The sequence below is a fragment of the Streptomyces sp. GL_148 genome (genome assembly GCF_057834205.1).
The window spans coordinates 6,584,414-6,699,756 of record NZ_CM174396.1 but is presented as its reverse complement, the minus strand read 5'-3'; the positions used below and the strand labels follow the sequence as shown (position 1 = coordinate 6,699,756).

The 115,343-nt window shown below is 71.5% G+C and carries 80 protein-coding genes (2 of these 80 running past the window's edge); 29 read left to right on the top strand and 51 right to left on the bottom strand.

Annotated features, from left to right (window positions below):
- The 4 genes from AC3IYI_RS30455 to AC3IYI_RS30440 all read right to left on the bottom strand — a co-directional run.
- Nucleotides 1–105: the 5' end (the start) of a DUF6099 family protein gene (locus AC3IYI_RS30455; RefSeq protein WP_489406683.1), read on the bottom strand. 381 nt of this gene lie to the left of the window's left edge; the window shows 105 of its 486 coding nt (coding positions 1–105); its start codon is at nt 103–105; the stop codon falls past the left edge of the window.
- Nucleotides 106–229: 124 nt separating this feature from the next.
- Entirely contained in the window at nt 230–622 is a 393-nt protein-coding gene (locus AC3IYI_RS30450) for a nucleotide pyrophosphohydrolase (protein ID WP_489406682.1), read from the bottom strand.
- A complete protein-coding gene (locus AC3IYI_RS30445; protein ID WP_489411736.1) occupies nt 619–1,737 on the bottom strand; it encodes an AAA family ATPase in 1,119 nt (372 codons plus the stop codon). Before AC3IYI_RS30445 ends, AC3IYI_RS30450 begins: the two co-directional genes overlap by 4 nt.
- Before the next feature lie 832 nt (nt 1,738–2,569).
- Nucleotides 2,570–2,965, bottom strand: coding sequence for a cell division protein SepF (locus tag AC3IYI_RS30440; RefSeq protein WP_250742110.1), 396 nt, complete (start codon nt 2,963–2,965; stop codon nt 2,570–2,572).
- A 203-nt stretch (nt 2,966–3,168) separates the two neighbouring features.
- Here AC3IYI_RS30440 and AC3IYI_RS30435 point away from each other — a divergent pair, with 203 nt between their 5' ends.
- Both AC3IYI_RS30435 and AC3IYI_RS30430 read left to right on the top strand, forming a co-directional pair.
- Nucleotides 3,169–3,888: a DUF2470 domain-containing protein gene (locus tag AC3IYI_RS30435; protein ID WP_489406681.1), complete on the top strand. Its 720-nt coding sequence runs from the start codon at nt 3,169–3,171 to the stop codon at nt 3,886–3,888.
- An 85-nt stretch (nt 3,889–3,973) separates the two neighbouring features.
- Nucleotides 3,974–4,900, top strand: a complete 927-nt coding sequence (locus tag AC3IYI_RS30430; protein ID WP_489406680.1) for an NADP-dependent oxidoreductase — start codon at nt 3,974–3,976, stop codon at nt 4,898–4,900.
- A gap of 80 nt (nt 4,901–4,980) precedes the next feature.
- On the opposite strand, the gene AC3IYI_RS30425 is transcribed toward AC3IYI_RS30430, so the two are convergent.
- The 8 genes from AC3IYI_RS30425 to AC3IYI_RS30390 all read right to left on the bottom strand — a co-directional run bounded on the left by AC3IYI_RS30425 (nt 4,981) and on the right by AC3IYI_RS30390 (nt 12,960).
- Entirely contained in the window at nt 4,981–5,349 is a 369-nt protein-coding gene (locus AC3IYI_RS30425; protein ID WP_489406679.1) for a 4Fe-4S binding protein, read from the bottom strand.
- The gene (locus tag AC3IYI_RS30420; protein WP_489406678.1) at nt 5,346–6,929 is read right to left on the bottom strand and encodes an FAD-binding protein; all 1,584 of its coding nucleotides are present in this window, start codon (nt 6,927–6,929) and stop codon (nt 5,346–5,348) included. The genes AC3IYI_RS30425 and AC3IYI_RS30420 overlap by 4 nt, the downstream gene beginning before the upstream one ends.
- Nucleotides 6,926–8,278 carry an LLM class flavin-dependent oxidoreductase gene (locus AC3IYI_RS30415; protein WP_489406677.1) on the bottom strand — a complete coding sequence of 451 codons (1,353 nt, stop codon included), beginning with the start codon at nt 8,276–8,278 and terminating at the stop codon, nt 6,926–6,928. The genes AC3IYI_RS30420 and AC3IYI_RS30415 overlap by 4 nt, the downstream gene beginning before the upstream one ends.
- A gap of 161 nt (nt 8,279–8,439) precedes the next feature.
- Entirely contained in the window at nt 8,440–9,366 is a 927-nt protein-coding gene (locus tag AC3IYI_RS30410) for an ABC transporter permease (protein ID WP_489406676.1), read from the bottom strand.
- Nucleotides 9,363–10,193 carry an ABC transporter ATP-binding protein gene (locus AC3IYI_RS30405; protein WP_489406675.1) on the bottom strand — a complete coding sequence of 277 codons (831 nt, stop codon included), beginning with the start codon at nt 10,191–10,193 and terminating at the stop codon, nt 9,363–9,365. Before AC3IYI_RS30405 ends, AC3IYI_RS30410 begins: the two co-directional genes overlap by 4 nt.
- Nucleotides 10,194–10,202: 9 nt before the next feature.
- Nucleotides 10,203–11,237 carry an ABC transporter substrate-binding protein gene (locus AC3IYI_RS30400; protein WP_489406674.1) on the bottom strand — a complete coding sequence of 345 codons (1,035 nt, stop codon included), beginning with the start codon at nt 11,235–11,237 and terminating at the stop codon, nt 10,203–10,205.
- Between the two features lie 106 nt (nt 11,238–11,343).
- A complete protein-coding gene (gene ssuE, locus AC3IYI_RS30395; protein WP_489406673.1) occupies nt 11,344–11,901 on the bottom strand; it encodes an NADPH-dependent FMN reductase in 558 nt (185 codons plus the stop codon).
- An 84-nt stretch (nt 11,902–11,985) separates the two neighbouring features.
- Nucleotides 11,986–12,960, bottom strand: a complete 975-nt coding sequence (locus AC3IYI_RS30390; protein WP_489406672.1) for a TauD/TfdA dioxygenase family protein — start codon at nt 12,958–12,960, stop codon at nt 11,986–11,988.
- A 1,463-nt stretch (nt 12,961–14,423) separates the two neighbouring features.
- Between AC3IYI_RS30390 and AC3IYI_RS30385 the strand changes: the two genes are divergently transcribed.
- The 4 genes from AC3IYI_RS30385 to meaB all read left to right on the top strand — a co-directional run bounded on the left by AC3IYI_RS30385 (nt 14,424) and on the right by meaB (nt 20,789).
- Nucleotides 14,424–15,674 (top strand): ROK family transcriptional regulator, encoded by a 1,251-nt coding sequence (locus AC3IYI_RS30385; protein ID WP_489406671.1) that lies wholly within the window; start codon nt 14,424–14,426, stop codon nt 15,672–15,674.
- A 62-nt stretch (nt 15,675–15,736) separates the two neighbouring features.
- On the top strand, nt 15,737–17,593 hold the full coding sequence (locus AC3IYI_RS30380) for a methylmalonyl-CoA mutase family protein (protein WP_489406670.1): 1,857 nt from the start codon (nt 15,737–15,739) through the stop codon (nt 17,591–17,593).
- A 20-nt stretch (nt 17,594–17,613) separates the two neighbouring features.
- Nucleotides 17,614–19,794 carry a methylmalonyl-CoA mutase gene (gene scpA / locus AC3IYI_RS30375; protein WP_489411735.1) on the top strand — a complete coding sequence of 727 codons (2,181 nt, stop codon included), beginning with the start codon at nt 17,614–17,616 and terminating at the stop codon, nt 19,792–19,794.
- A gap of 8 nt (nt 19,795–19,802) precedes the next feature.
- Nucleotides 19,803–20,789: a methylmalonyl Co-A mutase-associated GTPase MeaB gene (gene meaB, locus AC3IYI_RS30370; protein WP_489406669.1), complete on the top strand. Its 987-nt coding sequence runs from the start codon at nt 19,803–19,805 to the stop codon at nt 20,787–20,789.
- A 187-nt stretch (nt 20,790–20,976) separates the two neighbouring features.
- On the opposite strand, the gene AC3IYI_RS30365 is transcribed toward meaB, so the two are convergent.
- Nucleotides 20,977–21,987 carry an asparaginase gene (locus AC3IYI_RS30365; protein ID WP_489406668.1) on the bottom strand — a complete coding sequence of 337 codons (1,011 nt, stop codon included), beginning with the start codon at nt 21,985–21,987 and terminating at the stop codon, nt 20,977–20,979.
- 126 nt (nt 21,988–22,113) lie between these two features.
- Between AC3IYI_RS30365 and AC3IYI_RS30360 the strand changes: the two genes are divergently transcribed.
- The 3 genes from AC3IYI_RS30360 to AC3IYI_RS30350 all read left to right on the top strand — a co-directional run bounded on the left by AC3IYI_RS30360 (nt 22,114) and on the right by AC3IYI_RS30350 (nt 23,882).
- Nucleotides 22,114–22,563, top strand: a complete 450-nt coding sequence (locus AC3IYI_RS30360; protein ID WP_254384480.1) for an Lrp/AsnC family transcriptional regulator — start codon at nt 22,114–22,116, stop codon at nt 22,561–22,563.
- A 120-nt stretch (nt 22,564–22,683) separates the two neighbouring features.
- A complete protein-coding gene (locus AC3IYI_RS30355) occupies nt 22,684–23,097 on the top strand; it encodes a DUF6153 family protein (RefSeq protein WP_489406667.1) in 414 nt (137 codons plus the stop codon).
- Nucleotides 23,098–23,246: 149 nt separating this feature from the next.
- Complete coding sequence (locus AC3IYI_RS30350) at nt 23,247–23,882, top strand: DUF305 domain-containing protein (RefSeq protein WP_489406666.1); 636 nt, start codon at nt 23,247–23,249, stop codon at nt 23,880–23,882.
- Nucleotides 23,883–23,956: 74 nt separating this feature from the next.
- On the opposite strand, the gene AC3IYI_RS30345 is transcribed toward AC3IYI_RS30350, so the two are convergent.
- From AC3IYI_RS30345 to AC3IYI_RS30330, 4 genes are read right to left on the bottom strand one after another with little or no spacing between them, the layout of a single operon-like run.
- On the bottom strand, nt 23,957–25,222 hold the full coding sequence (locus AC3IYI_RS30345) for a TIGR02679 family protein (protein ID WP_489406665.1): 1,266 nt from the start codon (nt 25,220–25,222) through the stop codon (nt 23,957–23,959).
- Nucleotides 25,213–29,340 carry a TIGR02680 family protein gene (locus AC3IYI_RS30340; protein ID WP_489406664.1) on the bottom strand — a complete coding sequence of 1,376 codons (4,128 nt, stop codon included), beginning with the start codon at nt 29,338–29,340 and terminating at the stop codon, nt 25,213–25,215. The genes AC3IYI_RS30345 and AC3IYI_RS30340 overlap by 10 nt, the downstream gene beginning before the upstream one ends.
- A complete protein-coding gene (locus tag AC3IYI_RS30335; protein WP_489406663.1) occupies nt 29,337–30,575 on the bottom strand; it encodes a TIGR02678 family protein in 1,239 nt (412 codons plus the stop codon). Before AC3IYI_RS30335 ends, AC3IYI_RS30340 begins: the two co-directional genes overlap by 4 nt.
- Nucleotides 30,572–32,134 carry a TIGR02677 family protein gene (locus tag AC3IYI_RS30330; protein WP_489411734.1) on the bottom strand — a complete coding sequence of 521 codons (1,563 nt, stop codon included), beginning with the start codon at nt 32,132–32,134 and terminating at the stop codon, nt 30,572–30,574. Before AC3IYI_RS30330 ends, AC3IYI_RS30335 begins: the two co-directional genes overlap by 4 nt.
- Before the next feature lie 345 nt (nt 32,135–32,479).
- On the opposite strand from AC3IYI_RS30330, the gene AC3IYI_RS30325 reads away from it, so the two are divergent.
- From AC3IYI_RS30325 to AC3IYI_RS30315, 3 genes are all read left to right on the top strand, one after another.
- On the top strand, nt 32,480–33,691 hold the full coding sequence (locus AC3IYI_RS30325) for a serine/threonine-protein kinase (RefSeq protein WP_489406662.1): 1,212 nt from the start codon (nt 32,480–32,482) through the stop codon (nt 33,689–33,691).
- 116 nt (nt 33,692–33,807) lie between these two features.
- Nucleotides 33,808–36,699, top strand: a complete 2,892-nt coding sequence (locus tag AC3IYI_RS30320) for a DEAD/DEAH box helicase (protein ID WP_489406661.1) — start codon at nt 33,808–33,810, stop codon at nt 36,697–36,699.
- A 10-nt stretch (nt 36,700–36,709) separates the two neighbouring features.
- Nucleotides 36,710–41,767: a class I SAM-dependent DNA methyltransferase gene (locus tag AC3IYI_RS30315; protein ID WP_489406660.1), complete on the top strand. Its 5,058-nt coding sequence runs from the start codon at nt 36,710–36,712 to the stop codon at nt 41,765–41,767.
- 55 nt (nt 41,768–41,822) lie between these two features.
- Here the strand turns inward: AC3IYI_RS30315 and AC3IYI_RS30310 are convergent, their stop codons facing one another.
- Both AC3IYI_RS30310 and AC3IYI_RS30305 read right to left on the bottom strand, forming a co-directional pair.
- On the bottom strand, nt 41,823–42,026 hold the full coding sequence (locus tag AC3IYI_RS30310) for a DUF397 domain-containing protein (RefSeq protein ID WP_489406659.1): 204 nt from the start codon (nt 42,024–42,026) through the stop codon (nt 41,823–41,825).
- Nucleotides 42,023–42,859: a helix-turn-helix domain-containing protein gene (locus AC3IYI_RS30305; RefSeq protein ID WP_489406658.1), complete on the bottom strand. Its 837-nt coding sequence runs from the start codon at nt 42,857–42,859 to the stop codon at nt 42,023–42,025. The genes AC3IYI_RS30310 and AC3IYI_RS30305 overlap by 4 nt, the downstream gene beginning before the upstream one ends.
- Nucleotides 42,860–43,072: 213 nt before the next feature.
- Here AC3IYI_RS30305 and AC3IYI_RS30300 point away from each other — a divergent pair, with 213 nt between their 5' ends.
- Nucleotides 43,073–43,471: an ATP-binding protein gene (locus AC3IYI_RS30300; RefSeq protein WP_489406657.1), complete on the top strand. Its 399-nt coding sequence runs from the start codon at nt 43,073–43,075 to the stop codon at nt 43,469–43,471.
- Nucleotides 43,472–43,488: 17 nt separating this feature from the next.
- Nucleotides 43,489–44,967, top strand: a complete 1,479-nt coding sequence (locus tag AC3IYI_RS30295; protein ID WP_489406656.1) for a hypothetical protein — start codon at nt 43,489–43,491, stop codon at nt 44,965–44,967.
- 6 nt (nt 44,968–44,973) lie between these two features.
- Here the strand turns inward: AC3IYI_RS30295 and AC3IYI_RS30290 are convergent, their stop codons facing one another.
- Together AC3IYI_RS30290 and AC3IYI_RS30285 are read right to left on the bottom strand one after the other, a co-directional pair.
- Nucleotides 44,974–46,569, bottom strand: coding sequence for an NnrS multi-domain protein (locus tag AC3IYI_RS30290; RefSeq protein WP_489406655.1), 1,596 nt, complete (start codon nt 46,567–46,569; stop codon nt 44,974–44,976).
- A gap of 36 nt (nt 46,570–46,605) precedes the next feature.
- Nucleotides 46,606–49,902, bottom strand: a complete 3,297-nt coding sequence (locus tag AC3IYI_RS30285; protein WP_489406654.1) for an AAA domain-containing protein — start codon at nt 49,900–49,902, stop codon at nt 46,606–46,608.
- Nucleotides 49,903–50,129: 227 nt separating this feature from the next.
- Here AC3IYI_RS30285 and AC3IYI_RS30280 point away from each other — a divergent pair, with 227 nt between their 5' ends.
- From AC3IYI_RS30280 to AC3IYI_RS30260, 5 genes are all read left to right on the top strand, one after another.
- Nucleotides 50,130–56,957 carry a DEAD/DEAH box helicase gene (locus AC3IYI_RS30280; protein ID WP_489406653.1) on the top strand — a complete coding sequence of 2,276 codons (6,828 nt, stop codon included), beginning with the start codon at nt 50,130–50,132 and terminating at the stop codon, nt 56,955–56,957.
- On the top strand, nt 56,954–59,221 hold the full coding sequence (locus tag AC3IYI_RS30275; protein ID WP_489406652.1) for a UvrD-helicase domain-containing protein: 2,268 nt from the start codon (nt 56,954–56,956) through the stop codon (nt 59,219–59,221). The genes AC3IYI_RS30280 and AC3IYI_RS30275 overlap by 4 nt, the downstream gene beginning before the upstream one ends.
- 110 nt (nt 59,222–59,331) lie before the next feature.
- Entirely contained in the window at nt 59,332–60,945 is a 1,614-nt protein-coding gene (locus tag AC3IYI_RS30270; RefSeq protein ID WP_489406651.1) for an amidohydrolase, read from the top strand.
- A complete protein-coding gene (locus AC3IYI_RS30265; RefSeq protein ID WP_489406650.1) occupies nt 60,942–61,172 on the top strand; it encodes a hypothetical protein in 231 nt (76 codons plus the stop codon). The genes AC3IYI_RS30270 and AC3IYI_RS30265 overlap by 4 nt, the downstream gene beginning before the upstream one ends.
- Entirely contained in the window at nt 61,169–61,894 is a 726-nt protein-coding gene (locus AC3IYI_RS30260; RefSeq protein ID WP_489406649.1) for a 4'-phosphopantetheinyl transferase family protein, read from the top strand. The genes AC3IYI_RS30265 and AC3IYI_RS30260 overlap by 4 nt, the downstream gene beginning before the upstream one ends.
- A 103-nt stretch (nt 61,895–61,997) precedes the next feature.
- Here the strand turns inward: AC3IYI_RS30260 and AC3IYI_RS30255 are convergent, their stop codons facing one another.
- Nucleotides 61,998–63,224 carry an IS110 family RNA-guided transposase gene (locus AC3IYI_RS30255; protein WP_489406648.1) on the bottom strand — a complete coding sequence of 409 codons (1,227 nt, stop codon included), beginning with the start codon at nt 63,222–63,224 and terminating at the stop codon, nt 61,998–62,000.
- Nucleotides 63,225–63,703: 479 nt separating this feature from the next.
- Between AC3IYI_RS30255 and AC3IYI_RS30250 the strand changes: the two genes are divergently transcribed.
- The gene (locus AC3IYI_RS30250) at nt 63,704–64,237 is read left to right on the top strand and encodes a GNAT family N-acetyltransferase (RefSeq protein ID WP_489406647.1); all 534 of its coding nucleotides are present in this window, start codon (nt 63,704–63,706) and stop codon (nt 64,235–64,237) included.
- Between the two features lie 109 nt (nt 64,238–64,346).
- Here the strand turns inward: AC3IYI_RS30250 and AC3IYI_RS30245 are convergent, their stop codons facing one another.
- From AC3IYI_RS30245 to AC3IYI_RS30225, 5 genes are all read right to left on the bottom strand, one after another.
- Nucleotides 64,347–65,480: an acetylornithine transaminase gene (locus tag AC3IYI_RS30245; protein ID WP_489411733.1), complete on the bottom strand. Its 1,134-nt coding sequence runs from the start codon at nt 65,478–65,480 to the stop codon at nt 64,347–64,349.
- Nucleotides 65,481–65,533: 53 nt separating this feature from the next.
- On the bottom strand, nt 65,534–66,454 hold the full coding sequence (gene argB / locus AC3IYI_RS30240) for an acetylglutamate kinase (RefSeq protein WP_489406646.1): 921 nt from the start codon (nt 66,452–66,454) through the stop codon (nt 65,534–65,536).
- 11 nt (nt 66,455–66,465) lie between these two features.
- Nucleotides 66,466–67,617 carry a bifunctional glutamate N-acetyltransferase/amino-acid acetyltransferase ArgJ gene (argJ, locus tag AC3IYI_RS30235; protein WP_489406645.1) on the bottom strand — a complete coding sequence of 384 codons (1,152 nt, stop codon included), beginning with the start codon at nt 67,615–67,617 and terminating at the stop codon, nt 66,466–66,468.
- Nucleotides 67,614–68,663, bottom strand: a complete 1,050-nt coding sequence (argC, locus tag AC3IYI_RS30230; protein ID WP_489406644.1) for an N-acetyl-gamma-glutamyl-phosphate reductase — start codon at nt 68,661–68,663, stop codon at nt 67,614–67,616. The genes argJ and argC overlap by 4 nt, the downstream gene beginning before the upstream one ends.
- A 566-nt stretch (nt 68,664–69,229) precedes the next feature.
- Entirely contained in the window at nt 69,230–69,442 is a 213-nt protein-coding gene (locus AC3IYI_RS30225) for an MbtH family protein (RefSeq protein ID WP_489406643.1), read from the bottom strand.
- A gap of 193 nt (nt 69,443–69,635) precedes the next feature.
- Between AC3IYI_RS30225 and AC3IYI_RS30220 the strand changes: the two genes are divergently transcribed.
- Complete coding sequence (locus tag AC3IYI_RS30220) at nt 69,636–70,751, top strand: alpha/beta hydrolase-fold protein (protein WP_489406642.1); 1,116 nt, start codon at nt 69,636–69,638, stop codon at nt 70,749–70,751.
- A gap of 115 nt (nt 70,752–70,866) precedes the next feature.
- Here the strand turns inward: AC3IYI_RS30220 and AC3IYI_RS30215 are convergent, their stop codons facing one another.
- The 8 genes from AC3IYI_RS30215 to AC3IYI_RS30180 form a co-directional block, all read right to left on the bottom strand.
- Nucleotides 70,867–72,570: an ABC transporter ATP-binding protein gene (locus AC3IYI_RS30215; RefSeq protein ID WP_489406641.1), complete on the bottom strand. Its 1,704-nt coding sequence runs from the start codon at nt 72,568–72,570 to the stop codon at nt 70,867–70,869.
- A complete protein-coding gene (locus tag AC3IYI_RS30210) occupies nt 72,557–83,506 on the bottom strand; it encodes a non-ribosomal peptide synthetase (protein WP_489406640.1) in 10,950 nt (3,649 codons plus the stop codon). The genes AC3IYI_RS30215 and AC3IYI_RS30210 overlap by 14 nt, the downstream gene beginning before the upstream one ends.
- 58 nt (nt 83,507–83,564) lie before the next feature.
- Entirely contained in the window at nt 83,565–85,352 is a 1,788-nt protein-coding gene (locus AC3IYI_RS30205) for an ABC transporter ATP-binding protein (protein WP_489406639.1), read from the bottom strand.
- A 2-nt stretch (nt 85,353–85,354) separates the two neighbouring features.
- Nucleotides 85,355–86,416, bottom strand: coding sequence for an iron-siderophore ABC transporter substrate-binding protein (locus AC3IYI_RS30200; protein ID WP_489406638.1), 1,062 nt, complete (start codon nt 86,414–86,416; stop codon nt 85,355–85,357).
- Between the two features lie 101 nt (nt 86,417–86,517).
- Entirely contained in the window at nt 86,518–87,378 is an 861-nt protein-coding gene (locus AC3IYI_RS30195; RefSeq protein ID WP_489406637.1) for an ABC transporter ATP-binding protein, read from the bottom strand.
- Nucleotides 87,379–87,418: 40 nt separating this feature from the next.
- On the bottom strand, nt 87,419–88,480 hold the full coding sequence (locus AC3IYI_RS30190; RefSeq protein ID WP_489406636.1) for a FecCD family ABC transporter permease: 1,062 nt from the start codon (nt 88,478–88,480) through the stop codon (nt 87,419–87,421).
- The gene (locus AC3IYI_RS30185; protein WP_489406635.1) at nt 88,477–89,565 is read right to left on the bottom strand and encodes a FecCD family ABC transporter permease; all 1,089 of its coding nucleotides are present in this window, start codon (nt 89,563–89,565) and stop codon (nt 88,477–88,479) included. Before AC3IYI_RS30185 ends, AC3IYI_RS30190 begins: the two co-directional genes overlap by 4 nt.
- 114 nt (nt 89,566–89,679) lie before the next feature.
- A complete protein-coding gene (locus AC3IYI_RS30180; protein WP_489406634.1) occupies nt 89,680–91,047 on the bottom strand; it encodes a lysine N(6)-hydroxylase/L-ornithine N(5)-oxygenase family protein in 1,368 nt (455 codons plus the stop codon).
- A gap of 263 nt (nt 91,048–91,310) precedes the next feature.
- Between AC3IYI_RS30180 and AC3IYI_RS30175 the strand changes: the two genes are divergently transcribed.
- Nucleotides 91,311–92,258 (top strand): methionyl-tRNA formyltransferase, encoded by a 948-nt coding sequence (locus tag AC3IYI_RS30175; RefSeq protein ID WP_489406633.1) that lies wholly within the window; start codon nt 91,311–91,313, stop codon nt 92,256–92,258.
- A 138-nt stretch (nt 92,259–92,396) separates the two neighbouring features.
- Here AC3IYI_RS30175 and AC3IYI_RS30170 read toward each other — a convergent pair whose 3' ends face one another.
- Both AC3IYI_RS30170 and AC3IYI_RS30165 read right to left on the bottom strand, forming a co-directional pair.
- Nucleotides 92,397–93,731: a class I SAM-dependent RNA methyltransferase gene (locus AC3IYI_RS30170; protein WP_243331604.1), complete on the bottom strand. Its 1,335-nt coding sequence runs from the start codon at nt 93,729–93,731 to the stop codon at nt 92,397–92,399.
- A gap of 128 nt (nt 93,732–93,859) precedes the next feature.
- Entirely contained in the window at nt 93,860–95,914 is a 2,055-nt protein-coding gene (locus AC3IYI_RS30165) for an APC family permease (protein ID WP_489406632.1), read from the bottom strand.
- A 219-nt stretch (nt 95,915–96,133) separates the two neighbouring features.
- Here AC3IYI_RS30165 and AC3IYI_RS30160 point away from each other — a divergent pair, with 219 nt between their 5' ends.
- Entirely contained in the window at nt 96,134–96,802 is a 669-nt protein-coding gene (locus AC3IYI_RS30160; protein ID WP_489406631.1) for a potassium channel family protein, read from the top strand.
- Complete coding sequence (locus AC3IYI_RS30155; RefSeq protein WP_214953432.1) at nt 96,799–97,461, top strand: potassium channel family protein; 663 nt, start codon at nt 96,799–96,801, stop codon at nt 97,459–97,461. The genes AC3IYI_RS30160 and AC3IYI_RS30155 overlap by 4 nt, the downstream gene beginning before the upstream one ends.
- A 189-nt stretch (nt 97,462–97,650) precedes the next feature.
- On the opposite strand, the gene AC3IYI_RS30150 is transcribed toward AC3IYI_RS30155, so the two are convergent.
- The 7 genes from AC3IYI_RS30150 to AC3IYI_RS30120 all read right to left on the bottom strand — a co-directional run bounded on the left by AC3IYI_RS30150 (nt 97,651) and on the right by AC3IYI_RS30120 (nt 104,347).
- Nucleotides 97,651–98,415: a DUF3159 domain-containing protein gene (locus AC3IYI_RS30150; RefSeq protein ID WP_489406630.1), complete on the bottom strand. Its 765-nt coding sequence runs from the start codon at nt 98,413–98,415 to the stop codon at nt 97,651–97,653.
- Between the two features lie 2 nt (nt 98,416–98,417).
- The gene (locus AC3IYI_RS30145; RefSeq protein WP_489406629.1) at nt 98,418–98,846 is read right to left on the bottom strand and encodes an OB-fold nucleic acid binding domain-containing protein; all 429 of its coding nucleotides are present in this window, start codon (nt 98,844–98,846) and stop codon (nt 98,418–98,420) included.
- A gap of 24 nt (nt 98,847–98,870) precedes the next feature.
- Nucleotides 98,871–99,557, bottom strand: a complete 687-nt coding sequence (locus AC3IYI_RS30140) for a response regulator (RefSeq protein ID WP_489406628.1) — start codon at nt 99,555–99,557, stop codon at nt 98,871–98,873.
- Nucleotides 99,554–102,214 (bottom strand): DUF4118 domain-containing protein, encoded by a 2,661-nt coding sequence (locus AC3IYI_RS30135; protein WP_489406627.1) that lies wholly within the window; start codon nt 102,212–102,214, stop codon nt 99,554–99,556. The genes AC3IYI_RS30140 and AC3IYI_RS30135 overlap by 4 nt, the downstream gene beginning before the upstream one ends.
- 222 nt (nt 102,215–102,436) lie before the next feature.
- Complete coding sequence (locus AC3IYI_RS30130) at nt 102,437–103,228, bottom strand: DUF3710 domain-containing protein (RefSeq protein ID WP_489406626.1); 792 nt, start codon at nt 103,226–103,228, stop codon at nt 102,437–102,439.
- Nucleotide 103,229: 1 nt separating this feature from the next.
- Entirely contained in the window at nt 103,230–103,763 is a 534-nt protein-coding gene (gene dut, locus AC3IYI_RS30125; protein ID WP_243331620.1) for a dUTP diphosphatase, read from the bottom strand.
- Nucleotides 103,763–104,347, bottom strand: coding sequence for a PaaI family thioesterase (locus AC3IYI_RS30120; RefSeq protein WP_489406625.1), 585 nt, complete (start codon nt 104,345–104,347; stop codon nt 103,763–103,765). Before AC3IYI_RS30120 ends, dut begins: the two co-directional genes overlap by 1 nt.
- A 58-nt stretch (nt 104,348–104,405) precedes the next feature.
- Between AC3IYI_RS30120 and AC3IYI_RS30115 the strand changes: the two genes are divergently transcribed.
- Nucleotides 104,406–104,867: a DUF3093 domain-containing protein gene (locus AC3IYI_RS30115; protein ID WP_489406624.1), complete on the top strand. Its 462-nt coding sequence runs from the start codon at nt 104,406–104,408 to the stop codon at nt 104,865–104,867.
- A gap of 15 nt (nt 104,868–104,882) precedes the next feature.
- Here the strand turns inward: AC3IYI_RS30115 and AC3IYI_RS30110 are convergent, their stop codons facing one another.
- From AC3IYI_RS30110 to AC3IYI_RS30095, 4 genes are all read right to left on the bottom strand, one after another.
- A complete protein-coding gene (locus AC3IYI_RS30110) occupies nt 104,883–105,815 on the bottom strand; it encodes a hypothetical protein (RefSeq protein ID WP_489406623.1) in 933 nt (310 codons plus the stop codon).
- A 12-nt stretch (nt 105,816–105,827) separates the two neighbouring features.
- Nucleotides 105,828–106,124: a DUF4193 domain-containing protein gene (locus AC3IYI_RS30105; RefSeq protein ID WP_112451146.1), complete on the bottom strand. Its 297-nt coding sequence runs from the start codon at nt 106,122–106,124 to the stop codon at nt 105,828–105,830.
- A gap of 394 nt (nt 106,125–106,518) precedes the next feature.
- Nucleotides 106,519–107,763: a sensor histidine kinase gene (locus AC3IYI_RS30100; protein ID WP_389690232.1), complete on the bottom strand. Its 1,245-nt coding sequence runs from the start codon at nt 107,761–107,763 to the stop codon at nt 106,519–106,521.
- Between the two features lie 5 nt (nt 107,764–107,768).
- Nucleotides 107,769–108,422, bottom strand: coding sequence for a response regulator transcription factor (locus tag AC3IYI_RS30095; RefSeq protein ID WP_112451148.1), 654 nt, complete (start codon nt 108,420–108,422; stop codon nt 107,769–107,771).
- Nucleotides 108,423–108,680: 258 nt separating this feature from the next.
- Between AC3IYI_RS30095 and AC3IYI_RS30090 the strand changes: the two genes are divergently transcribed.
- Nucleotides 108,681–108,854, top strand: coding sequence for a hypothetical protein (locus AC3IYI_RS30090; protein WP_204357838.1), 174 nt, complete (start codon nt 108,681–108,683; stop codon nt 108,852–108,854).
- A 74-nt stretch (nt 108,855–108,928) separates the two neighbouring features.
- Here the strand turns inward: AC3IYI_RS30090 and AC3IYI_RS30085 are convergent, their stop codons facing one another.
- Both AC3IYI_RS30085 and AC3IYI_RS30080 read right to left on the bottom strand, forming a co-directional pair.
- Nucleotides 108,929–109,744: an inositol monophosphatase family protein gene (locus AC3IYI_RS30085; protein WP_489411732.1), complete on the bottom strand. Its 816-nt coding sequence runs from the start codon at nt 109,742–109,744 to the stop codon at nt 108,929–108,931.
- Nucleotides 109,745–109,826: 82 nt separating this feature from the next.
- Nucleotides 109,827–111,002 (bottom strand): ferrochelatase, encoded by a 1,176-nt coding sequence (locus tag AC3IYI_RS30080; RefSeq protein WP_489406622.1) that lies wholly within the window; start codon nt 111,000–111,002, stop codon nt 109,827–109,829.
- 170 nt (nt 111,003–111,172) lie between these two features.
- On the opposite strand from AC3IYI_RS30080, the gene AC3IYI_RS30075 reads away from it, so the two are divergent.
- Nucleotides 111,173–112,435 (top strand): MFS transporter, encoded by a 1,263-nt coding sequence (locus AC3IYI_RS30075; RefSeq protein WP_489406621.1) that lies wholly within the window; start codon nt 111,173–111,175, stop codon nt 112,433–112,435.
- Nucleotides 112,380–113,720 (top strand): D-arabinono-1,4-lactone oxidase, encoded by a 1,341-nt coding sequence (locus tag AC3IYI_RS30070; protein ID WP_489406620.1) that lies wholly within the window; start codon nt 112,380–112,382, stop codon nt 113,718–113,720. The genes AC3IYI_RS30075 and AC3IYI_RS30070 overlap by 56 nt, the downstream gene beginning before the upstream one ends.
- Before the next feature lie 44 nt (nt 113,721–113,764).
- On the opposite strand, the gene AC3IYI_RS30065 is transcribed toward AC3IYI_RS30070, so the two are convergent.
- The gene (locus tag AC3IYI_RS30065; RefSeq protein ID WP_489406619.1) at nt 113,765–114,610 is read right to left on the bottom strand and encodes a hypothetical protein; all 846 of its coding nucleotides are present in this window, start codon (nt 114,608–114,610) and stop codon (nt 113,765–113,767) included.
- A 538-nt stretch (nt 114,611–115,148) separates the two neighbouring features.
- Here AC3IYI_RS30065 and sepH point away from each other — a divergent pair.
- Nucleotides 115,149–115,343: the 5' end (the start) of a septation protein SepH gene (gene sepH / locus AC3IYI_RS30060; RefSeq protein ID WP_489406618.1), read on the top strand. It continues 822 nt past the right edge of the window; the window shows 195 of its 1,017 coding nt (coding positions 1–195); the start codon lies at nt 115,149–115,151; its stop codon lies off the right edge, out of view.

The window sequence follows — 115,343 nt, the reverse complement described above, 5'->3', positions numbered from 1 at the left end:
CTGCGCGAGGGCCTGTGCCTGCCAGGCCTCGCCCACGATGTCCCATGCAGCCCCGCTCTGCGCCAGCGCGTGCCGGCCGGCTGCGATGAGCCGTACCGCGTCCATATGCCGCCCCCCGTCCGCACGACATCTTGCCGTTCTCTCCACTACCCAGAGTGAGGGCAACGGGCCGGTAAAGCCAGGGGTATTCGGAAATTGTGGACACCGAAGATGGTTGTGGATATGACCATCACTCCGAAGAGTGACGGTCTGCCCCCGGAGCACCCGGGACGGGGAACCGCAGCTCGTTCCGCTCGATCTTCGCGGCGAGCGCATCCAGCACATCGACCCCGAGAACCTCACAGAACTGCAGCAGGTAGGCGAGTACGTCGGCCACCTCATCGGCCACCCTGTGTGCGGTGTCGGGCTTCTCCATGACCTTGGCGGACTGTTCCGGCGTCAGCCACTGGAAGATCTCCACCAGTTCGGCCGCCTCGACGCTCAGCGCCACCGCCAAGTTCTTGGGCGTGTGGAAGGGCTCCCACCCGCGCGCCGCCGCGAACTCGGCGAGCCGCCGCTGGAGCCGGTCGATCCGCTCGCCGGCCCCCTTCTCATCCTCGGTCACTCCACGCTCTTCGCTCATGCACCCAGGTCTACCACCGAGACTCCCGCGACCCCCCGGGCGGCCGTCGCGCAGGCCTCGCCCGCCGAGGCCGCCAGCCTGACCTGCCCTCGCCCGCACGCCAGTACGGCCAGCCGCAGCAGTTCGGCGGTCTGCCGGCCGTCCAGGTCCCGGTCGAAGCCGTCCGCGAGCACCGTCAGCGCCTGCCGCGCGGAGGGCAGTTCGGCCGCCGGATCCACGTCCAGGACTCCTGGCCCGGTCAGCAGCACGAGGGCGAGGGCGAGGAAGCGCAGCTCACCCGCGCCCAGCCGGGCCAGCTCGGTGGCTGGCCTGCCCGGGCCGCGGTCCAGCAGGCCGGTGACCGGGCCGCCCTCGGGAGCCCGTACGTCCAGCCCGGCCACCCACCCCGCGCAGCCGGTACGGGCGGCCCCGGTCAGCAGCCCGTACCGGGTGCCGCACTCCAGGCGGGTCCGGCGCAGCACGTCGGCCAGGTTGGCGCAGTCGCCCAGCAGCCGCCCCTCCCCCGGTCGGGCCGGCTCCCGCATCCGCTCCGGGCGGGGGTCGCAGGGGAACACCGAGCGCAGGGCGACCACCACTTGCTCGGCGGCGGCCAGCACCTGCCGCTGCCCCTCGGTGGCCCCGGCCACGCGCAGCGGGAGCAGCGCGGTCCCGAGCCGGTCGTCGGGCAGCGGGGCCCGGGTGACCCCGGTGGCTCCGCCGGTCAGCCAGGCCGCCTGGACGGACCGTCGCCCGGGGTCGCGCAGTGCGGTGGCGAGGAGGACCTGTTCGCCCACCGAGAGCCGTTCCCCGACGATCCGCAGCGCGGGCTCCGCCTGGACGGCGAGGTCGAGCCGGACCGGCCCGGCGGGGCCGTCGACCGTACAGCCGATCCGGAACCCCCGGCGCCGCTCGGCGTCGGGCACCGCCCGGTCGGGGATCCGGGCCCGCGGGTCGGGGAACACCTCGTCCAGGGTGGCCCCGGAGCCCAGGGCGGCCAGCGCTCCGTAGGCCTCCAGCGCCTGGGACTTGCCGCTGCCGCTCGGCCCGGCGAAGAGGGTGACGGGGCCGAGGACGAACCGTGCCCCGCGGTGCGCCCCGTAGGCGGAGAGCCGCAACTCGGTGACGGCCGGCCGCAGATGCGTGGCGCCTGCGGCGGGCGAAGCCTGGGCCGAAGCCTGGGCCGGAACCTGAGCCGAGGCAGAGGCCGAGGCCGGAACCGGAACCGGGGCCTGAGCCGAGGCCGAGGCCGGAACCGAGGCAAGGGCCGGGGCCTGGGCCTGGGCCTGGGCCGGAACCTGAGCCGAAACCGAGGCCAGGGCCGAGGCCGGGGCCGAAGCCTGGACCGGAACCTGAGCCGGAACCGAGGCCGAGGCCGGAACTTGGGCCGGCGCAGGCGCCGGAGCCGGCGCCGCGGCAGGAGCCGGGACCCGCCCCGCGACTAACCCTGGACCCGCGAACACGGCGGAAGCCGCAGGGGCGGCGGGCACAGCGGAAGCCACGGAGGCGGCGGGCACGGCGGCCGGCTCGACGGAAGCCGCGGAGGCGGCGGGCACGGTCAGCACGGCGGCCGGCTCGACGGAAGCCGCGGAGGCGGCGGGCACGGTCAGCACGGCGGCGGGCACGGCGGAAGCCGCGGAGGCGGCGGGCACGGTCAGCACGGCGGCGGGCACGGCGGAAGCCGCGGAGGCGGCGGGCACGGTCAGCACGGCGGCGGGCACGGCGGAAGCCGCGGAGGCGGCGGGCACGGTCAGCACGGCGGCGGGCACGGCGGAAGCCGCGGAGGCGGCGGGCACGGTCAGCACGGCGGCGGGCACGGCGGAAGCCGCGGAGGCGGCGGGCACGACGGAAGCCGCTGAGGCAGCCGCAGAGGCAGCCGCCGGAGCGGCGAGGCGCGAGGTCATGCGCGGGACGGTACGGCCCGCCGGACCACCCGTGGGTCCGGCGAACCGTTCCGCCCGCGGGACCTTCCTACGATCGGGGGACGGCCGCGGCCGCGATCCCCTCCACCTCGGTCCCGACGGGCGCCAGCAGGAAGACGTTCCGGTCGACCCGGTGCATCCCGCTGCCCAGCCCGAAGACCACGCCACTGCTGAAGTCCAGGATCCGCTTGGCCACTTCACCGTCCGCGCCCGTGAGGTCCAGCAGCACCGGGATCTGCGCGATCAGGTACTCCGCCACCTCCCGCGCGTCCGCGAAGACCTGGACCCGGATCACCACGAAGCGCCGCTGCTCCGCCGCGGACGCCCCCGGAACCGTGGGGATCGTGCGGTGATCCACCCGGGAGGGCCACTCGTTGCGGCTCCGCAGGGGGACCACCTGCGCGAGCCCCTCCCACTGTTCGTCGGTGACGTCGTACCTGCTCACCAGGCCGCCTCGGCCTTGCGCTTCATGTGCATCCCCCCATCCTCTCGCGTTTCACCCGTTCAGCCCAACACCGACACGAGACAGCTGAGACGCCCCGCCGACCCACCCCCGCCTACCCCTCACGCATCGAGTAGGTTAGGTTGGGTTAGGTTAGGCATACCTAAGTACGCGCCATCTCGCCACTCGGGACGACGGAGATCCACATGCACCTGCCCCTGCTGCTGCCCACCGACGCCGAGCGGGTCCGGTCCGTCCTGGCCGCCGCCCACTCCATGACCGTCGTCACCGACGGGCAGCGCACGGAGATCCGCCACCTCGACGGCACCGATCCCCTCGGCCGGCTGCACCTGCACCCCGCCGAGCCGGGCGGCCGCGCCGAGCACCGCCCCGCGATCCGGCTGGAGTTCACGGACATCGCGCCCACTCCCGTACGGGACCGCGTGCGCGCCCGGGTCACCCTCGTCGGGCGCCTGCTCACCCCCTACGCCGACGGGGGCGCCGAGGGGTCCGACTCCACCTGCATGGAGTTCGGCCGGGCCGTCCTGGAAACCGCCGACGGCGCCCGCTCGTACGTCGGTCTCGACGAGCTGGACGCGGCCCGCCCCGACCCGCTCGCCCCTTACGAGGCCGGGATGCTCACCCACCTTCTCGACGACCACGCCGAACTCGTCACCCTCCTCCTGCGCCTGGTCCGGCCGCAGCCGTCGGCGGACCCGGGCGCCGGGTCCGCCGTCCTGCGCGCGCTGCCCCTCGCCCTGGACCGGTACGGGATCACCCTGCGCCTGGAGGAACGCCGCGGCCACCGCGACGTACGGATCCCCTTCCCCTCCCCGCTCGACGACGTGGAGCAGTCCGGGGCGCAGATCCAGGCCCTGTTCAGCGCGGCCCGGCGCAGCTCGCACCGCAATACGCTGCCCGCCTGAACGACCCTCCACGGAACGGGTGATTCCGGAAAAATGGTCCCTCGGCCTTGGAATACGGGCGTCGGGCCCCCCGTTGGGGACGATCATGAAGGCAATCACATACACCGCATACGGAACGCCGGACATCCTCACCCTCACCGAGGTTCCGGAGCCCAAGGTCGGTCCGGGCGAGGTCCTCGTCCGCGTCAAGGCCGCCGGCGTGAACCCGGTGGACTGGAAGCTCGCCTCCGGGTACCTCGACTCGATCCTCGAAGTCCGCTACCCGGTCATACCCGGCTGGGACGTCGCCGGCGTGGTCGAGGCGGTCGGCGAGGACACCTTCGACTACGCCGTCGGCGACGAGGTCTACGGCTACGTCCGCAAGGAGTGGGTGGAGCTGGGCACTTACGCCGAGCTGGTCTCCGCCCCCGTCCGCACCCTCGCCCGCAAGCCGCGCGAGCTGACCTTCGAGCAGGCCGCCGGCATCCCGCTGGCCGGGCTCACCGCCCTTCAGTCGCTCACCCGCGTGGACCTGAAGGCGGGCGAGACCGTACTCATCCACTCCGCCGCCGGCGGCACCGGCTCCTTCGGCGTGCAGATCGCCGTCGCGCTCGGCCTGCGCGTCATCGGCACGGCCGGCGCGCACAACCACGACTACCTGCGCTCGCTCGGTGCCGAGCCGGTCCTGTACGGCGAGGGCTTCGCCGACCGGGTCCGCGAGCTGGCGCCCGAAGGGGTGGACGCCGCCCTGGACTTCTTCGGCGACGACGTGATCCCGGCACTCCGGTCCCTGGTCAAGCCGGGTCAGGGCCACCGGTTGGTGTCCATCGCCGACTACACCGCGGCCGCCCAGGGCGCCCACCAGCTGTGGGTCCGCCCGGACACCGCCGGCCTGACCTTCCTGGCCGAGCTCGCGGACGCGGGCAAGCTCACGGTCAACGTGGAGCACGCGCTGCCGCTCGCCGACGCGGCGAAGGCCTGGGAGCTGAACGCCACGGGCCGCACCCGCGGCAAGATCGTCCTGACGGTCTGACGGTCTGACGGTCTGACGCGGGCGGCGGCGGGTCGGCGGCCGTCGGCGGCGTTCGCCGGCCGTCGACCCCTCGCTCAGGCTCAGGAGGTGATCGGCGGCGCCGTCCCGCCGCCGCCCGCCGGGCCGAGCGAGGGGCCGACCGCCCGCAGGGCGCCCGGTGTGCGCCCCTCGCCCCAGCCGATCTCCCGCCGGTAGCTGCCGAGCAGGCCGCGGCCGGCGAGAGCGGCCTCGTCCCGTACGGCCGGGTCCTCGGGGACCGGACGGGTCAGCGGGGACACGAACAGCGCGTCCACCGGGCAGTTGGCCTCGCACAGGAAGCAGGTCTGGCAGTCCTCCTGCCGGGCGAGCAGCGGAATCCCCTCCGGTCCCCGCTCGAAGACGTCGGTCGGGCACACCTCCACGCACTTGTCGCAGGCGATGCACCGCTCGGCCGAAACCAGTTCGATCATGCGACCAGCTCCGCCGGCCGCGTCCACACCCGGTCGAGCCCGCCGGTCACGATCCGGTGGTGCTGCGCCGGGTCCTGCCCCGGGTGGTCGAGCCGGCGGGCCATCCCGCGGCTCTCCGTGCGGGCCAGCGCGGACGCGTACATCCAGCGGGCGTGCGCCGCCATGGCCGCCGCCTGCCGGACCTTGACGAGCCCGGCACCCTCCCCGCGCACGGAGCCGCGCAGCTGCGCCCAGACCTCGTCGAGGGCTCCGAGCGAGCCGGTGAGGACGGAGCCGTGCCGCAGGTAGTTCTTGTCGTACGGCAGCACGTGCTCCTGGACGAGGCGTACGAGTTCCCGTGCCTCCCCGGGCCCGGCCGCGGACCCGGCGCCCCCGGTCGGCCGCAGGCCCGCCCCGCCGGCCCCGGTGACCGGCCGGTAGGCGGCCCGGCCCGAGCCGAGGGAGCGGGCGTACCGGGCCGCGCCGGCCCCCGCCCAGCTGCCCGAGGACATCGCCCAGGCGGCGTTGTGGCTGCCGCCCCCGGTGAAGCCCCCGCAGATCTCCTCACGGGTGGCCGCGTCCCCGGCGGCGTGCAGCCCGGGGACGGCGGTCGCGCAGTCGTCCCCGGTGATCCGGATGCCGCCGGTGCCGCGGACGGTGCCCTCGGCCAGCAGCGTGACGGAGAACCGGTCGGCGAAGGGGTCGATGCCGAGCCGGTCGAAGGTGAGGAAGAAGTTCGGCTGCGCGAGCCGCATCGCCGTCTGCGCGGCGGCGTCGGCCCGGTCGAGGCGGGCGTACACCTTGCCGCCGTCGAGGAGCGTGCGGGCGATGACGGAGCGGCCGCCTTGGCTGGCGGCGCCCTCCAGGACCTCGCCGTCCTCCCGGTAGAAGGTGGCGAAGGCGTAGAAGGCGGTCTTGGTGACGGAGGTGCCCTCGGGGGCGATCCCGTAGGAGTTGGAGAACTCCATGCCGGACAGCTCGGCCCCGGCCTCGGCGGCCAACAGCGCGCCGTCCCCGGTGTTGGTGTTGGTGCCGAGCGCGCCGCTGAGGAAGGCGCAGCCGCCGGTGGCCAGGACGACGGCCCCGGCCCGGACCCGGTAGGGCTCGCCCGCCTGGCGGCGGTAGCCGGCTGCGCCCGCGACGGCGCCGTCCGCGTCGGTCAGCAGCTCGGTGACCGGGCTGTGGTCGAGGATCCGGACCCCGGCGCGGCGGATCCGGATGCGCATCCGCCGCATGTACTCCGGCCCCTGGAGGCCGTTGCGCAGCGGCCGGCCGTCCGGGCCGGCCGGGAAGGGATAACGTCCCTCGTCCGCCAGCTCGTTCATCCGGTCGTACGTCTCGTCGAGGACCCGGGACATCCACCGCCGGTCGGCGAGGTACCCGCCGAGCCCCTCGCGGCTCGCCATCGCGGCTTCGCGGGCCGCCGGCTCCGGCGGGACGTACCAGACGCCGGTGCCGCCGGCGGCCGTCGCCCCGCTGGTGCCGCAGTAGCCCTTGTCGGCGAGGACCACGGAGGCCCCGGCCCCGGCCGCCTTGAGGGCAGCCCAGGTGGCGGCGGGGCCCCCACCGACGACGAGGACGGCGGCGACGTGCTCGCTCACGCGAGGGTCCCCGGAGCGGCTGCGGCCGCCGCGTAGCGGTTGGCGGGGCGCGCCAGCCCGTAGTTCTCGCGCAGGGTCCGGCCGGTGTACTCGGTGCGGAAGAGGCCGCGGCGCTGGAGGATCGGCACGACCTGGTCGACGAAGTCGCTCAGCCCGGTGGGGAGTACGGGAGCCATGATGTTGAAGCCGTCGGCGGCCCCCTGGGTGAACCACTCCTCCAGTTGGTCGGCGATCTGCTCGGGCGTCCCCGCGAAGACGCGGTGCCCGCGGCCCGCGCCCAGGCGGGCGATCAGCTCGCGCAGGGTGAGGCCCTCGCGGTGGGCCAGCTCGGCGACGAGCGTGAAGCGGCTCTTGTTGCCGTTGATGTCCCGCTCCTCGGGCAGCTCGGGCAGCCCGCCGTCGAGCGGCAGCCCGCTGAGGTCCACGCCCAGCATGTTGGAGAGCTGCGCGAGGCCGTACTCGGGGATCTGGAGCTCGGTGAGCTCCTGCTCCAGGGCCCTGGCCTCGGCCTCGGTGGAACCGATGACGGGGGCGATGCCGGGCAGGACGAGCAGCTCGTCCTCGGAGCGGCCGTACTTGGCGAGGCGGGACTTGAGGTCCTTGTAGAAGGTCTGCCCGTCGGCGAGGGTCTGCTGGGCGGTGAAGACGGCCTCGGCGTACTGGGCGGCGAACTCCTTGCCGTCCTCGGAGGACCCGGCCTGCACGAGCAGCGGGTGGCCCTGCGGGGAGCGGGGCACGTTCAGCGGTCCGGCGACCCCGAAGTACTCGCCGCGGTGCGCGGCGGGGTGGAGCTTGTCGGTGTCGGCGTAGATGCCGCGCTCCTTGTCGAGGACGATCGCGTCGTCCTCCCAGCTGTCCCAGAGCTTGGTGGCCACGTCGAGGAACTCCCGGGCCCGGTCGTAGCGGAGGTTGTGCTCCAGGTGCTCGTCGCGGTTGAAGTTGCGGGCCTCGTCGACACTGCCGGAGGTGACGATGTTCCAGCCGGCGCGGCCGCCGCTGATGTGGTCGAGGGAGGCGAACTTCCTCGCGGTGTTGAAGGGTTCGTTGAAGGTGGTGGAGACGGTGGCGATGAGCCCGATGTGCTCGGTGACGGCGGCGATCGCGGAGAGCAGGGTGAGCGGCTCGAAGCCGCCGACGGCGTTGTAGCGGGCCTTGCCCCAGAGGGCGACCCCGTCGGCGAAGAAGATCGAGTCGAGCCGTCCGCGCTCGGCGGTGCGGGCCAGTTCCTGGAAGTAGCGCAGGTCGGTGATCCGCTCGGGGCTGCTGGCGGGGTGGCGCCAGGCGGCGTCGTGGTGCCCGGCGTTCATGAGGAAGGCGTTGAGGTGGAGGGTCCGGGGTGTGGTGGTCATGTCGTGTCCTCGGTGGGATGCGGGGGCCTCGGGGGCCGGAGGTCAGGAGCCCTGGGGCCTGGCCAGGGTTAGGCCCGGGGTCGGAACCCGGGTCGGGGACCCGGGTCGGGAACCCGGTAGGAGGCGGGGTCGGGAACCCGGTAGGAGGCGGGGTCAAGGCCTCAGGACGGGACCCGCCACGTGCTCAGACGGCGTTCGATCGCGACGAGGACCTGGTTGAAGGCGAGGCCGATCGCGGAGATCGTGACGATGCCCGCGTACATCTGCGGGATCGCGAAGTTGAACTGCGAGGCGTTGATCAGGTAGCCGAGACCCGCCTTCGCGCCGATCATCTCGGCCGCGACCAGGACCAGGATGGAGACGGCCCCCGCCAGCCGGATGCCCGTGAAGATGACCGGCACCGAGGCCGGAAGGATCACCTTCTGGAACAGCTTCGGCGTGGACAAGTCCATCGAGCGGGCCAGTTTCACCAGCGTCGGATCCGCATGGCCCACGGCGCTGATGGTGTTCAGCAGGATCGGCCAGACGCAGGCGTACACGACGATCGAGACCTTCGAGGTCTCCCCGATGCCCAGCAGCAGGACGAACACCGGCAGCAGCGCGAGCGCCGCCGTGTTGCGGAACACCTCCAGCAGCGGCCCGAGCAGCGCCGCCACCGGCCGGTACCAGCCGATCAGCAGTCCGAGCGGGACCGCGACGGCCACCGCGATGCCGAATCCGCCGAAGGAGCGGGCCAGGCTGGCCTTGCTGTGCTCGGCGAGCTGCCCGTTGCCCAGCAGCTCCCACCAGGCCTTGGCCACCTCGCTCACCGGCGGCAGGAACGTCGCGTCGACCAGCCCCAGTCGCGGCGCCGCCTCCCACAGGGCCAGCAGCGCGAGGATCGCCGCCGAGCGCAGCGCCACCGCCTGGAACCCCCGCAGGACGCGCAGCGCCAGGGTCGTGGCCTTGGCCGGTGGCCGTATTGGGGTCCGCGCGGGGGGCCGTACTTCCGGGGGCGGCGCGGGATTCCGTACGGCTGTCGCCGCCACGTCGGCCCTCGCCCCCGCCTCCACGTCCACGTCCACCGCCGATTCCACCGTGGTGCTCATACGGCGACCTCCTCCTTCTCCAGTTGCTGGGCGCGGGCCACCTCGTCGTGGAGCAGGGTCCAGATCTCGTGGCGATAGCGGGCGAACTCCGGGCTGGAGCGCAGGTCTTCACCGGTGGACCCAGTGGCCCGGTCGCCGAACGACACCGGGACGACCTGCTTGACCCGGCCGGGGCGGGAGGTGATGACGGCCACCCGCTGCCCGAGGTACACGGCCTCCTCGATGCCGTGCGTGATGAAGACGATCGTCTTGCCCGTGCTCTGCCAGATCCGCCGCAGTTCGTCCTGGAGGGACTCGCGGGTCTGCGCGTCGAGCGCGGCGAACGGCTCGTCCATCAGCAGCACGTCCGGGTCGTACGCCAGCGAGCGCGCGATGGCGACCCGCTGGCGCATGCCGCCGGACAGTTCGTGCGGGTGCCGGTCCTCGAACCCGGTGAGACCGACGAGGTCCAGGAACTCGCGGGCTCTCGCCGTGCGTTGGCGGCGCGGGACGCCGGTGGCCTCCAGGCCGAATTCGATGTTGCCCAGCGCGGTGCGCCACGGCAGCAGTGCGTACTGCTGGAAGACGATGCCCCGGTCGAGCCCCGGCCCGGTGACCGGCTTGCCGTCGAGCAGGATCCGGCCGGAGGTGGGCGGGGTCAGGCCGCCGAGCAGGTCCAGGAGGGTGGACTTGCCGCAGCCGCTGGGGCCCACGACGACCACGAACTCCCCCGACCCGATCTCCAGGTCGATCCCGTCGAGGGCGGTGAACTCCTCCTTGCTCCTCCTGTTCTTCTTGTCCTTCGTCGGGAAGGTCTTCGTCACGGAGTCGAACACGATCTTCGCCATGGCAGCCGGTCAGCCCTTCCCGTGTCCGTTGAACTCGTTGGTGTAGAGGTCGGCCGCCTTGAGCTGGCCCTTCTTGATCTCGCCCCGGTCGCCGAGCCAGTCGAGCCAGAGCTGGAACGACTTGTCCTCGATCCGGCCGCCCGTCTCGGCGACTCCGTAGGAGCGCCAGAACTGCAGGGTCGCCGTGTCCTCGTTGCGGCCGCGCTTCTTGACGATCTCCGTCATCCGCGCGACGACCTGCTCGCGCGGGGTGGTGCGGGACCACTCGATGGCCTTGGCCACCCCGGTCACGAACGTCCGTACCGTGTCGGGGTTCTGCTTGATGAAGCGCTCGGTCATGATGTAAGTCCCGGCGCTGAACGGGCCGAGCAGTTCCACGTCCGTGAACAGCGGGCGGATGCCGCCGGCCGCGAGGGCCTTGTCGCGCAGGACTCCGGTGAGGACTCCGACCTCGATCTGCTTCTGCCGCAGCGCCTGTTCGGTGTTGACGGGCGGAACCACGAGGGGCTCGACCTTGGCCGCGTCCTCCTTGGAGAGGCCGCCCCGGCTCAGGTAGATGTCGAGCAGGGCCTGGTAGTGGGCGCCCAGGGTGTTCATGCCGACCTTCTTGCCGATCAGGTCGCGGGCGGAGCGGATCGGGCTGTCCTCCAGTACGAAGTAGCCGCCGTAGGAGTACTGGTCGGAGCCGTAGGAGGAGACGACGGCCTTGATCGGGGCCTTGGTGGAGGCGAGCTTGATGACCGCGCCGTTGAAGGCGCTGCCGAAGTGGGTCTGGCCGGTGGCGGCGGACTGGATGTCCTGCGGGCCGCTGATGGTGTTGCCGACCCAGTCCAGGGTCACGTCGCCGAGGTAGCCGAGGTCGGCGGCGAGCTCGGGGAGGCTGACCGCACCGACCGACCCCTGGTACTTCAGGGAGGTGATCTGCTCGCCGCCGGAACCGCCGCTGGCGGTCGCCGTCCCGCAGCTCACCGCGGCCGCCGAGATGCCGAGCAGGGTGAGGAACTGGCGTCGGGAGGTACGGGTGGTGGTGAAAGCTGCGGACATGGCGATTCCTTGTCGATCCGGGTCGGGCGAGTAGGACGGATGGGACGGTGAGGCGGGTGGGACGGGCGGGGCGGGTAGGGCGGGTGGGGCGGTTTTCGTACGGAGATCAGTGCGCGGTGGCGAGCGCGGCGGCCTGAGCTGCGCGCAGGGCTTCGGCGAACTCGTCGACGGCCTGGTACAGGTCCAGCTCCGCCTCCGGGCGCAGCCGGTCCGGGCCGGCCCCGCGCTCGACGGAGGAGTCCAGGACGAAGCGGCCGGCCGTGACGTGCCGGGCGCCGAGCGCGGCGAGGACCGGACGCAGGGCGTAGTCGATGGTCAGGACGTGGGCGAGGCTGCCTCCGGTGGCCAGCGGGAAGACCGTCTTCCCGGCCAGCCCGTCCTGCGGGAGCAGATCGAGGAAGGCCTTGAGCAGCCCGGTGTACGAGGCCTTGTAGACGGGAGTCGCGATGACGATCCCGTCCGCTTCGGCGACGGCTTCGAGGGCCCGGCGGATCTCCGGCTCGCCGCGGCGTGCGGCGAGCAGATCGGCGGCGGGGAGCTCCCGGACGGCGAGCTGCGCGGTCTCGAACCCGGCGTGGTTCAGGCGGCGCAGCACGTGATCGGCGACCACGTCGGTACGGGAGTGGACGGACGGACTGCCGGTGAGGGCGAGCAGCTTGGGCACGAGCGCTCCTTACGGGGGCGGGACGGGGTGGGGCCGGGCGGGATGGTCGGGGCCGGCCGGGGCGGCCGGTCTTCGTCTGTCGGGTCAGGCCTCGGACGCCTCGGAGGCCTCGGAGGCTGACAGGGCGGAAGAGGCGGAGGCTCCGGAGGCGATGCCGAAGGCCGGGTCCGGCACGGCCTCCGGGCTGATCAGCCGGGACGGGACCCCGTCGGGCCCGACGGGGACGTCGCCGTCGACCGTCACGCGGCGCAGGGTGCGCTCGTGGTCGTCGGAGTCGTCGACGCCGTAGTGCTGGGTGGCGCGGTTGTCCCAGATCGCGACGTCACCTGCCTGCCACTGCCAGCGGACGGTGTTCTCGGGGAGCTCGATGTGGGCCTGGAAGAGGTCCTGGAGGAGGCGCGAGTCGCGGCCGGTGAGCCCGTTGATCCGCTGGACGAAGTTGCCGAGCAGCAGGGTGCGTTCGCCGGTCTCGGGGTGGACCCGGACCACCGGGTGCTCGGTGAGGAACTTGGTCGAGGTGAACACCTCGCGGTACTGGGCGAGCGCCTCGGGAAGGGCTTCGGGCTTCAGGGCCGCGTAGTCGTACTCGTTGGAGTGCACGGCGCGCAGGCTGTCGGCGAGGACGCGCAGCGGCTCGGGCAGGCCGGCGTAGGCGGTGGCCGTGTTGGCCCACAGGGTGTTGCCCCCGTACGGCGGGATGGTCACGGCGCGCAGGATGGAGAAGGCGGGGTAGGCGGGGACGAAGGTGACGTCCGTGTGCCACTGGTTGGCGCGGGCTCCGTGGTGGGAGTCGATGCCGAGCGCGTAACGCCCGTCGGCGGAGGGCACGGTGGGGTGGGCGACGGGCGCGCCGAGCAGTTCGGCGAAGGCCTCGTGCCCGTCCTCGTCGAGGTGGTCCTGACCGCGGAAGAAGACGACCTTGTGAGCGAGCAGCGCGGCCCGGATCCCGGCGACGGCCTCGCCTTCGAGCTCGCCGCCGAGCCGGACCCCGCCGATCTCGGCGCCTATGCGGCCGCCGATCTTGGTGACGGTGAGGTCGGTGCGGGTGGCAGTGGACATGAGGGGCTCCTTGTTTATTTCCGCAGGGGAAGAAATGAGGGAAAGCGAGGACGACGGGGGCGGGTGGGTGGACGGGAGCGGGTACCGGCGGGCGGCCGGAGTCGGCGCACTGCGCCGTCCGGCGGACGGGCAGACGGGGCGGTCCCCGACGTCCGGCGGGTGGGCAACGGTCCGGCGGGTGGGCGACGGGGTTCGACGGGGTTCGACGGGGTTCGACGGGGTTCGACGGGCAGAGGTAGCCACGCGGCGAGGTTCGACGGGCGGAAACCGACGGGCGACGAGGTTCGACGAGTGGGAGCCGTCAGGCGACGGGGTTCGACGGGTGGAGACCGGCGGGCGGCGAGGTTCAGCAGGCGGGAGCCTGCGGGCGGCGAGGTTCGACGGGCAGCCGCCGGCTGGCGACGGGGTGAGCGGGCGGCGCTCGGAGGCGATCGGCCTGAACCGCGGAGCCCGCCACCATCCACCGGGGTGAGTCGGCGCGAGCCCTACGCGCACCCCGGACGACGGGGCACGAACGCCCAGCCACTCGGGACCCGGAGGCTCGACGACTCAAGGCTCAGGAGCTTCAAGGCTCAGGGCTTCGAGGCTCAGGAACTTCGAGGCTTAGGGCTTCGAGGCTCAGGAGCTTCGAAGCTCAGGGCCTCAAGGGACTCAGAGGCTTCGAAGCCTCGAGGCTCAGGGGCTGGGAGGCTCAGGGGCGCAGACGCTCAGGAACAGCGCGGGGCCGTACAGCGACGGCCCTGACACTCGCCCGGCGCGGTACAGAGGCCGGGGGTGCGGAGCCGCGGGGCGAGGAACTCGGTCGCGGACATGTCCAGGAGACTGCCAGCGCCCCCACACCCGGTCAACCCCGACGAGCACCCTCCACCCTCACCCCGAACCCTCGGCCAACACCCCACGCGACCTGCCCTTTCACCGTTTTCCGCCACTCCCGGAACGGCCGAAACCCATGGCCTGATTTCACGCCCCCGCAACGCACCCGCCACGCAGCCCCGCCAGCCACCAGCCCCACCGGGGCTTGAGCCCCAGCGCCCGGGCCACAGCCCCCGGCAACAGCGCCACACCACCCGTAGCCAAAGATCAGCCCCGCCGGGGCCCGGAGCCGGGGCCCGGGGCCGGAGCCCGGAGCCGGGGCCGGGGCCGGGGCCGGCAACGGCGCCACACCACACGCCCCCACCCCCACTCAGCCCCGCCGGCGTTTGAGACGCAGCGCCCGGCGCAGGACCCCCGCCAACGGCGCCGCACGACACCACACCACCCGTAGCCAAAAATCAGCCCCGCCGGCGTTTGAGGCGCGGGGCCCGGGGCGGAGCCCCGGCAACGGCGCCGCACCACACGCCCCCACCCCCACTCAGCCCCGCCGGCGTTTGAGGCGCAGGGGCTCCGGGCCGGCGGCCCCCGAGGAGCGAGCCCCGCCACACGGCGCGACCCCACCCCGCCCCCGCCGAGCGCAGCGGCACGGCATGATCGGGACCACACCCCACCCCCCGAGGAGCCCGCCCGTGCCCCCCACCCCCGGTGACGGCCGGGCCGCCGCCAACGCCGCCGCCGTGCTCCGCACCGTCCTGACCCACGGCCCCCTCGCGCGGAGCGACATCCCGAAGCTCTGCGGTCTCAGCCCGGCCGCCGTGTCCCGGCAGACCACGGCCCTCCTCCGTGCCGGCCTGCTGCGCGAGCACCCCGAGCCGGAACAGCCGCCCGCGGCAAGCGGCCCCGGTCACGACCCCGGACCCGGACCCGGCCGCCCCCGCATCCCCCTCGACCTGAACACCGGCCCGCTCGGCGGCCCCCTCGCCGCCGGCCTGCACATCGGCGTGCCCGCCTCCACCTTCAGCCTCGTGGACCTCCGCGGCCGCGTCCTGGCCCGCCGAGCCTTCCCGCACGCGGGCGCGGGCCGCTCCCCCGGCCGCCTCCCCGCCGCCATCGCCGCCGGACTCGGCCGGTTCCTCCGGGACTCCAACCCCACCGGCCGCCCCCTGCTCGGCCTCGGCGCGGCCCTCGGCGGCTGGGTCCGGCCCGCCGACGGCACCGTCGTGCGCCACGACGCCCTCGGCTGGCGCGAGCTCCCCCTCGCCGCCGAGCTCTCCGACCGCCTCGGTCTGCCCGTCTCCGTGGACAACCACGCCCGCGCCATCGCCCACGCCGAGATCCTCTTCGGCCGCCCGGAGGCCCGCTCCAGCCTCCTCCACCTCTTCATCGGCAACGTCGTCGACGCCGCCTTCGGCATCGAGGGCACCGTGCACCAGGGCCCGGGAGCCGCCGCCGGGGACGTCGCGCACCTCCCGGTGCCCGGTTCGCGGACCCCCTGCGCGTGCGGCCGTACGGGTTGCCTCCAGGCGAGCGCCTCCGACGCGGTCCTCGGCGCCGAGGCCGTGCGCCGGGGCATCGTCCCGGAGCCCTCCGTGAACCTCCTCGTCGACGCCGCCGCCACCGGCGACCCCCGCGCCGACCGGCTGCTGCGCGAACGCGCCCGTATCGTCGGCCGGGCCGCGGCCCTGCTCCTCGACGTGTTCAATCCGGCCGTCATGGTGATCTCCGAGCTGGCCGGCGTCCTCGACGACGGCTACCTCGACGAGATCCGCGACGCGGCCGGCGACCGGGACCGCTACGGGCGGCGGATCGTCGCCCCGCACGCGGGTCCGGCCGTACTCCCGGTCGCCTCCGCGACCGTCCTGCTCGCCCCGCTCTTTCGTGACCCCTCCCGACTCACATGAGAGGGGGAGATCACATCCGGTGGTTATAGGTCGTTCACAGGTACCCCCCTAACATTCGAGCCATGACGGTCCTGCCTGATGACGGGCTCTCCTTGGCCGCCGAATTCCCTGACGCGACGCATGAGCAGTGGCAGCGCCTGGTAGAGGGCGTGCTGCGCAAGTCGGGCAAGGAAGTTTCCGGCGAGGCAGCGGAAGACGCGTTGTCCACGAAGCTTGAAGACGGGCTCACCACCCGCCCGCTGTACACCGCGCCCGAAACCGCGCCGGACACCGGTTTCCCCGGGTTCGCGCCGTTCGTACGGGGCGGCCGCGCCGAGGGCAGCGCTGCCTCGGGCTGGGACGTGCGCCAGCGGATCGCGGGCACCGACCCCGTACGGGTGAACGACGCGGCCCTGGCCGACCTGGAGAACGGCACCACCTCGCTGTGGCTGGCCGTCGGCGACGCCGGCCTCCCCGCCGAGGGGCTCGCCCGCGCGCTGGAGGGGGTCTACCTCGACCTCGCGCCCGTCTCCCTCGACCCCGGAGCCCAGTTCGCCGAGGCCGCCCGGGCCCTGCTCGCGCTGTACGCCGAGCGCGGGGTGGCCCCCGAGGCCGCGCACGCCTCGCTCGGCGCCGACCCGCTGGGCCACGAGGCCCGGACGGGCGAGGGCCTGGACCTGACGGAGGCCGCCGCGCTCTCCGCGGACACGGCCGCCTGGCCCCACGTACGCGCCCTGACCGTCGACGCCCTGCCCTACCACGAGGCGGGCGGCAGCGCCGCCGAGGAGCTGGGGCTGTCCCTGGCCACCGGGGTCGCGTACCTGCGCGCCCTCACCGAAGCGGGTCTGAGCACCGAGGCGGCCTTCGGCGAGCTGGAGTTCCGCTACGCCGCCACCGCCGACCAGTTCCTCACCATCGCCAAGCTGCGCGCCGCCCGGCGCCTGTGGGCGCGGATCGCCGAGGCCTGCGGGGCCCCGGCGGCCGGCGCCCAGCGCCAGCACGCCGTCACCTCGCCGGTGATGATGACCCGCCGCGACCCGTGGGTGAACATGCTGCGCACCACCATCGCCTGCATGGCGGCGGGCGTGGGCGGCGCCGACGCCGTGACCGTACTCCCGTTCGACCAGGAGCTCGGCCTGCCCGACGCCTTCGCGCGCCGCATCTCCCGCAACACCTCCACGATCCTGCTGGAGGAGTCCCACCTGGCCCGGGTGATCGACCCGGCGGGCGGCTCGTACTACGTCGAGCAGCTCACCGACGAACTCGCCCACGCCGCCTGGGAGTTCTTCCAAACCGTCGAGAAGGCGGGCGGCCAGGCCGCCGCGCTGCGCTCCGGCCTGGTCGCCGAACGCCTCGCCGCGACCTGGGCCGCGCGCTCGAAGAAGCTGGCCACCCGCCGCGAACCGGTCACCGGAGTCAGCGAGTTCCCGCATCTCTCCGAGAAGCCGGTCGTACGGGAACCCGCGCCGGCCCCGCTCACCGGCGGACTGCCGCGCGTGCGGCGCGATGAGGCGTACGAGGCCCTGCGCGCCCGCAGCGACGTACACCTGGCGGCGACGGGCGCCCGGCCCACCGTGTTCCTGGCGGCCCTGGGCCCGGCGGCCGCGCACACCGCCCGCGCCACCTTCGCCTCCAACCTGTTCCAGGCGGGCGGCATCACCCCGGTCCACGACCCGGTGTCGGTGACCCCGGAGACGGCCGCGGCGGCCTACGCGGCCAGCGGGGCCGACGGCATGGCCGTGCTGTGCTCCAGTGACGCGCTGTACGAGGAGCAGGCCGAGGCGGTGGCCGCGGCCCTGCGCTCGGCGGGCGCGACGACCGTGTTCCTCGCGGGCAGGCCCGGCACCGCCGCGGCGGCCGTGGACGAGTACGTCTTCGCCGGCTGCGACGCGATCGCCGTGCTGTCCTCCGTACTCGACCGGATGGGAGTCGCGTCTTGAGCACCGACCGCACCCCCCGCATCCCCGATTTCTCCGAACTCCCGCTGGACGGGGCCGCCCCGGCCGCCGGGTCCGAGGACCAGTGGCGCACCGCGCTGAAGGAGTCCACCGGCTCGGGAGCCGCCGAGCTGCTGTGGGAGACCCCCGAGGGCATCGGCGTACAGCCCCTGTACACGGGCCGCGACCTGGAGGGCCTGGACTTCCTCCAGACCTACCCGGGTGTGGCCCCGTACCTGCGCGGCCCGTACCCGACGATGTACGTCAACCAGCCCTGGACGATCCGGCAGTACGCGGGCTTCTCCACGGCCGAGGAGTCCAACGCCTTCTACCGGCGCAACCTCGCGTCCGGCCAGAAGGGCCTGTCGATCGCCTTCGACCTGCCCACGCACCGCGGCTACGACAGCGACCACCCGCGGGTGACGGGTGACGTCGGCATGGCGGGCGTGGCGATCGACTCGATCTACGACATGCGCCAGCTCTTCGACGGCATCCCGCTGGACAAGATGACGGTGTCGATGACGATGAACGGCGCGGTGCTGCCGGTCCTCGCCCTCTACATCGTGGCGGCGGAGGAGCAGGGCGTCTCGCCCGACAAGCTCGCCGGGACCATCCAGAACGACATCCTCAAAGAGTTCATGGTCCGCAACACCTACATCTATCCGCCGAAGCCCTCGATGCGGATCATCTCCGACATCTTCGCCTTCACCTCGCAGAAGATGCCCCGCTACAACTCCATCTCGATCTCCGGCTACCACATCCAGGAAGCCGGAGCCACGGCCGACCTGGAGCTGGCCTACACCCTCGCGGACGGCGTGGAGTACCTGCGCGCGGGCCAGGCGGTCGGCCTGGACGTGGACGCCTTCGCGCCGCGCCTGTCCTTCTTCTGGGCGATCGGCATGAACTTCTTCATGGAGGTCGCGAAGTTGCGTGCGGCGCGCCTCCTCTGGGCCCGCCTGGTCAAGCAGTTCGACCCCAAGAACGCCAAGTCCCTCTCTCTGCGCACCCATTCGCAGACCTCGGGCTGGTCCCTCACCGCGCAGGACGTCTTCAACAACGTCACCCGCACCTGCATCGAGGCGATGGCGGCGACCCAGGGCCACACCCAGTCGCTGCACACCAACGCGCTGGACGAGGCCCTCGCCCTCCCCACCGACTTCTCCGCGCGCATCGCCCGCAACACCCAGCTCCTCCTCCAGCAGGAGTCGGGCACCTGCCGCTCCATCGACCCCTGGGGCGGCAGCGCGTACGTCGAGAAGCTGACGTACGACCTGGCGCGCCGGGCCTGGCAGCACATCCAGGAGGTCGAGGCGGCCGGCGGCATGGCGCAGGCCATCGACGCGGGCATCCCCAAGCTCCGCGTCGAGGAGGCGGCGGCCCGCACGCAGGCCCGTATCGACTCGGGCCGTCAGCCGGTGATCGGCGTCAACAAGTACCGGGTGGCGACGGACGAGCAGATCGACGTCCTCAAGGTCGACAACTCCTCCGTCCGCGCCCAGCAGATCGCCAAGCTCCGGCGGCTGCGCGAGGAGCGCGACGAGGCGGTCACCCAGGACACCCTGCGGGCGCTGACGAACGCGGCGGAGCGCGGGGACGGCAACCTCCTCGCCCTGGCGGTCGACGCGGCGCGCGCGAAGGCCACGGTGGGCGAGATCTCGGACGCCCTCGAAAAGGTCTACGGGCGGCACGCGAGCCAGATCCGTACGATCTCGGGTGTGTACCGAACCGAAGCAGGCGATTCCCCGTCCCTGGAGCGCACCCGTGCGCTCGTCGACCGGTTCGAGGAGGCGGAGGGCCGCCGTCCGCGCATCCTGGTCTGCAAGATGGGCCAGGACGGACACGACCGCGGCCAGAAGGTGATCGCCACCGCCTTCGCCGACCTCGGCTTCGACGTGGACGTCGGCCCGCTGTTCCAGACCCCGGAGGAAGTGGCCCGCCAGGCCGTCGAAGCCGACGTGCACGTCGTCGGCGTCTCCTCGCTGGCCGCGGGTCACCTGACCCTCGTACCGGCACTGCGCGAGGCCCTCGCCTCGGAGGGCCGCGAGGACATCATGATCGTGGTCGGTGGGGTCATCCCGCCGGCGGACGTCCCCACGCTCCTCGAGATGGGGGCGACGGCGGTGTTCCCGCCCGGCACGGTCATCCCGGACGCGGCGCACGACCTGGTGACGCGGCTCGCCGCGGACCTGGGCCACGAGCTGTAGGCGCCGCCGTGCCGCCCCGGATCGACATCACCGCCTACACGAAGGGCGTACTCGACGGGAAGCGCGCGTTCATCGCGCGCGCGATCACCCTCGTCGAGTCCACCCTGCCCGCGCACCGGGTGCTGGCGCAGAGCCTGTTGACGGAACTCCTCCCCCACTCGGGGCGGGCGCGCCGGATCGGCATCAGCGGCGTACCGGGCGTCGGCAAATCGACCTTCATCGACGCCTTCGGCACGATGCTGACGGGCCTGGGTCACCGGGTGGCGGTCCTGGCCGTCGACCCGTCCTCCACCCGTACGGGCGGCTCCATCCTGGGCGACAAGACCCGCATGGAACGCCTCGCCGTGGACCCCGCGGCCTTCGTCCGCCCGTCCCCCTCGGCGGGGACGCTGGGCGGGGTGGCGAAGGCCACGCGCGAGTCGATCATCGTGATGGAGGCGGCGGGCTACGACGTGGTCCTGGTCGAAACGGTCGGCGTGGGCCAATCCGAAACGACAGTCGCCGGAATGGTCGACTCCTTCCTCCTCCTCTCCCTCGCCCGCACGGGCGACGGCCTCCAGGGCATCAAGAAGGGCGTCCTGGAACTGGCCGACGTCCTCGCCGTCAACAAGGCGGACGGCCCGCACGAGCGCGACGCGAAGGCGGCGGCACGCGAACTGTCCAGCGCGCTGCGCCTGATGCACCCGGCCGACGCCGCGTGGACCCCGCCGGTCCTGACGTGCAGCGCCCGGGAATCCACGGGCCTGGCGGAGGTCTGGAACCGCCTGGAGCAACACCGCGTGCTCCTGGAAGCGGGCGGCCGCCTGGCGTCGAAGCGCGCGGCCCAGCAGGTGGAGTGGACCTGGTCGATGGTCCGAGACGAACTCCTGGAACGCCTCCGCTCGAACCCGGCGGTACGAGACCTGGCCCCCACCCTGGAATCAGCAGTCCGGGCGGGCACCCTGACCCCCACCCTGGCGGCAGACCACCTCTTGTCGGCCTTCACCGACTCCTGACGGGTCGAAGCCACGGGGTCCGGGCGTCCATACCCAGGCCCGCGGGCGTTTGAGGCGCGGGCCAAATCCAGCCCCGCCGGCGTTTGAGGCGCGGGGTCGGAGAAAGGGCGGGGCGGGGAGCAAGCCCCGCGCAGCGGCACCCCGGCCCCGCCCCGGAATCACACACCAGAAGCCCGACCCGCCAGGGTCAGGCGGCAACCAGCACGGGCCCACCAGTGGCCAGCACCCGCCTCAACACCGAGACCCGCTCTCCCGCATCCCCCTCGGAGAGCAACGCCGCGAGCACCGCGACCCGCGCCTGCGGCGCCCGCAACGTCCCCGTGGGCACGGCCCCGGCCGCAACCAGATCCACCGCACCCCCATGGGTGTAGATCTCCGTCACCGGCCCGGCCGCAACCCGCGTGGTCAACGCCACCAGCACGCCGCCCGCAACAGCCGCCTTCACCGCGTCGACGACCTCCGGCGTCGCGTTGCCCGCGCCCGTCCCGACCAGCACGATCCCCCGCGCCCCCGCCGCCACCGCGGCGTTCAGCAGCACCGCGTCACCGCTCACGTGGTGCATCACGACATCCACCCGCGGCGGCCCTTCCGGCGCCTCGGGCATCGCAGGCAACGCCAGCGGCTCCGGCCGCACCGGCGTCCGCAGCACGGTGACCTTCCCGAAGCCGACCTTCCCCAACAGCTCCTTCGACGGGTCGGCAAACGCATCGAGCGCCACCGCCTGCGCCTTCACCGTCCCGCGCGCCGCGTGCACCCGCCCCGCGAACGCGATCAGGACGCCGAGCCCGCGCGTGGTCGCCGCGGTCAGCAGGGCATCGTAGAGATTGGCGGGCCCGTCCCCGTCCGCCGCCCCCATGGGCCGCTGCGAGCCGGTGAAAACAACAGACCGCTCATCGTGATGATGCAGGTCAACCAGGAACGCCGACTCCTCCAGCGTGTCCGTACCGTGCGTGACGACGACCCCGTGCACCCCCGGATCGGCAAGCACCTCGTGCACGGTCCGCAGCAAGGTCAACTGGTGCGCTGTGGTCAGCCGAGGGCTGTTGACGCTGAACAAATCAACAACCTCGACGCTCACACCCTCCGGCAGCGGCGCGGTCGCCATGACCTCGGCCCCGTCGGCATCGGCCGCGAAACCGGAACCCTGCCAGCGGCTGGCTATCGTCCCGCCCGTACTGATCACGACGATGCGTCGCATGACCACGACCTTTCCCTCACACAGCCCGCACAGATTTTCTACAAACGGCAATGGTAGGCCGATCTACGCGCAATGCGATTGCATTCTCGCTCCACTCCGCCACAAAACATGCGCGATAATTGCGCCATGGACGCGATCGACAAAGAAATCTTGCGCGAGCTCCAGGCCGACGGCCGGCTCAGCAACCAGGAGCTGGCCCAGCGCGTGGGCCTCACCCCCTCCCCCTGCATGCGCCGGGTCCGCCAGCTGGAAGAGGAAGGGATCATCCAGGGCTACCGCGCGGTGATCTCCCCCGAAGCGGTGGGCCGCGGCTTCGAGGTCCTGGTCTCGGTAGAGGTCCGCCGCGACCGCGAGGCGGTCGAGGCCTTCGAAGCCGCCCTCCAGGACATCCCCGACGTCATCGAGGCCTACCGCCTCTTCGGCAGCCCCGGCTGCCTCCTGCGCATCGCGGTAGCGGACCTCCGCGCGTACGAACGCCTCTGGATCGAAAAGCTCACAGCCCTCTCGGGCGTCACGGAGGTCAACTCCCAGATCATCATGAAACGCATCAAGGAACCAACGGGCCTGCCTGTATAGACGCCGCACAAGGCCCCCGTCAGGGAGGGGTGGGCGGCACGGCGGCGCCCGAAGGTGAAGGGTTACTCCGAGGGGTGGACACATCGGGCCGCCCGCGGAGCTGGATCGTACGATGAGCCCGTGATCTCCGCCGAGCGTCCGACGAGCCACCGCCCTGCCGGGCCCGGCTTCGTCGTGCTGGTGCTCGCCGTGCTGGCCGGCGTACTGGCGATGCACGGCCTCGGCCCGCGGCCGACGCCCGCGGCGGCGCCCCACCCGGCCCAGGCACGGCACGCGGCGGCGGCCCACGAGGAGGCGGCCGTGCATCAGGCCGCCGGGGACTGCTCCCACTCGGCCGGCGGATCGGACCACCTCGACCACGCGGACGCGAACTGCGCGGCGGCCGGTGTCGGCTCGGCGTACGCGCCGCCCCCGCTGATCGCCGCCACTGGCACGCCCCTCGCCACCACGGCACTGCCCGCCGTGGCGCCGGCCTCCGCTCGCAGCGGCCGGTCCCCGCCCGACCTGTCCGAACTGCAGCTCCTGCGGATATAGGACGTCCGCGCACGGCACCCCCTCGCCCGGTTCGACCAGGTGGCGGGTGTCGTGCTCCGGCACACCCCTCGTCCTCGTCCTCATTCCGCATCCCGCATGCAGACGCGCACCCGTCCCGGCGTGGTCGCGCGTGAAGGAGTTGCATCACCATGACCGCGAATCGTTCCCTCGTCCGCCGTACCGCCGCCGCGTTCACCGCGGTCGCCGCCGCGCTCGTCCTGGCCGCCTGCGGCTCCGGCGACAACAGCTCCGCCGGGCACAACGGGCACGCTCCCGCTTCCCCGTCCGCCGCCACCGCGTCGGCTCCGGCGTCCCCGGGGCAGCACAACGCCGCCGACGTCGCCTTCGCCAAAGGCATGATCCCCCACCACCGCCAAGCCATCGAGATGGCCGTCCTCGCGTCCGGCCGGGCCGAGTCGGCGGAGGTGAAGACGCTCGCCGAGGAGATCAGGAAGGCCCAGGACCCGGAGATCAAGACGCTGTCCGGGTGGCTGACCTCGTGGGGCGAGCAGGTGCCCGCCGAGGGCGCCATGGATCACGGCGGGCACGGCACCGGCGGCATGATGACCGCCGAGGAGATGGACAAGCTGAAGGCGTCCTCGGGCAAGGCGTTCGACACCGCCTTCTCGGAGCTGATGATCAAGCACCACGAGGGCGCTGTGGACATGGCCAGGACGGAGAAGGCCGAAGGCGCCTTCCCCGACGCCAAGACCATGGCGGACGCCATCATCACCTCCCAGTCCGCCGAGATCGACAGGATGAAGACCCTCCTCGGCACGAACTGACGCACACCCCGGCGGGGGGCGAGCACCGCCCGCCCCCGCCGAGCCTCGCTGCCCGAGGCGGCAGGCTCCGGCCTTCACAGGTCGGACAGCAGCACGCCGAGGACCGTCTCCTCCTCGACCCGGACCCCGAGTTCCAGCAGGGCCTGCCGGAGATCCGGGTCCCAGGAGGCCTCGGCCGGCTGCCCGACGAGTGGCGGGCCGCCGCGGCCCGCGAGCGTCGCTGCGCGGTAGTCGGCGGCCTCGTAGCGCCAGGGCCGCCAGGGGACACGGCGCAGCAGCGCGGATGCGATGCGGAGCCCGCCCCAGTCGAAGTCTCCGTGGTAGCGGAGTGTTGCCCCGCCCTCGTGCAGGTGGCGCAGGAGTGCGAGGGCGGCGGCGGACGCCTGGCCCTGGAGGCAGACCAGCGGCGCGGAGCGCGGGCCGTGCGCATCGGCTGCCGCCGCGAGCACCGCCGGGTTCTCGCAGATGCGGATGACCGGGGCGGATGAGGCGGGCGGGCAGCGGATGAGCTGCCGCAGTGTCAGCACGGCGGGCTCGCCCGCCTCGGCCATCCAGTCCAGGGCCGGGGTGCCGCGCAGGTTCAGGGTGAGGACGGTCGAGGACAGCTCGTCGCGGAGCAGGCCCACCGATGCCCATGCCTCCCGGCGCCATTCGGCGCCCGCGCCGTCGGGGAAGCCGGTCAGGGCACGGGCGCCGGCCAGGGTGAGGGTGGCCAGGGGGGTGCCGTCGTCCAGGGTGTGGGCGCCGCCGAGCAGCCGGGCCGCGAAGGCGGGAAGTGAGAGGGGCGGGTCCGCGGGGAGGGCGCGCAGCGCGGTGGCGACCTGCCCGAGGAGGTCCTGGGCTGCGGCGGGTGTCCCGGCGAGGCGGCGCACCAGGCCGTCACCGCGGAGCCGGCCGGCCCATGCGGCGAGGCCCGGGATCTGGTCCGCGAGCGCGTCGAGCACGGCGTACGCCTCCTGCCAGGCTCGCTCCTGTGCCTCCCGGGCCGGGCGCAGGAGGACGACCGGCCCGGTGAGCGCGGCCACGGCGGCCGCCAGGCCGTCGGGGCTGATCCCGGAGCGGCGCAGGACGGCGTCCGCCTCGTCGAGCCGGACCGTCAGGGTGCGCCCGTTCCCTGGGGAGCGGCCCAGCAGCCGCTCGGCCGATGCCCGCTCGGCCGGCGTGGGCGCGCCGAGGGAAACCGGGCCGGTGAGCGGCTGCTCCCGCTCCAGGCGCCGGCGCGCCCGCTGGACCAGCCAGCCCAGACCGGGGTCACCCAGCAGGCGGCGCAGCCGCGCCTCGTCGACCGGGGCGGGGCCCGGTGTCAGGTCGCCCGGGGCGGGGCCCGGTGTCAGGTCCACCGGTGCTCCGGTCCGGCCGTCGACTCCGCGCGCAGGTCCGTATCCGGGCTCTGCGCCCGCACCGGGTCCTCTCGGCGCAGCCGCCGGGTGCCGTCCCATTCCCAGCGGGTGACGAGTACCGCCGCCACCTCGTCGATCCGCGAAAGCTGGGCGATGGCGATGCCCGGCACCTGCGGGTAGCAGGCCCACTCGCGTTCGCTGGTCATCACCACGTCCAGGTCGAAGGCGTGGAGCAGCCCCAGGCACTTGGCCCGCGAGTCGTCGTCGACTCCCGCGAACGCCTCGTCGAGGGTGACCAGGCGTGGTGCGTACGGACTGCCCGCGCTCGCGTAGTGCGAGGAGGCCGCGGCGAAAAGGGGTACAGATACCGCGAGGACCCGCTCGCCGCCCGAGGCCGGGCCGGTGGCCGGGACCCAGCGGCCGTGCTGGTGCCGCTCGACCGTGAACTCGTGCCAGGCCCGGTAGTCGAGCGCGGCGGTGAGGTGTTCGAGCCAGCTGCCGGACGTGTCATCGGTCTGCTGCCGGGCGATCTGCGTCTGGAGGAACTCACCGACCGCCGCCCGGTCCTGCGGGGTCCAGGCGTCGGCGGACTGGCGAAGGCGCTCGCGGGCCGGACCGAGTCCGGAGGGTGCCTTGCGGGAGGCCCGCCAGACGAGCCGCAGTTTCATGCCTGTGGAGGTGGGGCGGTCCTCCAGCTCGGCGTTCATGTCGCGCACCTGTCGCTCGGCGGCGCCGATGAGTTCCTGGAGGGTGCCCGCGACCTCGGTGATGAGGTGGGTTTCGAGGATCTCCCGCTCGTGGGCCGAAAGGATGCGGTTGAGTTCGCCGACCTCCGCGGTGAGCGCCTCCGCGAGTTCGGGTACGGCACGCTCGCGGCCCTGGTAGACGATGTCGACGACCATGCCGTCTTCGACCATCCGGGCGGAGGCGGTGTGCCCGTGCCGGGACAAGGTGTCCTGCAGGGTCTTGAGTTCCTCGCTCAGCCGGCGTTGTACGCGTTCCCAGGCGCTGTCCGAGTCCTCGGCCGACGCCAGCCCGGACTCGATGGCGCGGGCCAGGGCGATCGCCGGGGTGGCCGCCCAGGGGCCGTCGCCCGCGGCCGGTACCGGGAGGTCCGGCAGGGCGACCGCGATCAGTCCGGTGGCGGTGAACCGCTGGAGGCCCGCGATGGCTTCCGCACGCGCCTCGACCGCCTCCGCGAGGCCCTTCTCCAGCTGCTCGATGCGGCCTTCGGCCTTGCTCGCCTCCCGGTCCGCCTCGGCATGCCGCTTACGGGTGAGCCTCTGGTCCGCCGTGCAGGCGCGCAGGGCCTCGGCGGTCTCGGTGAGCCGTCGTTCGAGTTCGGCGACGGCCGCGCCGACGGTGGAGCGCAGCGTGGTGTGCCGCTCGTCCGCCGCCGCTGCCTCCCGTCCGGCCTCATCGGCGCGCGACGCGACTTCCGCGGTCCGCTCCCCCGATCGCTCCGCCTCGGCGCGTTCCTCCCGCGTCTGGCGGGCCGCCTCGCCGCGCTCCCGCAGGGCCGGCCACAGGGCGGCCAGGGCCACGGCGAGGGAGCCGTGGCCCTGACGTACCGCGGCGAGGCCGGCCCGGTCTGCGGGCAGGCCCAGCTCGCCGGCGGTCTCGGCGAGTTCGGTGGCGGCCCGTTCGGCCCGCCCGGCCGCCTCCAGGAGGTCGGCGGCGCGCTCCTCGCGCCGCGAACGGGTCCGGCGCACCGTCTCGGCGGCCGCGGTCACCTGGGCGTGCGCCCGGGCGAGGGGGCTCTCGTCGGGTACGCCGGCCAGCTCCGCGTCGAGGGTCCGGCGGCGCGCGGCCACCTCCTCGGAGTGCGCGGCGACCGTGTCCGACTCCTGTTGGAGCAGTTCGAGTTCCGTGTGCAGGGCGGTGATGCGGGCCCGCCGCGCCGCCTCCCGCGCCCCCTCGCCCACGTACTCGGCTGCGGGCTTGGCCCAGCGGCCGGTCAGCGTACCGACGCGGAAGCTCCCGTCGGCCCCCGCCCAGGTGCCGGCTCCGCTGTCCGCTCCCGCTCCGATGGCGGCGAGGAGCCGTGTCACCGTGTCCTCGCCCACTGCCGTGGCCTGTGCGTCGCCGCCGTCCACGGCCGGGCGCAGCAGCCCGCGGAGCGAGGGCCCGGCAACCGGACCGGTCCCCGGGGAGAGCAGTACGTCATGGCCGTCCGCGGCGAGGGCGGAGCCGTCGGGGAGCACCCAGGCGTCCAGTAGTCCGGAGGCTTCCAGTGCCGCCTCCAGTCCGGCGCGCTCATGCTCTGGGAGGCCTTCGCGGAAGTCCACCAGCCGCCACAGCGGTGCGCCGGGAAGCCGCTCGCGCAGGCCGGGCGTGCGAGTCGGCGGGGGCTGGGGGCCTCGTCGGCCGCCGGCCTCCAGCGCGGTGATCTCCTCGCAGACCCGTCCGGTGCGTGCCGCCAGCTCCGCCGTGCGGCGTGCCGCTTCGGCCGCCTGGTCGGCGAGGTGGGCCGAGGCGGCGCGGTGGGACCGTGCGGCGTGTGTGCGGGCCGGGTTGGGTCCGTCGAGGTGCCGGGTCCACTCCTGGAGTTCGTCGAGCAGGCCGGCCAGGTCGGTGCAGGCCAACTCGGACCAGGCGCCCACGTGTTCCCGTACGGAGTCCAGCAGGTCCCGCCCCGCGCGTGCGGCGTCCTCCTCCGCCCGGCCCTGCGCCGTGGTGGTCTGGGTGAGGTCGCCGTCCGCCTCGTCGAGGCGGACGGATGCCCGGCGCCGCCCCTCGGCCGCACGCTCGGCCGTCTCCGCGAGGTCCTCAGCGTGGGCGAGCGCACGGTAGCCGCGGTCCGTCGATTCCTCGGCCGTGCGCCGCAGTTCGGTCTCGGGCAGCGTGTCGTCCCCCGGCAGGTCGATCCGTGCGGCGGCGGCCGCTTCCCGTGCCTGCCCGAAGATGTTCCCGACGAGCCGGCCGGCGGCGCTCAGCCGGTTCTCGGCGGTGGCGAGCCTGCCGAGCGCCCGGGTGTGCAGGTCTGTGGCCTGGTCCCTGTCGTCGCGGGCCCTCTTCAGGTCACGGGTGGTACGTTCCACCGCCCTGGCCGCCTGTTCCAGTTCCCGGGCGCTGCGCATCTCGGGGCCCTCGCGCAAGGCTTCGTCCTGGGCCCGGAGACGTGCCTGGGTCTCTTCCAGGGCGGCGATCCGTTCCTCTGCCGCCGCCCTCGCCTCCTGGGCCCGGGTCTGCTGGGCCTGTGCTTCGGCGAGTTCCCGCTGAAAGTGCTCGTAGCGGGAGTGTTCCCCGCGCGGGAGGCGTGCTCGTCGGCGGGTGGCGATCCGGGCGTAGCGCCGGTAGTGGTCCAGGAAGGCCGCGGAGGCCCGTTCGGCGGCGGAGGCGGCGGCCAGCTCCTCCTTCTCCTCGTCCAGGGAGCGGAAGGCCTCGGCCACATCGGCGATGACCGCCTGGTCCATGGGCGGCAGGGCCTCGGTGAGGGCCCGGGACAGGGCTGCCTCGTTGGGGCGTTTGGACAGCTGGGGCTGGCGTAGCTGGATGAGCAGGTCGACCAGGGCTCCGTACCGCTGTTCGCCCAGTCCGAAGAGGGCCTCGTCGACGGCCCTGCGGTAGGTCTTCGCCTGGTCGTACACCATGCCGTGCCCGGCGACGGCCTCGGCGAGCCGGTCCCGGGACAGGGCCGTGCCGGTGGCGTCGAGCAGGCTGAGGGATGCCTCGGCGGCGTCCCCCGGGCCGTGGTCGACGCGCTGGCTGGTGAGCGCGTACCAGTGACGGGCGATGCCCCGCCCGCTGACGGCCTTCAGTCCGCAGGCCAGCGTACGGAAATGCCGCTCGCCGGTGGTTTCGTCGACCCTGCCGAACTCGATCCAGGTGTAGCCGAGCCGCTCGGAGTGCGGATGCTCGCCGCCGAGGAGGAGGTTCCACTCCATCCGCTTGCCCGGGTCTCCGTCGGGCTCGACGCGGCGCGAGCCGAGGTCGCCGTCGAGGAGGAAGGGCAGGGTCAGGGCGAGCACCTTGGACTTGCCGGTGCCGTTGTTGCCGCGCAGGAGCAGGCGGCCGTCCCGGAAGTGGAACTCCTCCACGTCGTAGTGGAACAGGTCGACGAGTCCGATGCGCAGGGGCTGCCAGCGCGTTCGCCGGGGGGAGGGAAGGCGGGTCACGGCTTGCTGGCCTTTCGCTGCGCGGGCATGCGTGCGGTACCTGGTTCGAGGAGTACGGTCTCGCCGACCGCGTACCGGGCGAGGGCCGGGCGCGGCGCCACCCCGTGGGCCGTACGGGAGACCAGCCCGAGGGCGGCGAGCCGGGAGACGGCCTGTTCGACGAGTTCGGCTTCCATGCCGGGCTCCCGGGCGGACTTGGCCCAGAACCCGCCGTGCTCGACGGCGAGTTCCCGTACGCGCAGCGCCAGTTGGCCGGTGGTGAGGGGACCGCCCGCGGTGGCCAGGTACTCGGCGAGCAGCAGGGTGATGTGACCGTGGGTTCCCTGCTCGGGCATCCGGACGTCGGTCAGATCGTCCTCCGGGTCGACCATGGCGATGCCTTCGGCGCGGACTTCCGGGACCAGGCCGGTCAGCTCGGTGATGCGTGAGGTGAGGAAGCCCCGCTGGCGGGTGAGGTAGCCGAGTTCGGCGTCGGTCAGCTCGTCGTAGTAGAGGACGGGGTCGTCCAGGAGCCTGCGGGTCAGCGAGCGCCGCATCGCGCGGAAGCGCAGTTCGTCGCTGTCCAGGGCGGTCTCGGCGACGAGTTCGGCGAGGCGGTCGGGGAGGGTTTCGGCGTGCACGGTGGAGGGTCCGCGGCGCGCGGCGAGCAGCCCGGCCAGCACCCGCCGTTCCACGTCGTACAGGACGTCGCCGGCTCCGCTGACGTACGCCTCCTCGTCGCCGGCGACCCGCCTCAGCACACCCAGGCTCAGCAGGAGTTTGACCACGGCGGCGAGGTCGAGGCGCTCGTCGCGGCGGTCCAGGGTGAACTGGATGCCGGCCCGGACGAGCTGCGGGTCGGCGGCGTCGAGGACGACCTGACCGGCGAGGCGGCCGAGGGCGATCTGGGCCTCGCCGCGTTCGAGGGCGGCGAGGGCGAGGCACAGCAGGACGTAGCGGCGCCGTGTGAAGGGCGCGGCTGCGCGGGTCGCCTCGCGCGCGGGGTGCGTGGGATCGGCGAGCACGCCGGGTATCTTCCGCAGGCGAGCGGCCTCGGCATCCGTCTGGAGGGACCAGCCGGTGTTGCGGTCGAACCATTCGCGCAGCTCGGAGGCGTGCCGGCGGACGAGGCGGAACTCGTCCGCGTGCCGGCCGTGGGCAAGCAGGAGCGGCTGCCCCAGCAGGGCGCGAGCAGCCTTGCGGAGGTCGGCCGCGTGCTGGCCGTCGAGTACCTCGGCGAGCGGAGTGCTGCTCATGGGGCGCCGCCTCCATCCGTCAGGTCGATGATCTCGATCAGGTGGTCGGGGCCGCGGAACGCGCCACCGGCTGTCCGGATCTCGGCGGCGGCGCCGTCGGCGAGCGCGCTGAGCCGGATCTCCATCGAACCGTCGTTGCTCGTCGCCACGGTGTGCCGCATACCGGGCCGCCAGGTGGCCAGCGCGTCGCCGAGCAGCTGGAGGAACAGCCCGAAGGACACGGGGTCGAGTTCGCCGAGTCCGGAGAGCCGGGTGATCCCGCCGGTGACGAGCCGGGCGCGTGCCGCCGCGGTCTCGGCGGCCTGCTTGGCGGCCACCTCGGCGAGTCTGCGCAGCGGCTCCTCCCGGTCCTCGACCTTGCGGGGTTTGCCCCGCCGCTCATAGCTGCCGGTACGACGCAGTTGGGGGCTGATCCGCAGCGGCTCGGCCTCGGCCCACGGGGTGCCCGCGGGCACGGGAAGTGCCGCCCGGGCCGCCAGGGTCTCGGCGTCGACGGTGAGATGGCGGGCGGGGTACAGCCCGAAGGCGGTGCGCCACAGACAGTGCCGGGCATCGTCGTCGGGGGCCTCGGCGAACCAGCGGGCGAGGGTGCGGAAGTCGGCGGACCGGTCGGAACGCCCGGCCCTGCGCTCGTTCAATGACCGTACGACGGCCAGGAGCTGAGGAATCGCGCCGAGTGCCCGGCCGCGCAGCAGCCTGGCCTGCGACTCGCGCCCCTCCCGGCTGATGAACCACGCGGCGAGCCCGGCCCAGCGCCCGGACCAGCGGCCGTACGCCTCCGTCTCCGCATGCTCGGCCTCCTCCGGCGAGGCGTCGGCCGCCTCGCGGGCGGCGGCGGCCCGCAGCAGAGGCTCGATGCTCCCGCCCTCCTCCAGCTCCAGGATCAGCCGGGCGATGCGGCCTCCGAGGGTGATCAGGTCCTGGATGAACCGCTCCAGGTACTGGATGAGCCGGTCCTTGTAGGCGAGGAAGACTTCCTCTTCGACGTCGTGGAGGTCGATGGTCCGCTGCAGGGACCCCATGAAGGCACGGGCGTTGTCGGCGAGAGCGGTGAACCGGCTCGCCAGCGCGTCAAGAGCCAGGTGTGTTTTGGCCTGATCCGGCGGCTCCTCGGCGGCGAGCACGAGGAGGGCCCGCAACTGGGTGACGATGTCGTGCAGGGCTACGGCCTGGAGCGCACCGCGCCGCCCGAGCGCCTCGTCGTAGACGCCCAGCGCCTCCTCGGCGGCTTCGCCGGACTGCGTGAGCTGGTAGACGAACCGCTTCCGGTAGAAGTCCTCAACGGCGGTGACCCGGGCGGTATCGGGATCGGCGCGCAGATTCCCCCAGCCGACGAGACTGTCCAGCCCCTTCACCACGGCATCCACATCACCGGGCCGCACCTCGACCGGCAGCGCCGCATGCACGTCCTCGGGCCGCAGATGCACCGCGAACCGCTCCTTGGCGATCACGAACGCCCTCATCACCTGACGGTAGAGGGCGGCGTTGGGCGCGGTGAGGTGCGCGAAGGGGCTGTACCCGTGCGGTCGAGGTTCCGGGGCGGTGGTGGTGGCGGTCATCACCGGCCAGTCTCCCGCACCGCCCGCGCCCTCGGACAGGGACCAGGGCACTTGGCTGATTTCAGACCGTATGCGGTGATCCCGTACGGGAACACCGCGCGTCCGCCCACGCGCGTACCGGCCGTGCGTCGCCAGGGCGCGAGCCTGGCCGGTGGTGGCGAGCTTGGCCCTACGGGCCTGCCGGTGTACCCCAAGCCGCACTGTCACCAGCATGGGGCTCCACATGAGCTGTATCCGGCCAAGGCGTGGGAGGGCTGCCCCGGGCCGGGCCGTACGTGGGACAGCGCCGATACCCTTGGCGCGTACGCGCGCCACCATCGGCAGATCTTCAAGGTGAGGACCAGAGTGAACGCAACGCCGCTGAGCCCGGACGATCCGGCCGAGCTGGGCGGTTTCACGCTGCTGGGACGGATCGGCCACGGCGGCATGGGCCAGGTCTACCTGGGCGAGTCCGCCGCGGGCGAGGCCGTCGCGGTGAAGGTCATCAAACCGACCGTCGTCGACTCGGAGACCCGGCAGCGCTTCGCCCAGGAGATCGAGGTGCTCAAGACGGTCTGGGGGCCGCGCGTCGCCGCGTTCGTGAAGGCCGACACGGAGTCGGAGCAACCGTGGCTCGCGACCGAGTACGTAGAGGGCCCCGACCTGCGTCGGCTCCTTGACACCCGGGGCGTCCTCTCGCCTCTCGCAGCCGCTTCGCTCGGAGCGACCCTGGCGGAGGCGCTGGCCGGGGTCCACGGCCAGGGTCTGCTGCACAGGGACCTCAAGCCGGCGAACATCCTGCTCGGCCCCAACGGCCCCAAGATCATCGACTTCGGCCTCGCCGTCTTCGCCGAATCCAGCGCCTCCCTCACCGCCCCGAACATGGTGATGGGCACACCCGCCTGCATGTCCCCGGAGCAGGCGAACGGGGAGAAGCCGCTGACGGCTCCCGTGGACGTGTACGCCCTCGGGGCCGTGCTGCTGTTCATGACCACCGGCCATTACCCGTACCAGGCCGACCACGTGCAGGTGCTGTTCAGCCACATCGTCAACCCCGACAAGGCCCCTGACCTGTCAGGAGCCCCCGCGGAACTGGCAGGTCTCCTGTCGTCCATGCTGCAGTACGCGCAGCAGGACCGTCCGACGATGGCCGGGGTGGTCACCGCGTGCGTGGAGGTCATCAAGGCACACGGGGTGTCCGTAGCCCTGGCACGCCGCCAGCTGACCTCTCTCGCTGCCGCGTACCAACCGCCGGAGCCCACCCCCACACCGGCCCCCGTCCCGCCGACTCCGACCGCGGCCTTCGCGGAGGCCAGCACCCTCCCGGTCCCCGCCCCACACGCCAACCCGACGACGCTCGCTCCGACCGTCCCGCTCCCGCAGCAGGCCGGCCCGGCTCACCCCCCGGGCTACACCCCCACCGTCGCGGTGACCACCCCGGACTCCGAGCCCGCGGCCCCTCCCGCACCTCAGCCGGCGGCCGCGTCCACGCCGCCTGCCGGCCCGCGCCGTTCCGCCGCCGCGCGCAGGATCGCGACCCAGCTGCGCGAGACGTACGCGTCGACTGCCGCGTTCTGACGGCCGAAGCCCACGACCCGAGGGCGGATCGGGCAATGGGGACCATCGCCCCTTGTCCCGGGTCATAGGTCACACGAAGATCTAGACAGTTCAGCAGCTACCAGGAGGTACCGCGGGTGACCGCCCAGCAGTCCAGCCCGCAATCCGGCCAAGGCGAAACGGGCACGAGTCTCCCGCCCGGTGCCCAGATCGTCGTACGCGACGAGGAATGGCTGGTCAAGAACGTCACCCGGACCGACCACGACGGCGATCGCATCGAGGCCGTCGGGATCTCCGAGTTCGTCCGCGACCAGGAGGCCGTGTTCTTCACCGGCCTGGAGCGCACACGCGACGGCGAGCCGGGCATCGAGCTGATGGACCCCGCCAAGACCACCCTGATCAGCGACGACTCCCCGAACTTCCGCCGCAGTCGGCTCTTCCTCGAAGCGATCCTCCGCAAGACCCCGCTGCCCCAGTCCGAGCGCGGCCTGGCCCTCGCCGACAGCTTCCTCCTCGACCCGCTCCCGTACCAGCAGCGGCCGGCGCAGCTCGCGCTCTCCGGACGCAACCTCCGCCCCCGCATGCTCATCGCCGACGTCGTGGGACTCGGCAAGACCCTGGAGATCGGGCTCACCCTCGCTGAGCTGATCCGCCGCGGCCGGGGCGAGCGCATCCTCGTCGTGACCCCGCAGCACGTCCTGGAGCAGTTCCAGCACGAGCTGTGGACGCGGTTCGCGATTCCGCTCATCCGGCTCGACTCCGCCGGGATCGAGCGGATCCAGCGCGAAATCCCGGCCGGCCGCAACCCCTTCACGTTCTTCAAGCGCGTGATCGTCTCCATCGACACCCTCAAGAACACCGATCAGTACAAGCACCACCTGGAGCACATCCGGTGGGACGCCGTCGTCATCGACGAGTCGCACAACCTGATCAACCGCGGTTCGCTCCGCAACCAGCTCGCACAGCTCCTCGCCCCGCAGACCGACGCCCTCATCCTCGCCAGCGCCACCCCACACAACGGCAACGCCCGCTCCTTCGCCGAGCTGATCGCGCTACTGGACCCGGCGGCGATCCGCGACCCCGAGCGCTACTCGGCCGACGACATCAAGCACCTCTTCATCCGGCGCACCAAGGTCAGCGCCGAGGTACGGGAGAAGATGTCCGGCCAGTGGGCCGACCGGGGACCTTCCGAGTCGGTGCGCTGCGCTGCGACCCCGGCCGAGGAAAAGATCTTCGAGGAACTCGCCCAGGTCTGGCTGCCCGCCGAGAGCCGCTCGGTGAGCGAGGTCCCGCTCTTCCCGTACACCCTGCTGAAGTCCTTCCTCTCCTCCCACGCAGCCCTGACCTCTACGGTCGAGACCCGCATCAAGACGCTGGAGAAGAAGGACGACCCGAACGCGACGGGAGCCGAACTGACCGCTCTCCACCGGCTGCGGGAGCTGACGGCCGGCCTGACCGATCAGGATTCGGCCAAGTTCACCGCGCTCGTCGAGCAGCTGAAGGACATCGGCGTCGGGCCGCGCAGCGAGACCCGTGTCGTGGTCTTCTCCGAGCGCGTCCAGACCCTGGAGTGGCTGCGATCCGCCGTACCGGCGGCCCTCGGCTTCAAGGGCAAGGCCCTGGAAGAAGCAGCCCGGGTCATGCACGGCGGACTCTCCGACGAGCAGCAGATGCAGTGCGTCGAGGACTTCGGCCTCGCCGACGCACCCGTACGCATCCTCTTCACCGGCGATGTGGCCTCCGAGGGTGTCAACCTGCACCGGCAGTGCCACCAGCTCATCCACTACGACGTCCCCTGGTCGCTGATCCGCATCGAGCAGCGCAACGGCCGTATCGACCGCTACGGCCAGACCCACAAGCCGCAGTTCCGCGCCCTGATCCTGACCAGCGAGGTGGACGGCGCGAAGGACGACCGTACGGTGGCCGAGCGGCTCCTGGAGCGCGAGGACGAGGCACACCGCTCGCTCGGCACGGCGGAGGCCGTCTCCGGCCTGTACCGCGCGGAGGCCGAGGAGAAGTCGCTGATCCAGGACCTGCTCAAGGGCCGCACGGTCGACGAGTCCCTCCAGCACACCGCCGAGGAGGCGGGCGGGGCCGACGACTTCCTGGCCGACTTCTTCGCCCAGGTGGACGACACCGCCGAGGCCGCCGGGACGACCGACTCCGACGCGTCCGCACCGGACGAGTCCTCGGCCCCGCCGAAGGCGGACGTTCCCCGTCTCTTCACGACCACGCTTGAGTTCGTCGATGAGGCGGTACGGGAGGTCTACCCGGACGCCCAGCAGACCCTCGGCATGGACCGCGACCCCGAGAACGGCCTGATCTCCTTCAAGCCCCCGGTGGACCTGGTGCACCGGCTCAAGGCACTGCCGCCCGACTACCGCCGCGAGCAGCGCCTGAGCGAACGCCTGCTGGTCACCCTCAACCGGAAGCTGGCCGACCGCTCCCTCGTACGGGCCCGCGAGTCCGGCACCTCCAGCTGGCCGGAGATCTCGCTCCTCACCGACCTCCACCCGGTGGTGGAGTGGCTGACCGACAAGGTGCTCGTGAAGCTCGGCCGCCAGGAGGCCCCGGTCATCACGGCCGACGTCGAGGCGCCCGTGTACCTCGTACAGGGCATCTACTCCAACGCACTGGGCCGCCCCACGGTCGTGAAGTGGATGGCCGTCACGGGCGACGAGGTCACGGACGACATGGTGGGGATACTGCGCGAGGCCGGTATCGGCCCGACGATGGCCAACCCGTTGCAGCGCCACGACTTGGACGGCCTGCGGGCCGGCATCCCGGCGGCCCTGGAGACGGCCGAGGCCTTCCTCTCGCGCCACAGCTCCGAATGGGACAAAGCCCTGCTCACCCCGATCGAGGAGTACCGGGAGCGCCTGGGCAAGTGGGAGCAGCCCACCCTCGCGGGCGAGGAGACGAAGGACGACCTCTCCCGCCTCGCCGACTCCCTGCTGACGACGGGCCGCCCGATGCTGCGCGTGCTGGCCGTCCTCGATTCCGCCCACGGCTCCGCCGCACAGGCCTAGGAGAATCCCCATGACGTACGACTCCCTGGTCAACCGCGGCGAGTACTTCTCCGCGCACTACCTGGCCGAGGTCTTCCCGAAGGACCTCAAGTCCGGCCTGCTGGCGGCGTGGAAGACCCGCGAGGAGGAGACGAAGTCCTCCGACTCCGCCGAACAGGAGCCGCCTTCGGAGGCCCTGCCGGTCACCCCCCGTCTGGGCCTGCGCGCTCTGCGCCGCCCGTACTTCCGTACGCGCGCCTTCTTCGCGGAGGCGGCGGGCGCGGTCGACGACGCGACGACGTACGACTCCCCGGACTGGCGTGAGCGGGCGACTTCCCTCAACACCTCGGTCCTCCGCTCCCTGGGCTACGACGCCAAGCCGCAGACCCTGACGGTCGTGCGCGCGGACCACACGTACGAGATCCCGGTGGCGCACGCAGAAACGGGCCTGGTGGCGGTCAGCTGCGGCTGGGCGGCCGAACCGGACGCGGCCCTGGACCCGGACGGCCCCGGCCGCCTCCTCGCCCCCGTCTCCCTGGACGCCTCCACCTCCCTCCGTACGGGCTCGAAGCTGGCCTCGTTCCTCTTCGCAAGCGAGGACGCACCGCGGTACGTCCTCCTGCTGGCCGGCGGCGTGATCGTCCTGGCGGACCGGGCGGCGTGGGGTGAGGGCCGCTACCTGGCGGCCTCCCTCGACACGGCCTTGGACCGCAACAACACCAAGGACGGCCAGGAACTCGACACCCTGGCGGCGTTGTTCGGCGCGGACTCCCTCCGCACGCCGGAAGAGGGCGGCGAGAACCCTCTGGCCGGGCTCGTCGACAAGTCGACGAAGCACGCGGTGGGTGTCTCCTCAGAACTCCGGGACGGCCTGCGCGAATCGGTGGAACTCATCGCGAACGAGGTCCTGGAACGGATCACCAGCCATGAGGGCGTCCGCCTGGACGACGTGAAGGAACTCCCGGAACTCTCCCAGCAGCTGACTCGTGAGTCGCTCCGTTACCTGTACCGCATCCTGTTCCTCCTGTACGCGGAGGCCCGCCCGGAGCTGGGCATCCTCCCCTCCGACTACCCGGAGTACCACCAGGGGTACGGCCTGGGCCGCCTCGGCGAACTGGTCGCGGAGCGAGACCTGGTGGGCGAGAAGGCCCGCGAGGGTGTCTACCTGTACGAGTCCTTGGACCTCCTCTTCAGCAAGGTCCAGGAGGGCTACCGCCCGCGGCGTACGCACGGGGTCGGCGTCAAGGAATCGGAAGACATCGGCCTCCGCTTCGAGCCCCTCCACTCGAAGCTCTTCGAGCCAGAGTCGATCCGCCTGATCGGTGCGGAGTCGGTACGCGACCCCCGCCACGACGACGACACAGACGGCGACCACCGCTACCTGGACACACGACTCCGCAACGCAACCCTGTACAAGGTCCTGCGGAAGCTGATGCTGACCCGGGGCAAGAAGGGCGAGCGCGGCGGCTTCATCTCCTACGCACAGCTGGGCATCAACCAGCTGGGCGCGGTGTACGAAGGCCTGATGTCCTACGCCGGCTTCATCGCGGGCGAGGAACTGTACGAGGTCGCGAAGAACGGCGACCCGAAGGACGGCTCCTGGCTGGTCCCGGCGTCGAAGGCCGACGAGTACGCGGACGCGGTCTTCGTCCGCCGCCGCGACGAGGAGACGGGCGCCGATGTCCGGGTCCGGTACCGCCCGGGTTCCTTCGTCTACCGCCTCTCGGGCCGCGACCGCCAGACCTCGGCCTCGTACTACACCCCGGAATCCCTGACGAAGGTCACGGTCCAACTGGCGTTGCAGCACCGCCTGGACCAGGACGACACGATCACGGAAGCCCGTGAACTCCTGGACTGGAAGATCTGCGAGCCGGCCCTGGGCTCGGGCGCGTTCTTGAACGAGGCGATCAACCAGGTAGCGGTGGAGTACCTCCGCCGCCGCCAGGACGAGACCGGTCAGGCGATCGACACCGAGCAGTACCCGATCGAGCTCCAGAAGGCCAAGGCGTACATCGCCCTGCACAACTCGTACGGCGTGGACCTCAACTCGACGGCGGTCGAGCTGGCCGAGGTCTCGCTGTGGCTGAACACCATGCACCCCGGCATGGAGGCCCCCTGGTTCGGCCTCCACCTGCGCCGCGGCAACTCCCTGATCGGCGGCCGCCGCGAGATCTACTCCGCGGACCGCCTGAAGAAGGGAGGCTGGCTGGGCACCACCCCGGAACGCTTCCCCCTCACGGAGGCCGCTTCGGGCCTCCCCTCGGGCTCGGTCCACCACTTCCTCGTCCCGGCGAAGGAGTGGGGCGCGGTAGCGGCCGAGAAGGAAGCGAAGGCTCTCGCCCCGGATGAAGCGAAGGCCCTGGCCGCCTGGCGCAAGGCGATCACGAAGTCCCCGAGCGCCAAGCAGACGGCCCGCCTCCAGGGCCTCGCCCGTCGTGCGGAGTACCTCTGGCAGCTGGTGGTCCGCCGCCTGGAGATCTCCGAGCGCGACATCAGCCGCAAGATCGAGGTCTGGGGAGCCGAGCCGGAGTGGCTCCGCCAGCCGAAGGAAGCGGTCCACCGCGAAAAGGTCCTGGCCGAACTTGAGGATGTCGACACCCCGTACTGGCGCCTGAAGACCCTGATGGACGCGTGGTGCGCCCTGTGGTTCTGGCCGGTCCAAGAGGCGTCCCTCCTCGACGGCACGAACCCCCGCTACCGCCACGCAGCAGAACTGGCGGAGCAGTCGGCGGCCTACGAAGTGGCCGTCTCCGACCCCGAGGACGAGGACGCCGGCGTCCTGATGTCCTGGGAGGAAGACGCCCTCCCAGGCTTCGACACAGCGGCCAAGCAGCTCTCCCTCACCCAGGACGCGGTGGACAAGCGCCGCGTGGGCCGCCGCAAGGAGGCCATCACGGAGCAGCGCCGCGCGGTCATCCCCCTGGCCAACCTGGACGACTGGCTCGACTTCGCGGAATCATTGCTGGGCACGCAGGACGTTCCGTCCGAGTCCCTGGTCGCCGCGTTCGAGTCCCTGACAGAACTGACCCCCTACGAGGACGCCCTCCCGGACCTCATGGGCATGGACCGCTCCTACTGGCTGGAGTCCCGCTTCCCCTGGTCGGCACAGTCGAAGGACATCGCGACCCAACAGGGCTTCTTCCACTGGGAACTGGAATGCGCCCAGGTCTTCGCGCGGGGCGGCTACGACCTGCAGGTGGGTAACCCACCATGGGTGCGGCCACGGTGGCAAGAAGACATGGTCCTGGCTGAATTGGAACCTTGGTTCGCTCTTTCCGATAATCCTAGCGTAGCGGAATGGAGACTGCGGAAAAACGAGGCAATCGACGAACCGGAAAACCAGAGACGATACTTCCTGGCTGAGCTGTCAGCAAATGTCGGCACTGTTTCCTTCATTGGCTCATCCGCAACTTACCCACTCATCACAGGAACTCAGCCAAACCTGTACCGCGGATTCATGTGCCGAACTTGGAATAATCTCAGCCCCCACGGAACAATCGGACTAGTGCATCCAGTCACGCACTTCAGCGGAATTCAGGAGGGAGCACTCCGAGAAGAATCCTACCGACACCTCAGATTTCACGCGCACTTCATGAACTCCCTATTCCTATTCGAGATCCGCGACCGGAACGAATTCGGAATCAACATCTACGGAACCAGGGGGGATATCAACTTCACTCACATGAGCTGGATTTTCACCCCAGAGACAGTTACGGAGTCCCTGACCCATTCAGGCAGTGGCGCAGCACCGGGAACCAAGTTCAATAAAAAGTGGGACACTCGGCCTCACCTGTCACGCCTCGTCACAGTCAACAGCAGCACTCTCGCCGAATGGAATCGTCTGGCAGGAGACAACGACGTCTCCGTTTCACAGTCCGCGCTGCTCTACCCAGTCAGCACGGAGGAGCAAGGGGCTATCACTGCACTCTCATCCTCCAACGACCGACTCGGCTCCTACTATCCTTCAATCACCGCCGGGTTTCACGAGAAAATGGCGAAGGAGAGTGGGTTCATCAAATGGTCCACTCAGAAAGTAGAGCTGCTCTCTGACGTAGTCTTGCAGGGTCCTCATTTTGGCGGCGCCACACCGTTCAACAAGCAGCCGAACATTCCTTGTCGCAACAAAAATGATTGGTCACCTTGGGATCACACAAAGATCCCGGAGGATATCGTCCCAGTTGCCAACTACGTCCGCGCCTGCGATCCGCAAGGCTACGTGAACGAGCAAGACCAATGGAACGGATTGCCGTACACCCAGTACTACAGGCTGGCCTGGCGCAGCATGGTCCCGTCTTCGAACGAGCGGAGCCTCTTCGCAGCCCTCATCCCGCCTGGCCCTGCCCACGTCAATACGGTGCAGTCCATGGCACTGGCAGACAACAGGCTCACCGTCCTCAACGCGGGATTTTGGGCCGCTCTGCCTCTCGACTACTTGCTCCGGATTACTGGCCGATCCCATCTCCAGGTTGCCGAGGCTAAGAAGATGCCGGCACCACGACCCGATCATCCTCTCGTCACGGCTCTACTCCTCCGCACCTTGCGCCTGAACTGCCTGACCAACGCTTATGCCCCTCTCTGGCACGAGCTGTTCCACCCCACCTGGCCAGGCTACGAGGGGTGGGCGCACGCCTGGCCGAACCTCGAACCACTCGCAGGCCACCTCAGTGGCACATGGGAGTACGAGACACCGCTCCGGACTGAGTACGAGCGGCGGGCCGCGCTCGTCGAGCTCGACGCGCTCGTGTCCGTCTGGCTCGGGATCACTGCCGATCAGCTCGTCGCCATCTACAAGTCCCGCTACCCCGTCCTCTCCGACTACGAGGCGGAGATGTACTTCGACGCGAACGGCCGCAAGATCGCACGCAATCACAACACCTACGGGCACGGTCAGACCAAGGAGACCTACCCGGCGCTCCTCGATCACCTGGACAACCCGGCCAGCGTCCCGCCGCCCGAGGGGTACGCTGCGCCGTTGTACAAGGCCGACCGGGAGACCGAGATGCGGGCCGCGCACGCGTATTTCTCCGCTCGGCTTGACGCGGAGATCGCCGCCGGCCGGTGGGCGCCGCCCGTCAAGGCTGACGCTTAGAAAGACGAAGGGGCCGCGCCAACCGAGGTTGGTGCGGCCCTCGTTGTCGTGCAGGTCAGTGCGACGCGAAGGCGACGAACGTCGCCCACTGCTCCGCGTCAAAGCTCAGCATGGCCCCGGCCTTGTTCTTCGAGTCGCGGACGTGGACCGAGCCGACGGCGTTCGCCACCTCCACGCACTCGCCGCCATTGCCCGCGCTGTAACTGCTCTTGAACCAGGCCAAGTCCTGCGGAAAACGGTCAGCGGCTACCTTGCTCATCTCTCTCCCAGCACCTTCTCGATCAGGGCCTGTGACTCCCTCGGCGTGAGAGCCTGCGCGCGGATGATGCCGTACGCAACCTCCAACTCCCGTACCTTGCCACGCTCCGAGTGAACGTGGCTGTCACCTTGCACCTCCGTGTAGGAGATCCTCCGCCCATCCTTGGTCTCCATCAAGGTGAACGGACCAGCCAGCCCTGCATGTTCCTCCCGCTCGGTCGGCATAACCTGGATCGCTACATTGCGCCGCTGGCTGGACAGCAGGATCTGTTCCAGCTGTCCGCTCATCACGCCCGGCCCGCCAAGGGGTCGCCTGAGCACTGACTCTTCGATCACGAAGCTGATGGTGGGCATCGGCATCCGGGAGAAGATGTCCTGACGGGCCAGTCGGGCCGAGATCCGCTCCTTGATGGTCGCCTCGTCCAGCAGCGGCAGCCACATCGCGAAGACGGCCCGCGCGTACTCCTCCGTCTGCAACAACCCCGGCACCGCCTGCACCGCGTAGACGTGGAGTTCCACCGCCTCCTTCTCCAACTTCGCCGCGCCCCGGAAGAACGCCGGGTACTGCGCTCGCGCGACCTCCTCCTTCATCTCCTTCAAGATGCCGCGCGCCCCGAGCACCTCGTCCGCCTGGTCGATGAACTTCGGTGGAGGGATCCGCCTCCCCTGCTCGTACGCCGCGATGGTCGACGCCGAGTACCCCGTCATCGCCCCGAACTCCGCCCGTTCCAGCCCCGCCCACTCCCGGAACCGCTTCAGCTGACGCCCGAAGACGTACAGGATGCCCGCCCCGGGCTCGGCCTCGTAGCCGGCCTCCGACTGCTGATCGTCCATGATCCGCGCCTCCCGCGCCCAACGCCCCAGTCACGCCGCCGGTCACGCCCCGTACCGCCGACACCCACCGCACCGATGCGTACAGCCCACGCCCGTCAGTGCGTCACTCCTGGTCAACGTTACTCACGCAACGCCACCGTTGGCCGCATGAAGCCCACAACTCCCCCCACTCAATCCGCAGCCGAATTCCACGCTCCCGCCCAGGAGTTCGACATGCGCTTCACTTCCACCCCACGCGGCGCACGGCTCGCCCGCCGCCTCGTCTCGCACCGCCTCCACGAGTGGGGCCACCCCTACAACACGACGACCAACGACACCGTCACCCTCATCGCCGCCGAGCTCACCGCGAACGCCGTACGCCACGGCCACGTCCCCGGCCGGGACTTCCACCTCCGCCTCACCACCACCACGGACGCCACCACCATCCGCATCGAGGTCACCGACACCCGCACCGAGCGGACGCCCGTCCTCACCACCCCCGCCCCGGACGCCGAAGGCGGCCGCGGCCTGGTTCTCGTAGCCGCCCTCGCCACCCGCTGGGGCACTACACCCCGCCCAGCTGCCCCCGGCAAGACCGTCTGGGCTGAGATCACCCCCCGCCCTGGCCATTGATCCAATACGCTCCATTCGTGGTCTACGCGATCTCTCTATCAGCAGCAGAACTCGACGACATCGACTGGCAGTTGCAGCTGGATCAGTTCATGGGGAAGACCATGGGCTCGTCCATGCGACCGCGGGACCTGCTTCCCCAAGTCACACTCGTGTTCGCACGCACCTATCCCGCCACAGGCACCGCCGGCCCCACGTACCAGCTGCGCTGGCTCGGAGTGGTGAAGCACCCCAAAGGCAAGCGGGTTGCCACTCGTGACGCCCTGATCAGGGTGGAACCGTTGTGGCGCAGTCCCACCCCGGTGGAGCTGGCCTCGGTGGTGGCCTCGCTGCCTCGGATGGTCACCGAGGAGCTCACCAGCATGCTCGCCAGCGAAGTCGCCGTACTCCCCGACGAGCTCGGCCAACGCCTACTCGACGCACTGCGCGAGCAAGGACCTAGGTTCGCGGAGCTCCTCGACCGCCTGACCAGTGTCGCGGACCAGGCCCCCTTCGACAGCTCCCGCGTCGAGGACCGATCCTGGCAGGAGCAGTACGACTCCACGCGCCTGGCACTGAGCATCGGCGAGTTCCCGCTTGCCCCGCTCAGCGCCTGGCGCCGGCCGGCGAGTCCCCACGACACCTACCTCGCCGGGCTGATCGCCGAACCCAGCGAACAAAGCCTCATCGAGCACGATGCCGCCCACTCCATTCCCGGAGTACGGCTCCTCCGCCCCTGGAACGGTCCCGATTTCCGCTGCGACATCCACGTGTTCGAGCACGAGGGACGAACGATCGAAGTAGCCAACGTCAACGCCACTCCGGTCGAGGGACGGCTGGGGAGCGACCTGATCTACTACCACGAGGCCACGCAGAGTTTCGTGATGGTCCAGTACAAGCGGCTGCCGCCCGTCGAGCGCTGGGTGTACGTGGACGAGCGGCTGCGCGGTCAGCTCGACCGGCTGGAGGCCGTGGCGGACGCCAGCCGTCCGGCATACGCACCCCACGACTGGCGGCTGGGCAGCGACCCGTGTTTCCTCAAGCTCGCGTACTGGCCCGAAGACGGCAAGGGCGACCCCACCGGACCCGCGGCGGGCATGTACCTCCCGTTGTCCTACGTTCGCCTGCTCCTTCAGGACGACTGCACCCGGGGACCGGGCGGCGGTCGACGCCTCGGCTACACCTACGCCGACCGGCACCTGATCAACAGCCAGTTCATCGAGCTCGTCAAACACGGACTGGCGGGGACGGTCGGCACCTCCCGGGAAGAGCTGCTCGCCCTCGGCGAGGAGCGGGCCCTGGAGGGGTACTCGGTCACCATCGCCGCGGAGCTCTGGGACGGCCGCCATCCCGGAGAGGCGGTGCGGGAGCGCCACCGGCGCGGCCACTCCCGCAAGGCCGGCAAGCGCCAGGCGAAGACCCCTGCCGCACCCCCTCCCCCTTCCTCCATGAAGCTGAAGCAGCCGCTGGTCGGGGACCAGATGGCGATCTTCGAGCCCGACGAGGACCTCGCGGACTGAAGTGGGTCAGTCCGCCTTCGGCAGGTTCTCGTACGAGAAGGTGCACCGGACCTGCCCATCGGCCACCGGCACGAGGCGTACCTGCTCTGCCGGCATCTGCAGCGACTTGTCGGCGGACTCGTCCCACAGCGAGACCGTTCCCCCGGCCTCCCCGAACGAGATGTACGGGCGCTCCGGACGGAGGAGGCCGCCCCGACTGCTGAGCTTCGCCGCGGGGACCGTCGGCTCGATGCACGTCCACTCCGGCTCCACTCCGAAGTACGAAGGCAGCTCCGCCTTCTGGACCGCCGCCGCGCGGAAGTCCCTCACCGCGTCGCCCACCGACTCCAGCACCCATCCTCCGCACAGCATGACCGCCACCACTTGGGTGATCACGTACAACGGGACGCGAAACCGGTCGACGGGGCTGACTCCCGGCACATGCACATGCTTCGCGATGCCCCACAGGGCCGGCACGAACAGGACGAAGCTCAGCAGGCTCAAGAGCTTCACCGCTGATGTGGCCTGCCAGATGGCGGGCACATCTAGGTCTGCGGGTGTCAGGTCGAGGCTGTCCGCGTACATCGCGTGCAGCACCGATCCGGAGGACACCACGAGGGACGCGGCAGCCGCGAAAGCCAGGGGCACCGCCCAGGCGAGCCATTCGCCCCACGTCCACTGCCGGACCAGGAGCCGGATGCCTCCGACCGTCGCCAGGACGGCGAAGACGGACAGCATCTGTACGGGGGTCCAGCCCCTGCGGTCCCCAAAGTCTGCGCCAAGGAAGACAGCAAGGGTGAAGGCAGCCGCCACGCCCCACACGATGAGGCTTCCCGCGCGGCCTCCGGACGCGAACAAGCCGCGCGCCAGCCTGGCTCCCGCGAGGAAGCACAGAACCGCCGCACCGGCCCACACCCACGTCCGCACTCCGCTCTGCTGCTGAGCGACCACCGCGCAGAAGACCATGGCCAACAGCCAGGCACCGAGGCGGTATGCCCTGCGGCGGGCGTCGTCCTCGCGGCGAGGCACGATGTGGCTGCGGACCCCGCCGGAGGCCACCCGTACGTCGGTGGCGGGCCCGGGGGCGGAACCGCCGGTCAGGTCCATCCGGGAGAGCCGGCGGGCTTCCGACGCTGTTCCCGTCACCACGGTGCCGGTGTCGTAGTACCCGCGCCTCTCCATGAAGCGAGCACGTGCCACCGCCGCCGCGCGGCGCAGCTTCGCCATCGCCGTCAGCGGCCGCGGATGGGGTACGCGCGGCGGCCGGTGGGCAACGGTATGCACCCACCAGGCGGTCAGTTGTTCCCGGTCCCGGTCCATCGGCTCGGGGCGCCGGGCATACATCTCCAGCCTTTTCCGCCGCGCCAGTCGCTCCACCTGCCAGGCGGCAGCCCGCCCAGTACGCCGGTTATGGGCTCCGAAGAACCGCACTTCGACGGAGTACATCCGTGCCGAGGCATCGGCCCTCAGTACCCCCTGGGACGCTCCCTCACCCCGTGCGAAGGACGTGATGACGGGCCAGCCCTGCTCGTCGAAGGCCCGTTCCGCCTTGTCCCAGTCGTGCTGCCCGCCCCGTACCTCGACCAGCACCAGTACCCGCTGGTCGTATCGCTTTTCCTGCATCTGTTCCCCCCTCTGGCCGGACTCCGACGGTTTGGGCTACCCCTCCGCCCCCGGGCGGCGCCACAGGTCGATGTCCTTCTTCCAGGCCTTGTTGCCGCCGCCCGTCGGGCACTGCGCGTTGTAGCAGCGCCAGTACCAGTTCTCCTTCGCCCCGCGTCTGATCTCAATGTCGTCCCGCCCGCACCTCGGGCACTTCGGCGGGCGGGCGAAGATCTCGGCGTGCTCGTGGGTGAGGATCTTGCGGGCGAAGTAGGCTCCGCGCATCGTCACCATGACCTCGCGGGTCCAGCTCTGGGACAGGGCGTTGAGGCTGCCGAGCATCACGGTCTTCTCGTCCACGACCACGATCTTCTGGTGCATGACGTGCATCGGGACCACCGTGTGGACGACCGCGCGCAGGTCTTCGACGAGAGTCGCGTTCGCGGGCTTCTTCTGGAGCTGGTCGCTGGGGTCGCGCACGAACACGGTGACCCGTACTCCCCTGTCGACGGCTGCGCGCAGCTCCGGGAGGATCATCCGGACGCGCCGGGCCACCCAGGGGGTCCACAGCCACAGGGATGTCTTCGCACTCCTGATGGCGGCGACGACGGACGCGTAGAACGTCGTCTCGTCGTGGACATCGCTGACTTCCACGTGCCGCGAGAGGACCTCCGCCAGGCGGTCGCCGAACTCTCCGCGTGGAACGTTCAGTTCGGGTGGTGTGATCAGCGACTTGGCCGGGAGGACCCGTACTCCCGGCGTGCCGATCAGGGCGTCCAGCTGTCCGAACGGGGAGTCCGGCGCCGTGCGTGCCACCTCCCGGATGCGGGTGGCGCTCGCGATGACGTACACACGGGTCTGTACGCGGGTCATGGCCACGTTGAACAGCCTGATCCCGTTGCGCATCCAGTCGTTCGCCTCCGGCGCGCACGATGCCTTCGCCATCCACAGCGGCCGGCCGTGTTCGCCCTCGACCGTGTCGAAGACGACGATGGGGAACTCCCGGCCCTGGAACCGGTGCGCGGTGCCCACCTCGGCGCTCGGGCTGCCGTCGTGCTCGACGTCGCGCAGTGCCTCCAGCGTGGCTTCGGCCTGGTCTCCGTACGGAGTGACCACGCCGGTGGTCTCGCCGTCTCCACCGTGCAGATCGATCAGGGCCCGGGAGATCAGCGGGCCCGCCGGCCACCACCCCTTGCCGGGGCCCGTGAGGTGGACGTGGGCGAGTTCGTGGAGCCCGTCGGTGTCGATCAGCACGATCTCGGGGTCCTCGGGGCTCCTGGAGTCCCGTACGACAGGGCCCGCCTGCAACACGCCGTCGTAGGCCAGACCGTTCACCAGGCCCATCACCGCACGGCCGAACCGATTCTGGGTCACCAAGGTCGTGCAGGCGGGGTGCATCCGCGCCGCCGCCGGGTCGGTGATGCCGCAGTGCTGGAACACGTCCGGGACCAGCCAGCGCTGGATGTCGGGGCGCTTCTTCTCCTTCAGTGCACGGGGTACGACCGGGCCCAGCTGCATGAAGTCGCCGAGGAGTACTGCTGCCTGCTGGGCGTGGGCGACAGCGAGCAGAACCTCGGGCAGGGAGGCGGCACCGACCTCGTCGATGAGGACGACGTCGTAGTGGCCGGAGAAGACATGGCGGTTGGTGCGGAAACGGGCCAGGGTCGTGGCGACGAGACGAGCGTTCTTGATGATCTCGCCCTGGGCGTCGCGGGCGAGTCGCCCGTACTCCTCCTGGATGTCCTTGTACTGCTGTTCCAGCACGCCCTTGCGAGCCGCTTCGGCGGCGACGGCAGGGCGCAGGGCCTCGGCCTTCCCGTGCCGGGTCGGCCAGCCGTGCTCCTCGGCGGTGGCGATGAGAGCCTCGGCGCTCTGTGCGCGTCCGGCTTCGTCCTCGGCTGCGGCGAGGGCAGCCCTCAGTCCGGCCGCGGACCGGGTGCGGGCGAGGTGCTCGGCCGCAGCGTCCCGCGCAGCCGTGTCACGTCGTTCGATCTCGGTACTGGAGAAGGGGATCGTGCGGGCCATCTCCCCGGTCTGCGCGGCGATCTGGGCGCGGCGCCGATCGGTGATGCCGCGGGCCTTGCGGGCGCGCTCGTACGCGTCCTTGTGGTGGAGGCCCGCCTCGTCGCGCGCGGCTTCGGCCTTGGCGTGCTCGCCGCGGGAGCGCATCTTGGCGAACCCGGTCCGGTTCTTGATCTCTCGTAGGGCGCGCTGGGTTGCGCGCAGTCGCTCCTCCGTCTGAAGCGCGGCGGACTCGGCTGCCGTGGCGACCCGCTCCACCTCGTCGGCTTCGTCGAGGAGTGCGTCGACCTGCGTCCAGAGGTGCCGGGAGTCCGATGCGTCGTCGCGGTCCTTCAGCGCCCGGGCCACAGCACGGTCGGCCGCTGCCAGTGACCGGGCGGCTTCCCGCGCGGCCCGCTCCAGTTCCGTCACCCGGGCGTCGCGGGAGGCGGCATCACCGAACGGCTCCGCCACCAGGGCCCTGGCCGTCGCGTAGGCCACTGCGTCGAACCGTACGAGGCCTGCGTCCAGCTCCGCGAGGTCCTCGGCCCGTCTGCGGATGGCCAGCAGCTCCGCCGACGTGGCAGCACGCCGCTCCTCGACGTCGGCCAGCCGGGCCCTGACCATGAGGGGCAGGGACACCTCCGGGTTGCCGGCTATCTCCTTCAGCTGGGGCGGGCCCACACGGACGACGTCCCCGGGGTTGTGGCGGCGTCCCCTGAGGACGCCCTTCAGGGCGTTGTCCACGGCGATGTTGGTCGCGGAGACCAGGAGGACCCGTTTGCCCGCGGCGATCAGGTCACCGATGGCCAGCGTGAGGACCATGGTCTTCCCCGTGCCGGGAGGTCCCCATACGAGCCGGACGCCCGTCCCGAGGCAGGCCCGGTACGCCTCCACCTGCTCTGGGAACAGACCCGCCGGCGCCTCGGTCCGGGCGGGGTCACCGGCAGGGCGGCCGGAGGCGAGCAGACTGCCGAGCGGGGTGTCCCCCAATCCGGCGAAGCCGTGCTTGAGGGCCTCCAGCAGGAAGGTCGGAGGCTGTTGCAGGACCCACAGGAAGGGGTCCGCCGGGTCCGCGAACTCGGCAACCCTGACGGTCAGCGACGAACCGGTCTGCACGGTCCCTGTGACGGCGAATCCGCCTTCCACACCGGATTCCTCGGGCCCAGCAAGGCGGAGGCTTTCGAGCTGGTCGGGATTGAGCTCGATGCCGCGCAGGTCGACCGCGTAGCAGCCCGGTTCACCGGCCCGGGTCGCCCTGCCGATCCTGCGCCATCTCGGACGCTGGCCCGCTCCCCCTTCCACCGCGATCCATTCGTCGACCGCTGTGGTGATCTCCTCGCGCCAGCCCAAAGCTCCCCCTTTCGGCTCGCGAAGGGTAGATCTTGAAGGGCTGCCCGCACCACGCATTCTGTGAAAGCAGCAGCCTTCGCAGGGGAAAAGGAATGGTTCGAGACTCGGATCCGTTCCTATTCGGCCATGCCCCGGTTTCCATCACCCGGACTACCCGCCCGCGTGTCCGAGGCGGCATATACCGTTGACGCAGCTCACCGACTTGTTGTGAATCGAAGGAGAACGTCGTGAGGCCCACGCTGGCCGCCGCGCAGTTGCGGGGCAGTCTCACCCAGTACCTCACGACGACCTACGCGCTCACCGACGAGGACACCCGACGGGCGCTGGAGCGGTTCCTTGAGCATCCGGAGACCGGCATGTTCCGCGGCCCGTACCTGCGGATCAGGACGCCGTTCCACAAGGCGGACGCCGGGTGGGAGAAGCATCTGGAGTGGAACCCCGGATTCACCCCGTACCGGCACCAGGCGAAGGCGTACGAGCGGCTGAGCACGCTGCACGGGCCGGCCCGGCCGACCCTGGTGACGACGGGCACCGGTTCGGGAAAGACGGAATCGTTCCTCATCCCCGCGCTCGACCACTGCCGCCGCGAGAAGGCCCTCGGCCGGCGCGGGGTCAAGGCCGTACTGCTCTACCCGATGAATGCGCTCGCCTCCGACCAGGCGAGCCGTATCGGCGACTACCTGGCACAGCCCGAGCTCGCCCAGGTAACGGCGGGGCTCTACATCGGAGACCGGCCGGACACGGACTTCCGTCGGGTGATGACGCGGCGCGAGGAGATGCGGCAGTCCCCGCCCGACGTGCTCATCACGAACTACAAGATGCTCGACCTGCTGCTCCAGCGGAGCGAGGACCGAGCCCTGTGGCAGGACTCCCGGATCCAGTACGTGGTGCTCGACGAGTTCCACACGTACGACGGGGCGCAGGGCACCGACGTCGCGATGCTGCTCCGCCGTCTGGCCATGACCACGGGCCAGAGCGAGCCCGGACGCCCGCTCGGCTCCATCTGCCCGGTGGCGACATCGGCGACGCTCGGTGAAGCCGGACCGGGAGCAGGCCCCGGCGGAATCCTGGAGGTGGCGGCGCAGGTCTTCGGGATGCCGTTCACTGCGGATGCTCTGGTGGGCGAGGAACGGATGACACCCGAGCAGTTCACCGGCCCGGTGAACTACGGCCTGCCCGAGCCGCCTTCGCCCGAGGAGGTCATCTCCTGTTCGGGCGGTCCGGACGTGGTGTCACGTCCGGACCAGCTCGACCTCAACGCCCTGGCGGCACGGATGCTGGGGCAGGAGGGCCTGTCCGCCTTCGAGATCGGGAGGCTGCTCAAGCAGCACGACTTCACCCAGGGTGTGCTGTCCCTCCTGGACGGGGAGCCGCTCAGCGAATGGGAGTTGCGGGATCGCCTCGGCCGGTTCGGCTATGCCTGGGGGCGTACCGCCCGGGAGAACCCGCGCCTCGCCCTCGCTGCTCTCGCACGGTTCGTGGCCCTGCTGTCGGCTGCCCGCGATCCGGAGTCGGACGAACGCCGCCCGCGGCCGCTGCTCCACGTGGAGACCCACCTCTGGGTACGGCCGGTGGGACGGATCCTGCGCGGAGTCGGCCCGGGCAAGCCCGAGTTCCACTGGTACGAGGACGATCGCAATCGGCGCTCCGCCCTACCGACGGCGCCCCCGGAGACCGACGAGGACGCAGAGGCCGGCCGGATCGGCCCGGTGGCCCGCTCGCACCGGGCTCAGTCCGTGATCGGCGCCGACACCACGGTCCGGCAGTCGAGCGTACGGCTGCCCGCCGTGTACTGCCGCAACTGCGGGCGCTCCGGCTGGGCGGCCATCTCACCGGAAGCCGATCCACAGCAGCTGGTGATGGCCCACGACAAGATCTGGCGCGCGAGCGTGGGGCGGGAGAAGCGGCGGGTCCGCTACTTCATCGCCGCCACGCCCTCGGAACAGCAGGATGCGCTGGCCGCGCTCAGCCAGTCCCAGCCCGCATCGGGAGGCGGGCAGCTTCCGGCGCTGATCCTGGACGGTGCGCAGGGCACGTACCGGCTGCCGGTGGCGCAGGACGCGGGGAGTCTGCAGGACGCCTGCTTCGTCCTGGCGATCACCGAGAAGAAGACCGCCGACAAAGCCTCCGTCGACCAGCGCTGCCCTGCCTGCGACACCGACAACTCCATGCGCTTCCTCGGTACCCGGCTCGCGGCCCTTGCGGCCGCGACGGTGACCCAGCTGTTCACCGGACAGGAAGTTGCGCTCGAAGCGGAGGAACGCAAGACCCTCCTGTTCAACGACTCGACCCAGGACGCGGCCCACCGCGCGGGATACGTGGCGAACCGGTCGTTCACCTTCTCCCTGCGATCGCTCCTCGCGCGCAACCTGGACGAGTCGGGCCGCCCATTGGCGCTCAACGACCTGATCGGGAACGTGCTCGACTCCGTCGAGGACCCACAGGCCCTTGCCGCCGTGGTCCCGCCCGACCTGTACGACGAGCCGGGCGTGGACCGGCTGCTCTCCGGACGGGGTACGGGCGACCTGCGGACCTGGAAACTCATCGGTGAGCGGCTCGCCTTCGCCACGGTGATGGAGTTCGGGCTCCGTTCCCGCCAGGGCCGCACCCTGGAGCTGACCCGGACGGCGTCCGCCGAGGTGGTCATCGAGGACCAGCACCGGATCACGATGCTCGCGCGCGATGTGCACATGACCCTGCCGGGCCAGCTGCTCGGCACCGGCCTGCCGACGGCCGAGCGCTATCTGGCCTTCGTACGCGGACTGCTGGAGCGGGTGCGGCTGCGCGGCGGGGTCCGGCACCGGTGGCTGGAGCCGTGGATGAAGGACGCCGGGGTGACCCGGTTCAAGATCTGGGGCGGCCGGCCCGACGGCATGCCCGCCTTCCCCGAAGGGGTGGCCGCGCCACGCTTCGTACTGGACGGCGAGAAGGGAAAGTCCGACTTCGACTCGATGACGGCTCGCGCCGGCTGGTACCAGGACTGGGCACGTCGCTGCCTCGGGCTGGATGCCGCCGGGGCGGCCGAGTACCTCCGCAGGATGCTGCCCGTACTCGTCGACGAGGGGCTGCTGTCGGCGCGTACGACACAGGACCGGACCACGAAGATCTACGGCTTGCAGCCCGGCCACGTCGAGGTGCGGCTCCTTGAGGACGACATCGTCAACAAGGCGTTCGTGTCCTGTGAGGCGTGCGGCTGGCAGCAAGTGGTGCATCCCTCCCGACGGACCCGGTGGTACGGGCATCCCTGCCCCCGCTACCGCTGCCGCGGCCAGATCACCGCGCCCCAGCCGGGCCTGTCCCCCGTGTCATCGTCCGGTTCCACGAGCTTCGGAGGCCCCCGGCCGCGGGACTACCGCGACGACTACTACCGGCACCTCTACCGGACGGGCGGCACCTTCCGGGTGGTCACGGCCGAGCACACCGGCATGCTGACCCGAGCGCAGCGCGAACGCGTGGAGCGGACCTTCCGGGACGGCACCCACTACACCGACCCGAACGTGCTGTCGTGCACCCCCACCCTGGAACTCGGCATCGACATCGGGGACCTGTCCGCCGTTCTGCTGGGATCGCTTCCGAAGGGCCCGGCCAACTACGTGCAGCGTGCGGGCCGTGCGGGCCGCAAGACGGGCAACGCCCTGGTGGTGGCCTTCGGCGGCCGCCGGGCCCGCGACCTGTACTACCTGGACGAGCCCCGGGAGATGATCGCCGGAGACATCGTGCCGCCCGGCTGCTACCTCTCCGCCGTGGAGATCCTGCGCCGCCAGTACACGGCCCACCTGCTGGACCTGGCTGCCCGAGGCCGGCTCTCCACGAACGACGGCGAGCAGCTCCAGCCGGCGCCGCGTCTTGTGTCCGCGCTGTTCGGCAGCACCGCCTGGTGCCAGGAGCTCGCGGACGCGGCCCTGGCCCATGGCGCCGTGCTCGTCGAGTCGTTCCTGGATCTCTTCCCCTCGCTGCCGGGCCGGGAGGACACCGGGATCTCCGACCAGGCCGCCGCGGAGCTGCGGAAGTACGCGTGCGGCGGGATCGTCCGGGCTCTCCAGGAGGCCGAGGAGGAATGGACCGGCCGCGGGGAAGAGCTCCGGCACCGGATCCGGGCCATCGACACGGCCATGGACCAACTCGTCCGCAGCGATCCCGAACAGGAACGTGAATGGCGGGAGTTGCGCGCCGAGCGCTACGCCACGGGCAACCTCCTGCGCGACCTCAACCAGACCAGCGCACACGGAGCTCTCGTCGAGCTCGGGCTCCTTCCCAACTACACCCTGTCGGACACCACCACCCAGCTGGAGGCCACGCTCTACTGGACCGAGGAGCCGGAGACCGAAGGGGCCAAGAAGACCTACCGCAGCGAGGTGCGGGACTACGAGCGTTCCCGCCGGTCCGCGCTTTCCGAGCTGGCTCCAGGCAACAGCTTCTACGTCAACGGCTACAAACATGTGGTCCGGGCCCTGGAGATCGGCAGCCCCGAGCGCCGTGCCTGGTCGGTGTGGCGCCTGTGCCCGGCGTGCGGTTACGCCCGTACCAAGAACGCCGAGTCCGACGCCTCCCCGTGCCCCCGCTGCGGCGGCCGGGAGATCGCCGATGCCGGCTGTGTCCAGCGCGTGCTCCAGCCGAAGCGGGTCATGTCGCGCGACAAGCGGGACGATGCCCGGGTCCGTGACGACAAGGACGAGCGGGACAGCCGGCGGTACGCCGTGCTCACGACAGTGGACATCGACCCCGTACACCTGGCCCCGGGTTCCTGGCGCCACGACACGGCGGTCTTCGGTGTCGACTTCACCCGTCAGGCGTTGGTGCGCACGCTGAACCTGGGCCTCGACCGGCAGGACGGCAGCAGCACCGTGCCCCTCGCCGGGGCGGACGTGAGGATCAACCCCTTCTACGTGTGCACGAGTTGCGGCGGCGCCACCTCCGAGGGCCGCCCCGTCGTGGACCACCACCAGGACGCCCTGACCGAATCCCTGGCCGCCTCGACCAAGGCCAGCGCCCACCACCAGCTCTGGTGCCCGCGCCGGAAGGTCCGTACGAACACTCAGGAGGGCCAGGGCAAGGGCGAGGACGTACCCCTGCTCCTGGCCCACGAACTGACCACCGAAGCCGTCAGGATCCTGCTTCCCGCATCGGTCGCACGCGTCAAGGAACGGCTCGCCTCCTTCACCGCCGCCCTGTTCGTCGGCATTGCCGCCCGCTACGGCGGCGACCCGGACCACATCGACATCACAGCGGCGTCCATGCCCGACGGCACCGACCCCGAATGGCCGCGTCGCTTCCTCGTCGCCTACGACCGGCTGCCCGGCGGTACCGGCTACCTGCACCGCCTCGCAACCTCCGAGGGCTTCCGCGAAGTACTGCTCAAGGCCCGCGAGGTGATCGAGAGCTGCCCCTGCATCGAGAAGGGCCTCGACGGCTGCCACCGGTGTCTCCTCCGCCGCGTCCCGGCCTCCGACTACGACAAGGTCAGCCGCAACGAGGTCCGGCAGATGCTCGACGAGCTGCTGGGAGCCGACGGCAGCGACTGGGCCACCTCACCGGTTCAGGCCACCCACCAGATCCCGCTGGAGCAGCAGGCCGAAAGCGACCTGGAGGTCATGTTCCTGGAGACGTTGGGCGACTGGGCCCAGCAGCCCTCGGCGAGGGCAAGCGCGGACGCGTACACGACCACGGCCGGGACGTACTCCATGGACCTGCGGCTTACCGGCGCCGACGGGGCCACCGTCAGCTGGCGGGTCTCCCAGCAGCGCGTGCTCGACGGCACCCGCCCGGACGTCCTCTTCGAGCGAACGGACGCCCCCGGTCCGCGGATCGCGCTCTACCTCGACGGCTACGAGTTCCACGCCGGACCCAGGCACAAGGACAGGCTGGCCGACGACGCCCTCAAGCGCACGCGGCTGCGAGCCGACGGCGTACGGGTCTTCCAGCTCACCTACTACGACGTGAAGGACTGGCGGACCCGGGTCCGCGACACGGGCTATGCGAGCACGGGACCCGAGCAGCCGGTCTGGGTGCCGTACGGGGAGCAGGGCCAGAAGCGTGCGCGTGACTACTACGCGAACGTACACAAGGGCCTGCCGGGCGAGCTCTCCGCGACCCTGTGGGTGAATCCGGCAGACCTCCTGCTCGCCCATCTGCGCGCACCGGAGGCTTCCCTGTGGCAACAGCGCGCCGAAGCCGCCGTCGCGGGGCTGCTGGGAGCCGGAGCCCGGATCGCCGCGCTGCAGCCGCAGGCAGTCGGCTCACAGCTCGTCTCCGCGCTGAAGGGCACTGCCCCGCAGGGCCCCCAGGGACCGGTTCAGCTGTTCACGGCCGTCGACGTGTCCGGCTGCGCCGTGACGGCCGTGGCCGACAGCCGGCACCGGCCTCCGGTGTGGACCGCGCTGACCGTGCTCGACGACAGCGACCAGGTCCTGTCGGACGAGGCCCGCCACAAGAAGCGCTGGCACGCCTGGCTCTACTGGAGCAACGTGATGCAGTTCCTGGACCACGGCGGCGGTGACAGCGTCCAGTTGACGACCAGCCTGCTGGACGGGTTCACCACTGACGGGCTCGCAGTCACCGGAGGACCGGGCTGGCTCGCATCCCAGGCTGCCGAAAGTCCTGCCCCAGAGTCGGACGGGCCCGTCCCGCAGTCCGCCGGCGCTCCCGCCGTCCCGACGGCCCCCGCGCCGGCCCGCTCGTCCGGTGCGGCCCAGGACACCGCCTGGGAACAGGTACTGGAGTTCCTCGACCCCGAGGAACCCGGACTGCTCCCCCTCACCCAGGGACTCGCCGCGCTCGGCGTGACGCCTCCCGAGGCCGGCTACGAGCTGGACGAGCACGGATGGATGGCCGAACTGGCCTGGCCCGCCGCACGGATCGCCGTGGTGACGGCGCACCGTCCGGTCGACGGAGAACAGGACCACGACGCCGAGGACCGGGACAAGGCATTCGCCTCGGCAGGCTGGTGGGTCCGTACCGCCGTCACCTGTACCGCCCACGACATCGCGGAGCTCCTCGCCCCGGCCGAGGACCAAGACACGGACACGGACACGAACGACGGAGACCAGAAGCGATGACGACCACAGGCGTGACCCTGCGTCTGCTCGACAAGGCCGACAAGGAGATCCTGCGGCTGCCTCGTGCGGTCAAGGGAGCGATCTACGACTTCCAGCACAAGTTCAAGGAGAACCCTCAGCTCCGGGGACTGCGGCTGAAGCAACTGGAGGGCCACGACCGGCTCTGGTCGGCACGCATCCACGACGAGTACAGGGCCCTGCTGCTGCGCCTGGCGGACACCGACTGGCTCATCGTCTCCGTCAAACACCGCAAGGAGGCGTACGAGAAGCTCGACCGGCTCTCGTACGGCATCAACCGGATCACCGGCGGCATCGAGTACGTCGACCTCGAGATCGTCGAGGAGAGCGTCCTTCGCCGCGCGGCTGCGCCTGCGCCCTCCGCCCCTCCCGCCGTACCCTCCCCGGCGCCTGTGGCCGTCCCCGCTCCCGTCCTGCTGTTCGCCGCGTTCTCCGACGAACAGCTCATCGACCTCGGTGTCGCCGGGCCCCTCGTCCCGGTCGTCCGCACGCTCACCACCGAGGATCAGCTCCTCGGTCTGGCCGAGTACGCCCCTCAGCTCACCGCGGAAGTTCTCCTCGCGCTCCACGACGGCGCGTCGTACGAGGCAGTGCTGGAGCAGATCACCAAGCCCGTCTCCACTCCGGACGTCGACACCGACGACTTCCGAGCCGCTGCCGAGCGGCCGGCCACCATGGTCACCACCACGGACGAGGCACTGCGTGAGGCGCTGGAGGGCGGCGACTTCGGCCGTTGGAGGGTCTTCCTCCACCCGACACAGTCCAAGCTCGTCGAGCGCGAGTACTCGGGCCCTGCCCGCGTCGGGGGCGGGCCGGGTACCGGAAAAACCATCGTGGCCCTCCACCGGGTCAAGCACCTGGTCGACCGGCTGCCCCCGGGCCGGAACAAGCCCGTCCTTCTCACCACGTACAACAAGAACCTTGCCGCCGACCTGAAGTCCCGGCTCATGCAGTTGGGGGGTGAGGAGCTACTGGCCCGGGTGGAGATCAGCCACGTGGACCAGCTCGCCCTGCGCGTCGTACGCGAAGCCGAACCCGGAAGCTCCAAGCAGACCCTCGATGAGGGTCAGACGCTCCGCGAATGGCGTGCCCTGCTCGACGAGCTGGGTGAGACCGGGTGGGACGCCCAGTTCCTCCACGACGAATGGACCCAGGTCATCCTGGGACAGGCCGTCGTCTCCCGCACCGAGTACTTCCGCGCACGCCGCGCCGGAAGGGGCAAGAACATCGGGCGGGCCGAGCGCGCCGAGATCTGGCAGCTCGCGGAGCGGTTCAGCCAGCGGCTCGACCGCCTGGGACGCCAGACCTGGGAGCAGGTCGCCGAGCGCGCGGCCCGGCTGGAGATGGACCGCGAGCGGCGGATCCACGCCATCGAGCGTCAGCGGGAGGAGGCGGGCGGGCTCGACAACATTCATCTCCAGGCCGGCTCCGCCGGATGGCTGCGCCACCGCTTCCAGCACATCGTGGTCGACGAGGCACAAGACCTGCGGGCCGCCCACTGGAAGCTGCTGCGGGCCATGGCACCGCGTACCGGCAACGACATCTTCCTGGTGGGTGACACGCACCAGCGCATCTACGGCAACCAGGTCACGCTCGGAAGCCTGGGCGTCCACATCCGCGGGCGCTCGGCCAAGCTGACCTTGAGCTACCGGACGACTCGCCAGATCCTCGGGTCCGCACTCGGCGTGCTCAGCGGCCAGAGCTTCGACGACCTGGACGGCGGCACGGAGGATCTGGCGGGATACCGATCCGTCCTGACCGGAGGCATGCCGGAGCTGCACGGGTGCGAGGACTGGGAGTCCGAGCGGGAATCGATCGCCGCGCTCCTCGCCGACTGGATCGCCCTGCCGACACCACCCGAGCAGATCGCCGTCTGCGTCCCGACGAACGCCATGGCGAGCGAGCTGGCTTACACCCTGCTCGCCCACAAGGGGATCAAGGCGGTGGAGATCGGCCCCGAGGGACCCCGTGGAGACGAAGGCGTCCACATCGGCACGATGTTCCGCTTCAAGGGGCTCGAGTACCAGCGCATGGTCATCGCGGGGGTCCGGGACGGACTCGTGCCCCGGGAGGCGGTCACCCGTCTGCGGAGCGCCGATGCGGTGCGCTACCGGGGTGAGCTCCAGCGGGCCCGTTCCCTGCTCTTCGTCGCGGCCACCCGGTCCCGGGACAGCCTCGCCATCTTCTGGCACGGCCGTCCGAGCCCGTTCCTCGAACCGCTCATGCGCCTGCCGGTCGCACATTGACCGGCCGCCGAATGTGCAGTTAGGGTTACCTAAGTCGGATGTGGCAGCCCTTGGCCCCTTGTCCTGACCCGTGTACATGCGCGTTGCCGCCAGGGGGAGTTGGACTGCCCGTGCTGTGCTCGAGGCTGACCAACGCGAACATCATCACCATGGATCCGGACCGTCCCGTCGCCCACACGCTGGGGATCTGGCGGGGGCGGATCGTGGGGCTTGACGAGGATGTCGCCTCGCTGGCGGCCCGGGAGGTCGTCGATCTGCAGGGTGCCACCGTGCTGCCCGGGTTCATCGACAGCCATGTGCATCTGGCTTGGGCCGGGTTGAAGCAGAGCACCCCGAGCGTTGCCCCGTGCGAGCGGGTCGAGGACGTGCTGGCGGTGGTGGCGGAGGCGGTTTCCCGGGTGGCGGGTGCGGGTGCGGGTGCGGGTGCGGGTGCGGGTGGGGACGGTGCCTGGGTTGATGTGATGGGGTATGACCAGCGGGCTCTGGGGCGGCATCTGACCGCCGGCGAGCTGGATACGGTCAGCCGTGGGCGCAAGGTGTTCCTGATGCACGATTCGGGGCACGGGTGCGTCGTGAACAGTGCGGTGCTGGGGCTGTTGCCCGCCGGTGTTCCGCACCAGGACGGGTTTCTGGCCGAGGGGGCCATGACCGCCGCGCGGCGGCTCCGGCTGCCGTACGCGCAGGGCGAGATCGCCGATGCCGTCGAGCGCGCGGCCCGGACCTGCCTCGCCGAGGGCGTGACCGCCGTCGCCGAGGCGGGCATCGGGGGCGGGTTGCTCGGCCACAGCCCCGTGGAACTCGGTGCGTACCAGCTGCTGCGGGACCAGGGGAGGCTGCCCCTGCGGGTGCACCTCAAGCCCGCCGGGGATGCGCTGCGGCCGCGCGGGGCGCACCGGGGGGACGGGATCCCCCGCGCCCTGGACCTGGGCATGCGCACCGGGTTCGGCGACGACTGGCTGTCGCTGGGCGCGCTCAAGATCTACACCGACGGCGGGATGATGGCCCGTACCGCCGCGCTCACGGCCCCGTACGCGGGCACGGACGACACCGGTCAGCTCCAGGACGATCCCGAACGCCTCACCCGGCTCATCGTGGACGGCCACCTCGGCGGCTGGCAGCTCGCCGTGCACGCCATCGGGGACCGCGCCGCCGACCTCGCGCTCGACGCGCTGGAGGAGGCGCAGCGGCTGCGGCCCCGGCCGGACGCGCGGCACCGGATCGAGCACGCCGGGCTGATCCGCCCCGACCAGCTCCCGCGCTTCGCGCGCCTGGGCGTCAGCGCGGTCGTCCAGCCGTCCTTCCTCTACTCCTTCGGGGACGACTACGCGGACGTGATGGGTGAGGAGCGAGCCCCCTGGATGTACCGGGGGCGCGGGTTCCTGGACCACGGGGTGACGCTCGTGGGGAGTTCCGACCGGCCCGTCACGGACGGGGCTCCGCTCCGGGCGATCCAGTTCATGGTCGAGCGCACCTCCGCCTCCGTGCGGCCGGTCGGGCCGGACGAGGCGGTCACCGTCGAGGAGGCGCTGCGCGCGTACACGGTCGCCGGTGCATATGCCTGCCGGTGGGAGGAAGCCGCCGGCAGCCTCACCCCGGGCAAGCGCGCCGACCTGGTCGTCCTGGGGGACGACCCGCGGCACGTCGATGCCTCCCGGATCGCCGACATCGAGGTCGTGGCGACATTTGTCGACGGAAACGAAGCGACGGACGAAGGAAAGCTGTGAGCAGTCAAGTGAACGTCCTGGAACGGCTCTCCCAGCTGTGGGAGGCACCCGAGATGCCGCCGCGCTGGGTGATCTGGCACGCGGGTGCGGGCGACTCCTTCGTCTTCGACCGGGAGTTCAACATGCCCGTCGACGTGGACGACGCGCTCCTCGGGGAGGTCCTCGGACGGATGCGCGAGGTCGGAGCCCCGGAGGGCGACACCTACCCCGGCCGCCCGTGCGGATGACGGACTCAGCGGACCGCACCCCCGCCGTCGGCGCCTCGGCGCAGCAGCCCTGGCTCACCTCCCCCGGACCGGGGCTGTGGGCCGTGCGCGTGAGCCTGTACGCGGATGGTGCGCGGGAGTTGGAGGGGATGCTCGACGGCGCCGAGCGGGCCCGCCTCCAGGGGATCAGGCGCGCCGGCGACCGTGACCAGTACCGGGTTGCCCACGTGGTGCTGCGCCAGTTGCTGGGCGAGCGCCTCGGCCAGGACCCGGCGCAGGTGCGCTTCTTCCGCGAGCCGTGCCCCGGTTGCGGCGCGCCGCACGGCCGGCCTGCCGTGCCCGGCCTGCCGCTGCACTTCTCGCTGTCTCACGCGGGGGACGCCGTACTGGTGGCCCTCGCGGACAGTCCGGTCGGAGTCGACGTCGAGCAGGAACCGGCTCCCGCTCTGGCCTCCCAAGTGGCCTCAGAACTGGCGGAGGTCCTCCATCCGGCCGAGCGCACCGAGCTGTCGGCGCTGCCGGCCGACGAGCTCCCGTCCGCGGTGGCCCGCTGCTGGTCCCGGAAGGAGGCCTACCTCAAGGGGGTGGGCATCGGCCTCGGCGGGAATCCGGCCCTGACGTACGTGGGCACCGGCGCCGCCCCCTCGGCTCCGCCGGGATGGGCCGTCGACGACGTGCCCGCCCTTCCCGGCTACATGGCGGCACGCGCCGTCCGTACGGACCGACTTGGCTCCACTAGCTAGGTAAGGCTAACTTTACCTCGATCGTTCCGCCGGGAGGCCTCCGTCTCCGCACCCGCGCCCGCACACGGCGGAACCGAGGAAGACATCTCACGGAGCTAAGCCGTCAAGCCACTGCTGCCAGAGAGGAGGGAAACGCCTGATGCTCGTCGAACAGCGCCATGTGTTTGAGGCAGTGGAAGAGCTGGCCGAGCATACGGTTGAACAAGTGCCGTTGAGCTTGGGCGTGCCAGTCCCCGACTTCTCGTCGGTGGCGGTAGTGGGCGTCTGCTCCAGGCGACGCCCGCAAGGAGGAGAACGCCCAGAGGTAGCCGGCGTGGTGGAGCCGGTTGTTCTTGATCATGCGGCGTCCGACGTGGTGCTTCTTGCCGGAGGCACGCGTGATGGGTGCCGATCCCGCGTAGGCCTTCAGCGAGCGAGCATCGGCGAAGCGGGTTCGGTCGTCTCCGATCTCGGCGAGCACCCGGGCGCCGGTCTGCGGCCCAAGGCCGGGGAAGCTGAGCAGAATCTCAGAGTCCGGGTGCTGGCGAAAAGAGGCCTCGGCCGCCTCGGCGAGCTCGTCAGCAGCGATGCAGACGGCGTCGAGCTGTCGCAGCAGGGCGAGCATCTGCTTGCCCAGGGCGTCCTCGACGAGCGGCGGCTGATGGGCGAAGTCACCTCGGAACACCTCGCGGAGGCGTTCTGCTTCGACGTCGATACCGCGGGTGCGGCCAGCTCGTTTGAGGGCGGACCGCAGTTGGGCCCGGGACAGGCTCGCGGCCTTGGACGGAGTCGAGGCCAGTGCCAGCAGGGCACGAGCTTCGGGCCGGCAGAGGCCGTTCTGCCAGACGGCGAAGGCCTCCAGGGCGGCGGGGTAGTACTCGCGGAGCAGGGACCGGAGCTGGTTGGAGATCTGCTGGCGGTTCCAGGTCGCATCCTGCTGGGCCCGCGCGAGGACCGCGATTGCCTTGGCGAGGTCGCTGTCGTTGGGCAGAGGCCGGTGCATGGGCATGTCGGTGCGAAGGATGTTCGCCAGGACCAGGGCGTCGCCCGGGTCGGATTTCTTGCGCGAGACGCCGTGCCGGTCCCGGTATCGGGCCGCGGCCATCGGGTTGACGGCGAACACCTGCCGCCTGCCCTGCCGCAGAGCGGCGGCCAAAAGGCCCCGACTGGTCTCGATCGCCACCGGAATCGGATCTTCCTCGGTGTCGCCGTAGTCGGCGAACAGGTCCAGGAGCAGCTGATAGCCAGCCACGTCGTCCGTGATGCGGCGCTTGGCCAGCAGCTCTCCGATGTCGTTCACCAAGGCCACATCGTGGTGATTTTCGGCCCAGTCGATCCCGCAGTAGATCACTCTCTTCCTCCCCTTATTGCAGGCATCTGTGCTGGTAGCGAGCACATGCGGGCCACGCGGCGACCTAATTCAAGGACTCGACCTCTCCGGTCGGTCCGCCATCTCACAAGCCGTTCGTGGCACCAGCGCACCACACGGGCCTCGGCCTACCTAAGAGCTCAACGGCTCGGGGCTTGCAAGAGGTCACCGCACGACGGGCTCGCACCACGAACATCAACGAACCAACCCAGTGGTGGGTGATGACAACCACGGAGACGCCGGGCGCCGCCACTCTCACTTGAGGCCTTCAGCGGCCAGGGGAGCACAAGGCGTACGCCCGGCGCCCGCGAGGTCATCACCACCCTCACGGGATCTGCCTGCCGTTCTTCCTCAAGGCCTCACAGGCCCGGAACGTCTCAGGCATGGCAAAACCCGCCATCGAACAGCCCGGACAGGCAACCCGCCTGATTCGGAACCGCTACGAAGGAATTAGGAACACCTTGACCACGGCCACGCTGCCCCCTGCCGCCGCGCACGCCACCCTGTCGCCCCGCACCCCCGCCCCCGCCCCCCGGTGGCGCGAGCTCCCCGACTTCACGGTGCGCCCGGCGCGCCGGGACGACGGCCCGGCGCTCGCCGCCCTCTCCCGGCCGTTCGTCCACGCGGGGGCGCTCCGCGAACGCCCGCTCTCCCTCTACCTCTCCCGGGCGTCGGACTTCCTCGTCGCGCAAGCACCCGACGGAACCCTCGAAGGCTGCCTCGGTCTGCGCGAACACCCCGCCGCCGGCGTGCTGTACAACTTCTGCGTCGCGGCCCACCGGCAGGGCTCGGGCATGGGCGCCCGCCTGCTGCAGGCGGCGTTCGCCAGGGCCCGCAACCGCTCCTTGACCACGCTGTTCACGGCGACGACCGGCAGCGGCCGCCTGTTCCTCCTCCACGGGTTCCTCCCCGCCTGCCCGACCCTCGCGCCGGCCGACTGGGCCCGGTCCCTGGACCCCGGCCGGGGCGCACGCGTCCTGTCCCGCGCCCTGTAGACGGCGAGACGGCGAGACGGCGAGACGGCGAGACGGCGAAGGGCGGGTCCCCCGAGGGACCCGCCCCGAGCCGCAACCGGCGTACGGGGAACCGCCGTTCGGCCAGGCCCTACGAGGCGTCGAGGATCGCGGGCAGCGCCGCCAGCAGGTCATCGGCCCGTTCCCGCGGCAGCGTCAGGGCGGGAGCCAGCCGTACGACGCCCGCGCCCGCCGCGTTCACGAGGAACCCGGCGTCCTGCGCGGCCCGCTGGACCCGCGCGGCGACCGGCTCGGTCAGGGCGATGCCCAGGAGCAGACCGGCGCCCCGCACTTCGCGGACCAGGGGGTGTTCCAGTGCCTCGATGCCGAGCCTCAGCCGCTCCCCCACCCGCTCGGCGTGGGCGAGCAGCCCTTCCTTCTCGATGGTGTCCAGGACCGCGAGCCCGGCCGCGCACGCCACCGGGTTGCCGCCGAAGGTGGAGCCGTGCTGACCGGGGGTCAGCAGCTCGGCGGCGGCGCCGAAGGCGACCGTGGCGCCGATCGGCAGGCCGCCGCCCAGCCCCTTGGCCAGGGTGATCACGTCCGGCTCCGCGCCCGGCTCCGCCTGATGCGCGAACCAGTGGCCGGTGCGGCCGATCCCGGTCTGCACCTCGTCCAGTACGAGCAGGGTGCCCGTGGCGCGGGTGATCTCGCGGGCCGCCCGCAGGTAGCCCTCGGGCGGCAGGACGACTCCGGCCTCGCCCTGCAGGGGTTCGAGTACGACCGCCGCCGTGTGCTCGGTGACGGCCGCGCGGAGCGCCTCCGTGTCCCCGTAGGGAACGTGCGTGACCTCGCCGGGCAGGGGCAGGAAGGGGGCGCGCTTGGGCGGCTGGCCGGTGAGGGCCAGCGCCCCCATGGTGCGCCCGTGGAATCCGCCCTCCGAGGCGACCAGGTGCGGGCGCCCGGTCCGGCGGGCGATCTTGAAGGCGGCCTCGACCGCCTCCGCACCCGAGTTGGCGAAGAACACCCGGCCGGGCCTGTCCAGCAGGGCCAGCAGCCGTTCCGCGAGCGCGACGGCCGGCTCCGAGACGAACAGGTTCGACACGTGGCCGAGCCGGGCGACCTGGTCCTGGACGGCCGAGACCAGGGCCGGGTGGGCGTGCCCGAGGGCGTTGACGGCGATCCCGCCGGTGAAGTCCGTGTACGCGCGGCCGTCTTCGTCCCAGACCGTGCTGCCCTCGCCCCTGACCAGGGCCAGCGCGGGGGTGCCGTAGGTGTCCATCATCACCGCGCGCCAGCGGTCGGCGAGCGGTGTGGTCGTCGTCGTGCTGTCGGCGGTCACGCGCCGTCTCCCTTGCCGCCGGACCCCTCGGGGCCGGGCTTCTCGTCCGGCACCACCGTGGTGCCCGGTCCGTCCTCGGTGAAGACTCCGCGCAACAGCGCGTGCGGCACCCGGCCGTCGATGACCTGCGCCTTGGCGACGCCTGCCCGTACGGCGCGCAGGCAGCCCTCCATCTTGGGGAGCATGCCGCTCGCGAGCTCCGGCAGCAGGGCGTCCAGCTCGCCGGCCGTGAGGCGGTCGATCACCTCGGTGCTGTGCGGCCAGTCCGCGTACAGCCCCTCGACGTCGGTCATCACCACCAGCCGGTCGGCCCCGAGGGCCACGGCCAGGGCCGAGGCCGCCAGGTCGGCGTTGACGTTGTACACCTCGCCGTCCTCGCCGCGCGCGACGGGCGAGACCACGGGGATGCGGCCCTGCTCCAGCAGCCCGGCGATCGTCCCGGCGTCCACGTCCACGATGTCGCCGACCAGGCCGATGTCCACCGGCAGGCCGTCGACCCAGGCCGGGCGGCGTACGGCGGTCATCGTGTGGGCGTCCTCGCCCGACAGGCCAACGGCGAACGGCCCGTGGGCGTTGATCGCCCCGACCAGCTCGCGCTGGACCTTGCCGGTGAGCACCATGCGCACCACGTCCATCGTCTCCGGCGTCGTCACCCGCATCCCGGCCTCGAAGCGCACCTCCAGGCCGAGCCGGTCGAGCAGCGCGCTGATCTGCGGACCGCCGCCGTGGACGACGACGGGCCGCAGGCCCGCGTGCCACAGCTCCACGACGTCCTGGGCGAACGTCCGGTGCGTGGAGGGGTCCACCATGGCGTTGCCGCCGAACTTGACGACGACCGTCCGGCCTTGGAGCTGCTCCAGCCAGGGCAGGTCCCGGGGGGCCGGCACGGTGACCGACAAGGCATCCTGCGTCGTCATCTCGGCCCCGTTCAAGAGCTGTAGGCGCTGTTCTCGTGCACGTACTCGGCCGTCAGGTCGTTGGTCCAGATGACGGCGGAGAAGTCACCGGAGCGCAGGTCCACGGTGATGGTGATCCGGCGGCCGGACAGGTCGACCTTGTCCCGCGGCTCTCCCTCGGCGCCGTCCCGGCACACCCAGACGCCGTTGATCGCCACGTCCAGCCGGTCCGCGTCGAAGGCCGCCGAGGTGGTGCCGATCGCGGACAGCACCCGGCCCCAGTTCGGGTCCTCGCCGTGCAGCGCGCACTTGAGGAGGTTGTTGCGGGCCACCGAACGGCCCACCTCCACGGCGTCCGCCTCCGAGGCCGCGCCGACGACGGCCACCTCGATCTCCTTGGACGCGCCCTCGGCGTCCGCCACCAACTGCAGCGCCAGGTCCCGGCACACGGCGTGCACGGCGGCGGTGAGCTCCGCGGGTCCGGGCGTGATGGCCGAGCTGCCCGAGGCGAGCAGCAGCACGGTGTCGTTGGTGGACATGCAGCCGTCCGAGTCCACCCGGTCGAAGGTGGTGCGCACCGCCTCGCGCAGCGCCGCGTCGAGTGCGCCGGCGCTCGCGTCGGCGTCCGTGGTCAGGACGACCAGCATGGTGGCGAGTCCCGGGGCGAGCATCCCGGCGCCCTTCGCCATGCCCCCCACCGTCCAGCCGGGGCCGGCGGCCACCGCCGTCTTGTGCACGGAGTCCGTCGTCTTGATCGCGACGGCCGCCTCCTCACCGCCCTCGGGCGACAGCCGGTCCGCGGCGGCGGTGATGCCGGCCGTCACCCGGTCCATCGGCAGCCGGACGCCGATCAGTCCGGTAGAGCAGACCGCGACCTCGTCGGCGGCGGCCTCCACGACCCCCGCGGTGCGCTCCGCCATCGCCTGCGCGTCCTCGGCGCCACCGGGACCCGTACAGGCGTTCGCGCCACCGGAGTTGAGGACGACGGCGGAGATCTGCCCGTCGGCGAGCACGCGGCGGGACCAGCGTACGGGCGCGGCCTGCACGCGGTTCGAGGTGAAGACACCGGCGGCGGCGCGCGACGGCCCCCGGTTCACCACCAGGGCCAGGTCCGGGTCACCGGACTCCTTGATGCCGGCGCGCACGGCGCCTGCGAGGAATCCCCGGGCTGCGGTCACACTCAAGGAGCCACTCCATTCATGGGCAGGCCCAGCCGTTCCGGCAGGCCGAGGGCTATGTTCATGCTCTGCACCGCGCCACCGGCGGTGCCCTTCGTCAGGTTGTCGATGGCGCTCACGCAGATCAGCCTGCGGGCGTCCGGGTCCACGGCGATCTGCACCTGGACGGTGTTCGAGCCGAGGACCGCGGCGGTGGTGGGCCACCGGCCGGGCGGCAGCAGCCGTACGAACGGCTGGTCGGCGTACGCGGCTTCGAACACGGCGCGCACCTCGCCCTCCGAGGGGATCCCGGAGGTGGTGCCCGCGGCCGGGCGCAGCCGGGCCGAGCAGGTGGCGAGGATGCCCCGGGGCATGGGGGCCAGGGTGGGCGTGAAGGAGACCGTCACGTGCTCGCCGGCCGCGCGGGACAGGTTCTGGGTGATCTCCGGGGTGTGCCGGTGCCCGCCGCCGACTCCGTACGGGCTCATGGAGCCCATCGCTTCGGCGGCGAGGAGGTGCGTCTTGAGCGCGCGTCCGGCGCCGGAGGTTCCGCTGGCGGCGACGATGACGGCCTCCGGCTCGACCAGGTGTGCCGCGTGGGCGGGGAACAGGGCGAGGGTGACCGCCGTGGGGTAGCAGCCCGGTACGGCGATCCGGGTGGCGCCCTTCAACTCCGCGCGGGCTCCAGGCAGTTCCGGCAGGCCGTAGGGCCAGGTGCCGGCGTGGGCGCTGCCGTAGAACCGCTCCCAGGCGGCCGCGTCCCGCAGTCGGAAGTCGGCGCCGCAGTCCACCACCAGCGTGCTGGGCTCCAACTGCTGCGCCAGGGCGGCGGATCGGCCGTGGGGCAGGGCGAGGAACAGCACGTTGTGGCCGCGCAGGGCGGCGGCGGAGGTGTCCAGGAGGATCCGGTCGGCGAACTCCGGAAGCTGTGGCTGTACGGACCCCAGCGGACTCCCCGCACTGCTGTGCGCGGTCAGCGCGCCGATCTCGACGGCGGGGTGCGAGCTCAGCAGGCGGAGCAGCTCCCCGCCCGCGTAGCCGCTGGCACCGGCCACCGCGACCCGTACGGTCATGTTCTTCCGCTCTCTCTCGGTTCGTGTGCGCACCGTCGGCGCAGGGCGACGCCGTGGTGTGGGCGTGGGCGGGATGCGCTCAGGCATCCTTGCGCACGTTTCGGGACCCTCCGCCGAGCAGCAGCTCGCGGAGCAGGGTCCCGGTCGTGCACACCACCGCGCTGCGGGCGGCCCGGCGCAGGGCGCTCCGTGCTCCTCGGCGGGGAAGTCGGCGTCGGCGTCGGCGAATACGAAGAGCTGGACGTCGTTCGCGGCTGGGCGGCCGGCTCGGCGGTGAAGACGATCGGAATCCCCAGTGCCGCGCCGAGGGCCCGAAGAGCCGCAATGTTCTCCACGAGTTCCACTAGTTCCACGACCGGGGACCCGTCCGCCGGGAGCTCCCCCGCGAAGCGGTTCCGGCGCGGCCCCACCCAAGCCCTGCATAGTTAGCTTAGCCTAACCTAATGCATCTGACCCCGGTCGCGCGGCCCACCACGAAGCAGCCCCGGACGCGCCGCGAGCGCGGCACGTCCGGGGCCGTACACCGGCTCCCCGCAGGGGCGTTCATCCATCCAGGGCCGTCCCGGTCAGGCTTCGACGGTCGCCGCGAGGGAACGCGGGCGCAGGTCGGTCCAGTTCGACTCGATGAACTCCAGGCACGCGTCACGGGTGGACTCGGCGAAGGCGACCGCCCACCCCCCGGGAGCCTCCGCGAAGGAGGGCCAGAGGGAGTGCTGACCCTCGTCGTTCACCAGGACCAGGAAGCGGCCGTCGGCATCGTCGAACGGATTGGTGCTCATACTGGGGTTCCTCCAGGAGCCCTCTGGGACCGGCGGGTGGCCTCGGCGTGCGGCGCGCGGCGCGCGCAGTCCGACAGCGGGCGCCGCGCCCGTGGGGAAGGTCGATCGAGAATGAAGAGAGCCATTTACTTAGGTTAGGCTCGCCTAATTATAGAGCTTAACGTTTCCCCTTCCCCCTCACAAGGAGGCACCGATGCGTGCACTCGAACGGAGCCTGGCCGAGGACGGCTCGGAGAGCCCCTTCGCCGCGTTCGGCTTGCCCGCCGCGCCCGGCACCGATGAGTTCTGGGCGACCGCGGCTCCCGCGTCCGCGCCTTCCGGCGACGGCGGTTGGGTCACCCTGTTCCTGTGGCGCGGCACCCCGACGGTCATCGACTTCGAGAGCTGGTCGGATCCGGTCGCGCTGCTCCGGTGGCGCGACACGGACTGCTGGTACGCCGAGGTGCGCATGCCCGCGCGGCTCCGAGTGACCTACCGGTTCCTCACGGATGACGGATCGTCGTACCCCGATCCGCTCAACCCCCTCCGGGCCGGCGCCGACCGGTCCATCGTCGCCACCCCGGACGCTCCGCCCCAGCCGTACTGGCCCGCCGTGGGCGCCGACGACGTCCTGCCCCTGCCGCGCACCCGGATCCGCTGGGCGAGCGAACGGCTCGGCGGGAAGCGCACCGTACGGGTCCACCCGGTGGGCGGCGGCGGACCTGTGGTCCTGCTGCTGGACGGGGACGACTGGCTGTACCTCCACCCGGCCATGACCGCTTTCGACGCGGCCTTCGAGGCCGGTGACATGCCCCCGGCCACGCTGGTGTTCCTTCCCACCAAGGACCGGCAGGCGGAGTTCGGTTGCCGGCCCGAGCTGTGGGAGGCGGTACGGGACGAACTGCTGCCGCTGGTCGCCGACAGCGGGGTGCCCGCGGACCTCGGCCGGCTGGTGGTCGCCGGGCAGAGCCTCGGCGGTCTGAGCGCGCTGTACGCGGCGACGGAGTTCCCGGAGCTGGTGTCCCGGGTCGCCTGCCAGTCGGGGTCGTTCTGGTGGACGCCGGAGGCCGCGGACCTGCCGGACCCCCTGGGCGGTCCGCGCGGCGGCGCCATCGCCGCGCGCCTGCGCGAGCGCCCCGCCCCGTCCGGGCTGCGGATCGCCTTCGACCTGGGCGAGCACGAGACGCGCATGCTCCCCCACTGCGAACTGGTCGAAGCCCTGACCGAGCAGGCCGGTGCGACCGTACGGGTCTCCAGGTCGCCGTCGGGCCACGACCGGGCGGGCTGGCGGCAGGCCCTGCTGCGGGATGTCGCCTGGGCGCTGGCCTGATCCCGTGCGGGCCTGAGGGCCTGACGGCCTGACGGCCTGACCTGACAACGATGGGGCCTGGTTGCCCGGCGGATCGCCGGGCAACCAGGCCCCATCTGTTCAGCGGCTCACGAAGTCACCGCGTGACCGCCGCGCTGTACGCCGGGTCGCTGGCCAGCAAGTGACGGTGCGTCCCTTCGGCCGTGACCACCCCGTCGTCCAGGACCAGGACCCGGTCGGCGGCGTCCAGCAGGGCCGGGCTGCTGGTGATGACCACGGTGGTACGGCCCCGGCGCAGCTCCGCGATCTTGCGTGCGACGAGCTGCTCGGTGACCGCGTCCACGGCCGTGGTCGGGTCGCGCAGCACGAGCACGTCGGAGTCCGCGGCCAGCGCCCGGGCCAGGGAGAGCCGCTGGCGCTGCCCGCCGGAGAGGTTCGAACCGCGGTCGCGGACCTCGTAGTCGAGTCCCTGCCGGTGCAGGGCGACGACATCGGTCAGCATGGACGCCTCGACGGCCTCGGGCACGGTCCGGCTGGTGCCCGGCGGGTCGATGTTCGTACGGAGGGTCCCCGCGAAGATCTCCCCGTCGTACGGGTTCACCAGCATGATCTCGCGGACCGCCTCGACCGACAGCTCCGACAGGTCCTGGCCGCCGAGCCGCACCGCTCCGCCGTACGCGGCCGGAGGCACGTTCACGGCCAGGATCGAGGCGAGTTCGGCCGCCGCGCGCGGCTGGTAGACCGCGATCGCCGTGAACTGGCCGGCCGGGACGCGGAACTTCAGGCCCTGGAGGGACTCGTACCGGACGCAGTCGATCTCCAGGTCCCCGCCCGGTGCCGGGCGGGCCGTCCCCGGAGCCGCCTCCGGCGGGGCGGACAGCACCAGGGCCATCCGCTCCGCCGAAGCGCGCGCCATCATCACGTACTTGGGCATGTCCGAGAACAGCCGGAGCGGTTCCATAATGAACTGCGCCAAGCCCACGGCCATGACGAGCTCACCGATGCTGATCTGCCCGTCGAAGGCCAGCCAGCCGGCGGTCAGCGTCACCGAGGCGGCCAGCGTCGCGTTCAGCCCCAGCGCGGTGCCCGTGTAGACGCCGTTCACCCGGGCGACGGTGATCGCCTGTTCCTTCGCCTCCGTGCTGACCTTCCGGTAGGACCGGAACGCCGCGTGGTTGCCGCCGAAGCCGTGCAGCGGGCGCAGGCCCGTGATCAGGTCGGCGACCTTCGCACCCGCCCGCGCCACCCGGGCCTGCTGCTCCTGGGTGCTGCTGCCGATCCGCTTCGACATCACGCTGAGGGTCGAGAGGATCAGAGCCGTCCCCACCATGACCAGCAGCCCGAGCCGCAGGTCCGCCAGGCTCAGCGCGACCGCCGCGACCAGCACCGCGACCGAGGAGCTGATCAGCATCGGCACGACCTCGACGATGTCGGCGGTCTGGTCGGCGTCCTCGGTGGCGATGGTGAGCACCTCGCCGGACTTCAGGTCCACGTCCCGGGCCACCGGCTGGAGGCCGCAGGACGCGACCCGCACCCTCCAGTGGTGGGCCTCGGTCGTGTTGGCCTTCTGCAGGATGCGCATCCCGAACCGCCACGACAGCGACACAGTCGTGATGATCACGGCCAGCGCGCCGATCGAGAGGGCGAGCGCCCCGGGGCTCCGGCCGCTCATCGTGTGGTCGACGATCAGGCCGAGCGCGATCGGGAAGGCCGTCTCGCCCGCCTGGTACAGGCCCATGAGGACGGTGCCCCAGACCATGGCGCCGACATTGCGCCGTATGGCGGTCCGGAGGATGTCGGACCCCGCGCGGCGGGATCTGTGGACGTCAGGAGTTGTCATCAAGGTGCCGGGCAATCGCTTCGGGGGTTCGCAGGGTGAGCAGGTCACGGATGGTGAGGGTGGGGCCGAATTCACGGCGCAGGAGTCCGACCAGGCGTACGGCCAGCATGGAGTGTCCTCCGAGGGACACGAAGTCGCTCACGGCGCTCACCTCGTCGTCGTCCAGGTCCAGGGCTTCGGCGAAGAACTCGCAGACCAGGACCTCGGTCTCGGTCTCCGGGCCGCGCTCGCCCGAAGTGGTCAGCGCTCCCAGCGGCTTGGGCTCGGGCAGGGCCTTGGTGTCGGCCTTCCCGTTCACCGTGAGCGGGATGGCGTCGACCTGAGCGTAGTGCGTCGGGCGCAGGTAGTCGGGCAGTCCGGCGCCCACCTCGGCGGCGACCGCCGCCAGGTCGGATCCGGCCGCCAGTACGAGGTACGCGGCCAGCCGGTAGGCGCCGTCGACCTGCGGATCGGGCTGGGCGACCGCGGCGGTGAACCGTACCGCCGGGTGTGCGGCGAAAGCGGCCTCCACCTCCCCCAGCTCCACGCGGTGGCCCCGGATCTTGACCTGCTGGTCGGTGCGGCCGAGGTACATCAGGTTCCCGTCCGGCCGGCGGACCACCAGGTCGCCGGTACGGTACATCCGCTCGCCGGGCGCCCCGAACGGGGAGGCGACGAACCGGTGCGCGGTCTGGGCCGGCTGGCCCAGGTACCCGCGGGCGATGCCGATGCCGCTGACGTAGAGCTCACCGGGAACCCCGTCCGGCAGCGGCCGCAGCCACGGGTCCAGGACGAACACCTCGGTGTTGTCGATGGCCACGCCCACCACCGGGTCCTGGCACTCGAAGGTGCCGACGCCCAGGGTGTTGATGGTGTATTCGGTGGGTCCGTACAGGTTGTAGCCGACGGTCCCCTCGGTCTCGGCGAGCCGCTGCCACAGGGTCGGGGTGACCGCCTCGCCGCCCAGGAGCACCAGCGCGGGGCGCCGGTCCGGGTTGTCGAGCAGGCCTTCGGCCGCCAGCTGCTGCGCGTAGGTCGGGGTCACGTTGATGACGTCGATCCCGTGCTCACGGCAGTAGTCGACCAGGCCGGGTGCGTCGCGGCGCAGTTCCTCGTCGCAGATGTGCACCTCGTGGCCGTCGGCGAGCCAGAGCAGTTCCTCCCACGACATGTCGAAGGCGAAGGACACGGTGTGCGCGATGCGGAAGATCCGGTTGCCGTGCTCCGCCAGCACCGGTTCGAAGATGCGGCGCTGGTGGTTGATCAGCATGTTGGTGAGTCCGGCGTACTCCGTCACGACGCCCTTGGGCTTGCCCGTCGAACCGGAGGTGTAGATCGTGTACGCGGGGTGGCGCAGCCGGTTCGGGTCGTCCGGCGCGAACGTGACCTGCGGCTCGGCCTGCGGAAGGGGCCGGTCCAGCTCGATCAGGTCGCCGGGCTCGATCAGGTCGCCGGTCAGCCGGGGCGAGACGGCGCTGACGGTGAGGATCACCTCGGGCCGGGCGTCCGCGACGATCGTGGCGATCCGCTCGTCCGGGTGGTCCAGCTCCAGCGGTACGTACGCGGCTCCGGTGCGCAGTACGGCGAACAGCGCGACGATCCAGTCCGGCGTGCGCGGGATCGCCAGGCCCACCGTCTTCTCCGGGCCGATGCCGCGCCCGGCGAGCACGCCCGCCAGCAGGCGGCTGCGGTCACGGAGTTCGGCGAAGGTCATGCTCCGGCCGTGTGCGACGAGCGCGACCCGCTCGGGTGCGCTGTCCGCCGCCCGGTCGAAGCGGTCGACCACCGTGTCGGTGCCGATGTCCGTGCGGTCGGCCGGCGCGGGGACCGGCCCGAGGCCGGGCAGCGCGCCCACCGGTCCGGTGGACCGGGCCAGGTCCTGGAGCAGGCCGACGTAGTCGTCGAGGAGGCGACGGGCGCTGTCGGAGTCGCCGTGGCGGTGCTCCAGCTTGACCGTGAGCCGGTCGCCGGGCGTGACGACCCAGGTGAACGGGTAGTGGGTGGAGTCTTCCGACTTCACCTCGGTGATGCCGTGGCGGGCGTTCATCTCGGCGAGCCCGTCCAGGTCCAGGAAGTTCTGGAGCACGAACAGGTTGTCGAAGAGGGTGTCGTGGCCGCTGGCCCGCTGGATCTCGCCGAGCCCCAGGTGCTCGTGGTCCATCGCGTCGACCCGGGCCGCCTGTACGGAGGCCAGGTACTCTCCGACCGTGTCCTGCGCCCTGGCCCTCGTCCACATGGGAACGGTGTTGAGCAGCACGCCGACGAGGTCGGACAGGCCCTCGCCGTCGCGGCCGGAGACGGTCACGCCGAACACGGCGTCGCTGCGGCCGGTGTGGGCGCCGAGCAGCAGGCCGAAGGCTCCGGTGAGGACCGAGTTCAGGGTGACCCCGTGCGCCTTGGCCGTGTCCCGCAGCAGCTGCGACTGTTCCGCGGAGAGCGTGTGGAGCAGGGCGGGCGGCAGGTCGTCCGAGAGGGACGGCGCGGGTCCGGCGAGCAGCGTCGGGCCGAAGAGCCCGGTCAGGTGCTCGGCCCAGAACCGCTCCGAGAGCGCCGGGTCCTTGGCGGCGAGAGCGCGGGCGTGGTCCTCGAAGCCCGGCACGGCCGGGGCCCGGGACGGCTGCTCACCGGCGAGCAGGGCCCGGTAGGCCTCGAAGAGGTCGCGGAGCACGATCGCGCGGGACCAGCCGTCCCACAGCAGCAGGTGGTAGCTGAGGAGCAGGCCGTCGCGGCCGTCGGGGAGCCGGATCACGGTCAGCCGGATCAGCGGCGGCTCGGCCGGGTCGAAGCCGGTGTTGCGGTCCCGGACGCGCAGGGCTTCGACTTCCTCGTCGGTCGACAGCTCGACCGTGTGGACGCCGACCCGGCGGCCCGCCGTGAGGATCTGGACCGGGTTGCCGTCGTCGTCGGTGGTGAAGCCGGCGCCGACGACCGGGTGCCGGGCCATGACGACGGCCATGGCCTCGGTCAGCGCGTCGGTGTCGAGGCGGTGGTCGAGGGCGAAGTAGCTCTGCGCGACGTAGTGTCCGGCCGTGCCGGCCAGCTGGGCCTGGAAGAACAGGCCCCGCTGGAGCGCGGTGACCGGCGCCGTGCGCTCGGCCGTCACGGAGGCTTCCGCGAGGGCTTCCAGGGCGTGCAGCCAGTGCGCGGTGATCTCGTCGGGGATCTCCTCGGCGAGGGTGAAGTCCGCGTGCAGGCTGCCGGTGGCCGCGTCGGTCCAGGCGTTGACCTCGACGGCGTACGGGCTGCCCTGGTCGCCTGCGGTGATGTGCAGCGCCTGGGACTCACTGCCCCGGCCGAGGTAGTTGAAGAGCACCTGCGGGCGGGCGGTCAGCAGCGGGGCCGTCTGCGGGTTGAGGTAGCGCAGCCGGCCGTAGGCGAGGTGCCCGGACTCGTCGGGCTGGCGCTCCGCGAGCTCGCGGGCCGCCGCGACCGGGTCGGTGTGCGCGGTGAGCCGGACGGGGGCGATGGCCGTGAACCAGCCGACCGTACGGGTGTAGTCGTGGTGCTCCTCCACGGACACCCGGCCGTGCCGCTCCAGCTCGATCGCGAGATCGGTGGGCGTCGGCTGGATCCGCGTCAGGGCGGTGCGCAGGGCGCCGCACAGCAGCTCGGTGAGGGCGACGCCGAGCGCTGCGGGGGCGGTGCGCGTCACCCGGTCGCTGGCCTCGGGGCCGAGGACCACGGTGGTGTCGCGCAGCGCGCCGGACGCGGGCAGCAGCGGGGGCGCCTGGAGGGTGTCGACCCAGTGCCCGAGGTCGTCGGCGCCGGCGGCGGACCGCAGGGTCAGCGCGTCGGCGTACTCGGCGTAGGAGGTGGTCGCCGGTGCGAGGGTCTCCCCGCGCAGGGCGGCGGCCAGGTCGTCCAGCAGGATCAGCCAGGACACCGAGTCGACCGCGATGTGGTGCACGGTGACCACCAGGGTGCCCGTCGCCGCGAGCCAGGTGAAGGCGGCGACCTCCCCGGTCTCGGGGTCGAGCCGTCCGGCGGCCTCGTTCGCGGCGGCCATGGCGTCGGCCGTGTCCGCGCGGACGACGGTGGCCTCGCGGGCGGGTTCGGTGCGCAGGGTCCACACGCCGTGCCCGGTGTTCAGGCGCATCCGCAGGGCCGCGTGGGCGGCCAGTACGGCGTTCGCGGCGCGCTCGATGTCGGCGAAGGCGGTGCCTTCGGCCACCTCCACGGTCCGGGCCTGGGCGAACCGGGCGAGGGAGCCGCCCAGTTCGCGCTGGCGCAGGATGATCGGCGTGGGCGCCAGCGGGCCGTCCTCGCGGCGCGCGGGCGCCGCGGCGGGGACGTGAGTCTGCGGCGCACGCGTGCCCAGGAGCTCTGCGAGCGCGCGCGGTGTCTTCAGGAGGAACACGTCGCGGGGTGCGATCGGCAGGCCGAGCGCCCGGGCGCGGTTGACCACGGTGATGGCGACGATGCTGTCGCCGCCGGCTGCGAAGAAGTCGGTGTCGGCGTCGGCGTCCGGGTGGGACAGGGTGTCGGCGAAGATGCCGATCAGCGAGGCGAGCTGCGATCCGTCGCCCGCGCCGCCGGCCACCGGGGTGTCGTCCTGCGCGGCCGCCGCGATCAGGGCCTTGCGGTCCAGCTTGCCGTTGACGGTCAGGGGCAGGGCGGCGTCCACGGGCAGGACCCGGCCCGGCACCATGTGCACGGGCAGCTTCTCGGCCAGGAGGACGGACAGGTCGCCGGGCACCCGGCCCACGACGTGCGCGACCAGGTGGTCGCCGCTGTCGGCCACGGTGACGGCCACGTCGATCACGCCGTCGAGGTCCCGCAGCGCGGACTCGACCTCGCCCAGCTCGATGCGGAAGCCCTTGAGCTGGACCTGGTCGTCGGCGCGGCCGGTGAACTCCAGCTCCCCGTCGAGGGTGCGGACGGCGAGGTCGCCCGTGTAGTACATCCGGGAGCCGTCGCTCGCGAACGGGTTCGCCACGAACCGGCCCGCGGTCAGGCCCGGCCGCCCGAGGTAGCCGAGGGACACCTGGTCGCCGGCCACGTAGATGGCGCCCACCTGACCCGGCGGCACCGGCCGGAGCCGGTCGTCGAGCAGGTAGGTGGTCAGGCCCGGGATGGGTCCACCGATGGGGCTCACGTCGTCGCCGAAGGCGAAGTCCTCGTCGGTCAGCACCCGGTGGGTCACGTGGACCGTCGTCTCGGTGATCCCGTACATGTTGACGAGCTCGGGCGAAGCCACGCCGTGGCGCTCGATCCAGCCGCGCAGGCGCCCGAGGTCGAGTGCCTCGCCGCCGAAGATGACGCGGCGCAGCGCGGGGAGCGGCTCGGCGGCGTGCCGGTCGGCCTCGACGAACTGGTAGAAGGCCGAGGGCGTCTGGTTGAGCACGGTCACTCCGCGCTCGCGGACCAGCCGGTGGAAGTCGACCGGGGAGCGGGTCAGCCCGTAGTCGGGCACGAGCAGCTCGCCGCCGTGCGCCAGGGCTCCCCACAGCTCCCAGACCGCGAAGTCGAAGGAGTAGGAGTGGAACTGGACCCAGACGTCGTCGGGGCCGAAGCCCATGTCGGGCCGGGTGTTGGCGAGCAGCGCCACCACGCTGGAGTGCGGGACGACGACGCCCTTGGGCTTGCCGGTCGAACCGGAGGTGTAGATCACGTACGCGGGGTCGTGCCAGCTGACCCCGTCCGCCGGAGCAGCTTCCTCGGCAGCGTCCTCCTGCGCCGGCTCGTCGCCCTGTACGAGGACGCGTGCGGCGACTCCCGCCCGCTCCAGCAGGGCCGTGAAGCGTTCGCGCTGACCGGGGTCCACGAGGACGGCCTGCGGGGCGGCGTCGCCGAGGACGTACTCCAGCCGCTCGTCGGGGTAGGCCATGTCGAGCGGTACGTAGGCACCGCCCGCGCTGACGATCGCGACCAGGGCGACGACCTGCTCGATGGTGCGCGGGACGGCCACGGCCACGCGCCGGCCCGGCCGGACCCCGGCCGCGCGCAGGGCGGCGGCCAGTTCGTTCTTCGCGTCGGCGAGTTCGCCGTAGGTCAGCGAGCGGGTGGTGCCGTCGAGCGCGCACTGAGTGACGGCGGTCGCCGCCGGGTCCCTCTCCGCCGCGGCGTCGAAGAGTGCGCCGAGGGTGGTCGGGGTGATCCGTGCGGGGCTCCTGCTTCCCTCGGGCGCCAGGTCGCCGACCGGGGCGTCCGGCCGGGTGAGCAGGCCGGTGAGGGTGTGCGTGAACCGGTTCAGGATGTCCCGGGCGCTGCTCTCGCGGAGCAGTTCGCCGTCGTAGATCAGGTTGAAGCGCGGGCGCCCGTCGAGGGCCCGCTCCACGACGAGGGTCAGCGGGTAGTGCGGAGCTCCCTCGTTGACGAGGCCGGTGACGGCGAGCGTGTCGCCGGTACGGCGCAGGGCGGCGACGTCGGTGGCCACGTCGAACACCACGAGGGTGTCGAAGAGGGAGCCGACGCCGGCCAGCCGGCCGATCCGGGCCAGCGAGACGTGCTGGTGCGGCAGGACCGCGCCCTGGTGCTCGCGTACGGAGGTGAGCAGTTCGTGCGCCGTGGTGCCGGCGGCCCACCGCGCGCGCAGCGGGACGGTGTTGATGAACAGGCCGACCATGTCCTCGATGCCGGGGACGTCCGCGTCGCGGCCGGAGACCGTGGAACCGAAGACCACGTCGGCGGAGTGCAGGATCCCGCCCAGGGTCACCGCCCAGGCGCTGTGCACGGCCACGCTCAGCGGTACGCCGGCCGTCCGGGCGGCGGCGTCGATGTCGAGCCCCGGTTCGACGGAGGTGTCGGCGAACCGGTCGGACGGGGTGTGCTCCTTGGCCACCAGCGAGGGGCCGGGCAGCTCGGCGAGTTCGGCGCCCCACACGCGGTCGCTCTCGTCGGCGTCGCGCTCCGCGAGCCAGCCGACGTAGTCGGGGAAGCCGCTCAGCGGGTAGGTGCTCCCCGGCGCGTGGTATTCGGCGAGCAGGGCGCGCAGCATCGGGGGCACCGACCAGCCGTCGGCGATGATGTGGTGGACGGTCTGGACCAGGACGTTGCGGCCGGATTCGGGGTCGCGGACCAGCGTGAACCGCATCAGCGGGCCGGTGGCCAGGTCGAATCCGGCGCGGCGGTCCCGCTCCGCGTGTTCGTGGAGCTGCTCATCGGTGATGCCGGGCCGCTCCAGGGTGGTGAAGGGCGCCTCGGCGCCGGTTTCCAGTACGGAGACGACGCGGCCGTCGGCGAGGGCCGTGAACCGCGCGGCCAGGTTCGGGTACAGGGTGAGCAGCCGGGTGGCCGCGGCCGCGAGGCGGGCGGGGTCGAGCTCGCCCTCCAGCGTGAGCAGCTGCTGTTCGACGTAGCTGCCCGCGGAGTCGTCGTCGAAGACCGAGTGGAAGTACAGGCCTTCCTGCAGCGGGGTCAGCGGGAGGATCGCGCGCAGCGCGGGTCCGTCCAGGGCGTCGACGTCGGCCTGGGTCAGCCGTACCAGCGGGAAGTCGCTGGGCGAGTGGCCGCCCTCGTCGAGCGCGGCCAGGGCGGTGAGGGCCGCCTGGAAGTGGCCGCCGATCGCCTCGATGTCCTCGTCGGTGAACATCCCGTCGGGCCAGGAGACGGTGGTGACGAGTTCGTACTCGCCGTGGGCGGAGGGTTCGGCGATCGCGTTGAACTCCAGGGCGCGCGGCAGGCGCATCCTCGGGTCGCGCTTCTCGCCGAGCTGCCCGGTGGCTCCGGAGAGCTGCCAGTCCCCCGACGCGCCCGCGTCGAAGCGGCCCAGGTAGTTGAAGAGGACCTGGGGTGCCGGGGCCGTGAAGGCGGCGTCGGCCAGGTAGCGCAGGGCGCCGTAGGAGACGCCGTTGCTCGGTACGCGGGCGAGGTCTTCCTTGACCGCCTTGAGCGCGGCGGCGAGGTACCGGGGGTCGGTGAAGTCGCCGGTCGTGCCGGGGTCCACGGTCACCGGGAACAGCGTCGTGAACCAGCCGACGGTGCGCGACAGCTCCGCCTCCATGCCGGCGGCGCCCGCCACGTGGCGTCCTTCGCGGCCGTGGCCCTCCAGCTCGATGTGCGCGAAGGTCTGCTCCTGGCCGCGGCCGCGGCGCCAGCGGGCGAGGGAGACGGCGAGCGCGGTCAGCAGGACGTCGTTGACGCCCGCGTGGAACTTCGCGGGGATCTCGCCCAGCAGTGCGGCCGTGGCCTCGGAGCCGACGGTGAAGACCCGGGTCCGCTCCCGCTCGACCGTGTCGGCTTCGGACGGGGCCCGCCGGCCGAGCGGCGCGTCGGGGCCCGGCAGGGGGCGCTCGAAGTAGGTGCGGTCCGCGTCGAAGTCGGCGTTTGCCAGGAGTTGGGTCCAGCGTCGGAACGAGGTGCCCACCGCGGGGAGTTCGATCTCCTCCACGGCGGTGAACTGGCGCCATGCCGTGGCCAGGTCCTCCATCAGGACCCGCCAGGACACGCCGTCGACGACCACGTGGTGGGCGACCAGGACCAGTTGGCGGGCCTCGCGGCGCCAGACGGCCCGCAGCATCACGCCGTTGTCCGGGTCCAGTCCGACGGTTGCGAGGGCCACGCACGCGTCGAGCGGCCCGTCGCTCTCCTGCCAGTCGGCGGTGGCTGCGGCGGCCACCGGGATGTCGAAGCTCCAGCGGCCCCCGCGGACGAGCCGGGCGCGCAGCATGTCGTGCCGGGTGACGACGGAGTCGAGGATCGGCCCGAGGGCGTCGGCGGTGAGGTCCGCCGGGGTGTTCAGTACGACCGCCTGGACGAAGCCGTCGACGGCGTCCGTGGTCCGGCCGAGCCACTGCACGATGGGCGAGCCCGGTACGGGACCGGTCGCCACGTCGGCGTGGTCCACCCGGGCCGCGTCCTCGCGGCCGGCCACCGCCGCCAGGGCGCCCAGGACGCTGTTGGCGAAGATCTGGCCCGCGGTGACGTAGAGGCCCGCCGCGCGCAGTGCGCTCAGCAGCGAGATGGCGAGGATGCTGTCTCCGCCGAGCTGGAAGAAGTCCTGGTCGACGCCGACTTCCTCCAGGCGCAGCACGGAGGCGACAGCCGCACAGACCGTGCGCTCCTCGTCGGTCGAGGGCCGGAGATACGTGCCGGTCACGACCTCGGGTTCGGGCAGGGCGCGCCGGTCGAGCTTGCCGTTCGCGGTGAGCGGGAACTCGGTCATCACGACGATGTGGGCGGGCACCATGTACTCGACCATGTGCTCGGTGGCCCAGGCCTTGACCTCGTCGGCCCGCAGTTCCGTAACTCCCGCGGCCGGGATCACGTATCCCACGAGGTAGGTGCCGCCCGCGCTGTTCTTCTTCGCGATGACGCAGGTGTGCCGTACCGCGGGGTGCTCGGCCAGGCCGGCCTCCACGTCCTCCAGCTCGAGGCGCATGCCGCGGACCTTGACCTGGTTGTCGGCCCGGCCGAGGAAGTCCAGCGAGCCGTCGGGGGCGAACCGGGCGAGGTCACCGGTGCGGTAGAGGCGGGAGCCGTCGCCGGCGAAGGGGTTCGCCACGAAGCGGGAGGCGGTCAGTCCGGGTGCGTTCACGTAGCCGCGGCCCAAGAGGAAGCCGCCGACGTAGAGCTCGCCGCCGACGCCGACCGGGACGGGGCGCAGCTCGTCGTCGAGGACGTACAGCTGGGTGCTGGGGTTGGCCTTGCCGATCGAGGTCGACAGGCGTTCCGCCTCGCCCCGGTAGATGACGTGGGAGACGCCGATGGTCGTCTCGGCCGGGCCGTAGCCGTGGTACATCGGGATGTCGAGCCGGGTGCGGTAGCGCTCGTACAGCTCGGGGGTGAGCACCTCGCCGCCGCACCAGACGTGGCGCATGCTGTCGAGGCGGTCGGAGTCGCCGGCGATCTCCAGCAGGACGTCCAGCATGGAGGAGACGAGGTAGGTGAAGGTGACGCGGTGCTCGGCGATCACGCCGAGCAGGTGGTGCGGGTCGCGTTCGCCGCCGGGCCGCAGGACCACGAGCCGGCCGCCGCACACCAGCGGGAGGAAGATCTCGTTGATGGATATGTCGAAGGACAGGGGCGCCTTGAACAGCGAGGCGTCGTCGTGGCCGAAGCCCAGGATCTCGTTGACCTGCCAGAGCAGGCGCTCGCTGATCGCCTCGTGCCGGATCATCGCGCCCTTGGGGCGGCCGGTCGAGCCGGACGTGAAGATCACGTAGGCCAGGGAGTTGCCGTGCGCGGTGATTCCGGTGCCTTCGGCGGAGTGGTCGGCGTACCGCCAGTCGTCGAGGTCAACGGAGACGGCGGCCGGCTCCGCGGGGTCGTGCTCGCCGGAGTCGTTCAGCTGCAGCACGACCCGCGCGTCGTCGATGACGACGGCGCGGCGCGCGGCGGGCCACTGCGGGTCGAGCGGGACGAAGGCGCAGCCTGCCTGGAGCACGCCGAGCAGGCCGATGACCATGTCGGCGGAGCGGCCCAGCGAGATGCCCACGACCTGCTCGGAGCCGAGTCCGCGGCCGATCAGGTGGTGGGCCAGCTGCGCGGACAGCTCCGCCGCCTGGCGGTAGGTCAGCGAGCGGTGTTCGTCGATGATGGCGACCGCGTCGGGCCGGAGCCTCGCCTGCTCGCGGAACATCTCCACGAGGGTCGGCCGGACCCGGTCCGCCGCGTTGTCGTTCCACTCGGCCAGGGTCGTGAGTCGCTCCGCCACGCTGGACGGGCTGATGGTGCCGAGGGGCCGGTCGGGGAAGTCCGCCAGGTCGTCCAGCGCGCGCTGCGCGTCGGACTGCGGGACGTTCCCGGGGACCGCGATGGCCCAGCCGTCGGGGGCGGCCTCGCCGGTCTCCCAACCTCCGGGCGCCGTCCCGCCGTTGTCGACCCATCCGAGGACGTCCGCGAAGAGGGTGCCGGAGTCCAGGTCGATTCCGTCGGGGCTCTCGCCCGTCGCCCAGTACGACAGTCCGATGGCACAGGCCTCGGCGATGGTCCGGTCGGAGTATCCGCCGGTACGCCGGCGCACGTCTGCCAGGCGCGTGGGAGAGATCAGCACGAGACGAGCGCTCGGTTCCATCATGTGAAGACTCAACACCCTTCCAAGGTGGGAAGGCTAGCCTAACCTAAATTAGGGTGACCTAACTAGCGTCTCTCCAGGCCCGCCAGAGTCGCGCGTAGCGGCCGCCCAGGGCCACCAACTCCTCGTGCGTGCCCTGCTCCACGACGCGGCCGGCATCCAGCACGGCGATCCGGTCGGCCGCCACCGCCTGGGTCAGCCGGTGTGCCACGAACAGCGTGGTCCGGCCGGCGCAGGCGGCCAGTACGGCCCGTTCCAGCTCGGCGGCGCCCTCGCTGCCCGCCTCCGCGGTCGACTCGTCGAGCACGACCACCGGTGCCCGGCCCAGCACCAGCCGGGCCAGGGCGACTTGGGCGACCCTGGTGCCGTCCAGGCGCGCACCACCCTCGCCGACCGCGGTGTCCAGCCCCTCGGGCAGCGCCTCGACCCACTCGGCCGCGCCTACGGTGCCCAGCGCGGCCAGCAGTTCGGCGTCGGTCGCCTCCGGCGCGGCCAGTCGCAGGTCGTCGGCGAGCGGCCCGGAGAACACGTGCGTCTCCTGGGTCAGGATGCTCACCAGCACCCTCGCCGCCGCCTCGTCCAGATCGGCGAGGTCGGTCGAACCGATCCGCACCGACCCGGCCTCCGGAGTCCCGATGCCGGCGATGAGCGCGGCCAGGGTCGTCTTGCCGGCGCCCGTCGCGCCCACCAGGGCCAGCGAGCCGCCCGCCGGGATCGTCAGGCTCACATCGCTCAGGACCGGCTCCTCGGCTCCGGAGTAACGGAACGTCAGCCCCTTCACCGTGACCGGGTACGGCTCCTCGTCCGCCGGCGCGGCGGATGCGTCGCCCACCAGCCGGTCCTGCGTGGGCTCCGCCAGCACCCCGACGAGCCGGGTCAGACTCGCGCCCGACTTCTGGGCCTCGTCGAAGGTGAACATGATCGCGCCCAGCGGGGTGAACAGGCGGTGGAACACCAGCGGCGCCGCCGCCACTTCGCCGAGACTGGCGGAGCCGGTCTCCAGCAGGACGTAGCCCACGATCAGGATCAGCGACAGACCGATGAACTCCGCGCGGTTCTCCCGGCCGACGAACCGGCCGAAGAAGTGGAACACCTCGATGCCGAGGTCCCGCACCCGCCGCGAATCCTCGGAGACCTTCTCGCGGAAGGCCTCCTCCAGGCGGTGTGCCCGTACCGTCTCGATGCCGTCGAGCCCGCTGATCAGCGCCTGCGCGCGCTCGGCCTGGGCCACCGCGCGCTTGCGGTAGAGCGGGGCCGACCGCGGCAGGTACCAGCGCAGGGCCAGCCCGTAGGCCGGCAGCGCACAGGCGCCGGCCAGACCGAGCCGCCAGTCGAGGCCGAACATGCCGATGGTGGCGATGGCCACCAGGACCCCCGCGGAGAACACCGTGGGGATGGCCGACCGGATGCCCTTGGACAGGACGGCGACGTCGTCGCCGACCCGGGAGAGCACGTCTCCGCGGCCCACCTGCTCGACCCGGGCACTGGGCATGCCCAGTACGGCCCGTACGGCGCCTTCGCGCAGGTGCGCGAGCAGGTCGGCGCCGAGCCGCCCGATCAGGTAGGCGGACAGGGCGGCGGCCGCCGCGCCGAGGAGCGCGGCGGCCACCATCCACGCCCCGATCGTGACCAGGACCGAACGCGGTTCACCCCCGGTCACTGCGTCGACCACCCGGCCGAGCAGCAGGACGGGGAGCATCTGGAGAGCCGCCCCGGCGACCGTGCTGAGTACGGCGCCGGACGTCAGCCAGGGCATCGTGCGGCAGTTGGCCGCGACCCATCGGGCTGCTTCACGTCCGGTCGTCGTACGCAGGGCTGCCGGGGCGACCCGAGTGTCCGTGGTGCTCACACCTAGCCGACCGACTTGACGAGCTCGTCGATGGCGAAGGGCAGGGCGGGCAGGGTGGCCTGCGACATGGCCGCGCCGGCCGCGGGGCCCTCGCTGTCGAGCAGGTAGGACACCTTGTTGGCCTTGGTGACCTTCAGGTTGGCGAAGAGGTCGAACTTCTTCAGCGCGTCCGTGTCGGCCTTGTCGTTGACGACGAAGACGCGGTCGACGTCGATGAGGTCCATGCGCTCCGGGGAGAGCGCGAAGGAGAATTTGCCGTCCGAGATCTTGTCGAGCTCGGTCTGGCCCTTGAAGCCCATGCCGGTCAGGAGCTGGCCGCGCACGTCGGTGGTGGTGAAGGGGTTGACCGCGTCCTTGTACCAGGACACCGCGACGGCCGTCTGGGTGGCGAACTCGGGGTGCGCCTTCTTGACCGTGGCGAGCTTGTCCTGGATGCCCTGGACCATCGCCTTGCCCTCGGTCTCCTTGCCGACCGCCTTGGCGATCTGGAGGGCGTTGTCCTGCCACGGAGCGCTGAAGGGCTCCTTCTCGGTCTTGGTGCGGCCGACCGTCGGGGCGATCTTCGACAGCTTGTCGTAGGCGGCCTGGTCGACCTCGGAGTAGACCGCGATGATCAGGTCGGGGCGCAGGGACGCGATCTTCTCGAAGTTGGGGCCGGTGTCACCGTTGTTCATGATGACCTCGGGCTCGGTCCCGCCCCACTTGTCCTTCACCCAGGGCCACTGGGTGTTGATGTCGGGGCTCTGACCGGCCGGGTTCGGGTACTGGTCGGTCATGCCGACCGGCTTGATGCCGAACGCGAGGACGTTCTGGTCGTCGGTGTAGCCGACGGTGACGACCCGCTGGGGGGCCTTCTTGACCTCGGTGGAGCCGAAGAAGTGCTCGACGGTGACCGGGAACGCACCGGTGGCGGCCGGGGCGTTGGCGCTGTCGTCCTTCTTCTTGTCCTTGTCGGCCGAGTCGGAACCGCAGCCGGCGAGGACGCCCACGCCGAGGGCCGCGGCGGACACGGTTGCCGCCAGCTGCCGCCAGGGCTTCATACGTGTCGTTCGGTCGAGGAGCATGCGGGATCCCTTGCTTTCGTGCTGTCCACTGCGGCCTCCCACTTAGGGCAGGCAAACCGTACCAATAGAAGTGAGGTAAGCCTAGCCTAAGTTAACTCGTTTCAGCTGCCCGCACTCTGGCTTCCCACACTCTGGACGTGGGTCCGCCCGATCGGCACGACGAGCGGCCGGTCCCCCACCGGATCGTCGATCACCATGGCACGCAGGCCGAATGCCTCGTACAGAAGCTCGGCGGTCAGCACCTCGCGCGGATGACCCTGCGCCAGGATCGAACCGGCCTTCATCACGATCAGGTTGTCGCTGTAGCGCGCGGCCAGATTGAGGTCGTGCAGCACCATGACCACGGTGCATCCCGACTCGTGCAGGTCGTCCACCAGGTCGAGCACGTCGACGGCGTGCGCCAGGTCCAGATAGGTGGTGGGCTCGTCGAGCAGCAGCAGATCGGTGCCCTGAGCGAGGGTCATCGATATCCACACGCGTTGACGCTGACCCCCGGAGAGCGCGTCGACGGGACGGTCGGCCAGGTCGGCCACCCCCGTCATGGCCAGCGCGCGCTCCACGACGGAGGCGTCGTCCGAGGACCACTGACGCAGCCAGCTCTGGTGCGGGTGCCGGCCCCTGGCGACCAGGTCGGCCACGGTCAGGCCTTCCGGCGCGACCGGCGCCTGGGGCAGCAGGCCGAGCTTCTTCGCCACGTCCCTGGTCCGCAGCCGGGCGATGTCCTCACCGTCGAGCACGACGGAACCGCTGGTCGGCTTGAGCAGCCGCGACAGGGTCCGCAACAGGGTGGACTTGCCGCATCCGTTGGGGCCGATGATCGTGGTCACCACCCCTTGCGGGATCGACACGTCGAGCGCGTCGATGACGGTCCGGTCGCCGTACCCGACCGTGACGGCCTTGGCCGCCAACCGCGGGACGCCCCCGGCCCCGGACTGGACCTCGGTGATGGACTGAGCGACCACGACTCCCCCTCTATTTAGGCTTGCCTAACCTTACTGCCACCTAGCGGCGATTCGCCCGCACCAGGAGGTAGATGAGGAAGGGGCCGCCGATCGCGGCGGTGACCACGCCGACCGGCAGGCTGATCGGCAGCACCGTACGGGCGACCAGGTCCGAGCCGAGCAGCAGCAGCGCCCCCGCCACGGCGGACGCCACCAACGGCGGAGTCGGGGACTTCGTCAGACGGATCGCCACCTGCGGCGCCACCATGGCGACGAACGGGACCGGTCCCGCGGCGCTCACCGCGAAGCCGGCCAGGAGCACCGCGCACAGCAGCAGGACGGCCCGTACCAGCGCGTACCGGACGCCGAGCCCGGCGGCCACGTCGTCGCCGAAGTGCAGCGGCTTGAACTGGAAGGCCACGCACGCCACGACCGCCGCGAGCGCGAGCGTGCCCCAGAGGGCCACCCACACCTCGCCCCACGACCGGTTGTCCAGGGAGCCGACCAGCCACGCCTGGGCCCGTGCCACGTCCCTGATGTCGGCGGTGACCAGCAGCCAGGTCGTGATCGCCTCCAGCACGGCGCCCACGGAGAGGCCGATCAGGATGAGCCGGAAGCCGTCGACGCCGCGCCGCCACGCCAGGAAGTACACCAGCAGCCCCGTGCCGAGGCCTCCCGCGAGCGCCGCCCCCGACAGCCCCACGGAGCTGACGACCGCGGCCGTGGCCCCGCCCGACACCGTCACCAGGCACACCGCGACCGCGCTGGCGCCTCCGGTGATCCCGAGGATGTCCGGACTGGCCAGCGGATTGCGGGCGATGGACTGGGTGATCGCCCCGGACATCCCCAGTGCGACGCCCACGACGAGCCCGGCCAGGGCCCGCGGCATGCGCAGGTCCATGATCACGAACTGGTCGACCTGCTCGCCCCCGCCGAAGAGGGTGGCGACCACCTGCCGCAGGCCGATGGGGAAGTCCCCCACGGCTATGGACAGGCAGAACATCAGGAAGGCCGCCGCCGTCAGCAGCAGCGTGACCAGCACGATCCTGGGCCGCCAGACGAACGACATGCCGCCGAGCCGCACACCCGGCGCCACCGACCGCTTCACCACTGTCACGTTCATGCGCTCTTGAACTTTCCCCGCCACACCAGGACCGCGAAGAACGGGGCGCCGAGGAGAGCGACGAGGATGCCCGCGTCCAGCTCTCCCGGCCGCACCACGACGCGTCCCACGATGTCGCAGACCAGAAGGACGACCGCGCCGAGCAGGCCCGCGTACGGCACCAGCCAGCGGTAATCGGGCCCGGCCAGGTACCGCGCCAGGTGCGCCACCATGAGCCCGAGGAAGGCGATGGGGCCGCAGGCCGCCGTGGCCGCGCCCGCCATCAGCGTGATGGCGATGATGCCGACGGTGCGGATCAGCGTGATGTTCACGCCCAGTCCCCGCGCCACGTCGTCGCCCAGGTTCAGCAGGTTGACGGAGGGCAGGGTGACCAGCGCCGGCACCAGCCCGACCGCGATGAAGGCGGTCACCGGCCAGATGACGTCGAACCCGACGCCGGCCACCGATCCGGCGTTCCAGAACCGCAGGGCGTTCAGCGCCGCCTTGTCCGACAGCGCGACCGCCGTCGTCATCGCCATCAGGAACACCGTGACCCCCTGCCCGGCCAGAGCGAGCGTCAGCGGATTGCCCGCGCCCCGGCCGATGCTCGACAGCCCGAACACGACGACGCCGGCGAGCGCGGCGCCGAGGAAGGCGAACCAGACGTACTCGAACGGGTCGGTGAGCCCGAGCAGGGCGATCGCCGACACCACGGCGAACGAGGCGCCGGTGTTCACCCCGAGCAGGCCGGTGTCCGCGATGGGGTTGCGCGTATATCCCTGGATCAGCGCCCCGCCGACGCCCAGGGCGATGCCCGCCACGACCGCGAGGACCGTACGGGGCACCCGTACGGTCCGCATGATGAGCCTGGCTTCGGAGAGCTTCTGGTCGGGGTCCGGATCCGCGAAGAGCCCGTGCCACGCCTCGGCGGGGCTGAGCGCCCGCGCACCGACGGCGAGGGACACCAGCGCCGCGGCCACGAGGACCGCGAGGACGACGGCCAGACCCACGATCCGGCGCCGCCGGACCTGCGCGACGACCCGGGAAGGTGCCGGGCGTTCGACCGCGGGCGGGCCGCCGGCGGGGCGGCGAGTACCAGTGGACACGGACGTTCCTTCGGTATGGGGCAACTGCTGTGTGGGGCAACTGGTTGCACACCATTGCCGTGCCTCAGGCGCGAGAGCGCCCGGGAGGCACGGCAGTGGCTGGGTGGGGACCGGTCAGACGGCCGGCTGGCGGGCTCCGCCGCCCGCTCCCCCGGCGACCGGACGGGCCTGGTCGGACACGGCCTTGAGGTTCCGGTCGAGGATCGAGTCGAGTATCTCGCCGACGCGTACCGCGGTGTTGGACAGTAGGGAGGAGGTGATGCCGTGCGTGTGCTCGGTTCCGCCCTGGAGGTAGATGCCGCAGCTCAGTTCGAGGTCGGTCGCCACCCGGTAGTCGCGCTCGACGCGGACCCGGCCCTGGTCGTCGCGGTGGCAGCGGTCCGCGACCTCGCCGAGCAGGCCCAGGCCGTCGGCCTGCTGGTAACCGGTGGCGCACACCACGACGTCGGCGTCGAGCACGCTCTCCTCGCCGGTGACGAGGGACTTGATGCCGGCGCGGACCCCGTCGGCGGTCTCCTCCACGCCCGTCAGGCGCGAGACGTTCAGGAAGCGGAGCCGCTCGGTGCCGAGCACCTTCTCCTGATACGACTGCCGGTAGAGGTCGTCGATGAGGTCGATGTCCACCACGGAGTAGTTGGTGTTGCCGTGGTAGCCCATCAGCCGCTGCTTGACGTCCTCCGGGGCGGTGAAGTACTCGTCCACCGCCTGGGGGTCGAAGATGCGGTTGGCGAAGCTGCTGTCGTCCGCCGGGCTGTAGCCGTAGCGGGAGAAGACCGCGCAGACCTCGGCCTGCGGGAAACGGCGGTGCAGGTAGGCCACGTTCTCGGCGGCGCTCTGGCCGGCGCCGACCACGATGAAGCGGGTGGGCTCGCCGCCCTCCAGGCCGTCGATCTTCTTCAGCAGGTCGGTGTTGTGCCAGACGTGCTCGGTCCGCTCGACGCCCTCCGGCATGACCGGGCGCAGCCCGGTGGAGATGACGAGGTTGCGTGCACGGTGGACGACGACCTCGTCGCCGGAGCGCGCCGTCACGTCGAGGTACTCCACGACGCCGCCGCGCACCACGGGCTCGACGGAGACGACCTGGTGGCCGTACGAGACCATGTCGTCGACCTTGGCCGCGGCCCACTCGAGGTAGTCGTGGAACTCGACCCGCAGCGGGAACAGGTTCTTGTGGTTGACGAAGTCGATCAGCCGGCCCTTCTCCTGCAGGTAGCAGAGGAAGGTGTATTCGCTGGTCGGGTTCCGGAGCGTCACCAGGTCCTTCATGAAGGACACTTGCATCGTCGCGTCGTCGATGAGCATGCCGCGGTGCCACCCGAAGCGGGGCTGCTGCTCGAAGAAGTGAGCGGTGACCGCCTCTTGCCTTCCGACGCGCACGTTGTGCTCGCTGAGCGCGATCGCCATGGCGACGTTCGACGGCCCGAAGCCGATACCGATCAGGTCGTGGATCAGTGGTGCGTCGCCAGGAAGAGCCTGTGACATGTCACTCCCATTTGGTGCGGGACAGCCGCCTGCCAGGCGTCGTGTCAGGGGTGGGGGAAAGGGGGAGTCCAGGCGCACCGGTGACCGGCAGCCGAGTGGAACTTAGGTAAAGCTAACCTGATCCAGGCGCACTGTCGACCAGACAATCCGAACAACGCGCTCGCACTCGGGTCAATCAAGCCCGGAATCGGGGCTGTTGCGTTGTTAGGTAAGCCTTGCTTTACTTGCGTCTGGTCATTTTGCTCTTCTGAGGAGGAACCCCGATGCGGGTCGTCATGTTCGGCTATCAGACCTGGGGCCATCGCACCCTGAAGGCGCTCCTGGACTCCGAGCACGACGTCGTCATGGTCGTGACCCACCCCAAGAGCGAGCACGCCTACGAGAAGATCTGGAGCGACTCGGTCGCCGACCTCGCCGAGGAGCACGGCGTCCCGGTCGTCATCCGCAACCGCCCCGACGACGAGGAGCTGTTCCAGCAGCTGAAGGAAGCCGACGCGGACATCCTCGTCGCGAACAACTGGCGCACCTGGATCCCCCCGCGCATCTACACCCTGCCGCGCCACGGCACCCTCAACGTGCACGACTCCCTGCTCCCGAAGTACGCGGGCTTCTCCCCCCTCATCTGGGCCCTCATCAACGGCGAGCCCGAAGTCGGCGTCACGGCGCACATGATGGACGAGGTGCTCGACGCCGGCGACATCGTCATGCAGCGCTCGGTACCGGTCGGCCCGACGGACACGACCACGGACCTGTTCCACAAGACGGTCGACCTGATCGCCCCGGTCACCATCGGCGCCCTCGACCTGATCGCTTCCGGTCGGACCGAGTTCACGAAGCAGGACCGCACCCAGGCGACCTTCTTCCACAAACGCGCCGAAGAGGACATCCGCATCGACTGGTCCTGGCCCGCCGAAACCCTGGAACGCCTGATCCGCGCCCAGTCGGCCCCCTACCCGGCAGCCTTCACCTTCCACAAGGGCAAGCGCCTGGAGATCCTGACGGCCGTCGTCTCCGAGGGCCGCTACGGCGGCACCCCGGGCCGCATCTTCTACCGCGAGGGCGAAGGCGTGGCCATCGTCGCCGGCGCGGACGCCCGCTCGGGCCTGGGACACGGCCTGGCCATCACCGCCGTCCGCACGGAAGACGGCCGCGAACTCCCGGCGTCGGAGTACTTCAAGTCCATGGGCGGCTACCTCACGCCCCGCCCGTAACCCGGCAGGCGGCCCCCACCGCCCCCCGAACCCCGGCCCGCCCCGGACGGTCCCCGGGCGGTCCGGCCGTCACCGCCGCGCGGACCACTGGCCCGCGCGGCGGTGACTCACCACCCACACCATCCGTGGGCGCGAAGCTCAGTTGCCCTTCGCCACCGGCTCCAGGATCGCCACGCACTCCACGTGGTGGGTCATCGGGAAGAGGTCGAAGGCGCGCAGGGTGCGGACCTTGTAGCCCGCCTCCTGGAAGTAGCCCAGGTCGCGGGCGAGGGCCGCCGGGTCGCAGGCCACGTAGGCGATGCGGCGCGGGGTCAGGCCGGCGACCTGACGGACGGTCTGCTTGCCGGCGCCCGCGCGGGGCGGGTCCAGGACGACCAGGTCGCACTCGGTGATGCCGGTCTTCGGGAGGATCTGCTCGACCTTGCCCTGCTCGATGCGGACGCGGGGGAAGTCGGTCAGGTTGTGCCGGGCGTCCTCGACCGCGCGCTTCGTGGACTCGATGCCCAGGACCGCGCCGGTCTCCCCGAGGCGCTCCGCGAGGGCGCCCGCGAAGATGCCGACGCCGCAGTAGAGGTCGAGGGCCATCTCGCCCTTGCGCGGCATCAGGCCCTGCATGACGGCCTTGATCAGGGTGTCGGCGGCCTGGGGGTGGACCTGCCAGAAGCCGCCCATGCCGACGCGGTACGTACGCCCGTCCGCGCGCTCGCGCACGAAGGGGCGGCCGTGGACGCGGTGGACCCCGCCGTCCTTCTCCTCGACGCGCAGGACCGAGACCGGCTTGTCGAGTTCGACGAGGGGGAGGCGGCCGCCGGGGCGGGGGGTCAGGACCACCTGGCGGTCACCCGAGCCCGTCGCGGCGATGGCCTCGACGGTGGCCATCTGGGGCCAGTCCTGCTGCTCGATGCCGAGCTCGGTGACGCCCGGTGCCGCGATCATGCAGTGGTCGACCGGCTGGATGTCGTGCGAGCGGTGCTTGCGCAGGCCCACGACGCCGTCCTCGTCGATCGCGTACTGCACGCGGGTGCGCCACTGCGGGACCTGCCCGGCGGGCACCTTGTCGCCCTCGGCCGGCATGACCGTACCGTCCCAGCCGGCCTGCTCCGGGGTGAGCCCGGCGAGCCGCAGCAGCTGCTCGGCGATGACCTCGCCCTTGAGCCGGCGCTGGGCGCCCGGCTTGGCGTGCTGCCAGTCGCAGCCACCGCACTTGTTCGGGCCGGCGTACGGACAGGGGGCCTCGACCCGGTCCTTGGAGGGGTCCAGGACGGTGATGGCGTCGGCGCGCAGGAAGCGGGAGTCCTCCTCGCCCTCCGTCACGCGGGCGATGACCTTCTCGCCGGGCAGGGTGTGCCGGACGAACAGGACGCGGCCCTCGGCGGTCCGGGCGATGCAGTGCCCGCCGTGCGCGACGGGGCCGACCTCGACCTCGTACTCCTCCCCGACCAGTGACTGCTTCTCGTTCTGCTCGCTCGTCATGGTGGGGAGACTCCAAGGATGTGGATCAGAAGATCAAAAAGGAACGGCCGGACGACCGACCCACCAGTTTACGTGGATCTCGTCCGGCCGTTCGCCACCCCGGTCCCGGGGCGGCCGACGCTCTGCGGCTACTTCCCCGCCGGGTCCTTCGGACGCGAACGCGGGGTGTCGACCGGCCCGCGGCGCACCGCGCCCGGGGCGTTCCACTCCGCGCGCTTCTTCGCCCGCTTCTTCGCCAGCTCCGAGGACTCCAGCTGGTAGGGCACCGAGGTGACCATCACGCCGGGGGTGAAGAGCAGCCGGCCCTTGAGGCGCAGCGCGCTCTGGTTGTGCAGCAGGTGCTCGTACCAGCGTCCGACCACGTACTCGGGGATGTACACGCTGACGGCGTCGCGCGGGTTCTCGCTGCGCAGGCCCTTCACGTACTCGACCACCGGGCGGGTGATCTCGCGGTACGGGGAGTCGAGGATCTTGAGCGGGACGTTGATGCCGCGCCGCTCCCACTCCTCGCGCAGGGCCTTGGTCTCGACCGGGTCGACGCTGATGCTGAGCGCCTCCAGCCGGTCCGAGCGGGTCAGCTTGGCGAAGGCCAGGGCGCGCAGGGTGGGCTTGTGGACCTTGGAGACCAGGACGATGGAGTGGACCCGCGAGGGGCGCACGCTGTCGTCGCTCGGGCCCTCGGCGGCGGCGATCTCCTCGGAGACCCGGTCGTAGTGCTTGCGGATCGCGGACATCGTTCCGTAGAAGATGACCATGCCGAGCAGGGCGACCCAGGCGCCGTGGGTGAACTTGGTGGCCAGGACGACCACCAGCACCATGCCGGTGAAGAAGGCGCCGAAGGTGTTGATCGCCCGGGACCGGTGCATCCGGCGGCGCGCCGCCGGGTCGTGCTCCGCGCGCAGGTGGCGGTTCCAGTGCCGGACCATGCCGATCTGGCTCAGCGTGAAGGAGACGAAGACGCCGACGATGTAGAGCTGGATCAGCTTCGTCGAGTCGGCGTCGTAGATCCACACCAGCAGAATCGCGGCGCCCGCGAGGAGCACGATGCCGTTGGAGAAGGCGAGCCGGTCGCCGCGGGTGTGCAGCTGGCGCGGCAGGTAGCGGTCCTGGGCGAGGATCGATCCGAGCAGCGGGAAACCGTTGTACGCGGTGTTCGCGGCGAGGAAGAGGACGAGCGCGGTGGACGCGGCGAGCACGATGAAGAGGAAGCTGCCGTTGCCGAAGACGGCCTCGGCGACCTGCGAGATCACCGGGTTCTGGACGTAGGTCTCGCCGACCGGGACGCCGTTGCTCAGCAGGTCGACGGCGGGGTTCTCGGCCATCCGGACGTTCGTGGCCATGGCCAGGCCGATGATCCCGCAGAACATGACGACCGCCAGGCCGCCCATCAGGGTGAGGGTGGTGGCCGCGTTCTTGCTCTTGGGCTTGCGGAAGGCGGGTACACCGTTGCTGATGGCCTCGACGCCCGTGAGCGCCGCGCAGCCGGAGGAGAAGGCGCGCAGCAGCAGGAAGACCAGCGCGAAACCGGCGAGCCCCTGGTGTTCGGGTTTGATCTCCAGGCCGGCCGTCGGGGCTTCCATGGTGTCGCCCATGACCATGCCGCGCCAGGCGCCCCACGCGATCATCACGAAGACGGCGCCGACGAACACGTAGGTCGGGATGGCGAAGAGGTTCCCGGATTCCTTCACCCCGCGCAGATTCATCAGCGTGAGCAGCAGAATCATGAGGACCGCGGAGAGCACTTTGTGCTCGATGACGAAATCGACGGCGGAGCCGAGGTTCTCGACACCGGAGGAAATCGACACGGCGACCGTGAGGACGTAGTCGACGAGCAGGGCGCTCGCGACGGTGAGACCGGCCCTGGGCCCGAGGTTGGTGTTGGCGACCTCGTAGTCGCCTCCGCCGCTGGGGTAGGCGTGGACGTTCTGCCGGTAGGAGGCGACCACGGTGAACATCAGCACGACGACCGCGAGGGCGATCCAGGGGCTGAAGTGGTACGCCGACACGCCTGCGATCGACAGGACCAGCAGGACCTCGCCGGGGGCATATGCCACCGAGGAGAGCGGGTCGGACGCGAACACGGGGAGGGCGATCCGCTTGGGAAGGAGGGTTTCCCCGAGGCGGTCGCTGCGGAGCGCCCGGCCGATCAGGATCCGTTTGGGCACGTCGGTCAGTTTGGACACGCAGAGGATCGTAAGCGTTCGAAATCGGCCTGACGAACCCCCCACCCCTGTACGGCGGGAAGTCGCACCGCATCCAGGGCAAAGGAGCGCCGTCTCAAGCGCAAATGGTCACAGTGGTGACCGCCCGTGTGTAGCTTGGGCCATGGTCTGAGACCCTGTTAAGCCAGAGCAGCAATGAGGCTGGAACCCAGCGAGCCGCTGACAGCCGGAAGGACGGCCGTGCACATCGTCATTATGGGCTGCGGAAGAGTGGGCTCGGCCCTCGCGCAGACCCTGGAACAGCAGGGGCATACGGTCGCGGTCATCGACCAGGACCCCACCGCATTCCGCCGGCTGGGAGCCGGATTCGGCGGCCGTCGCGTCACCGGAGTCGGCTTCGACCAGGACACGCTGCGCGAGGCCGGCATCGAGGAGGCGGGCGCCTTCGCCGCGGTGAGCAGTGGTGACAATTCCAACATCATCGCCGCCCGGGTGGCCCGTGAGATGTTCGGCGTCGAGAACGTCGCCGCCCGCATCTACGACCCCAAGCGCGCCGAGGTCTACCAGCGCCTGGGCATCCCCACCGTCGCCACCGTGCGCTGGACGGCCGACCAGATGCTCCGCCGGCTGCTGCCTTCGGGCGCCGAGCCGCTGTGGCGCGACCCGAGCGGCGGTGTCCAACTCGCCGAGGTGCACATCTCCACCGCCTGGATCGGCCACAAGGTCAGTCAGTTGCAGGAGGAGACCGGCGTCCGCGTCGCCTTCCTCACCCGGCTGGGCGAGGCCATGCTGCCGTCATCGGCGACCGTCCTCCAGGAGGGCGACCTCGTCCACGTGATGATGCGCACGGACGAGATCGACAAGGTGGAGGCCGCCTTCGCCGAGGGGCCTGAGGAGGCACACGCATGAGGGTCGCGATCGCCGGAGCCGGCGCGGTGGGCCGTTCCATCGCGGGCGAGCTCCTGGAGAACGGCCACGAGGTGCTCCTCGTGGACAAGGCCCCGACCGCCATCTCGGTGGAGCGGGTGCCGCAGGCCGAGTGGCTGCTGGCCGACGCCTGCGAGATCACCTCGCTCGACGAGGCGGCGCTCCAGCGCTGCAACGTGGTCATCGCCGCGACCGGTGACGACAAGGTCAACCTGGTCGTCTCCCTCCTCGCCAAGACCGAGTACGGGGTCCCCCGGGTCGTGGCGCGGGTGAACAACCCGAAGAACGAGTGGCTCTTCAACGAGTCCTGGGGCGTCGACGTCGCCGTCTCCACGCCGCGCCTGATGTCGGCGCTGGTCGAGGAGGCCGTCAGCGTCGGCGACCTGGTCCGGCTGCTGCGCTTCAGCCACGGCGACGCCAACCTCGTCGAGCTGACCCTGCCCGCCGACTCCCAGGTCGCGGGCAAGCAGATCAGCGAGATCACCTGGCCCGAGGACACCTCGCTGGTCACGATCATCCGCGGCAACCGGGTGCTCACGCCGCACGGCGAGGAGACCCTGGAGCCGGGCGACGAGCTCCTCTTCGTGGCCGCCCAGGCCCGCGAGGAGCAGCTGGAGGACCTCCTCCAGGCCGCGGACTAGCCTGCGGCCCGCGGAACGTCGAAAGGGGCGGCTGACCACCACGGTCAGCCGCCCCTTCGCACATCCCTGCTACGAGGCTGCGCGGCGGTCCGGGTCGGCTGCGCCCGGGCTCCTGGGGCTCCGCCCCGGACCCCGCGCCTCAAACGCCGGCGGGGCTGGAATGGCCCGCGCACGCAGCGGCGTACGGGGTCAGACCCCCCGGCCCTCCGCGGCCTTGGCGGCAGCCTTCGCGGCCTTCTCCGCCTCCTCCTCCGCCTCCCACTCCGCGATCACGTTGATCGGCGGCGGCGCCTGCGCCAGGAAGAGCCAGGTGAAGTACACCGCGAGCACCATCGGCGGCAGCTTCAGCGCGATCAGCACCCAGCCGAGCTGCGTCGCGTCGCCCCACCAGTACAGCGGGAAGAGGATCGCGTACTTCGCGAGGAAGATCAGGCCCCAGGCCAGGCTGGCCTTGACGTACGCCTTCTTGCGCCCGGGGTTGCGCGTGCGCCAGGACAGGTTCTCCTTGAAGACCGGCCCCAGCATCACGCCCAGCAGCGGGAAGCCCACCAGCGCGGAGAGCGTGAAGGCCACGCCCAGGCCGGCGCCGTAGATCATGCCGGGCAGGTAGAAGCCCTTCGCGCTGCCCGTGAAGAGGGCGAAGGCCACGCCCACGCCCACGCCGAAGACCCCGCTGAAGGCGTGCTTGACCGTGTCCTTGCGCAGCAGCCGCACGACCACCAGCAGGACCGCGACGGCGCCCGCCGCGATGGCGGACAGCTTCACGTCCTTGTTGATCGTGTAGATCATGACGAAGAGCAGGCCGGGGAGCATCGTCTCCACGGTGCCCCGGATGCCGCCGAAGGCGTCGAAGAGGGCCGCCTGCGTCACGGCCTTCTGGTCCGCGGAGGGCTCGGCGGCGGGGTCCACCGGCTGCGTGCTGCCGGGCGTGGTCGGTTTGTCGAGTGACGTCACCGTCAGTGCTCCTGTCCGAGCGGTCGGAGTTCGTACTTCGGGTTGAAGAGCACCCGACGGCCGTGGCTCATCGAGATCCGCCCGGAGGCGATCATGCGACGGCCGGGTTCGATTCCCACGATCGAGCGACGTCCGAGCCAGACGACGTCCAGCGCGGCCGAGCCGTCGAACAGCTCGGCCTCCAGGGCGGGGACGCCCGCGCGCGGCCGCAGGGTGACGGTCCGCAGGGTCCCGGTCACCTTCACTATCTGACGGTCGTGGCAGTCGCAGATCCGCGTGCACCCCGCGGCTTCTGCGTCCTCCTGCAGCTCCGCCGAATGCAGCTCCTCCTGCGAGGTGGACAGCCGCTCTATCATCCGGCGGAACCGGCCCGCCGGCCTGGCGGGCTTCGCCGGCTTCGCGGGGTTCTCGGAACGCGGTTCAGCACTCATACAGGAAGCGTACCGGCGCCCCCACTACCTCTCGAAGCGGTATCCCATGCCCGGTTCGGTGATGAAGTGCCTCGGGTGCGAGGGGTCGGCCTCCAGCTTGCGCCGCAGCTGGGCCATGTAGACCCGCAGGTAGTTGGTCTCAGTGCCGTACGAGGGTCCCCAGACCTCCTGGAGGAGCTGCTTCTGGCTGACCAGTTTGCCGCCGTTGCGCACCAGCACCTCCAGCAGGTGCCACTCGGTGGGCGTCAGGCGTACGTCGCGGCCGGCGCGCACCGCCTTCTTCGCCGCGAGGTCCACCGTGAAGGTCTCGGTCTCGACGATCACCTCGTCCTCGCCGGCCCCGGCGCCCGGTTCCGCCCGCCGGACGGCCGCGCGCAGCCTGGCGAGCAGCTCGTCCATGCCGAAGGGCTTGGTGACGTAGTCGTCGGCGCCCGCGTCCAGGGCCTCGACCTTCTCGTCGGAGCTGTGCCGGGCGGAGAGGACCAGGATCGGGATCCTGGTCCAGCCGCGCAGCCCCTTGATCACCTCGACCCCGTCCATATCGGGCAGGCCGAGGTCCAGGACGACCACGTCGGGGTGGCGGGCGGCCGCCAGTTCCAGGGCGCTCGCCCCGTCGGCGGCCGCGTCGACCTCGTACTTGCGTGCCTTCAAGTTGATCACGAGGGCTCGGACGATCTGGGGTTCGTCGTCCACCACGAGCACCCGGGTCATTGAGGTCCTGCCTTCTGTCGTATCGAATCGAGATCAAAATCCACCGGGTGCCCCTCGGCCCCGCCCGGCTCCGGCCCCGGCTCCGGCTGCCCGGCCCCGCCCGGCGCGCTGCGCCCCTCGCCGTCCACGCTCACGTGGATCTGCGGCCGCCCGCCGGTCACCGCCCTCAGCGTGAGCACCATCGTGAGCCCGCCCCCGGGGGTGTCCTCGGCCTCCAGGGTGCCGTCCATGGCCTCGGCGAAGCCGCGGGCGACGGCCAGCCCGAGCCCGACCCCGGCGCCGCGCGGCGCGTCACCGTGCCGCTGGAACGGGGCGAAGATCCGGTCCTTGGCCTCGTCGGGCACGCCCGGCCCGCGGTCCACGACCCGTACCTCGACCCGGTCTCCGAGGAAGCTCGCCGCCACCAGCACATGTTCCCCGGGCGGGCTGTACTTCACCGCGTTCTCCACCACGTTGGCCACGGTCCGCTCCAGCAGCCCCGGATCCACCGCCACCATGGGCAGGGTCTCCGGGACGTCCAGCAGCACGCTGCCCTCGGGTACGCCGCCCAGCGCCATCGGAACCACCTCGTCGAGGTCGATCTCGCGGATCAGCGGAGTCACGGTGCCGGTCTGGAGCCTCGACATGTCGAGCAGGTTGCCCACGAGGTGGTCGAGCCGGTCGGCGCCGTCCTCGATGCCCTCCAGAAGCTCGGCGCGGTCCTCCTCGGACCATTCCACGTCGTCGGAGCGCAGGGAGCTCACGGAGGCCTTGATGGAAGCCAGGGGCGTACGGAGGTCATGGCTGACGGCGGCCAGCAGCGCGGTCCGGATCCGGTTGCCCTCCGCCATCCGCCGGGCCTCCTCCGCCTCTCCGACCAGCCGCTGCCGGTCGAGCACGACGGCGGCCTGGGCGGCGAAGGCGCCGAGCACGCGGCGGTCCTCGGCGGGCAGCACCCGCCCGGACAGGGCCAGCGCCATGTGGTCGCCGATCGGCATGTCCACATCCGCGTCCTCGGGGCGGGCGACCGGGTTCGGGCCGACGCTGCCGGCCGGCCGCCAGGGCTCGACGTCGCTCTCGCGCTCCAGCAGCGCCACCGACTCCATGGCGAAGGTCTCCCGCACCCGTTCCAGCAGCGCGTCCAGGGTGGTCTCGCCGCGCAGCACGCTGCCGGCGAGGAAGGAGAGGATCTCGGACTCGGCGCGCAGCCGGGCGGCCTGGTGGGTGCGGCGGGCGGCGGCGTCGACGACGGAGGCCACGGAGCCCGCGACGCCGAAGAAGACCGCGATGGCGACGATGTTCTTGGGGTCCGCGATGGTGAAGCGGTGGAGGGGCGGAGCGAAGTAGTAGTTCAGCAGCAGGGAGCCGACGGCGGCGGAGGCCAGCGCCGGCCAGAGCCCGCCGAGCAGGGCCGCGGCCACGGTCAGGGCCAGGAACAGCAGCATCTCGTTGGCGAGGCCGGGGTCGGTGTCGATGTGCGTCAGCAGCCCCGCGAGCACCAGCGGCAGGGCCACCCCGACCACCCAGCCGGCCACCATCCGGGTCCGGCCGAGCCGGGCCGCCGTGCGGACCACGGGCAGCAGGCCGCGCCCCTTGGCGACCTCCTCGTGCGTGACGATGTGGACGTCCAGGTCGGGCCCCGAGTCACGGGCGACGGTGGCGCCGACCCCGGGGCCGAAGACGTACCGCCAGGAGCGGTGGCGGCTGGAGCCGAGCACGATCTGGGTGGCGTTGACCCCGCGGGCGAATTCGAGCAGCGCCTCGGGCACGTTGTCGCCGATCACATGGTGAAACGTTCCGCCGAGGTCTTCGACCAGCGTCCGCTGGACCGCGAGCTCCTTGGGCGAGGCCGCGGTCAGCCCGTCGCTGCGGGCGATGTAGACGGCCAGGATCTCGCTGCCGGAGCCCTTGGCCGCCACCCTGGAGGCCCGCCGGATGAGGGTGCGCCCCTCCGGCCCCCCGGTGAGGCCCACGACGATCCGCTCGCGCGCCTGCCAGGTGGAGCGGATGTTGTGCTCGCCCCGGTACTGCTGGAGGTACTCGTCGGCCCGGTCGGCGACCCAGAGCAGCGCCAGCTCGCGCAGCGCGGTCAGGTTCCCGGGGCGGAAGTAGTTGGACAGGGCCGCGTCGACCTTGTCGGACTTGTAGATGTTGCCGTGGGCCATGCGGCGGCGCAGGGCCTGCGGGGACATGTCGACCAGCTCGATCTGGTCGGCGCGGCGCACCACCTCGTCGGGGACGGTCTCCCGCTGCCGCACGCCCGTGATCGACTCCACCACGTCGCCCAGGGACTCCAGGTGCTGGATGTTGACGGTGGAGATCACGTCGATCCCGGCCCGGAGCAGCTCCTCCACGTCCTGCCAGCGCTTGGCGTTGCGCGAGCCCGGCACGTTGGTGTGCGCCAGTTCGTCCACCAGGGCTATGGCGGGCTTGCGGGCGAGCAGCGAGTCCACGTCCATCTCGGTGAAGGCGGCGCCCCGGTACGCGAGCTCCTTGCGCTCCACCTGTTCCAGGCCGTGCAGCATCACCTCGGTGCGCGGCCGCCCGTGGTGCTCGACGAAGCCCACGACGCAGTCGGCGCCGCGCTCGACCCGGCGGTGGCCCTCCGAGAGCATGGCGTACGTCTTGCCCACGCCGGGAGCCGAGCCGAGATAGATCCTGAGCTTGCCGCGTCCCATGCGCCCATTCTCCGGGACGTCCGCCCTGTTCACGCGCCGATGACCCGCTGTGGGCGGATCTCTGACGGTTCCCTGACGCCCCCGGGCCCGGGCAAGGCCGTGCGGCCGCGGGTACGGCAGTGGGGTACGGCCGGGGGCACGGCAATGGACACGGCAATGGGTACGGCAATGGGCCGCACCCCCGGAGGAGTGCGGCCCACGCCGTAACGGATCGAGCCGGGGTCAGCGGACCTCGGTGATCTCCGGGCCGCGCTCCAGCTGGCCCATGCCACCGCCGAAGCGGGAGCCTTCCTGGTCCGCGGCCTCCTCGGTCTGCACGCCGTCCGGCACCATCTGCGCGTCGTTCGGCAGCTTCAGGACGATCGGGTCGCGCGGGGCCATCGGGCCCTCGCCGCGCACCACGACGGTGTCCAGGAAGATCCGCTCCAGCACCCCGGCCGACTCGGGACGCACCGCGCCCTGGCCGGAGATGACACCGCGCAAGAACCAGCGCGGACCGTCCACACCGACGAAGCGGACCAGCTGGGCGCCGGTCTGCCCGTCCGGGAGCGGTACGGGGACCTGCGCGCGCAGCTCCCAGCCCAGCGGACCCTCGACCTCGTCGATGATGCCGCCCTGCTTGGTGATGCCGTCGGCGATCTCCTCGCGGACCTCGCCCCAGATGCCTTCCTTGCGGGGCGCGGCGAAGGCCTGCAGCTGCACGGCACTGTCGCCGAGCACCACGGTCGCGGCGACGATCGCGTCCCCGGCGACCTCGACCCGCAGCTCCATGCCCTCGACACCCGGTACGAGGATGCCGCCGAGGTCGACCCGGCCGTCCTCGGGGTTGCCGGGGACCTCCGAGACGTCCCACGGGCCGTCGGGACGCGGGGCCGGCGGCAGGTTCACCCTGCGCGGCTGGACCGCGTCGCTGTCCTCCGTGCCGTCCTGCTCATCGGCACCGACGCCGTCGACGACCTGCTCGGCCGCGCCGCCGTCCTTGACGGAGTCGTTCTTCTTGCGACGTCCGAACACGTCACTGTCCTTCCCGGTCGGATACGACCGAAGCGTAGCCATTCCCACCCTGCTGACCAGCGCCGGATCCGGCCACGGCCGCATGACCACCGGTGGAGCCGAAACCCCCCTCGGCCCGCGCCGAGCCGGGAAGCTGCGCCACCTCGCGGAAGCGCACCTGCTCGACTCGCTGGACAACCAGCTGGGCAATGCGGTCGAAACGCTCGAACCTGACGCTCTCGCGAGGGTCGAGATTGACCACGATCACCTTGATCTCCCCACGGTACCCGGCATCTACCGTCCCGGGGGCATTCACGAGTGCGAGCCCGCAGCGGGCGGCCAGGCCCGAGCGGGGGTGCACGAACGCCGCGTAGCCCTCGGGCAGCGCGATGGAGATCCCGGTCGGCAGGACCGCCCGCTCCCCCGGCTCCAGCTCCGCGGCCACGGTGGTGACCAGATCGCAGCCGGCGTCGCCGGGGTGCCCGTAGGCCGGAATCGGCACCTCCGGGTCGACGCGCCGGATGGCCACGTCCACGCCGGTGTTGTTCTCAGACATCAGGGGTTCACCTCGAAGGCGCGTGCGCGCCTGACCTGGTCCGGGTCGGCCATCGCCGCCCGGATCTCCTCGGGCCGTCCGTTGTCGATGAAGTGGTCGACCTTCACCTCGATGAAGAGGGCGTCGGCGCGCAGTGCGACCGGTCCCTGCGGTCCGCCTATTCGGCCGACCGCGCTGGAGTAGATCTTCCGGCCGGCGACGGCGGTGACCTCGGCCTCCAGGTACAGCACGGTGTCCACGGGCACGGGCCGGACGAAGTCCGTCTCCAGCCTGCCGGTGACGGCGATGACGCGCAGCAGCCAGTTCAGGGAGCCCAGGGTCTCGTCGAGCGCGGTGGCGAGGACGCCGCCGTGCGCGAGGCCGGGCGCACCCTGGTGGGCGGCCTTGACGGTGAACTCGGCGGTGACGCGCACGCCCTCACCCGCGCGGGCCTCCAGGTGGAGTCCGTGCGGCTGGCCGCCGCCGCAGCCGAAGCAGTGCTCGTAGTGCGCGCCGAGCAGTTCGCCCGGGGCCGGGGCATCGGGGTGCCGCACCGGCGCCGTGGCATCGGCGGGGGGCGTCAACGCTGTGTTTCGTCCACTCACAGCCGCAGACCTTACCCGCGCGGCTACCCGCGGGTCGCCTCGTGGCAGGCTTGGCCGCATGCAGCTCTCCCCCGCGCACCACGACGAACGTCTGACAGCCCCCCGTTCCTGGTGGGCCATCACCGCCCTGACCGGCCTGGCCTGCGCACTGATGCTGCTCCCGCTGGGCACGCTGCCGCTGCTGGCGGGGCTGATCGGGGGCACCGCGCTGATGGGGCTGCTGGTGAGTTCGTACGGTTCCCAGCGCGTGCGCGTGGTGGGCGGCGCGCTGGCCGCCGGGGAGGCCCGGATCCCGGTGGCGGCGCTCGGCGACCCGGAGGTGCTGGACGCGGAGGAGGCCCGCGCCTGGCGCACGTACAAGGCCGACACCCGCGCCTTCATGCTGATGCGCAGCTACGTGCCGACGGCGGTGCGCGTCGAGGTCACCGATCCGGCCGACCCGACCCCGTACGTCTACGTCTCCACCCGCGAGCCGCAGGCCCTGGTGGCGGCCATCCGCGCGGCGCAGGGCCGGGACTGACCCCGGCCGCCGGGCTCAGTCCCGCGGGCCGATGGCCCGGGGGTCGAACATCCGGCCCTCGACGGCGGCCCTGGCCGCCTCGGGAAGGGCCTCGGCGGGCCGCTCCAGGGGCGGGAGCTGCGACAGTGCGTTCCAGGACACGGCGCGGGCCCGCAGGTCCGTACGTACCTTCTCGGCGACTTTGCGGGTGTCCCGGCGGTTCATGACCGCTCCGACCGCGGCGCCGACCATGAACGGCATCAGGTTGGGCAGGTTGCGGAACATCCGCTTCATGATCTGCTGGCGCAGTTCGCGCTTCATCTGCCCGCCGAGCGCCGCGTTCAGCGTGGTCGGCTTGGTGAGGTCGATCCCGCGTTCCTCCGTCCACGACGTGAGGTAGGCGACGCTGCGCTCCTTGAGGTTGCCGGGCGGCCGCAGGCCGTAGACCTCGTGGAGTTCGGCGATGAGCTTCAGCTCGATCGCGGCGACCCCGGTGATCTCGGCGGCCATCTCGGCCGGCATGGCGGGGGGCACCGGCAGCATGGCGGCGGCGCCGATCCCGGCGCCGACCGTGGAAGTGGCGTTGGCGGCGCCCGAGATCAGCTTGTCGGCCAGCTGATCGGGCCCGAGGCCCGGGAACTGCGCGCGCAGGGTCGCGAGGTCCCGAACCGGAACGCGCGGTGCGTTCTCGATGACTCGGTCGGTGAGGTAAAGGGCGGCGGCCCTGGCACTTTCGCCGCCCTTGCGCACACCGTCCTTGACGGCTTGCAGCCGACGGACCCCGGAGTGCTTCCGGGGCCCCTCGCCGGCCTCGGAGGCCGACGGCACCGCCTCGGCGGTGTCGGGGAGCACGGCGGGTACGCCGGGGGCTCCAGGGCCTGTTTCCAGGCCCCCGGTTCCCTCGCGCGTCTCCGCCGGATCACCAGCTTTTCGAAAGCGCCGCTTCCGAAATGGTGTCGAGCCAGTCACGGCCGACGCCTCTCAGTCGCATTCGCGGCAGATCGGCTGACCGTTCTTCTCGCGTGCCAGCTGGCTGCGGTGGTGCACCAGGAAGCAGCTCGTGCAGGTGAACTCGTCGGCCTGCTTCGGCAGGACCCGTACGGCCAGTTCCTCGTTGGAGAGGTCTGCGCCGGGCAGGTCGAGGCCCTCCGCGTTGTCGATTTCGTCCAGGTCGACGTTCGAGGACGACTTCTCGTTGCGACGAGCCTTCAGCTCTTCGATGCTGTCGTTGTCTACGTCGTCGTCGGTCTTGCGCGGGGTGTCGTAGTCCGTTGCCATAGTTCGCTCTCCCCCTCTGGGATTTAGCGGGTGTCTCAGCGCACGTAACGCGCGAGAGGCCGGACTTGTGCCCGACCTGAGGCGGAGATTTTGCCTCACATCAAGGTCTGTTACTCAATCGACACCCAGCCGCACATTCGGAAGAGCGATTGGCTGGGATGACGACCGGGACCGTACACGGTCCGGGGGCCGTCTTGCACAAACGCCACCCCATGTATTTCCCGCCGCTAGGGGTGCCGGAAACCCGGACTTCCCGGGCTTTCCGGCCCCCCCAAGGTCACTGAACGCATATGGCCGGACACTCGACACTGTGATCGATCGCACAGAAGCCACTGCCTTCATGACCCAAGCATTCAGCCAACAGCGAACACGGGGTGGTCGCGCTCACAGAGCATCACAAGGGCAGAGTGACACGCATCACGAGGCCACCGCCCTCGCGCGGGACCGCCTGGATCCTCCCGCCGTGTGCGCGCGCCACGGAGCGCGCGATCGAGAGGCCGAGCCCGACACCCTTGTCGCTGCCCGTGCGCTCCGTACGCAGCCGCCTGAAGGGCTCGAAGAGGTTGTCCACCTCGTACGCGGGAACCACGGGACCCGTGTTCGATACCAGCAGGACCGCCTGCCCGTGCACGGCCTCGGTGGTGACCTCCACCCAGCCGCCCTCGGGCACGTTGTAGCGAACGGCGTTCTGCACCAGGTTGAGCGCGATCCGCTCCAGCAGCACACCGTTGCCCTGCACGACGGCCAGCGCGCGCTCCCCGCGGATCTCCACGCCCTTGGCCTGCGCCTCTCCGCGCGCCTGGTCGAGGGCGCGCGAGGCCACCTCCGCCAGGTCCACGGGCTTGCGCTCGATGATCTGGTTGTCGCTGCGGGCCAGCAGCAACAGGCCCTCGACCAGCTGCTCGCTGCGTTCGTTGGTGGCGAGCAGGGTCTTGCCGAGCTGCTGGAGCTCCACCGGAGCCCCGGGGTCGGAGAGGTGCACCTCCAGCAGCGTCCGGTTGATGGCCAGCGGGGTCCGCAGCTCGTGCGAGGCGTTGGCGACGAACCGCTGCTGGGCCGTGAAGGCCCGCTCGAGGCGGTCGAGCATCTCGTCGAAGGTGTCGGCGAGCTCCTTGAGCTCGTCGTCCGGCCCGTCCAGCTCGATCCGCCGGGTGAGGTCGGAGCCGACCACCCGGCGGGCGGTCCGGGTGATCTTGCCCAGCGGCGAGAGCACCCGGCCGGCCATCGCGTAGCCGAAGGCGAAGGCGATGATGCTCAGTCCCATCAGCGCCATCAGCGAGCGGCTCAGCAGATCGTCCAGCGCGTGCCGCCGCTGTTCGAGGATGCACGTGTTGATCGCGGCGTTGAACTGGTCGGGCATCTGACCCGTACCGCTCACGCCGGGGCAGCTGCTCGTGACCTGGATCGGGCCGCCGCCCACGATCGTGAACGGCAGCGCGTTGCCCTGCCGCAGCGCCTGGGCCGACAGCAGGTAGATGATCGACAGCAGCAGGATGCCGGCGATCAGGAACATCCCGCCGTACAGCAGCGTGAGACGTATCCGGATGGTCGGCCGCAGCCAAGGGAAAGGACCCTCGGGCTGGCCGGGGTCCCAGGTCGGTTTCGGTGGCGCCGATGGTGGCGCCGGGGTCGCGGCCACCCGCGTCAGATCCGGTAGCCGGAACCGGGGACGGTCACGATGACCGGCGGCTCCCCCAGCTTTCGGCGCAGCGTCATCACCGTCACGCGCACCACGTTGGTGAAGGGATCCGTGTTCTCGTCCCACGCCTTCTCCAGGAGCTGCTCGGCGGACACGACCGTGCCCTCGCTGCGCATGAGGACCTCCAGCACCGCGAACTCCTTCGGCGCCAGCTGCACCTCCTTGCCCTCACGGAACACCTCGCGCCGGTTCGGGTCCAGCTTGATGCCGGCGCGCTCCAGCACGGGGGGCAGCGCGACCGTGGTGCGGCGGCCGAGGGCCCTTACCCGGGCGGTCAGCTCGGTGAACGCGAAGGGCTTGGGCAGGTAGTCGTCCGCCCCGATCTCCAGACCCTCGACCCGGTCGCTCACGTCGCCGGAGGCCGTGAGCATGAGCACGCGGGTGGGCATGCCGAGCTCGACGATCTTCCGGCACACGTCGTCACCGTGCACGAGCGGGAGGTCACGGTCGAGCACGACCACGTCGTAGTCGTTCACTCCGACGCGCTCCAGGGCCGCGGCGCCGTCGTACACGACGTCCACGGCCATGGCCTCCCGGCGCAGTCCGGTGGCCACCGCATCGGCGAGCAGCTGCTCGTCCTCGACGACGAGTACGCGCACGTCGTTTCCTTCCTCAGAGCCCGTCAGGGCAGGGGTGTCATGTGGCCTCCATCCTGCCCCTTTCGCCGGTAAACCGGCTGTAAGACGCCGATCGCGGGCCCACGGGGGGTGACGCGAGGGACGGAAGTGAGGATTCCCCGGCCTTACGAGGTTTCTGGGGCCGAGGCGGCGGGGAGGACGACTTCACACCCCGAACACCTCCCTGACGGCGCACTGCCACGTGCCGCCGCCGACCCACGAAGAGGGGGCGAACCCACCATGGACGCATTCACCGCGGGTCTCCTGCAGCGCATCAGGAGCACGCAGTCGGACCTCAGGCAGGCTCGCGAGACGGGCGACGACTTCCTCGTGGAAGTGGAACAGGCGGAGCTGGAAGACCTCCAGCGCATCGCAGCCGATCACGGCGTTCCGGTCACCGTCTCCGCCTGCTGATTCCAGCCGCCGCTACCCACACCCCCGGACCCCGGAGGCCGCCACCCGGCCGCCGGGGTTCCCTCATGCCCCGCTCAGTCGTGCCAGGCCCCGGCTTCCTCCAGCAGCGGCCGCAGCGAGGCGAACACCGCGGGGGTCGCAGCCAGCGCGAGCTCGCCCGAGGCGGGCTCTCCGGGCCTGCCGCCCGTCACCGCGCCGGCCTCCCGCGCGATCAGCTCGCCCGCCGCCAGGTCCCAGGGGTTCAGCCCGCGCTCCCAGTACCCGTCCAGCCGGCCGGCGGCCACGTCGCACAGGTCGATCGCCGCCGAACCGCCCCGCCGGACGTCCCGGACCAGCGGGATGATCCGCTGCGCGACGTCGGCCTGATGGGCCCGCCGGCTCTGGACGTACGCGAACCCGGTGCCGATCAGCGCCTGGTCCAGCGGAGCCGCCGGCCGGCAGGCGAGGCGGACGCCGCCCAGCCAGGCCCCGCGGCCCAGCACCGCGTGGTACGTCTCCCCGCGCATCGGCGCCGCCACGACCCCGGCCACCGTCTCGCCGCGGTACTCGGCCGCGATGGACACGCCCCAGGTCGGCAGCCCGTAGAGGTAGTTCACCGTGCCGTCCAGCGGGTCGATGACCCACCGCACGCCACTGGTGCCGGCCGACTCGGAGCCCTCCTCGCCCAGCAGCCCGTCCTCAGGCCGCCGCTCCGCGAGGATGCCGGTGATCAGCTTCTCGGCCGCGATGTCCATTTCGGTCACCACGTCGATCGGGCTCGACTTGGTCGAGGCGACCGCCAGATCGGCGGGCCGCCCGTCCCTCAGCAGCGCGCCCGCCCGGCCGGCCGCCTCCAGGGCCACGTCCAGCAGTTCGGTCTTCAGCTCTTCGGAGATCACGCCCGGCTCCAGTTCCTCGGCTCGTACGGACTTCACTGCGCACACTTCGCTGGGCACACTTCGCTGGGCACACTTCACCGGGCACACCGGCCGGCTACGCGTACGGGCTGTCCACGCCCGCGGCCGCCGGCCGGGGCCCGCGCGCCGGGCAGCAGCCCACCGCGCACAGGTCGTGGCCGGCTCCGAGCAGCCCGAGCGCGCAACGCTCCACGGCCTCCCCGCGTTCCGCCGCGGCCCGCTCCAGCACGAGGTCCCGTACCGCCGCCGCGAACCGGGGGTCGGCGCCGACCGTGGCCGAGCGGGCGATGGGCAGCCCCAGCTCGGCGGCCTTCGCCGTCGCCTCCGTGTCGAGGTCGTACAGGACCTCCATGTGGTCCGAGACGAAGCCGATCGGCACCATGACCACCGCCGGGGCGCCCGCCGCGTGCAGGGCCTCCAGGTGGTCGCAGATGTCCGGCTCCAGCCACGGGACGTGCGGGGCGCCGCTGCGCGACTGGTAGACGAGCTCCCAGGGCAGCTCGGTGCCGGTCTCGGCGCGGACCGCGTCGGCGATCAGCCGCGCGACGTCCAGGTGCTGCTTGACGTAGGCCCCGCCCTCGCCGTTGGCGGTGTGGTCCTCCACCGGGCCGGAGGTGTCCGCGGCCGCGTTCGGGATGGAGTGCGTGGTGAAGGCCAGGTGCGCCCCGGCGCGGACCTCCTCGGGCAGCGCGGCCAGCGAGGCCAGCACCCCGTCGATCATGGGCTGCACGAAGCCGGGGTGGTTGAAGTAGTGCCGCAGTTTGTCGACCTTCGGCAGGTCCGCCTCGGCCACGCCCTCCTCGACCAGCAGGGCGAGCGCGTCCGCGAGGTTCTCGCGGTACTGCCGGCAGCCCGAGTACGAGGCGTACGCGCTGGTCGCGAGCACCGCGATGCGCCGGCGCCCGTCGGCGGCCATCTCGCGCATCACGTCGTTCAGGTACGGGGCCCAGTTGCGGTTGCCCCAGTAGACCGGCAGGTCCAGCCCGTGCCCGGCGAAGTCCCCCCGCAGGGCGTCCAGCAGCTCGCGGTTCTGGCCGTTGATCGGGCTGACCCCGCCGAAGCCGAAGTAGTGCTGCCCGACCTCCTTGAGCCGCTCGCGCGGGATGCCGCGCCCGCGCGTGACGTTCTCCAGGAACGGCACGACGTCGTCGGGCCCCTCGGGGCCGCCGAAGGACAGCAGCAGGAGGGCGTCGTAGGGGGCGGCGGGGCCTTCGGCCGAGCCGGGGGCGCTGGCGCGGAGCTGGTCAGACATGCTTCGAATCCTGCCACCCGCCGCCGCCGCGCGGAAAACAGGCCCGGCCTCCGAGACCGCCCGGCCCGGGGTACGGGCCCCTCGGGCCGCTGTCCGGTTCCTCCCCGCGCGGGCGCCGTGTGTGCGGCCGTAGCCTGTATGGGCCAATGACGTCCCTTACGGAGGGCACCTTGCCCAGTCCCTACCGCGCGATCTTCGCCGCCCCCGGGAGCCGGGGCTTCAGTGCGGCCGGCCTCATAGGCCGACTGCCGCTCTCCATGGTCGGCATCGGCATCCTGACGATGATCTCCGAGCTCACCGGCCGCTACTCGCTGGCCGGCGCCCTCACCGCCACCCTCGCGCTCTCCGCCGCGGTGATCGGCCCGCAGGTCTCGCGCCTGGTCGACCAGTACGGCCAGCGCCGCGTCCTGCGACCGGCGAGCCTGCTCGCGCTCCTGGCCATCTCCGGGCTGCTGCTGTGCGCGGCCAACAACACGCCCGACTGGACCCTGTTCGTCTTCGCCGCGCTCGCCGGCTGCGTGCCCAGCGTGGGCTCGATGATCCGCGCCCGGTGGACGGCCATCTACCGGGACTCGCCGCGCGAACTGCACACGGCGTACTCCCTGGAGTCCGTCCTGGACGAGGTCTGCTTCATCTTCGGGCCGATCCTGGCCATCGGGCTCTCCACCACCTGGTTCCCCGAGGCCGGCCCGCTGGTCGCCGGGGTCTGCCTGCTGGTGGGCGTGTGGTGGCTGACCGCGCAGCGCGCCACCGAGCCGGCTCCGCACCCGCGCGGCGAGGACGCCGACCGGACCTCGGCGCTGCGCTCCCCCGGACTCCAGGTGCTGATGGCCACCTTCGTGGCCACCGGCGCCATCTTCGGCTCCATCGACGTGGTCACGCTGGCCTTCGCCGACGAACAGGGCCACAAGTCCGCAGCCAGCTTCATCCTCGCCATCTGGGCGGTCGGCTCCTGCCTCGCCGGCATCGTCTTCGGCCTGCTGCACCTCAAGGGCAAGCCGGAACGCAGGTGGGTGCTGGGCATATGTGCGATGGCCGTGAGTATGATCCCCCTCCTACTGGCCGGGAACCTTCCGTTTCTGGCCGTGGCGCTCTTCGTCTCGGGCCTCGCCATCGCTCCCACGATGATCACCACGATGGCCCTGATCGAGGCGCACGTACCACGCGCGAAGCTGACCGAGGGCATGACCTGGATCAGCACCGGCCTCGCGGTCGGGGTCGCGCTCGGCTCCTCCGTGGCCGGCTGGGTCATCGACGCCGCCGGCGCGAAGAGCGGGTACGTCGTCTCCATCTCGGCGGGGACCGCCGCGGCGGCGGTTGCGTTCGCGGGTTACCGCCGGCTGACGAGGTCGGCGCAAGGGGAGGAGCCTTCCAACGATGGCGACGACGGGGACAGCAGGCAGCAGCGGGACACGGACCGCCGCGTGGCATAACTGGGCGGGCAACGTCAGCGCCACGCCGGCGCGCGTGGTCACCCCGGCATCGGTCGGGGAGCTCCGGGAGGCGGTCCGCCGGGCCGCCGGGGACGGGCTGAAGGTGAAGGCGGTCGGCACCGGCCACTCCTTCACGGCGGCCGCCGCGACCGACGGCGTACTGATCCGCCCGCAGGCGCTGGCCGGGATCCAGGCGATCGACCGAACCGCCGGCGCCGCCACCGTCACCGTGGCGGCGGGCACGGTCCTCAAGGACCTCAACCTGGCCCTCGCCAAGGAGGGCCTGTCGCTCACCAACATGGGCGACATCATGGAGCAGACGGTCTCGGGCGCCACCAGCACCGGCACCCACGGAACCGGCCGCGACTCGGCCTCCATCGCCGCCCAGATCCGCGGCCTGGAGCTGGTCACGGCGGACGGCGAGCTGCTGACGTGCTCCGAGAAGGAGAATCCCGAGGTCTACGCGGCGGCCCGGCTGGGCATCGGGGCGCTCGGCGTCGTCACCGCGCTCACCTTCGCCGTGGAGCCGCTCTTCTTCCTGACCGCCCGTGAAGAGCCGATGACCTTCGACCGGGTGACGGAGGAGTTCGACCAGCACCACGCGGAGAACGAGCACTTCGAGTTCTACTGGTTCCCGCACACCGGTAACTGCAACACCAAGCGCAACAACCGCAGCCAGGGACCGGCCGCCCCGCCCGGAGCGGTCTCCGCCTGGGTCGAGGACGAGCTGCTGTCCAACGGCCTCTTCCAGGCCGTCAACTCCTTCGGCCGCGCCGTCCCGGCGGCCATCCCCTCCATCGCCCGGATCGCGAGCCGCGCCCTGTCGGCGCGCACCTACACGGACATCCCGTACAAGGTGTTCACCAGCCCGCGCCGGGTGCGGTTCGTGGAGATGGAGTACGCCCTTCCGCGCGAGCGCGTCGTCGGGGCGCTGCGGGAGCTGAAGGCCATGGTGGACCGCTCCGGCCTGCGGATCAGCTTCCCGGTGGAGGTGCGGACGGCTCCGGCGGACGACATCACCCTGTCGACGGCCTCCGGACGCGAGAGCGCGTACATCGCGGTGCACATGTACAAGGGCACCCCGTACCAGGCCTACTTCACGGCCGCCGAGCGGATCTTCACCGAGCACGGCGGGCGGCCGCACTGGGGCAAGGTGCACACGCGGGACGCGGAGTACTTCGCCCAGGTGTACCCGCGCTTCGGGGAGTTCACCGCGCTCCGGGACCGGCTGGACCCGGACCGGGTCTTCGGCAACGACTACCTGAGGCGGGTCCTGGGCGACTGAGCCTGGGGGACTGAGCCTGGGCGACTGAGCCCTCAGCCGGGCCCTCAGGGGGTCTGCGACTCCTGGCCGGTGCCGGTGTCCGAGCCGGCGCCCGGCGTCTGCTTGTCGTTGCCCGGCGTGGGAGTCGGGGTCGGCGTGGGGGTCGGTGTCGGTTTGGGCGTGGGCGTGGGGGTCGGGGTCGGGGTCGGCGTGGGGTCCGGGGAGCCCGAGGGGTCCGGGTCGGGCTTCGGGCTCTCATTGCCGTTCGAGTGCGAGGGGCTCGGGGAGTTCCCGGTGTCCGGGGTCTTCCCGCCCTTCTCGCCCGTGCCGGTACCCGACGGGTCCTTGGACGGGTCCGGCTTGTAGTCGCGGGCCTTGCCGACTCCGCCGGTGAGGATCGTGCCTCCGCCGGCGCTGACCGAGGTACCGGCCATCGCCTCGTAGGTCCCGAGGCCGCCGAGCGCTATGACGAAGGCGGCTCCGGAGGCCACGGCGGTCCGCTTCCAGCCCCGCATCCGGGTGCCGTGGACCGTCCCCTCGCCGAACTCCTCGTCGGGCAGCGGCCCGCCGACGGGGACGGTGCCCAGCAGCATGGTGCCGTCCGGCGCTCGCCCGGCGGCGGCGGACCCGAGCCCGTCCACCGGGACCTGACGCGCCCTCGGCCGGGCGGTCTCGCGCAGCTGGTCGCCGGTGCGGCGGAAGAAGTGCTGGATGACGGGCCCGCCCGCGGTGGCCACCACGCTCACCACGCCCGCGCCGAGGATGGTCCCGTAGACGCCCATCTGCGAGGCGAGCAGGGCCGCCGCGACCGTGGCGAGGGAGGAACCCGCGACCTGAGCCGCGCTCAGATCGAGCTTCTTCTTCTCCTTCTCCTGCTCCGGTTCGACGTCCAGCACCGTCTTCTGACCCATCGCCATCCCCTGCGTGTCCTGCCCCTCGCGCTCCAACGCCTTCTCCCGTTACTGACACATCAGCGAAACGGATAGTTCCGTTTCCGGAGATTCTGTGAAGCAGGACACCCGAAAACGAGCGCACGCCCAGGTCCGGCCGGATGTGGACCCGCTCCAGGGCAGCCCAACTCCCGCCGTCCGGGACAAGTTCGGCGGCGCGGCGGTCCACCCAGGTGGCCCGAATGGAGTACTGTGGCGAGCCCTGGGGCCGTCCTTCCTTTCGGATGTCCGGACTCGGGAGAGGGGGCCGGCTGATGGAAAAACGGCACTCGAGACCGGCGATGCCGCGGTATTGCACGGGATCCTGCTGCGCACAGTAATCGTTCGGTCACTGTGCGTGCCCAACAGGTAACCGTGCCATAACAGCGATCAAGGGCGCATGCCCGACACGCCGGTTTAACTCGGCAAGGTAGTGGCAGGCTGCACCCGGGCAGGCCACACTCGACTAGCGGAAGCAGCGACGCACGTGACGTCGGCAGGCACCACCCGGGAGGTCCCCATGCCCGAACTGCGTGTCGTGGCCGTCTCAAATGACGGCACACGACTGGTGCTCAAGGCTGCGGACAGCACGGAGTACACGCTTCCGATCGACGAGCGTCTCCGCGCTGCCGTGCGCAACGACCGTGCGCGCCTGAACCAGATCGAGATCGAGGTGGAGAGCCACCTCCGCCCCCGCGACATCCAGGCCCGCATA

Excerpts from the sequence above, each read along its gene's own strand:
- AC3IYI_RS30360 (WP_254384480.1), top strand. The coding sequence starts at position 22,114 with ATGGACGCGATCGACAAAGAAATCTTGCGCGAGCTCCAGGCCGACGGC.
- AC3IYI_RS30175 (WP_489406633.1), top strand. The coding sequence starts at position 91,311 with ATGCGGGTCGTCATGTTCGGCTATCAGACCTGGGGCCATCGCACCCTG.
- AC3IYI_RS30200 (WP_489406638.1), bottom strand. The coding sequence starts at position 86,416 with ATGCTCCTCGACCGAACGACACGTATGAAGCCCTGGCGGCAGCTGGCG.
- AC3IYI_RS30090 (WP_204357838.1), top strand. The coding sequence starts at position 108,681 with ATGGACGCATTCACCGCGGGTCTCCTGCAGCGCATCAGGAGCACGCAG.
- AC3IYI_RS30430 (WP_489406680.1), top strand. The coding sequence starts at position 3,974 with ATGAAGGCAATCACATACACCGCATACGGAACGCCGGACATCCTCACC.
- AC3IYI_RS30400 (WP_489406674.1), bottom strand. The coding sequence starts at position 11,237 with ATGTCCGCAGCTTTCACCACCACCCGTACCTCCCGACGCCAGTTCCTC.
- AC3IYI_RS30180 (WP_489406634.1), bottom strand. The coding sequence starts at position 91,047 with ATGTCACAGGCTCTTCCTGGCGACGCACCACTGATCCACGACCTGATC.
- AC3IYI_RS30385 (WP_489406671.1), top strand. The coding sequence starts at position 14,424 with ATGATCGGGACCACACCCCACCCCCCGAGGAGCCCGCCCGTGCCCCCC.
- AC3IYI_RS30365 (WP_489406668.1), bottom strand. The coding sequence starts at position 21,987 with ATGCGACGCATCGTCGTGATCAGTACGGGCGGGACGATAGCCAGCCGC.
- AC3IYI_RS30215 (WP_489406641.1), bottom strand. The coding sequence starts at position 72,570 with ATGACAACTCCTGACGTCCACAGATCCCGCCGCGCGGGGTCCGACATC.
- AC3IYI_RS30275 (WP_489406652.1), top strand. The coding sequence starts at position 56,954 with ATGACGACCACAGGCGTGACCCTGCGTCTGCTCGACAAGGCCGACAAG.
- AC3IYI_RS30425 (WP_489406679.1), bottom strand. The coding sequence starts at position 5,349 with ATGATCGAACTGGTTTCGGCCGAGCGGTGCATCGCCTGCGACAAGTGC.
- AC3IYI_RS30105 (WP_112451146.1), bottom strand. The coding sequence starts at position 106,124 with ATGGCAACGGACTACGACACCCCGCGCAAGACCGACGACGACGTAGAC.
- AC3IYI_RS30260 (WP_489406649.1), top strand. The coding sequence starts at position 61,169 with ATGACGGACTCAGCGGACCGCACCCCCGCCGTCGGCGCCTCGGCGCAG.
- AC3IYI_RS30310 (WP_489406659.1), bottom strand. The coding sequence starts at position 42,026 with ATGAGCAAGGTAGCCGCTGACCGTTTTCCGCAGGACTTGGCCTGGTTC.
- AC3IYI_RS30350 (WP_489406666.1), top strand. The coding sequence starts at position 23,247 with ATGACCGCGAATCGTTCCCTCGTCCGCCGTACCGCCGCCGCGTTCACC.
- AC3IYI_RS30405 (WP_489406675.1), bottom strand. The coding sequence starts at position 10,193 with ATGGCGAAGATCGTGTTCGACTCCGTGACGAAGACCTTCCCGACGAAG.
- AC3IYI_RS30080 (WP_489406622.1), bottom strand. The coding sequence starts at position 111,002 with ATGTCTGACCAGCTCCGCGCCAGCGCCCCCGGCTCGGCCGAAGGCCCC.
- AC3IYI_RS30450 (WP_489406682.1), bottom strand. The coding sequence starts at position 622 with ATGAGCGAAGAGCGTGGAGTGACCGAGGATGAGAAGGGGGCCGGCGAG.
- AC3IYI_RS30315 (WP_489406660.1), top strand. The coding sequence starts at position 36,710 with ATGACGTACGACTCCCTGGTCAACCGCGGCGAGTACTTCTCCGCGCAC.
- AC3IYI_RS30290 (WP_489406655.1), bottom strand. The coding sequence starts at position 46,569 with ATGCAGGAAAAGCGATACGACCAGCGGGTACTGGTGCTGGTCGAGGTA.
- AC3IYI_RS30330 (WP_489411734.1), bottom strand. The coding sequence starts at position 32,134 with ATGACCGCCACCACCACCGCCCCGGAACCTCGACCGCACGGGTACAGC.
- AC3IYI_RS30140 (WP_489406628.1), bottom strand. The coding sequence starts at position 99,557 with ATGACCCGGGTGCTCGTGGTGGACGACGAACCCCAGATCGTCCGAGCC.
- AC3IYI_RS30155 (WP_214953432.1), top strand. The coding sequence starts at position 96,799 with ATGAGGGTCGCGATCGCCGGAGCCGGCGCGGTGGGCCGTTCCATCGCG.
- argC (WP_489406644.1), bottom strand. The coding sequence starts at position 68,663 with ATGACCGTACGGGTCGCGGTGGCCGGTGCCAGCGGCTACGCGGGCGGG.
- dut (WP_243331620.1), bottom strand. The coding sequence starts at position 103,763 with ATGTCTGAGAACAACACCGGCGTGGACGTGGCCATCCGGCGCGTCGAC.
- AC3IYI_RS30190 (WP_489406636.1), bottom strand. The coding sequence starts at position 88,480 with ATGAACGTGACAGTGGTGAAGCGGTCGGTGGCGCCGGGTGTGCGGCTC.
- AC3IYI_RS30410 (WP_489406676.1), bottom strand. The coding sequence starts at position 9,366 with ATGAGCACCACGGTGGAATCGGCGGTGGACGTGGACGTGGAGGCGGGG.
- AC3IYI_RS30170 (WP_243331604.1), bottom strand. The coding sequence starts at position 93,731 with ATGACGAGCGAGCAGAACGAGAAGCAGTCACTGGTCGGGGAGGAGTAC.
- AC3IYI_RS30135 (WP_489406627.1), bottom strand. The coding sequence starts at position 102,214 with ATGGGACGCGGCAAGCTCAGGATCTATCTCGGCTCGGCTCCCGGCGTG.
- AC3IYI_RS30145 (WP_489406629.1), bottom strand. The coding sequence starts at position 98,846 with ATGAGTGCTGAACCGCGTTCCGAGAACCCCGCGAAGCCGGCGAAGCCC.
- AC3IYI_RS30380 (WP_489406670.1), top strand. The coding sequence starts at position 15,737 with ATGACGGTCCTGCCTGATGACGGGCTCTCCTTGGCCGCCGAATTCCCT.
- AC3IYI_RS30065 (WP_489406619.1), bottom strand. The coding sequence starts at position 114,610 with ATGGGTCAGAAGACGGTGCTGGACGTCGAACCGGAGCAGGAGAAGGAG.
- AC3IYI_RS30300 (WP_489406657.1), top strand. The coding sequence starts at position 43,073 with ATGCGCTTCACTTCCACCCCACGCGGCGCACGGCTCGCCCGCCGCCTC.
- AC3IYI_RS30070 (WP_489406620.1), top strand. The coding sequence starts at position 112,380 with ATGGCGACGACGGGGACAGCAGGCAGCAGCGGGACACGGACCGCCGCG.
- AC3IYI_RS30210 (WP_489406640.1), bottom strand. The coding sequence starts at position 83,506 with ATGATGGAACCGAGCGCTCGTCTCGTGCTGATCTCTCCCACGCGCCTG.
- AC3IYI_RS30415 (WP_489406677.1), bottom strand. The coding sequence starts at position 8,278 with ATGACCACCACACCCCGGACCCTCCACCTCAACGCCTTCCTCATGAAC.
- AC3IYI_RS30435 (WP_489406681.1), top strand. The coding sequence starts at position 3,169 with ATGCACCTGCCCCTGCTGCTGCCCACCGACGCCGAGCGGGTCCGGTCC.
- AC3IYI_RS30305 (WP_489406658.1), bottom strand. The coding sequence starts at position 42,859 with ATGGACGATCAGCAGTCGGAGGCCGGCTACGAGGCCGAGCCCGGGGCG.
- argB (WP_489406646.1), bottom strand. The coding sequence starts at position 66,454 with ATGACGACGCAGGATGCCTTGTCGGTCACCGTGCCGGCCCCCCGGGAC.
- AC3IYI_RS30245 (WP_489411733.1), bottom strand. The coding sequence starts at position 65,480 with ATGATGGACACCTACGGCACCCCCGCGCTGGCCCTGGTCAGGGGCGAG.
- AC3IYI_RS30220 (WP_489406642.1), top strand. The coding sequence starts at position 69,636 with ATGCGTGCACTCGAACGGAGCCTGGCCGAGGACGGCTCGGAGAGCCCC.
- AC3IYI_RS30390 (WP_489406672.1), bottom strand. The coding sequence starts at position 12,960 with ATGTCCACTGCCACCCGCACCGACCTCACCGTCACCAAGATCGGCGGC.
- AC3IYI_RS30335 (WP_489406663.1), bottom strand. The coding sequence starts at position 30,575 with ATGAGCAGCACTCCGCTCGCCGAGGTACTCGACGGCCAGCACGCGGCC.
- AC3IYI_RS30115 (WP_489406624.1), top strand. The coding sequence starts at position 104,406 with ATGCAGCTCTCCCCCGCGCACCACGACGAACGTCTGACAGCCCCCCGT.
- AC3IYI_RS30225 (WP_489406643.1), bottom strand. The coding sequence starts at position 69,442 with ATGAGCACCAATCCGTTCGACGATGCCGACGGCCGCTTCCTGGTCCTG.